This is a genomic window from Haladaptatus litoreus (assembly GCF_900156425.1).
In the GTDB taxonomy this organism is placed as follows: Archaea; Halobacteriota; Halobacteria; order Halobacteriales; family Haladaptataceae; genus Haladaptatus; species Haladaptatus litoreus.
In genome coordinates, this window is the sequence record NZ_FTNO01000004.1 from 288,358 (window position 1) to 397,787 (window position 109,430).

The 109,430-nt window shown below is 49.0% G+C and carries 73 protein-coding genes and 6 pseudogenes (1 of these 79 running past the window's edge); 41 read left to right on the plus strand and 38 right to left on the minus strand.

The window, feature by feature from the left end:
- The 4 genes from BW974_RS24335 to BW974_RS17630 form a co-directional block, all read left to right on the plus strand.
- Positions 1–1,052, plus strand: the 3' end of a protein-coding gene (locus BW974_RS24335; protein WP_245800171.1) for a hypothetical protein. Its footprint begins 2,068 nt before the window's first position; only the last 1,052 of its 3,120 coding nucleotides appear in the window; its start codon lies off the left edge, out of view; it ends in the stop codon at positions 1,050–1,052.
- Positions 1,053–1,399: 347 nt separating this feature from the next.
- Positions 1,400–3,730 carry a hypothetical protein gene (locus tag BW974_RS17620; protein WP_076431546.1) on the plus strand — a complete coding sequence of 777 codons (2,331 nt, stop codon included), beginning with the start codon at positions 1,400–1,402 and terminating at the stop codon, positions 3,728–3,730.
- Positions 3,731–4,450: 720 nt separating this feature from the next.
- Complete coding sequence (locus BW974_RS17625; RefSeq protein WP_175609733.1) at positions 4,451–5,716, plus strand: outer membrane protein assembly factor BamB family protein; 1,266 nt, start codon at positions 4,451–4,453, stop codon at positions 5,714–5,716.
- Between the two features lie 918 nt (positions 5,717–6,634).
- Positions 6,635–7,009 (plus strand): MarR family transcriptional regulator, encoded by a 375-nt coding sequence (locus BW974_RS17630; protein ID WP_076431548.1) that lies wholly within the window; start codon positions 6,635–6,637, stop codon positions 7,007–7,009.
- 194 nt (positions 7,010–7,203) lie between these two features.
- Here the strand turns inward: BW974_RS17630 and BW974_RS17635 are convergent.
- The 5 genes and pseudogenes from BW974_RS17635 to BW974_RS24870 all read right to left on the minus strand — a co-directional run.
- Positions 7,204–8,076 (minus strand): annotated as a pseudogene (locus BW974_RS17635) (RNA-guided endonuclease TnpB family protein); the annotation flags it as partial.
- 198 nt (positions 8,077–8,274) lie between these two features.
- On the minus strand, positions 8,275–9,081 hold the full coding sequence (locus tag BW974_RS24340; RefSeq protein ID WP_084186362.1) for a coiled-coil domain-containing protein: 807 nt from the start codon (positions 9,079–9,081) through the stop codon (positions 8,275–8,277).
- 232 nt (positions 9,082–9,313) lie between these two features.
- A complete protein-coding gene (locus BW974_RS17645) occupies positions 9,314–9,556 on the minus strand; it encodes a hypothetical protein (protein ID WP_076431549.1) in 243 nt (80 codons plus the stop codon).
- Positions 9,557–9,637: 81 nt separating this feature from the next.
- Positions 9,638–10,918 (minus strand): RNA-guided endonuclease InsQ/TnpB family protein, encoded by a 1,281-nt coding sequence (locus BW974_RS17650; protein WP_076431550.1) that lies wholly within the window; start codon positions 10,916–10,918, stop codon positions 9,638–9,640.
- 576 nt (positions 10,919–11,494) lie between these two features.
- Entirely contained in the window at positions 11,495–11,746 is a 252-nt protein-coding gene (locus BW974_RS24870; RefSeq protein ID WP_139328924.1) for an ArsR family transcriptional regulator, read from the minus strand.
- Positions 11,747–12,612: 866 nt separating this feature from the next.
- On the opposite strand from BW974_RS24870, the gene BW974_RS17665 reads away from it, so the two are divergent.
- From BW974_RS17665 to BW974_RS17700, 8 genes are all read left to right on the plus strand, one after another.
- Entirely contained in the window at positions 12,613–13,548 is a 936-nt protein-coding gene (locus tag BW974_RS17665) for an alpha/beta hydrolase (RefSeq protein WP_076431553.1), read from the plus strand.
- Positions 13,549–14,971: 1,423 nt separating this feature from the next.
- Positions 14,972–16,207: a Cdc6/Cdc18 family protein gene (locus tag BW974_RS17670; RefSeq protein WP_076431554.1), complete on the plus strand. Its 1,236-nt coding sequence runs from the start codon at positions 14,972–14,974 to the stop codon at positions 16,205–16,207.
- Positions 16,208–16,620: 413 nt separating this feature from the next.
- Positions 16,621–18,018 (plus strand): sulfatase-like hydrolase/transferase, encoded by a 1,398-nt coding sequence (locus BW974_RS17675; RefSeq protein ID WP_076431555.1) that lies wholly within the window; start codon positions 16,621–16,623, stop codon positions 18,016–18,018.
- Positions 18,019–18,191: 173 nt separating this feature from the next.
- A complete protein-coding gene (locus tag BW974_RS17680; RefSeq protein ID WP_076431556.1) occupies positions 18,192–19,529 on the plus strand; it encodes a sulfatase-like hydrolase/transferase in 1,338 nt (445 codons plus the stop codon).
- A 1-nt stretch (position 19,530) separates the two neighbouring features.
- Positions 19,531–21,018: a flippase gene (locus BW974_RS17685; RefSeq protein ID WP_076431557.1), complete on the plus strand. Its 1,488-nt coding sequence runs from the start codon at positions 19,531–19,533 to the stop codon at positions 21,016–21,018.
- A 1,059-nt stretch (positions 21,019–22,077) separates the two neighbouring features.
- Positions 22,078–22,332: a hypothetical protein gene (locus BW974_RS17690; RefSeq protein WP_139328925.1), complete on the plus strand. Its 255-nt coding sequence runs from the start codon at positions 22,078–22,080 to the stop codon at positions 22,330–22,332.
- A 142-nt stretch (positions 22,333–22,474) separates the two neighbouring features.
- Positions 22,475–24,343 carry a hypothetical protein gene (locus BW974_RS17695; RefSeq protein ID WP_139328926.1) on the plus strand — a complete coding sequence of 623 codons (1,869 nt, stop codon included), beginning with the start codon at positions 22,475–22,477 and terminating at the stop codon, positions 24,341–24,343.
- Between the two features lie 810 nt (positions 24,344–25,153).
- The gene (locus tag BW974_RS17700) at positions 25,154–26,206 is read left to right on the plus strand and encodes a glycosyltransferase family 4 protein (protein WP_076431560.1); all 1,053 of its coding nucleotides are present in this window, start codon (positions 25,154–25,156) and stop codon (positions 26,204–26,206) included.
- 73 nt (positions 26,207–26,279) lie between these two features.
- Here BW974_RS17700 and BW974_RS17705 read toward each other — a convergent pair whose 3' ends face one another.
- The 7 genes from BW974_RS17705 to BW974_RS17735 all read right to left on the minus strand — a co-directional run bounded on the left by BW974_RS17705 (position 26,280) and on the right by BW974_RS17735 (position 36,873).
- Entirely contained in the window at positions 26,280–27,317 is a 1,038-nt protein-coding gene (locus tag BW974_RS17705; protein WP_076431561.1) for a DUF354 domain-containing protein, read from the minus strand.
- Between the two features lie 12 nt (positions 27,318–27,329).
- Positions 27,330–28,634: a nucleotide sugar dehydrogenase gene (locus tag BW974_RS17710; protein WP_076431562.1), complete on the minus strand. Its 1,305-nt coding sequence runs from the start codon at positions 28,632–28,634 to the stop codon at positions 27,330–27,332.
- Positions 28,631–29,749, minus strand: coding sequence for a non-hydrolyzing UDP-N-acetylglucosamine 2-epimerase (wecB, locus tag BW974_RS17715; RefSeq protein WP_076431563.1), 1,119 nt, complete (start codon positions 29,747–29,749; stop codon positions 28,631–28,633). The genes BW974_RS17710 and wecB overlap by 4 nt, the downstream gene beginning before the upstream one ends.
- 1 nt (position 29,750) lies before the next feature.
- On the minus strand, positions 29,751–30,740 hold the full coding sequence (locus BW974_RS17720) for a glycosyltransferase family 2 protein (RefSeq protein ID WP_245800172.1): 990 nt from the start codon (positions 30,738–30,740) through the stop codon (positions 29,751–29,753).
- Between the two features lie 420 nt (positions 30,741–31,160).
- Positions 31,161–32,798, minus strand: coding sequence for a sodium/phosphate symporter (locus BW974_RS17725; RefSeq protein ID WP_076431565.1), 1,638 nt, complete (start codon positions 32,796–32,798; stop codon positions 31,161–31,163).
- A complete protein-coding gene (locus tag BW974_RS17730; RefSeq protein ID WP_245800173.1) occupies positions 32,791–35,751 on the minus strand; it encodes an ABC transporter permease in 2,961 nt (986 codons plus the stop codon). Before BW974_RS17730 ends, BW974_RS17725 begins: the two co-directional genes overlap by 8 nt.
- 57 nt (positions 35,752–35,808) lie before the next feature.
- Positions 35,809–36,873, minus strand: coding sequence for a DUF1616 domain-containing protein (locus BW974_RS17735; RefSeq protein ID WP_076431567.1), 1,065 nt, complete (start codon positions 36,871–36,873; stop codon positions 35,809–35,811).
- Between the two features lie 288 nt (positions 36,874–37,161).
- Here BW974_RS17735 and BW974_RS17740 point away from each other — a divergent pair, with 288 nt between their 5' ends.
- The 3 genes from BW974_RS17740 (at position 37,162) to BW974_RS17750 (ending at position 42,514) form a co-directional block, all read left to right on the plus strand.
- On the plus strand, positions 37,162–40,122 hold the full coding sequence (locus tag BW974_RS17740; RefSeq protein WP_175609734.1) for an ABC transporter permease: 2,961 nt from the start codon (positions 37,162–37,164) through the stop codon (positions 40,120–40,122).
- A gap of 142 nt (positions 40,123–40,264) precedes the next feature.
- The gene (locus tag BW974_RS17745; RefSeq protein WP_076431569.1) at positions 40,265–41,311 is read left to right on the plus strand and encodes a PGF-CTERM sorting domain-containing protein; all 1,047 of its coding nucleotides are present in this window, start codon (positions 40,265–40,267) and stop codon (positions 41,309–41,311) included.
- A gap of 240 nt (positions 41,312–41,551) precedes the next feature.
- The gene (locus BW974_RS17750; RefSeq protein WP_076431570.1) at positions 41,552–42,514 is read left to right on the plus strand and encodes a nucleotidyltransferase family protein; all 963 of its coding nucleotides are present in this window, start codon (positions 41,552–41,554) and stop codon (positions 42,512–42,514) included.
- A gap of 62 nt (positions 42,515–42,576) precedes the next feature.
- Here BW974_RS17750 and BW974_RS24875 read toward each other — a convergent pair whose 3' ends face one another.
- A complete protein-coding gene (locus BW974_RS24875) occupies positions 42,577–44,703 on the minus strand; it encodes a carboxypeptidase-like regulatory domain-containing protein (RefSeq protein WP_139328927.1) in 2,127 nt (708 codons plus the stop codon).
- Between the two features lie 252 nt (positions 44,704–44,955).
- Between BW974_RS24875 and tbsP the strand changes: the two genes are divergently transcribed.
- From tbsP to BW974_RS17775, 4 genes are all read left to right on the plus strand, one after another.
- The gene (gene tbsP / locus BW974_RS17760; protein WP_076431572.1) at positions 44,956–45,777 is read left to right on the plus strand and encodes a transcriptional regulator TbsP; all 822 of its coding nucleotides are present in this window, start codon (positions 44,956–44,958) and stop codon (positions 45,775–45,777) included.
- A gap of 793 nt (positions 45,778–46,570) precedes the next feature.
- Positions 46,571–48,019 carry a DUF58 domain-containing protein gene (locus BW974_RS17765; protein WP_076431573.1) on the plus strand — a complete coding sequence of 483 codons (1,449 nt, stop codon included), beginning with the start codon at positions 46,571–46,573 and terminating at the stop codon, positions 48,017–48,019.
- A gap of 66 nt (positions 48,020–48,085) precedes the next feature.
- Entirely contained in the window at positions 48,086–48,487 is a 402-nt protein-coding gene (locus BW974_RS17770) for a DUF8163 family membrane protein (protein ID WP_076431574.1), read from the plus strand.
- A complete protein-coding gene (locus tag BW974_RS17775) occupies positions 48,480–49,385 on the plus strand; it encodes a DUF7982 domain-containing protein (protein ID WP_076431575.1) in 906 nt (301 codons plus the stop codon). The genes BW974_RS17770 and BW974_RS17775 overlap by 8 nt, the downstream gene beginning before the upstream one ends.
- Positions 49,386–49,790: 405 nt before the next feature.
- On the opposite strand, the gene BW974_RS17780 is transcribed toward BW974_RS17775, so the two are convergent.
- Complete coding sequence (locus BW974_RS17780; RefSeq protein WP_076431576.1) at positions 49,791–50,801, minus strand: AAA family ATPase; 1,011 nt, start codon at positions 50,799–50,801, stop codon at positions 49,791–49,793.
- A 257-nt stretch (positions 50,802–51,058) separates the two neighbouring features.
- Between BW974_RS17780 and BW974_RS17785 the strand changes: the two genes are divergently transcribed.
- Positions 51,059–51,280 carry a DUF5320 domain-containing protein gene (locus BW974_RS17785; protein ID WP_076431577.1) on the plus strand — a complete coding sequence of 74 codons (222 nt, stop codon included), beginning with the start codon at positions 51,059–51,061 and terminating at the stop codon, positions 51,278–51,280.
- Positions 51,281–51,839: 559 nt separating this feature from the next.
- Here the strand turns inward: BW974_RS17785 and BW974_RS17790 are convergent.
- On the minus strand, positions 51,840–52,391 hold the full coding sequence (locus BW974_RS17790; RefSeq protein WP_076431578.1) for a metal-dependent hydrolase: 552 nt from the start codon (positions 52,389–52,391) through the stop codon (positions 51,840–51,842).
- Between the two features lie 92 nt (positions 52,392–52,483).
- On the opposite strand from BW974_RS17790, the gene BW974_RS17795 reads away from it, so the two are divergent.
- The 5 genes from BW974_RS17795 to BW974_RS17815 all read left to right on the plus strand — a co-directional run bounded on the left by BW974_RS17795 (position 52,484) and on the right by BW974_RS17815 (position 58,137).
- On the plus strand, positions 52,484–52,759 hold the full coding sequence (locus tag BW974_RS17795) for a DUF8044 family membrane protein (RefSeq protein WP_076431579.1): 276 nt from the start codon (positions 52,484–52,486) through the stop codon (positions 52,757–52,759).
- 36 nt (positions 52,760–52,795) lie between these two features.
- Complete coding sequence (locus BW974_RS24885; protein WP_139328928.1) at positions 52,796–53,824, plus strand: DUF4350 domain-containing protein; 1,029 nt, start codon at positions 52,796–52,798, stop codon at positions 53,822–53,824.
- Between the two features lie 63 nt (positions 53,825–53,887).
- A complete protein-coding gene (locus BW974_RS17805) occupies positions 53,888–54,154 on the plus strand; it encodes a PRC-barrel domain-containing protein (RefSeq protein ID WP_076431581.1) in 267 nt (88 codons plus the stop codon).
- Between the two features lie 300 nt (positions 54,155–54,454).
- Positions 54,455–57,403 (plus strand): ABC transporter permease, encoded by a 2,949-nt coding sequence (locus BW974_RS17810; RefSeq protein ID WP_175609735.1) that lies wholly within the window; start codon positions 54,455–54,457, stop codon positions 57,401–57,403.
- Between the two features lie 38 nt (positions 57,404–57,441).
- Positions 57,442–58,137, plus strand: coding sequence for an ABC transporter ATP-binding protein (locus BW974_RS17815; protein ID WP_076431583.1), 696 nt, complete (start codon positions 57,442–57,444; stop codon positions 58,135–58,137).
- A gap of 49 nt (positions 58,138–58,186) precedes the next feature.
- Here BW974_RS17815 and BW974_RS17820 read toward each other — a convergent pair.
- From BW974_RS17820 to BW974_RS17835, 4 genes and pseudogenes are all read right to left on the minus strand, one after another.
- Positions 58,187–58,531 (minus strand): annotated as a pseudogene (locus BW974_RS17820) (zinc ribbon domain-containing protein); the annotation flags it as partial.
- A 488-nt stretch (positions 58,532–59,019) separates the two neighbouring features.
- Positions 59,020–60,213: an orc1/cdc6 family replication initiation protein gene (locus BW974_RS17825; RefSeq protein ID WP_076431584.1), complete on the minus strand. Its 1,194-nt coding sequence runs from the start codon at positions 60,211–60,213 to the stop codon at positions 59,020–59,022.
- Positions 60,214–60,357: 144 nt separating this feature from the next.
- The gene (locus BW974_RS17830) at positions 60,358–61,614 is read right to left on the minus strand and encodes an RNA-guided endonuclease InsQ/TnpB family protein (protein ID WP_076431585.1); all 1,257 of its coding nucleotides are present in this window, start codon (positions 61,612–61,614) and stop codon (positions 60,358–60,360) included.
- The gene (locus tag BW974_RS17835) at positions 61,611–61,766 is read right to left on the minus strand and encodes a DUF2080 family transposase-associated protein (protein WP_076431586.1); all 156 of its coding nucleotides are present in this window, start codon (positions 61,764–61,766) and stop codon (positions 61,611–61,613) included. The genes BW974_RS17830 and BW974_RS17835 overlap by 4 nt, the downstream gene beginning before the upstream one ends.
- Positions 61,767–61,819: 53 nt before the next feature.
- Here BW974_RS17835 and tnpA point away from each other — a divergent pair.
- Positions 61,820–62,218: pseudogene (tnpA, locus tag BW974_RS17840) on the plus strand (IS200/IS605 family transposase).
- A gap of 1,581 nt (positions 62,219–63,799) precedes the next feature.
- Here the strand turns inward: tnpA and BW974_RS17845 are convergent.
- Both BW974_RS17845 and BW974_RS17850 read right to left on the minus strand, forming a co-directional pair.
- Complete coding sequence (locus BW974_RS17845) at positions 63,800–64,639, minus strand: phosphatase PAP2 family protein (protein ID WP_076431587.1); 840 nt, start codon at positions 64,637–64,639, stop codon at positions 63,800–63,802.
- A 106-nt stretch (positions 64,640–64,745) separates the two neighbouring features.
- Entirely contained in the window at positions 64,746–66,611 is a 1,866-nt protein-coding gene (locus BW974_RS17850) for an ABC transporter substrate-binding protein (protein ID WP_245800174.1), read from the minus strand.
- A gap of 348 nt (positions 66,612–66,959) precedes the next feature.
- On the opposite strand from BW974_RS17850, the gene BW974_RS17855 reads away from it, so the two are divergent.
- The 4 genes and pseudogenes from BW974_RS17855 (at position 66,960) to glmM (ending at position 71,765) form a co-directional block, all read left to right on the plus strand.
- The gene (locus BW974_RS17855) at positions 66,960–68,387 is read left to right on the plus strand and encodes an arylsulfotransferase family protein (RefSeq protein WP_245800175.1); all 1,428 of its coding nucleotides are present in this window, start codon (positions 66,960–66,962) and stop codon (positions 68,385–68,387) included.
- Between the two features lie 49 nt (positions 68,388–68,436).
- Positions 68,437–70,074: a hypothetical protein gene (locus BW974_RS17860; protein ID WP_076431589.1), complete on the plus strand. Its 1,638-nt coding sequence runs from the start codon at positions 68,437–68,439 to the stop codon at positions 70,072–70,074.
- A gap of 24 nt (positions 70,075–70,098) precedes the next feature.
- Positions 70,099–70,311 (plus strand): annotated as a pseudogene (locus BW974_RS27275) (RNA-guided endonuclease InsQ/TnpB family protein); the annotation flags it as partial.
- A 140-nt stretch (positions 70,312–70,451) separates the two neighbouring features.
- A complete protein-coding gene (glmM, locus tag BW974_RS17870; protein ID WP_076431590.1) occupies positions 70,452–71,765 on the plus strand; it encodes a phosphoglucosamine mutase in 1,314 nt (437 codons plus the stop codon).
- A gap of 839 nt (positions 71,766–72,604) precedes the next feature.
- On the opposite strand, the gene glmS is transcribed toward glmM, so the two are convergent.
- The 3 genes from glmS to BW974_RS17890 form a co-directional block, all read right to left on the minus strand.
- The gene (gene glmS, locus BW974_RS17875) at positions 72,605–74,419 is read right to left on the minus strand and encodes a glutamine--fructose-6-phosphate transaminase (isomerizing) (RefSeq protein WP_076431591.1); all 1,815 of its coding nucleotides are present in this window, start codon (positions 74,417–74,419) and stop codon (positions 72,605–72,607) included.
- A 328-nt stretch (positions 74,420–74,747) separates the two neighbouring features.
- Positions 74,748–76,184: a helix-turn-helix transcriptional regulator gene (locus BW974_RS17880; protein WP_245800176.1), complete on the minus strand. Its 1,437-nt coding sequence runs from the start codon at positions 76,182–76,184 to the stop codon at positions 74,748–74,750.
- A gap of 268 nt (positions 76,185–76,452) precedes the next feature.
- Complete coding sequence (locus tag BW974_RS17890; RefSeq protein WP_076431593.1) at positions 76,453–77,019, minus strand: DUF7344 domain-containing protein; 567 nt, start codon at positions 77,017–77,019, stop codon at positions 76,453–76,455.
- Between the two features lie 458 nt (positions 77,020–77,477).
- On the opposite strand from BW974_RS17890, the gene BW974_RS17895 reads away from it, so the two are divergent.
- The 4 genes from BW974_RS17895 to BW974_RS17910 are packed head-to-tail and all read left to right on the plus strand — an operon-like array spanning position 77,478 to position 82,898.
- The gene (locus BW974_RS17895; RefSeq protein ID WP_076431594.1) at positions 77,478–78,848 is read left to right on the plus strand and encodes a nucleotide sugar dehydrogenase; all 1,371 of its coding nucleotides are present in this window, start codon (positions 77,478–77,480) and stop codon (positions 78,846–78,848) included.
- A gap of 1 nt (position 78,849) precedes the next feature.
- Positions 78,850–79,806 carry a glycosyltransferase family 2 protein gene (locus BW974_RS17900; protein WP_076431595.1) on the plus strand — a complete coding sequence of 319 codons (957 nt, stop codon included), beginning with the start codon at positions 78,850–78,852 and terminating at the stop codon, positions 79,804–79,806.
- Positions 79,803–80,864, plus strand: coding sequence for a DUF354 domain-containing protein (locus BW974_RS17905; protein ID WP_076431596.1), 1,062 nt, complete (start codon positions 79,803–79,805; stop codon positions 80,862–80,864). Before BW974_RS17900 ends, BW974_RS17905 begins: the two co-directional genes overlap by 4 nt.
- A gap of 42 nt (positions 80,865–80,906) precedes the next feature.
- A complete protein-coding gene (locus BW974_RS17910; protein ID WP_076431597.1) occupies positions 80,907–82,898 on the plus strand; it encodes a glycosyltransferase family protein in 1,992 nt (663 codons plus the stop codon).
- Between the two features lie 1,452 nt (positions 82,899–84,350).
- Here the strand turns inward: BW974_RS17910 and BW974_RS17915 are convergent.
- On the minus strand, positions 84,351–85,274 hold the full coding sequence (locus tag BW974_RS17915; RefSeq protein WP_076431598.1) for a DUF1616 domain-containing protein: 924 nt from the start codon (positions 85,272–85,274) through the stop codon (positions 84,351–84,353).
- A 45-nt stretch (positions 85,275–85,319) separates the two neighbouring features.
- Positions 85,320–87,038 carry an asparagine synthase-related protein gene (locus BW974_RS17920; protein ID WP_076431599.1) on the minus strand — a complete coding sequence of 573 codons (1,719 nt, stop codon included), beginning with the start codon at positions 87,036–87,038 and terminating at the stop codon, positions 85,320–85,322.
- A 721-nt stretch (positions 87,039–87,759) separates the two neighbouring features.
- Between BW974_RS17920 and BW974_RS17925 the strand changes: the two genes are divergently transcribed.
- Positions 87,760–88,566: an FkbM family methyltransferase gene (locus BW974_RS17925; RefSeq protein WP_084186367.1), complete on the plus strand. Its 807-nt coding sequence runs from the start codon at positions 87,760–87,762 to the stop codon at positions 88,564–88,566.
- A gap of 327 nt (positions 88,567–88,893) precedes the next feature.
- On the opposite strand, the gene BW974_RS17930 is transcribed toward BW974_RS17925, so the two are convergent.
- From BW974_RS17930 to BW974_RS17935, 3 genes are all read right to left on the minus strand, one after another.
- The gene (locus BW974_RS17930) at positions 88,894–90,120 is read right to left on the minus strand and encodes an RNA-guided endonuclease InsQ/TnpB family protein (protein WP_076431600.1); all 1,227 of its coding nucleotides are present in this window, start codon (positions 90,118–90,120) and stop codon (positions 88,894–88,896) included.
- A gap of 3 nt (positions 90,121–90,123) precedes the next feature.
- The gene (locus BW974_RS24900; RefSeq protein ID WP_139328930.1) at positions 90,124–90,273 is read right to left on the minus strand and encodes a DUF2080 family transposase-associated protein; all 150 of its coding nucleotides are present in this window, start codon (positions 90,271–90,273) and stop codon (positions 90,124–90,126) included.
- 352 nt (positions 90,274–90,625) lie between these two features.
- The gene (locus BW974_RS17935) at positions 90,626–92,407 is read right to left on the minus strand and encodes a hypothetical protein (protein WP_245800177.1); all 1,782 of its coding nucleotides are present in this window, start codon (positions 92,405–92,407) and stop codon (positions 90,626–90,628) included.
- 185 nt (positions 92,408–92,592) lie between these two features.
- Between BW974_RS17935 and BW974_RS17940 the strand changes: the two genes are divergently transcribed.
- Complete coding sequence (locus tag BW974_RS17940) at positions 92,593–93,921, plus strand: polysaccharide deacetylase family protein (protein WP_076431601.1); 1,329 nt, start codon at positions 92,593–92,595, stop codon at positions 93,919–93,921.
- Between the two features lie 94 nt (positions 93,922–94,015).
- On the opposite strand, the pseudogene BW974_RS27470 reads toward BW974_RS17940, so the two are convergent.
- From BW974_RS27470 to BW974_RS17970, 7 genes and pseudogenes are all read right to left on the minus strand, one after another.
- Positions 94,016–94,402 (minus strand): annotated as a pseudogene (locus tag BW974_RS27470) (hypothetical protein); the annotation flags it as partial.
- A gap of 34 nt (positions 94,403–94,436) precedes the next feature.
- Positions 94,437–95,651 carry an RNA-guided endonuclease InsQ/TnpB family protein gene (locus BW974_RS17950; RefSeq protein WP_076431603.1) on the minus strand — a complete coding sequence of 405 codons (1,215 nt, stop codon included), beginning with the start codon at positions 95,649–95,651 and terminating at the stop codon, positions 94,437–94,439.
- A 3-nt stretch (positions 95,652–95,654) separates the two neighbouring features.
- Positions 95,655–95,804, minus strand: coding sequence for a DUF2080 family transposase-associated protein (locus BW974_RS24910; RefSeq protein WP_139328931.1), 150 nt, complete (start codon positions 95,802–95,804; stop codon positions 95,655–95,657).
- Positions 95,805–95,962: 158 nt separating this feature from the next.
- Positions 95,963–96,902 (minus strand): annotated as a pseudogene (locus tag BW974_RS17955) (RNA-guided endonuclease InsQ/TnpB family protein); the annotation flags it as partial.
- 186 nt (positions 96,903–97,088) lie between these two features.
- Complete coding sequence (locus tag BW974_RS17960; RefSeq protein ID WP_076431604.1) at positions 97,089–99,371, minus strand: flippase; 2,283 nt, start codon at positions 99,369–99,371, stop codon at positions 97,089–97,091.
- Positions 99,372–99,456: 85 nt separating this feature from the next.
- Positions 99,457–100,356, minus strand: a complete 900-nt coding sequence (locus BW974_RS17965; RefSeq protein WP_076431635.1) for an alkaline phosphatase family protein — start codon at positions 100,354–100,356, stop codon at positions 99,457–99,459.
- A gap of 301 nt (positions 100,357–100,657) precedes the next feature.
- On the minus strand, positions 100,658–101,908 hold the full coding sequence (locus tag BW974_RS17970; RefSeq protein ID WP_084186377.1) for a glycosyltransferase: 1,251 nt from the start codon (positions 101,906–101,908) through the stop codon (positions 100,658–100,660).
- Positions 101,909–102,238: 330 nt separating this feature from the next.
- Between BW974_RS17970 and BW974_RS17980 the strand changes: the two genes are divergently transcribed.
- From BW974_RS17980 to BW974_RS27545, 3 genes are all read left to right on the plus strand, one after another.
- On the plus strand, positions 102,239–103,153 hold the full coding sequence (locus BW974_RS17980; RefSeq protein ID WP_076431606.1) for a glycosyltransferase family 2 protein: 915 nt from the start codon (positions 102,239–102,241) through the stop codon (positions 103,151–103,153).
- Positions 103,154–103,518: 365 nt separating this feature from the next.
- On the plus strand, positions 103,519–104,103 hold the full coding sequence (locus tag BW974_RS17985) for a DUF7344 domain-containing protein (RefSeq protein WP_076431607.1): 585 nt from the start codon (positions 103,519–103,521) through the stop codon (positions 104,101–104,103).
- Between the two features lie 190 nt (positions 104,104–104,293).
- On the plus strand, positions 104,294–104,518 hold the full coding sequence (locus BW974_RS27545) for a DUF7563 family protein (RefSeq protein WP_076431608.1): 225 nt from the start codon (positions 104,294–104,296) through the stop codon (positions 104,516–104,518).
- Between the two features lie 489 nt (positions 104,519–105,007).
- On the opposite strand, the gene glmU is transcribed toward BW974_RS27545, so the two are convergent.
- Complete coding sequence (glmU, locus tag BW974_RS17995; RefSeq protein WP_076431609.1) at positions 105,008–106,189, minus strand: bifunctional sugar-1-phosphate nucleotidylyltransferase/acetyltransferase; 1,182 nt, start codon at positions 106,187–106,189, stop codon at positions 105,008–105,010.
- A 353-nt stretch (positions 106,190–106,542) separates the two neighbouring features.
- On the opposite strand from glmU, the gene BW974_RS18000 reads away from it, so the two are divergent.
- The gene (locus BW974_RS18000; RefSeq protein WP_076431610.1) at positions 106,543–106,881 is read left to right on the plus strand and encodes a hypothetical protein; all 339 of its coding nucleotides are present in this window, start codon (positions 106,543–106,545) and stop codon (positions 106,879–106,881) included.
- A 56-nt stretch (positions 106,882–106,937) separates the two neighbouring features.
- Here BW974_RS18000 and BW974_RS27285 read toward each other — a convergent pair whose 3' ends face one another.
- Positions 106,938–107,432, minus strand: a complete 495-nt coding sequence (locus BW974_RS27285; RefSeq protein WP_076431611.1) for a PH domain-containing protein — start codon at positions 107,430–107,432, stop codon at positions 106,938–106,940.
- A 522-nt stretch (positions 107,433–107,954) separates the two neighbouring features.
- Between BW974_RS27285 and hisS the strand changes: the two genes are divergently transcribed.
- A complete protein-coding gene (hisS, locus tag BW974_RS18010; protein ID WP_076431612.1) occupies positions 107,955–109,253 on the plus strand; it encodes a histidine--tRNA ligase in 1,299 nt (432 codons plus the stop codon).
- Positions 109,254–109,430 lie beyond the last annotated feature (177 nt).

The window sequence follows — 109,430 nt, forward strand, 5'->3', positions numbered from 1 at the left end:
GGAAACCGTTTGAAGTTCGACGGACCGCTCAGGGAGTAACAGATGAATGGACGCGTATAGAGTTCCAACGACCATATGAAAATCCACAGTTCGTTGCAAGTCTACAAACACTTCATGGGTTAGATACAGCAGGCCTTCGGTATCGAAATCTTACGAGCACGGGTGTTGAAGTCAAGGTTGAAGAAGAACAAAGTTCGAGTAGTGAAACGAACCATGCAGAAGAAGCAATAGGGTATGCTGTTTTTGGAAATCCCCTATTAACGAGCACGATTTCCAATACTCAGTCACGCAGGCATGAATGGCACCAGGTAGACTCAATTGTACAGCCAGATGGTGTTGTTATCGCAAAACCACTCTCATATAACGGCACTCAACCAATTCACGTTCGTCTTCAAAACGTGAGCGACGGGAGCATGGAATATAAACTTGAAGAATGGAGGTATCAAGACGGCGAACATCTCGAAGAGACATTCCACACCCTCTCCATGAAAGAGGGAGAGCGCGAGGTACAACTCGACGATGGCGCTTCGTATCGGATGAAAGCAGGAACAGCAGGTGTCGCAGACTCCTTTGAATCCATTTCACTCGGGAATTTCTTCGGAACAGAGACACCAATCGTACTCACACAATCCCAGACATTCAATGGAGGAGACCCAATCGTCACCCGATTACGGAACGTCTCGAGCGGGTCGTTCGACGTGCGAGTTCAAGAAGAGCAAGCCTCTGACGGCACACATCCAAACGACGAAACGGTCGGTTACATTGCACTAGAACAAACCACAGCGCAGATCAATGATACACTGTTTGAGGTACAGCGAGCTGAAGGAGTTACCAATGAATGGTCTCAAATCACTTTCGAACAAGCATACGATACACCGCAATTCGTCGCTGATATGCAAACGATCAGAGGCCCCGATACAGCAAATCTCCGTTATCGGAATCTCACGAGTACCGGTGTCGAGGTCAAGATTGAAGAAGAACAAAGCGCAGACTTTGAAAGAGCCCACACCTCAGAAGTAGTCGGATACGTTGTTGTCGAAGATTCCGTATAAAGCCTGAAATAGGTTTTAGAAAATCCAGCAATGGTCTAGATATTTTCAAAGCACAATGGTGCATTGCTCTTAGTAATATATTGATAGATACTGTGGTATGGTATGCCTGAATAGTGAATAAATCAGATAATTATCTTCAGGCACCGTATGACAATTGCTATGATCGATATTAATGAGATATGGTTCCGAGTAAAACCATTGTTTAGTATCAGTCTACTGATGGCACACCTCATCGAAAAACAAAGGACACAATTCTAGCTGATAACCGGGCACAAACGACTGTCGATGTCTGTCAGCAAAGCGGCAGACGCGTTGAATCCCAAAACGTCTCAAAGGGGGATGCGTGAATGCCAACGTACGATATTGTCGAACAAGGAGCGGATGAGAGTGGACAGAACGCCATTGACCCTGTTCTTACCGATCTCGTCGGGAGCAACACGACGATCGTGTTCCCACCAGGCACCTACAGACTCAATGAACTCGTCGTTCAATCCGGGACCAACGATCTCGAACTCATCGCCCCAAATGGTGCACGATTAATACCAGGTCGATCAGGCGACAATATCCGATGGATCGACGTATACTCGAATGGATTCGTGTTGGATGGATTCGAACTCGACATGCGAAATGTGACAGTGCCACCGTTTGTGCGAATGAATTCAAGCGCTGGTGACTGGGAACTCAGACGACTCGTCACCCGCGGGCGGGTTCGAAGCGCGACCGACCTCAATATTCAGTCAAATAACTCCGGTGAGGCACGGACCTATTTCCGCCTTTCATCAGCGGCAGGCACACGTGGGCTGTTACAGGATTGTTACTTTCATGAGGGTTCGTGTGCACCAACCGAAGCGAGCAACCGCCGAGCGATTCTGGTCGAATCATCAAGTGGTGCCCTCACGTTCAACCGGTGTTGGTTTGAGTTGTGGGGCGAGAACACGATTTACGCAAAAAAACCTGAGGGAAGACTCGAGATCCAGAATTGCTTTTTCCGTAACACGCAGAACGGAATGCGCCTTGGTGGCAATACCGGTGTTCACAATTGTGTCTCGATCAAAAATGCCGCTCATCCGATTCAATCTTGGTCAGGTGGATCACTCCAACGCGGGGTAAACGCGGAAGCGACCGTTCCGGCGAATTCATCAGCGGGTATTAACAGCTACAATGGGACACTCACCATCGCCGATAGCGATTTTTATCATCGGTATATGGACACCAGCTGTGGTGGGCCGATTACGGCACCGGCCCCTTGCCAGCGTATCGATATCCAACGGGTACGAATCAGTTATGAGTCGACAAAGAATCACGACGCGATCTATACATATGAAGGGCGTTTAAGTGATGGCACGCCGGCGAATCTTGAATACTTCCAACTTGAAGACGTCCACGTCACCAATGATCACAACTCAGAATACGGTGTTTTCATTGGACAGGTACCGGACTCGTGGGGGACAGTCTCCGGTGTGATTGGTGGCAGTGGTCCGCAAACCAATTCCTCATACATTCAAAATCGGATGACCACGAACGGGGATCCCACGCCACCGAACACGACGCCACCACTGCCGAGTCCACCGGCACTTGGAGACGTGCCGATGGAACAGGCCCAACTCGTCCGTATCGATAACACGGAGAACAGTTCGCCAACCTCCTTCCAAATTACCGCTGGCGAGTACGCCCTTCCAGCAGGTAACGATGGTTCGACGATTCCTACGGACTGGGGGTCGGACGGCGGTCCGAGACGGCCACCGAATTCAGATGTCGCTACTGGGACAGTGCCAGCAGGACAGGTATATTCATTCTACGTGACTGGCGGTATCGTCTCGATAGAAACAGACGGCCCGGCGACCGTGACTGTTGACGGAGAGCCATACGAACCGGGGACAGAAGCCGTTCCCACGACAAGTACTATTTCCAGCGATCAGCCAGACGCAACTCAGTGGCAGCTTGCTGAATCGGTCGTACAACAAAATGGTGTCGTCATTGCAAAGCCGTTGTCGTTCAATGGCTCGCAGCCAACACACGTCCGTCTACAGAACGTTGCCGATGGTGATTTTGAGTATAAACTCGAAGAATGGGCCTATCTTGATGGTGTCCACACTAGCGAAACCTTCCACACGTTCTCCATGCAACCGGGTGAACGCGAATTGCCACGCACCGATGGGACAAGCTATCGAATAAAAACGGGCCAAACCTCAGTGCAAGATGAGTTCGTTACTGTCTCGCTTGGCGACTTTTTCGAGACAGCACCAGTCGTTCTTGCACAGCCACAAACAGCCAATGGGACAGAGCCGACGGTCTCGCGTCTTGACAATGTCTCTACCAGTTCATTCGAGGTACGGCTGCAAGAAGAGGAAGCCTTTACTGATGGACACCAATCCGAAACGGTCGGCTACACGGCTCTACAGCCAACAACGGGGCAGCTCGAGGGCACTCCCTTCGAAGTACAACGGATTACAGTGACCGATGACTGGTCTCAGATTGCCTTTCAGCAGACGTATGAGACGCCACAATTCGTTGCCGACATGCAGACGTTTAACGGGCCGGACACTGCGGCGTTGCGCTACCGAAATCTCACGAGCACGGGCGTCGAAATCAAAGTCGAAGAAGAACAAAGTGCGGACACTGAGACGAATCATGCGTCAGAAGTGATTGGTTATGCTGTCTTCGAGGACTCTGTCTAAAGCGTAGCACCATCCCCAACATGGGAATCAAAGCGATTGGTTCCGTATCGGTCATCCATGACCGAAGACGGATTATCTGCATTGCAGGCGTTACAACCTCGTCGTTAATGGCGGGGTGGGTGCTACTATTTCGCCACACCAAGAATGGTGAATTCCAATCTGTCGCTATCACTGACTTGTAGACATAAGTCAGTAAATTTATATATCAATTAACACAAAGCTTATTACAGAGACTCAAAAATCTGGCCTATGGAGTTACAGACTCGACGACGATTCCTCAAAACAGCTGGAGCAGTTACTAGTGGGCTGCTTCTTAGCAGTGGCGTTGGAAGTGCAACTTCTACTGGAACAGACGTCACGTTTGCTCCTAAGAATGCATGGCCAACATCTGGAGGAACTACTGGAAACACTCGAGCAACACACGCGCCTGGGCCATCTGGACCCTATCTACAAACACAATGGACGGGTGGGGACTCCAAGCATTCCTTTGGGAGTCCAGTTGTCGCAAATGATGTCTTGTATTTTGGCGTTACTCCAAACGATGGTGGAAGAGAGGGAGCGGTGATTGCATACGATGCAGCAAGTGGTGAACATCTCTGGACACGAGACCAGGTTCCCAAGCAATTTCAATTGAGTTCTGAATCAGGGGGCAGTGATCGACTGGGAGCCCCCTCACAATTGAGCGAATATAACGGGTCACTCTACATTTCATGTTACGGGATGGAGTCACCAAACTATGGGGATGGCCTGATGGGTATTTACTCATTGAATGGAGCGACTGGAGAAATTCAATGGCGCCGTCCAGATATCGATCCAGCAGAAATTGAGGTGGCGAATGATCGGGTGTACTTTGCCGGTGGCGCTCTTGATGCAACGACCGGAACATCGATTTGGGAGATCGATGGACAAGATGATTTAATGGGAGTCACAGGAGACACGTTGTATACCTGCCGTTGGGATTCAACGGCACAGACTACTGTGATTACCGCACGTGATGCCGCAACAGGCACGAAACTGTGGAGCATTACAAGAGACTTTAAGACAGTAAAAACAGTCATCACGTCAGATACGGTCTATGTAACGACCACCACGTCTGAACAAGAGCCATCATTTACTGTCACTGCACTCGCTGCTACTGACGGGAGTCTACAGTGGCAATCCCCTGTTCCGGTACGTGGAACGTCACCAACAATCGAGTATTCACTGGATGGGACAGAAAAATATACGGTTGATAGAGACCCGTATCTGAGTGAGCCTGCGGTTGATTCGTCTCGATTCTATATCCTCACTCGTGCCTATGAGGATGATATTATTGACGGGGTCAAACAACCCCATGGAGAATATCTAGATTCTTACAGTACGCTCTATGCATTCGATCGGTCTACTGGCGACGAAGTGTGGCGTTTTGAAACGCCAGCGCAAGCCTTGGCAGCACCAACTGTGACCGATAATACGGTCTATTTTGCCTGTAAATATCACGAAGCTCCAGATGGAGACAGTATTTCCTGGGGTACCCCCGCAATCTATGCGCTCAATGCGGGAACAGGTGCGAAACAATGGGTTTCTGCATTCAATGCAAGTTCTGATTCATGGATAACGGCCCCTGTTGTTGTGGATAAACGCATTTTCACTACGGTCCAAATTATTGGCAATTATCCTGAAATTTATGCGTTAGAGAGCACTGACTGTGGTGAATCGATCCCGGACGAAGGTGCCCAGACAGTGAGGAACGATCCGGACAGTAAGACAAACCAGATGGGTAGGAGCGAATCTGAAATCACAGGATCGTCAGCTTCCGATGGCTCAGCGCAATTGAAAGCAAACAATCCACAGGGTGCACAGTCAGTACCGCCATCACAACTGTCTGATCACTCTCTTTCCATCAAAGCGTATGACTGGCAATCTCCCCTTGCGTTCATCGGTGGACTTGGTACGAGCGTTGGTACTTATCTTTCCAGTCATTCACCTCTGAGAACAGACGACTAGCGAAACCTCATCTGCGATGAATAGGAGTGGTTTCGAACCACCGACTAGTATGGACACGCTCGAACTGGCGACGGTACTATTTGGAGGTGTCTCGCTCTAAGTGGTAAACGTGGAGGTTCGGCGAATGCCCCCATATTATAGGATTGTAATCAGCCCTCCTGATGGGCATACCGTGATCTTCAAATTCGTAGTTCCACTGGAATTCTAAGGTAGACAAACCCTAGACGAGTGAGCGAACCACCATCATTTTTACAGATACCAATCTCGATGATCTATGATTAAGATTCCACTCATATGAAGTCGTAGACGGATCAAAGAAGCAACGTCATGTGGCCAATGTGTACATCAAAAACGATCCCCAGAGTGTGGCGTCTGTGTCATCAAGACGTTCAATCCCTACCTCGATCTTTGATGAAAATCTAGACTGGTGATCCCCGCCTGTCTTCATTGGCGCGGTTGGTGTGAGTGTTGGTGGCTCTCTTTCCAGTCGTTTGCCCTTGGAACTCTGGTCTGTCGAGCAGCTACTGGTCACGACCGCGCCGCCACTCGGTAGACGCTCCCACTGGTCGCTTGTGCGCTCGGGCCTACGGGTCGGGGGCAAGCCCCCGCTGCCGTCCGCTCCGCTCGGCGGGGGCCGTCGCTCCGCTGTTCCCTCGCTTGGAGGCAGCATGGGCCAGCCGATTCGAGGCGGTTCTCAATATTGTCGACTAGTGTGTCCAATTCACTTTTACTCCTATCTAGTGGTTTAGCGATATATCCGAGTGGTTGAGAGGTGTTCAGACAGTCGTTAACGTTTTGAGGGTTGGTTTGTCACCGATTCAGTAGTGTCACTACTACTCCCCACTCACTAGTGCTACTGACAGCAGTGACACTCCTAACAGAGTAACATCTATACCAGTACAGCCACTACTCCCATCTATGTCAATCGATATTGAAGACTTCGAAGAAAAGAGCAGCGAGGAGCTCGAAAAAATGACCAACGGCGAGCGTGTCCTCCGATTTCTCGCCGAGAACGACGACCGAGCGTTCAAGCCTGCTGAGATCGCCGAGCAGACTACCGTGAAAAAGAACACCATTGGCACTGTTCTCAGTCGGCTTAAGGATCGCAACCTCGTCCGACACAAAGGCACGTACTGGGCGATCACCGATGACCAAGAACGCCTCAATACATTCACAACGTTCCGCCAGTCGACCAAGACGCTCAACGACCAACTCGGAGAGGAAGACCCCGAAGAATGGGAAACCCACGCAGCGGACGACTATCCCACCGAGAAGCGTGAGGATGAGAAATAAAACATGACCCAGGCGCCGTCATCTTCGGTGACGATCCATTCAATGACCGTGACGCTCCTCGCCCGTGGTTGGTTGTCTCCGACGAGACTCACCCGTTCTGTGACATCCTCCCCGTGGTAAACGACGGGGCTTCCCGCAACAGTGGGATTCCGGCAATGCCGTAGGTTTCAGTCCGAATACGCCGAAAGCGTCATCTATCCGGTTCTCGGACTCGTCTTTCGGTGGACTATGGCGGTGTCACAACCGCTCCCGTCCCGTGGCGTGTCATTGCGTTCCGGTTTCCAAGGAACGCTCTCACCCCACGGGTCGACGCGTCCGGCGATGTTCGCCGCCGCGTTGATATCTGCTTGGAACGTCGATACGTGGCAGTCGTCGTTTTTACAGCGAAACTCCGCTTGTGAACCCCGTCGCCCGATGTGGCCGCAGGCGTGGCACGTTTGGCTTGTGTACGCTGGATTCACAAACCGAACGGGAATACCCAACTCGGTTGCTTTGTCCTCAATACGACCCTGCAACCGTGCAAACGCCCACGCATGCAAGCGTCGGTTCATGTACTTACCGTAATCCAACCGTTCGCGGATGAACGACAAGTCTTCGAGGACGATAACCGGATTCTCGAAGTCCTGTGCGTATTCAACAGCGTTCCGAGACGCCTTTTCAACGATGTCTGTAAGCGCGTTCTGGTAGTGATCGAATCGTTCATCAATCCGCCAATCGGATGCGTCACGTTGTTGAAGGCGTTTCAGGGTCGTATACATCTCTTTGCGGAGGTGTCGGGCACAACTACCACTTTTGAGCATCGGCTTCGTCGGCGTGTTGCGTTTCAGGGCACAGCCCGTAATCAACGCGGATTCACCGATATCGAAACCGATGTACGTCCCGTCACCGTCCGTTACAGGTTCATCCACCTCGTATTCGACGGTGGCGTGTAGAACCCAACTACTCCGGTTCTGTTGAAGACGGAGTTCACCCGGTTTAGTATCACCTTCGAGAATGTCGTGCCACAGAGATTCTTGCTCTGGGTTCAACCGAAGCGGAACCCAAAAATTCGTCCCGCGACCGGGTTGTCCGTCTCAATTACAACGGAATAATAACGGGGGAACGTCGCCACGCTCCTGCATTCACACGCAGAAACACCGCAGAAACAGCCGCACTCGGCAGTAGTCGTCCGTTGTGTACAGTCCGGTGGCATGGATGGAACTTTTGTCCCGGTGGCTGGTGTGGTGATGAACACGGGGGGTTCACCGAACCCCCATATTATGAGATTATAATCCCTCCTCTCGATGAGCGCGAACCCACCCACGGAGGTCAGGGTGATTCCACTCGACGCAAATACGCTTGCCCTCGATTTTCGTGGTGGGATCGATATCTGGATTGGCGAGATGTCCATCGACATACTCAACGCCTGGAACGCGTTCGGCCATCTCTTCCATCACGCGATAGCCGTCGGTCAGATACGCACAGCCGTACTGGGTAGCAACCTCGCGATAGTTCAGATAGACGGTACGGGAATTGGTTTCACGGGCTTTCTCCTCGGCTCGTCCAAGGACGGTGAGGTACTTCTCGTGGATGCTCGAGTTTGTGGGGCGTTTCGTTGAGAAGTCAAGCAGACTGGCGTTGTCGGTTGCGCGTTGGATGGTGTCATGAAGTGTTTCACCAACAGTGGCAGCCTCGGCAACGATGTTTGGGGAAGTAGCATCGACACTACTGCCATCTTCGCTTGTATACTCGCGCACGTCGTTGATAATCCGGGAGACAGAGGCCCGAATGCGGTAGTTCTGTTCGCGTTCTGTTTCGAGTTCCTCCTGGAGGTGGTTGTTTTCAGTTTCGAGGTCGTCAATACGTGATTCGAGTGTAGCTGTTCGGTCGCGTTCGGTTGCAAGGGTTGCTTCGAGGGTCTCGATTCGGTCGGTGGTGGTACTGAGGTCAACTGTGAGCGCTTGGAAGTCGTTTTCTACGTCTTGGATGCGTTGGTCTTTGGCCTTCACCTCGGATTCGAGTTCGGCAACACGCTCCGTGAGGGCGTTCAGTTGCTCGACCAGCGTGGCGTTGGCGGGAGTTGATTGGCTCATCGGTCTCTTACCCCCGAGGGAGACACTGTGGTGGGCCAATGGAGGACAGTACCGTGGTTGTCACTGCTGGTGACGAAGTTGTTGGTCTCACCGCCAGGGAAGCAGATCCGACACGGGTCGAACAACGCAAGCAAGCCGTCAGTGATAGGGATGATTTGCCATCCGGAGACTGGCTTCTGTCTTGTGAGTAAACGGCCTGAGTAGGGTGTTAGGGAAGCCAATATGGAGTTGCTCATTCCTCACACCGCTCCTGTGTATTGCTGGAATCGGTTGGCTGGTGGCTAGTGTGTTCATCAGTATTCAGGGTATCGTCGGGTCGTGTGACGGCTTCGATGGTAGCGTGTGTTCGAACCCAGGCGTACTTGCCCCCCGGTGTGAGTTCGTAGTGGTCGAGTTGGTACTCTGTGTGGCTGATTTCCTCATAATACGTGCAGATGAGTCGGTACAGGTTGTTACTCGGGATGGCAAACAACAACGTGTGGTCGCCGGGTTCCGGGCCACGATGATTGACATCCTCCCCGCGCTCAAGCGCGAGGATTCCTCCGTGGGTGTTCGGCTATGCCGATTCCCCAGTGGTAACTTTCGGGTGTGTGCGCTGTTCGTTGGGACGGTGAGCGTGTGGTATCGCCGACCACGAATGGTCGTCCCACTTGAACCGCACGGGCCGTGCCATCGGCCTGACTACATTTTCGTACCGCCTGAGGAACGTTTCGCTTGCCACGAGATCGGCGTGCCCTTCGAAGCCACACGGGCACGTGAGCGTGTCCTGATGCCGCGTTGTATCGGTTGTTGAACCACAGTTCGGACACGTCTGACTTGTCCACGCTTCCGACCGAACTTCGACCGTAATGCCGAACTCCTCGGCGGTGCATGTGAGCCGGTTGATGAACGCGCGGAATGCCCAGAAGTTGTGCGTTTTGTGGTTGGCTTGCACCGACCAGTGCGTTTCCAACACGTCGGTTAAATCCCCGACGTAGACCGTCGAAACACCCTCGGAATACAACAGTCCCATTAGGTTTCTGGCGAGCGCGTCCATGGCATGATTGCGCCGTTTGGTTCGTCCTCGGTACAGTGAGCGGATTTGCTTGCTGCTGTACCGACCGTTTCGGAGCTTCGACTGAAGTTCGGCAATTCGGCGCGTCGTCTCGCGGAACCGCTCGAATAAGTCGCGTCCGTGGTACAGGTACTGTTGGCCGGTTGTCGTGGTACACGCAACGAGATTGCTCGCACCGATATCCAGAGCAGCCGAATGGTCGGCTAATGGTGAATCCAGTCGAGAATCATCGATGGTGACTGGTTGAATGGCTCTGTATTGGTTTGAAGTCTCGTCGTAGTACAGTTCTAACCGCCCTTGGTCGCCAGACCACTTCGGTTTGCCTTTCACGTTCAGACATAGCTTCTCGCGGTAGCCCATGTCGTACTCGTCTTTGAGGGCTTTTCCAACTGTGAGTTCGACGGTTGAACGGTTGCTCCATCGGACGGAATACTGGTCGTTGCGGATGTAGATCCGAAGAATGCGACCCTTTTCCTCGTTGCCCCAGTAGCCGGGAAGACCGTTGTCTTCGCCTTTCTCTTTGAGCGAGAAGAACGACCGCCACGCTTCGGAATTCTTCCGAATCACCTGTTGTGCGGTAGCACTTCCAAGTACGCTAACGTATTGCTTGCGGTAGTCCTCGGTATCCCAGACGGATTTGTCGATGTCTGGGTCGGTGAAGTTCTGGCGACGTTCGTAGTTGAGTTGGTTCCACAGGCTGGCGGAAGCGTCCAACAGTCGGCGAAGTAGCTCCTCGTCTTCGTTGGTTCGGGGGGCTACTTCGAAGCTGTTGACTCGCCTCATTTGCCGTAATGTCTATAACGTCCCGAAGTCTATTAAGTATTGTCATGCGACCAAACGTTGATATTTCATGGAGCATCCACGGTCGAGTGAAAGATTTCGCTGACGACAACGATGTTTCGCTCACTGAAGCGTATGAACAGTTATTGGACGCCGGGTTGGTATCATTGGAACACCGGGAATGAGCGTTGTCGGCGGTTGGCGTTGCCGAGCCTACCGCTTGACCCCGCCCTGAAGGGCGAGGCTTGCGCTCGAATTTCACGTCAACGAGGATTACGAACCCACCGACGGCGAAGAACGGGTATTGGAGGTATTCAAAGCAGGACGAGGAACAGATGCGCCGTGGGGACGTGCAAACCCGCTGTATATTCGCGAACAAACGGATCTCAAGAAGGGAACGATCGAATACTACCTGCGGCAGCTTACCGCTGCGGGGTGGATTACTAAACTCACCAGTGGCCTCTATGAGTTCAATGACGATCCACGAGAAGAAGCTTAGAGCTCGGGAAGATGGGAAATATCTGAATAATCGAAGATGAGTGACTAGAAATTAGCTTAATTGGCCGTTAATCGCGATATTTACGTGGAGTTACTCTTGGTAGCGTGTTTTCGCCACCAAACGACACTTCGTGGCCCAAGCTTTACTTTTTCAATTTCACCCTTTCGTGCTAATCGCTCAAGTCGCCGATGGGCCGTTTCGCGTTTTTGATCAAAATAATCTGCAACTTCGTTAGCACTGTGGAAAGGCCGTTCCCCACTCTCGAAAAACTCGACAATCTCTTCGTCAGATATTTCAGAACTGAATTTTCCGGTATCTGAGTCTCGTGTCATGCATTTCAGTTAGAAGGTGACACACTTAAATCCGCGTACTCATTGGTACGCCGGTAGGTTTAATACCACGCAACCATTAGTACATGGTAAGGAAGAACGGTTCCCTCAGGGACATTGGAACGTCCCGGGTGTTCCAGCACCCGGAACCGGTCTTCCGAATGGAGTAGAAGACCAATGCAAGCTACGACATGCGCTAGTGAAAAGCGTTCCGACGAACAGGAGGCCAACTAACCATGGGGTGCAAGATGTGCGGCTGTCCCACACCACGGTCGCGACTCTGCAAGCAGTGCGATCAATTCAAACATGCAACATTGCCGAGCGAGATGGATTTCAGCGAGGAACCGGACTGCCCCGAATGTGATGGCCTCACGAGCGGTGAGGGCATCATCTGCTACAGGTGCCGGTGATTCGATGCGTGACTCCCCATTTCGGACGGCCCAAGTTACCGCCCACGTGAACGGTGACGAGTTCGAATTGAGAGCCACAGAAAGAATGTGGATTCGAACGGACACGCCCGTTCGAATCCGACGATAGCTCCCTACCCCCTACTTTATGCCAGACGAATTCATCACAGAGTCGTGGGTTTCGCAAGTGCTCGAGGGACATCAACTCGGGAACCAGGGATCGCTCGATGTATGGGCGGAGAGTGTCGCCAGCAACGTCATGATGGTTACCCAGTCACGGTCTATTGCCCGTCCGGAGTCTGCAAGTCAGCAGCACGAATCAATATTCCGTGCCACGTCAATCCGTATTTTTCTTGATTTTCTTGAGATGTTCATACTGTTCGTCCGGCACTTTTGGGCAATATCAATAGTAGAACTAGATAAATCCGAAGATTTTACTGATGAGTAGTTAAACTTGAAGAAGTGGAAGCAGACGAAATTCATCCGCAGGCAAAGAGGGTTCTCAAACGCCAACAGTACTTTCCACTTCCCCATAGCGAGCGTGGGCTTCGTTTCTTCCGACTGTATACCCGCGGTATCGCCAGGATATGGAATCGGAATCCACCATCAGTCGGAAAAATAGTTGACCGAACGATTCCCGATTCTGACGAGCCACTCGAAGCAAAATTGTATCTTCCGGAAGGATCCGGGCCTTTTCCGACTGTCGTGTTTTTTCACGGTGGTGGCTTTGTTTTCGGGGATTTAACGACATACGACGTCCTCTGTCGGCAGTTAACCCGTGCTAGTGGGTGTGCAGTATTATCGGTTGCATACCGCCTTGCTCCGGAGCATCCGTTTCCAGCAGCCGTTGAAGATGCCTACACAGCAGTAAAATGGGCAGCTTCGAACCCCTCTGCAATCGGGTCAACTGGTGACCTGGCAGTCGCCGGTGATAGTGCAGGCGGGAACTTAGCCGCTGTCACTTCCCTCATGGCCGCGGAACAGAATGGCCCCGAAATCACACATCAAGCACTCTTGTATCCAGCCATTGGCAGCGAAGCTGGACAACCATCAGTTGAAAACCACACTGGTATCGTTCTGGATGAAAGTGACCTCGAGTGGTTTCGGGACTGTTACTTTGACAGCAAGATCCATCAGCGGAATCCATACGCAGATCCGATTAATGCCTGTGATCTCTCCGGTGTGGCGCCAGCAACGGTTATCACTGCCGGGTTCGATCCGCTTCGAGACGGGGGCAAAGCATATGCAGAGCGGCTCGTTGACGATGAAGTCTCAGTTCGGCATATCAACTACGAAAATATGATTCATGGGTTCATCATGCATCGCGATATTGATCGAGCGCGTGAAGCGATTGCTGCTGTAGGGCGTGATCTCGCGGACGCACTATTGTCCTCCTGATCTCCTCCTTGCGGTCAAACACGAGTATTTTTCAAGATTACCCACAACGACAGTTCCGATATGTCTCTCAACGCTTTCGGAAATAATGTGTTTCATGGGTGTGTAGGACATGTAACTGCCGGTCGAGAGTACAAACCTCTCCTAAGACTTTTTGGAGGTTCCTGTGTGACTCTCTACTCTACGTTCATCTTTGATACATTTCTAAGTAGTATTCCCAGAATACGATTCCATTATGAAAAAGAGAATTCGAATCGGCTATCAGCTTGGATTTGGCTGAATTGAGTCGCTAAACCCTTTCTCAACAAGCGACCGAGGGAGAGAGTGGAGTCGGCTACAGGCGATCGCGTCCATTCCGACGGGATGACCGACCATTTGACGTGAATTTATCAATCTGTTTGCGAAGAGATTGATAGTATCGCTGGATGTCAGAGTTGTTCTTCCGTTTTCGAGCTCTGTCTTGTCCTCTATTTCGGAACGAACGTCTGCTTGTTCTTCGAGAAGCTTGTTCCCTGTCTAGCAGATGTTCACGGATCGATTGTAATTGACCAGTCAGAGATGATGTTCTCGATAGTTGAACATAAGAGATCGTAAAGACAGGTGCTGACAGAACGACGAGAAAGTAGCTCACTGTCGTAGCAGTATTCATCGAGAAGAATGCTTCATGGATACCATAAATAAACAAAAATCCGCCGACAATACCTAACGCTTTGTTTAGATAACTAGTTGATGAATCCATGGCAGAGTTGCTGGCCTTGTCTGAACGACTGATACTCATCTCGTGAGAAATCGTTTATAATCCCCTGTAATAAAGATTGTTAATTTAGCTTCTAATTTGGGATTTGATTATGGCAAGTGCATCTGGCTTAAAATTGTGTTATGAAGAAACAAGCGTGACCTTCGCCCATAACAGCGGGAGGATAGAAATTATCCGGTAGTGAGTGTGGTTTTTTCAAAGGTGTACCTGTTGGCACTGTGTTCGAATTGGACAGTAGCCCAGTGATCAAAGAGTCGAGAGTGGATCCGCTCCTTGTCGAAACAACTTGTACGATATGGAGAGCCTATTTTGACCTAAAAACCATCCAAACTAGAAAATATGTACAAACTGATTTTGATTAATAGTATGTACAAATGATAGGATTCAATGTTAAAGGGTCGTTACCCACGCGTATCTGGGTGTGGTTTCATTCGCTTCGGCACAAGTTTCGCTGCTCTGTGTAACCAATATGGAGGAGGTAGACTGTTAAAACCAGGGCTGTGAGGGGTCTGAATCGAATAAATTCGCCGTATTTTCTTAGTGTATTGGCAAAACATTCACATTGGTTCGTTCTGTCGTATGAACACATACACACTCGTAGTTCCGCTGGAACTTTGAGTAAACTACCGCCCTGAACGAGTCAGCGACCAACAGTTCCATTCAGATCCCATGACACGATATGACGACCTCTTCGATGAGACTACGCCCACTGACAGTGTCTTCGCCGATAAGGGTGCGCTCGATCCACTGGCAAAGCCGGACAAAATCATCGCCCGCGACGAACAAGAGCGGCAACTTGCAACGATCCTCAACGGGGTGCACGAAGGCTATCTGCCAACGACGGTGTCGATCTATGGGCCACCCGGCACTGGGAAGACAACGACGACACGACTAGTGTGTCGTGAATTCGCTGATCGAACTGAACAGGTTGCCGTCGAGTACGTCAATCTCAAAGAATGTCGAACGTTGTTTAGTGCTGCGAACGAGATTCTGCTTGAGGTGAGTGGTGAGCGCAAGAAGGCCTATGAAGGACTCGACGGTGTCTTTGCAAGTCTCTGGGAGGCACTCACGGAGTATCCAGAGTACACGATCCTCCTTTTAGACGAGATCGATCAACTCGCCCAAGACTCGAACTACGATCCGAATGACTTCTTCTATCGCTTGTTGCGTGGTGAAGGACGACTCAAACGCGGTATTTCGCTATCGACATTTCTTATTAGCAACGAGTTGCTGGAAGTGGATCTTCGGCTTGATAGTCGGGTTCAGAGTGCGATGAGCGATGAACAGATTTTCTTCCCGCCATACACGGAGCAACAGTTAGCTAAGCTCACAATGCCACGCTTCCGACGTGCATTTCGTGATTGTGAGAAGATATTATCGGTTAAGGTGTATAGCCATGGTCTCCGACAAGCAGCGATGCGGTGGGGTGATGCACGGAAAACGCTGACTCTTTTCCGGCACGCGGGTGAAACGGCGAACGAACGGGAACTTGATACCATCACCCGTGACTGTATCGAGGTGAATCTTGAACAAACAGACAAAACAGCCACGCTTGAGCGAATCACGCAGCTACCTCTCCAACATTTTTTCGTATTGATATCGATTACGGCCTGGACGAACCGGCGAACCGGCGAGATTGTACAACCAGTTACGATGTCACAGGTCGAAGATTCATACGCTAAACAATCGCTTCCAGATGAGGATTCCATCGGTGTGCGTGCAATGCGAGATATCGTAACCGACCTGGAGACAATGGGTCTCATCGAAACGTGGATTGATTCTCGTGGTAGTGATGGCCGCGTCAAACAGGTAGAAACAGCGTTCGACCCGGAATGGGTCAAGGATGCCCGTCCACAGTACATCGAGCAATCCGAGCATCTGGAACATCCGTCAGAATCTGAATAGGGTGCTTCTATGATCAATCTTGAGGTGCTTCCTACCGCGAATGAGTGTTCTTGATTATGGACTGGTTGGCATTCCATACATTCCATTTGATCGGCCATTGAATTCCGATTACACCGTTCAATAACTGTGGGTATAACAGACTATTTCGTCGCCCTCAGCCTACTGGAACTGTCTCCTATTCGAGACACTTGCTGTAATCAAGGATAGAAGAGTGGGCTGCTGACTGTAAAAATCGGAGATCGAAAACTACCCAACTGCTCTACGATATTTCATTGCTTCCTCAACTATTATATCTAAATTCATTAGATCAGCCAACCGTCGAGTATCTTCAGAAACTACAGGTATTGAAAAATGCTTGCACAGTTGTATATAAAGGAAATCCTTATTAAGGAAGACTACTAGAAATAAATGTAATGAGTCAAAGGGATATTATTTGGCTAACATTAGAAAGTATTCGATGGGATCACACTTCTCTTTCCGATCATTGTCGAGATACTACACCTCAACTCAAGAGGATTGTAAATAGCAGTGACGCTTGTTCCTTCAATAATTGCCATTCTCATGGAATTTGGACCAGGTCATCTAGTGCCTCCATCTTAACTGGAATGGCACCAAGCCGTCACGGGGTTGGAATCGACCGTCAACGCCTTCCGGAGGAGGTGGAAACGATCCCAGAAAAATTGAGGCAGTTAGGATATCGAACCGCCGGAGTGTCATCAAATGTTCAAATCAGTCCTGAAACATCGGCGCGAGGATTTGACAATTTTCATTATCTATCCGCGGATACAATATTGGAAAATGTACCTTATGATATACTACTTAAGTACGGGTTAAATCTTTGGCGCCATTCAGTTGGATTAAATACAAACACTAAGGCACACAGCTTGGGATATATCGAACGTGCATTATCAAAGCGAGAGATAACAAAGACCAAGGAGGATGATCGGCCTCTGTTCTTATATACTCATATTGGAGATAGTCATCATCCATATTATCCACCAAATCCTTGGCAAAAAGAATTTGAGTCTGATTTGACCCTTCCTCTAGATGAAGCTCTTAATATTTCTATGGATATGTCAAATAACATACTTGATAGAGTGGCAAACGGTATTAATTACACCGATGATGAGTTATATTCATTAGAAGTCCTCTATGACTCACATATTAAGTATGTTGACCATTTGGTGGGCGATATTGTCTCATTCGCTAAACGACAATTGGATAACCCAATTATAGTTATTACCGCAGATCATGGAGAGCTATTTGGAGAACAAAACCTCTTAGGTCATCGACTAACTATAAACTCGGCTCTCACGAACGTTCCACTGGTTTTGATAGGATGCAATAATAGAGAATCAATTAGCAAAAACTCTGATTCTCTTCTTCAGCATGCTGATGCTATGCAAACGGTGCTAGATAGTATCGATGTGAGCGAAAACTTAGAAATTGGTCAGAATATTGGCAATGAACACCGGAAATTCGTAGTCTCTCAGTTAGGAATTGACCATCAAAAATCGAACCTGAAAAAAGTGAAAAATATCTCACCAGAGTTTGAAAGCCCTTACCCGCCAGAGACAGTTACTATGTTGAAAAGTAAAACTCATACTTTATTCTCTTCTGAATCATGCTCGAAAATAATTGATTCCACTACCAGAGAATCGGTAAATGAAGATGAAATTATCGATAAATATGAGTCACAATTAGAAGAGTGGTTATCGAAGTTCGGTGAACCGATCTCTGATTCAGAAGAGGAAGAATTTAGCACAGAGGTAAAGCAACGGCTTCAAAAGCTTGGATACGTCGCTGATTAAGAGATTATTAATAAAACTACTATTATATATGGTATCATGTCTTTAATATGACTAGAATTAATAACATTAAATAGCTGCTTGTCCATCCCGACAGATTATGGTGGTTAAATATTAGATTAATCCATTGATTAAATACGAAAAGCATATATTGCCAAAATACCTTTGATTCGCTTATGGCTAGTGTCGCTCTGATCGTACTCGATACACTTCGCCAAGATCATTTTAATGAGCATTTTGATTGGTTACCGGGAACTTGGTATCCAAATGCTTATTCTACAACAAACTGGACAGCGCCTGCTCACGCATCCCTCTTTACAGGCCTCTACCCTTCGGAAACAGGTGTTACAGCTAAATCGAGAAAACTTGGGTCTGATCTACCTATCCTACCGGAACTAGCGTCTGATCAAGGGTACCGAACAATCGGTCTTTCTGCCAACCACAATGCATCCGAAGAGAACGGGTTCGCACGTGGTTTTGATGAATTTTGGGGACCAACCCAGTTATTAAACCCTGATAACAAGAATATAATAAACTTAGAAAAAGTAATATCTGAAACGGACTCCTCCGGTGTTCGGCTCTACTTAAAGATTCTCGCGGAATGTTTCTCCCCGAAACACGATACGATTGCCTCACTCACGAGAGCAGCTTCAGTCAAATTTGATATCCAGACACTCTCAAAAGGTGTTGAGGATGATGGTGCATCGACCGTACTAGAGAGGAGTAAAATCATGAATGAATCTGAGGACACCTTCTTATTTGTTAATCTCATGGAGCCACATACCCCATATAACCCCCCCAATTCCTACAATTCTCTATCGAAGTCAATTACTGTCAATATCATAGACACATTTTCAGGAGTTGAGCATCCCTCTGAAGTGAGACAGGCATATGATGATTCTGTTAGTTATTTGTCAGACATTTACAAACATATATATTCAAATTTGCGTGAAAAATTTGAATATATAATCACAGTCGCGGATCATGGTGAAATGTTAGGTGAACATAACCTTTGGAATCATACCTATGGACTATATCCAGAAGTGACAAAGGTTCCACTCGTTATTTCCCACACATCGGATGAATCAAAGACCGTTTCTAACCGGTGTGTGAATTTGCTTGACGTGAACAAAACAATTGAATCATTATTAGATATTGATTCTAATTCGAAAGGTCGTGATTTGTTGTCTGATTTTGAGGATCGAGATCTCATTTGTGAGTATCAGGGTCTAATTCCAATCGCGAAGAAAAGATTAGAAGAACAGGGGCTATTAAGTGAGAAAGTGAACAGCTATGACCAAAATCAGTACTCACTGATTACATCATCTGGTGAATACGCAATTTTAGATTCTGATGAAAATATTATAAAGTCAGATATTGATGACAACGACGACAAAATATCAAGTCGGATTGCTGATATCCGCGAAGAGATGGAGTGCTATAATCAAGAAGAGATTCAAGAGGAGATATCAGACGACGTGATGTCACGTCTTGAAGAGCTTGGGTACGCCTAGTATGGGTGACATCGAGAAAGAGATCAGCTCTTTAGTTTCGAGTGCAGCGATGGTATTCATTGGAGCTGCTATTGGTGCGGGGACTACTCTAATAGAGCGTATTATCATAGGAAGAAATGTTACACCCAGCACGTATGGAGATATCTCGGTTGGGTTGGCAATCATAAGCTTCGCATCGATATTATCTCTCCTGGGAATGAAACAGGGGCTACCACGTCAGATTTCTCGACAGGAGTCCAAACAACGAATAGCAGATATCTCATCATTTGGTACTATGATTGTGCTATTGTCTTCAGTTTCTACTGTTGCTATTTTGTTTATAACACGACCGTTTTTCTTATCGAGATTATTCGACGGAGAGATCCCGAATTACATCCAATACTTTTTATTTACTATTCCGTTTATCGTAATGTTAGAAATCGGAGTTAGTATTGCAAGAGGATTGGAAATAACGTGGTATCGTGCCTTATTGCGTGATATAGTATATCCTGTTTTGAGAATTTCCTTAATAGTGTTACTGATTTTGTTCGGATTTACAAAACAATCTGTAAGTATCTCATATCTTATCTCGGCAATGATATTAGCTGTCGTGATATATTCAACCCTTATAAGTAAATTCCGTCATCATATACGAGTCCCAAAGTTTGAGACTAACGTTCTGTTATTCTCACTCCCTCTAGTTATCTCGAGCGCCGCTTCGATTTTATTGACAAAGTCAGACACCCTTTTAATTGGTTTTTATCTACCTTCAGCTTACGTAGGTTACTACGAAGCCGCATATCCAATTGCCAATGGCCTGATTATTATTCTTTCTTCGTTTGGTTTTCTTTATTTACCCATGATTTCACGTCTTGATGCTAACGATCAAATATCAGAAATACAGAGAATCTACCAATTAGTGACGAAATGGGTCTTTATAGCTACTTTCCCATTATTTGCCACAATTATAATATTCTCGGAGGAGATACTTTCGCTAATATTTGGGAGTGAGTATTCGTCAGGTTCTATTGTATTAATAATACTAGCAGTCGGATTTTTTACAAACGCAGCAGCAGGACGAAATCGAGAAACAATAACCGCATTAGGATTTCCACAGGTTGAGCTATATCTGAATTTATTTGCATTTACGTTAAATATAGTACTTAATGTCATTTTAATACCTATTTTTGGGATCATTGGGGCTGCTGGATCGTCTGCCTTGTCATTCTTATTTGTGAACGCCGCCTCTACGATGTTTCTGTATAATAAATATGATATCATCCCAGTATCGAAAAATGGTATAAAAATCATGATTATTCTCCCGTTAATGATCATACCAGTTTCAGTACTGGTTTTTAAATCATTTTCTATCGATATCATAGGAATTGCAATTTATACAATTGTTTGTTATGCGATAACCCTCCTAATTGCTATTATTCTTGGAGGAATATCTCCTCTTGAGGAAGACATAATATTAGAAATACAATCTAAGATAAGCCAGACAAATTGAACGCAGTGAACCGACTGTCTGGAAACCGTATCCAGGGATAGATCATCCCTCCTCGACGCTTCAGACGTCTCCACTAGTGACTTCTCGAATATCGAGGGGGTCGCAGACAGCTTCTGGAGAATGGGCCAGAAAAACACTATCACGTCTACTGCGAAGTTCTCATGACCAGTTCGATAAGACTCAGTCACTGTTCGGCCCCGACTTCCACAGAATTGGCTGACGCGACCGTGAATAAGTTCAACTTCCCGAGTAGGGAGGCGAAGCAGGAGGATATGTACTCAAAGAGAACGGAAGCCACTATCTTACCCTTTCAGTTACGTCTACCCGCTTTGCGCTATACCTCATTGACGACATCGCCAATACACCCACTGAGTTGACCAAAGTCACGACGAAAGCGCTTGCGATCCTAGTTATCGACCCGACGACGTTCAAGTTTGATGGAGTCTACTACCTGATGGACTACGACAAACGGGACGAATACCGATCTGAGGTTTGACGACACAGCAAGCTCCATTGAAGGTGTCAACTGGACGGCTCACCCATCGTCTCCCATCTTTACGACGACGCGGCAAGAGCGACCCGCTGGCCGTCCTGTTGTCCATGATGTTTACGTGGACATCGTACAGATGGATAACACACGAGTCTTCAGCGATAAAATCCGCCAGTTCCGCATTACGGACATCTCACCAACCGACCTATAGCGCGACGAAAACGGGGGCGTCACCCATCACCCATCACGCAAGCAGACTTCTCGAACTCGTGGAACGGGACGAGTATCCACACGTGGGATCCAATGTCGCCGCGTGGTGTCGGTGAGCAGGTTGCACTCACTGACGGAACAGCAACGACAAACCGCCAGTGGGGAATTAGTCTCTACGCGCCTGCGAAAGTCCGTCCGTCGGATTGTTTTGCAGACCTCTCGGGAAAACCGTTAGTTCGGCTACGGATACGAAAGTCGCCCTTGACTCGGTGGATTACGACGAGTCACAGGCGTTCGATACAACGAATAACGAGTATGTCGCGCCTGAGACGGGGAAGTATCGAATTGAGGGCCATGCGATGATTGGATCATTCACTGGGACGGGAGCGTTCCAGTTCCGCGCACAACTCAAATCGAGTGGCGGGACACTCGATGAGAAGAAACTGATGCACGTGGATACCGCCTATGGCCTTTTATCACCCGATGTCTCGGCTCACACACGACTCACAAAAGGCGATAGTGTCTGGATGGCGGTTTTCCACAACACGGGGGCGTCGGAATCACTACGGGCAGGAGAAGGCAATACGAAATTCCTTGTTGAGCGGATTGAGTGATATCACCCTACTGAACGTAATCGCATTTGCTGCGGGTAATTGATTCAGGGAGGGATGGAACATCAGTAACTATATTTGAGTTTGCATTGTAAGCGTATCCAAATTGACCGTAAAACGTAAACACTCGCTAGTGCGGAAATATTTGACTGACGGCCAGCATCTCGCCGTTCTTCTCTTGATTCTCGGAGTGGCTGGCAGCGCACTCAACGTCGTCATTACCAATCCATACATTCAGACATTCCCGCCCGCACTCGCGGTCGCTGGCGGTCTTGCACTGTTTGAATCGACTGACATAGATCACAGCCTCTCTGGGTTCGCTCTCGATTGGCGGCTCACGGTATCACTCGCGTTAGGAGTCACAACCGCACTCGGTCTACTCTATCAAGGTGGCGGCGGGCGATCCACTGCCACCCTCATGCTGACGGTGCTGCTCTATCTCTGTGCTGCACTTGCCATCGTTTCGAGTGGTGATCTTCGATTGCAAGTCGGCCTCATTCTATTAGCAGGAGTCGTCCACCGGGCGACGATGCTCTATGCATCTCCTATCCCAATGGGGAGTGACACGATGTTTCACCAGCGGATGGCCGCACAGATTGCCGAAACACATACGCTCGAACCGCTTGCAGTGGCCGGGAGTAAGCACTACTATTCTCCAATTTACCATCTCTTAGTCAGCAATTCGATGCTCATTCATGGTGTGAACGCGCAGACGGCGTCGTTCCTGGTTGTTTCCATCCCGGCGCTCGTTGTGCCGGTGACAGTCGTCGCTGCGGTGTCGAGACAAGAATTTGGATCAACGTATGCTGCACTGAGCGCCTACTTCGTGACAATTAGTGATGCAATCCTGAAATGGGCTGTCACACCAGCAACCACCACACTCGGATTCGTGCTGGTGAGTTGCATCATTCTTTGTCTACTCCGAACCTCTCGGAGTTCGCAGCGGGAGTATCACGCGCTCGCCATGGCCCTGTTTGGAGTGTTGATCATCACCCATCAAACGAGTGCATTTATTGCGGCGACCGGAATCACACTCCTATATAGTGCTCGGTCGATAGTTGACGGTGTATCGCGAGTACTCCTACCTCTTATCGCGTGGCTGGCCGTTCTCGGATCGTGGATGGGGATGCGTTATGCCGGGCCAAACTCACCAGACATCCTAACCCTCATATTCTCGTTGTTTGTGGCGAAGCTCGCGGCGAGTGGGGGAGGTGGGACAGGAGAACTCCCCGAGTATCTTGACGTGGTTCCAGCAGGATCAGCTGGCCTAACAATCTTGCATACCATCGCCCCTGCGCTCGTGCTTGGTTTCGGGGTGCTTGGCGGGGTGCTTCTTATCCGTTCACGAAGATCAGGGTGGAACCGCTATTTCGAACTCTTAGTGGTTGCTGGCGGATTGACTGCCGTGGCCTTTGGTGGGCCGCTCGTCGGCTTCGCTGCGCTCCTCCCATTTCGTTGGTTCCCCTTCATCTATCTCTGTCTTGCGCTCACTGCACCAGCAGGGATTTTGGCCCTCTCCCGACATCTCCCCCAAACTCCCCGCCCACTGGCAATCTGTGCCGTCCTGATTTGCATCACAGCGTTCATGGGTGGGACATACCTCGGTGCGTTCGATAGTCCAGTGTTCGATGATTCGTCACAAGCGATGTCATACGCCTATTCAGCGTCGGAAGTCGAAATGCTGGAGCATTCAGCAAAGTACAACGGGGGAGCAACGGTATCTGGCGAACGGCTGAGTACGTTGACTGTTCGACGATGGTTTGATGGAGACAGCGAGGCAGTTCACTACATCGCCAACGAAAATCGAGTTGCCACTCCCACAGATGACTTGTTAATCCTTGATCGTCCGTATTCTCACACGGATCACGCATGGTATGATGTTAGTGTTAATGGGACGACACGAAGTGTTGTTGGAGAGCTGCCATCAGGGTACTTCCAGTGCGGGAAAGACGTTGTTTATTCCGCAGGTAAGTCTTCGATCCGGTACAGTACGGATGGCTGCCGTGGTCTATGACAAGAAATCCAGGTCTTAACTACTGGCATTTGGTTCCCGCCCGATTAAGAAATAGACACCAATTCCGCCAAATGGGATGCTACCTATGCCAAAAGTCAAAAGATAGAACGACGGATTGAATCACTCCACACATCGCCTGCCGACAAGGAGGGATGCATCCGGGAAATGGTACAGGAAAAAATCAGTTGAGATGGCTTGTGCAGCACAAAGCCAGCCCCTGAGTAATAGGGCGAGTACTATAGTGGAGAAATGTTCGCGCATATGCTTTGTGAAACTGAAGAGATTATAAATAATTTGCTGTTAGGTACGCGGGACGAGTCTAACGAAAGTCTTGAACGTGCAACGGGTGCGTCGTCGATATCCAATCCTCTGGGCTGTTTTCGGAATACAACACGAGATCTTCATCGTCGATGTAGTCGGTGAGCTGCATCAGTACGACTCCGTCCAACATTCGAAATACAGAAGAATATCCTCGTTTGTACACCCAGTTGACTGAGATAAATTTTTGCTTTGATTGTAGATGCGTGGAGAGGGCGTAAAGCAGCGGTTGAACTATTAAGACATAGAGTACAGCAGCAATACCGAGAAGAACAATGACAGTGGATGATTTAGCTTTAGATTTCGTTATGAGGTTAATTCGACCCAAGAAATAAGTTTCCAATTTTTACGAATTGTGTATCACGACAGTTAAGTCAAAGGATATTTCGTTCAGTGGAGATTACAGTACAAAATAGAAGATTTAAAAGTTGAATGTGAGTTTCTTTGATTCAATCGAATCATATAAGTGAGGTAATCCCCTCGGTAAAGTAGATGGATTCAATCGATGTACTCGTGATTGGGCCAGCTGGTCATACAAGAGGTGGTGTTTCTCAGTATATAAGTGGGCAGCAAAAATATATAAACGAGAAAATAAATATAGAAGTTCATAATTCAGGAGCTGTTGATGGTGATAATATTCGATCATTGGTGCGCGCCCTTTTCAAATCAGGAGCACAGTTAGTTTCTCTTCTCACTAAATCTCAGCCAGATATTATCCATATTCATACTGTACATGGTTTCCCCTTCTATCGCAACGCACTTTTTATTTTGTTATCAAAAGCAATCTGGGAATGTCCAACTATTCTTCATGTGCACGGTTCAACTTTTGATGATTTTCTCAAGTCAGATTCAAAAGCGACCAATTACATTCAGACTAAAGTGTTTGATTCTGTGGACAATATTATTGTGTTATCAGAATATTGGAAGAGTCTGGTTGAATCCCATACAAATAATTCAAAAGTCGTTATAATTCCTAATGGGGTTAAAACAGACGAATATTCCCCAAAATTCTCAAGCAAATCACCTGACTTATTATTCGTGTCTGATTTAATTGAGAGAAAGGGGATCAAGGATCTACTTGTTTCTTTTGAAACGATAGATGCTGACGTGGATCTTCACATCGCAGGAAAAGGTCCTCTTTCTGGATTAGTGAAAGAATATGAGGAAAGAAACAAAAATATACATTATCACGGATATGTATCTGAAAAAGAGAAGGCAGAGTTAATTAATTCAGCATCAATTTTCATACTACCAACGTATGCTGAAGGACTTCCTATTGCGGTTCTTGAAGCAATGGCTGGAGGTAATGCCTTAATTGTAGGTGATGTTGGCAGTATTCCTGAGGTGGTAGGTTCAAAAAACGGCAACATCGTCACACCAGGGGATCAAAAAGCAATTCAAGAAGCAATTCAGGCGCTTGTGTCATCACCGGATACAACGACTGAAATGGGAAAAGCAAATCGAAAAAAGGCTGTTGAAAAATATTCTTGGAAAAAAGTGGATCAGAAATTAACAAAACTATATAAATCACTAGTTGAAAGCTAATTTAACGCGACTCTGAATCTACTAATCCATGTCAAGTGAAACAGATCCAAATAGGTACATATATAGTGAGGTTTCAATTAAGTCTCTCTTGTACAAGACTCACTACTTCCTCTCTAACTGTTTTCGATCGCGAAATATTTGGTACAATATCTGAATTTGAGATGTTTACTAAATATTCAAGGACATCGTCAACACTTCTAGTATGAAGTATTTTATTATTTTCGACCATCATTTGGTCTACAGAGAGTAATGAATTTGGGAAAAAGGACACTGCTGGCTTATCCATACATCCTGCTTCACGGGCCATCGTTCCCGAGCCAGTGAGTACACACTGCGAATGCCATGCAAGTTCCAACCCATTCAGGGCACGCTCAGGAACAAACACACGATTGGATGGATACGGAGTCGCGAACTGCTCGTCACCACGGCCCCGAGGCAAATAAACCACGTTGAACCCTCGCTCGACCGCTCCGTCCAAGATGTCTGGCACGAGAGATCGTTCGGCGTCGACGTATGCCGCGTCGAGTGCCTCTGGACGCACAACAATGTACTCCTCGAACGGGAGCTTGTCGGTAAACGACGAGTCAGGCTCGAAGTCAGCGATGTAGATATCCTCCTTGTATCCATCGTACGCGATTATCTGCTCTGGGTCGGCACCCCACTTGGTCAACTCTTCAGTTTCGAACGCCGATGGAACGACGTTGTACGTCGCCTGCGCTTCCAACCGGTTGTACAACTCTTCATACTTCAACCCATCCACGTGTGCCGTGATGTCGTTATCAGTAAAGTGAATCGACGGAATACCACGAGCCTTCGATGCGAGAATACACATCGCATTTCGCGACGAAAGTGACACGTCTGCAGATGGAGCTTGTGCCATCAGTTGCAGTGTTCGAAGCGGAATGCCGAATTTCCGGAGGAGTGTATTGTCGAAATCCCGCCCCAACGTCGTATAATCGAATCCGACCTCCTCAGCCAAACCTACTGTTTCCGTCTTTTCACGCACTGTGACGTTTGTCTCAAGATTCGGAAGTGCGTCCACGAGTCCCCGGAAGAAGAAGGGATGTGAAGGGCTAACGAGATCGATCCATGTCGACGGTCGTCTAACCATTATTATTTCACTTTATATACGGCTGACTCTAAACCCTTCCGTGTTCCATCTGTCTTCGTCCAATATCGCCTTTGAGTCAATAACGAGATTATTATTCATAAATCGGGATATGAACAGTGGATCAATCTCTTCGAACTCATCGTGGTCTGTCGCAATCACAATAGCATCGGCACCGTCAACTGCTTCCTCTCTGGACAGCAACTGAAGCGTCTGATCATTCACATGAGGATCATGAAGGGTGATAGAGGGTGAGCTTGACGTATCTACCTCTACACCACCGTCTGGCATAGCTATTTCTTGCTGAGGCGAAACCGCCTGCAGTTCTCGGGCAAGTTTCAACCCAGGACTCTCACGTGTGTCGCCAACATTTCCTTTGTACGCGACACCAAAAATTGCAATCTTCGTGTCCTCAAGACCACCGAGTTCTTCCTTAAGGATGTCAATAATATATCCCGACATCCCGTCGTTAACCTCACGAGCGTGTTTGATGAGATCCAGTTCCTCAGAGTTCTGCCCGAGGAACCACGGATCCACCGGCAAACAGTGCCCGCCAACACCCGGGCCAGGGTGGTGGATATTCACACGAGGGTGCTCGTTTGCGAGCGAAATCGCTTCACGAGAATCGATTTCGTAGTCGTGAGCAAGTTTCGCGATTTCATTAGCAATCGCAATGTTCGCATCACGGAACGTGTTCTGAATAAGCTTCACAAACTCCGCGGTCGTTGCATTTGCTGTCGTATGAATCTCGGCTTCGACGAACGACTCGTAGAGACGAACCGCTGCCTCGGTCGAAACGCCGTTGACTCCACCGATAATTCGAGCGTTCTGTTTCAGCTCGGTAATGATATCTCCTGGAAGGACGGTCTCGGGACAATGTGCCAGCGCGAAGTCCTCACCGGCGTCGAGACCGGATTCTTCAAGAATTGGACGGAGAACATCAGCTGTCGTTCCTGGTGGCACTGTAGACTCAAGAATAACTGTATCACCAGGTCGAAGATGAGGTTCGATAGCCTGGCCTGCACTTTCGACGTACTCAAGGCCAGCTTCTTTCGTCTCTCGGTCGAATGGCGTCGGAACGCAAATGATGTGATATTTCGCTTCTACGACTTCGTTACTAATCGTCAACTGTTCTGATTCGATTGCCTGCGTGACGAACGCTCGAAGCCCGGGTTCATCGAAGTGAACCTCACCATCACTGAGTCGAGTAACGACTTCCTCGCTTGTATCGTACCCGACCACATCATGGTCATAGTTTGCGAACATTGCTGCCGTTGGGAGTCCAATGTATCCCAAGCCGTGAATACAAAGTGTGCTCATTGTGGTGTCATCTCCAGTTCTTTTGGTGTTTCTGATTGCTCTACTTCCGTTATAATCTGTTCACCTGCTTCACCGTCGCCAAACGGATTCGTCCAATCACACACAGCCCCATCCATCTCGATAGCCGAATCCACGATTTCGTCGGTCTCAGCGCCAGCGAGCGTGTTCGCTCCGACATCGATTGTCTCGGGGCGCTCCGTGTTGTCCCGCATCGTCACGCAGGGAACACCGAGGATGCAGGCTTCCTCCTGCACGCCACCGGAATCCGTGAGAATGAGGCGGGCGTTGCTCTCGAGATTGAGGAAATCGAGGTAATCCTGTGGTTCGACTAACCGAATCGAATCCGGTACCGAAATGTCGAACTCATCAAGCCGGTTTTCCGCACGCGGATGAATCGGGTAAACGGCGTCGACATCAAACCGGTCCGCAACTCGGGCAATTCCATCGAGAATCTCTTCAAATCGGTCCTCGTCGTCCACGTTTTCAGCCCGATGAGCGGTTACCAGGACAAATTCACTAGGTACCAGTTCTAGTTCATCGAGTATTGCACTTTTTTCCTGTGCGAACTCTCGGTGCTGCTCGACCGCATCCACGACCGTATTACCTGTGACGTAAATCCGGTCTTCAGGGATGCCTTCCTCTCGAATTAGATCCGCCGAGTCGACGGTCGGTGCGAACAGATAATCAGCGGCGTGGTCAGTCACTACTCGATTAATTTCCTCTGGCATGTCACGGTCGAAACTCCGCAACCCGGCTTCGACGTGGCCGAGTTCCATGTCGAGTTTGCTGGTCGCAATCGCACCAGCGAGTACCGAGTTCGTGTCTCCCTGGACGAGAACCGTTTCTGGTTCTTCATCCTGAAGGATTTCTTCAATACCGACGAGCATCTCTGCGGTCTGGACACCGTGTGAGTTAGAACCCACACCGAGGTTGTAATCCGGTTCGGGGAGTTCTAACTGCTCGAAAAACACAGCATCGAGTTCCTCAGAGTAGTGTTGCCCCGTGTGAATCACGGTGTATTGAACGTCTTGCGATTCACATGCGCGAATAACTGGTGCAAGTTTGATAATCTCCGGACGAGTTCCCAGTACGATTGCAATCTCTGTATCCGACATTTTAGACACCAACCTCGTGCACTCGGTCGATCATATTCGAAATCCGATTCAGGATCAATCCACAGAAAATCGCAAGTGTCCCAATAATCGTGGTGAACCCAGCCACCAGCACCTTTGCAGGATAGAAAATATCTGTTGATTGATAAATAAGGATCGCGTCAAGGCCGTAGAGTCCTCCGGCGATAGTAAGGATTAGTCCAGGGAGGCCAAAGAAGACCAATGGATGGCGGTCACGAATCAGTTGAAGCATGAACGTCACGACGGTCAGCCCGTGATGAAGCGGGTTGTACGTCTGTCCATCGATGCCCTCGTATCTGACATCAATCGAAGCCTCCTCAATCGTGAGATCCTCACGCACTGCCGAGTCGATCATTTCGCTTTCGACGCCGATGCCATCCGTTTGCAACCGAAGTGAATCGATAGCATCTGGAGAAAATGCACGGAATCCACTCTGTGTATCGGTGAGATTTGCACCGTTCCGACCAGTTGTCAACATATCTAACACCCGCTGACCAAACCGTCTATAAAGCGGTGTTTCGTCGTCAGGATCCTTCTCGAGATACCGACTGCCGATGACGAGATCAGCGCCGCCATCGGTAACAGGTTCGGTGACTTGAGGAATGTCGCTTGGCTTGTGCTGCCCGTCGCCATCGATGAGAACGAGGGTATCGCATTCGGTTGCCCGTGCAAACTCGAGAATCGTTTTTACTGCGCCTCCCTTCCCACGATTTGATTCATGCTGGAGGACTGTTGCACCTGCCTGTTTCGCAATCTCGACAGTCTCGTCAGAACTCCCATCGTCGACGACCACCACGTGGTCGGCGTACCGTTGTGTTGCGAGGATTGTACTTCCAATTCCGATTTCCTCATTATAAGCCGGGATACCGACCAGGAGCTCTACTTGCTCATCCTCAGTTGATTGAGCATTAGCATCGGCGCTCGTAGTTTTCTTTACTCCAGTTGTTTTAGACTTCATTCCATCTAGCGTCATTTTTCACTCCATAATATAAACTATTTTTGTTATTAAATTAACTTTAATAATCCCATTTATCACTAACGACTTGTCCTCATATGAGTTTGTATATACTCAGCCACTAAATATCTTCTGTTGGGATCTAATATTTGTAATTTGTATGGATTATACAATATTATATAATGTACTACTTATTTTATTTATTTTTTAAATTTGTAGTTTTAGTATATTAGATGACGTGGACAAAGAAGAGAGTTAGTGTCATCAGACCAGAATACTAGTATGGAAATGACCTCACTTAACTATCTAGAAGGAAGTTGGCAGCAAAATCTCAAACCACTGTGTGACTTTTATTACATATAAAACAATATGCGGAAACGTCGTTCTGCCAGTATTATCATATTAGTCCCGAAAAATCAAAGAGGGGAATAGTTCACATTACCAGTTGCATCCTTGTCGATCTCCATTCGTTGGCATGGTGAAAATAAGCGGATCATTACCACTAGTAGCATAAACAAGGTTCCGAGTTTGAAAAGACCCTTCATAGGACTTGTAGCCGATTGTTTTCGGTGACGATGGAAACAGTTGTGCGCCAACTGTCGTCCAGGACTGTTGAGAGACAACCGGACAACTCGGCACCGCTCCACCGTGCAACCATTCATAGATACCACGCTGGGAAACATCGTTAGGTGTTTGCTTTGGATAGTACTTCGATGCAAGCCTCGTCATATGTCCATCACTTGTCCACCCATCAGCGTACGTGACTGCAAACGTGGCTGTCTCAAATTCCGATTGTGTAACGAGCGGTTGTGCTGATGTTGCTTCTAACCCACTAAACGCGAGCGGAGCACTCACGAGAGAACAGACAATAACAACAACTACAATAGCAGTTGTCATTGTAGATGGTTTCCAGCTTCGGCCTATCATGACGGCACCAAGACCAGCTAATACAGCAGCAACAATATGAATGAATATCTGCCCTCGAATAGCAAGGTCTTGGTATTCGATTGTAAGACTACCAGTCAGTGCGAATCCAATAATGGAAATAGAACCGATGAGCAAAGCAAACATCATGTATCCCTCCCTTCCGGCATCAATCAGCGAAGGAATCCCCTGAAAGGCAACGATTCCGATCACAGCAATCGGAAGCACGAACAGGAGTGTAAGTGGGTCTGTCGTCGCAGTGCCGGGGAAGATAGATACAAAGTAATTGACCACGAGTAATCCAGCACCACCAACTAACGCCATCGTTGGAACGGTCTTTTGCACTCGTGGACGAGTGATTGGGAGCCAGAGAGTGAGCAAAATAAGGACGACGATCCATGCAGCAAAAAGACCCGGAACGGAAGAAATCCGACTGACCTCGTTTAACTCCGCAATAGAATAGTACAGACCTGTATAGAGCCAGAATCCAGCAACGAGCGCTCCGGCAAAGAGACCGGCTGTCCACTTCGATTCGCGAAATACCAAGACCAACAATGAGACGGCACTAAACCCTCCGATTATCGCGCCAAGGTTGTGTGTGAGCGGGAAGAGAGCGAACACTAACACAGATAATAACAGCCACGAACGGCGAGAGGTCCACAACGCGCGTGCGAAAACAAATACAGTTAACAGAACGAAAACGTGTCCAAGACCCTCGCTGCTCACCGCAGTTGAACGACCAAGGAAGATACCTTCTGTAGCAAGGACAAGTCCTGCAAGCAGTGCTGCGATTCGAACATCAAAATCAGGCCACCGGAGTTGAATCCCGATTCGTCGCGTAATGGCGACGACAAAGAGACATACAGTGGCTCCGATGCTTGCAATAAGAACCTGTGCAATATACAGTGGTGAAACACCAGTTAGGCGGCTACTGATTGTGAGAAGTACCGTGAACGTAAACTCATCTGGATTAAAAAAGCCCCACGAAGTCGGAAGATAGCCATATGCTAAGGTCTCCCGGGCGAGTGCTGCAAATTTGAACCCATCCGTATTGAACGGTAACGGACTCCAATACAGGGGAATCGTTCGCATCGTAACGGCGACGGCAAAGACAGTAAGACCGACAAATGCGAGCGAGCGACGATTACTCATCGGAACCACCGTCAGATAGCATTGTATGGTTTCTATTCGTTTGACTACCTTTTCTAACTAACGCCGACGGTTGACGGATTATTAGAGATCCAGCGACGACAATTGCACTCACCAAAACTATTCCGAGCCCGCCTATGAGACTGCCAACAAACACGGTTGGTGAGATTGTCGGCGTGATACGAACTCCGTATATGATGAGGAAATCCAATGTAGAGAGAAGAGCGAGTCCAGCGATTCCACAGATCAACGCACACCCAATTGCGACCAACCCGACTGTAAGTGCATCCGTGATTATCACTCGAAGAACCCGGATTGGCGACGCACCTGTCGCACGATACACGCCAACCGCCTGTTGTCGAGCATGGACTGCTTGTGCGAAGACTGCGGTCGTACTTCCGACCGTCATCATGCCCGCAAGCATGATCAAAACAACCAATAACACTTGCATATTTCCGAATGCGGTGTTCAGTGCCTGTGCGATACCAGTGGATCCATCAGCACGTCCGCTGCTAGCGTAGGCAGCAACGAGACGATCGTCGCCACTGACCGAATATGATGCTGTAGCCAATTGGTGATTATCTGCAGTTACAGATACAGAATACGCACCCGGTGGTTGCTCTCCAAGATGGTACACCTCAGTCGTATTGTCTCCAGCAGCAACCGAAACCGATCGTGTGGTGCGTTCTACATCACCAGAAAGTCGAATTGTGCGGTCAAGCGTTGTGTTCCATGGATTGTACAAATGAACATGTGCTTCTGGTTGTGAGAGGAGACTTGGATTGGGTGGCTGAATCTGAACATCTCCCGTTAGCATTCGTCGCGCTGATGGTGTGACTTCAACTGTCTTAGTGAAATGCTGGTTTTGCGTTTCGACATGGAGAGTGTGTGATCCAGCTGAATCAAATGGCACTCTGACAGCTCCATTCGATCCAGTTCGAACAGTAGTATTGGCAACGCGAACGGTTGCATTCGGTATTGGATCACCATCTACTGTTGATACAATGAGTTGAGGTTCGCTGTTTGGTGGTACTTGTGCCGGAAGCCCATCTACCTGGATGGCGTTTGCCGACTTGATTGCTAGCGGTTGTGTATAGTTGCCGACTTGCAGTGTTGTACTTCCTGGTTGAGATGGCCGCAAGCGAATGGTCTTTGTCTGTTGTGAATGCGCGGGAAGCGTTACTGGAACAGACTGCGAGACGTTTCCAAGCCAAACTGAAATGTTCCGTGTCGTCGGGGCAGAACCAAAATTACGAACTTGGATTTCGACTGGGACAGATGCGTTCGCAGTTGCTTGACTCGGTGCGCGAACATCAAGGATCTCGATATCGGTCGATGATTGCGTTCGGTCGAACTGTTTTGGTGTTCGAATGATGTGAACGGTGTTATCATTGGTCGTCGAAAGATGCTGCGCAGTAGGAAGAGAAAGGAGTAGCTGGTCATCGTAGGGACCGGATGCGCTATAAGTACCAACAATATGGATTCTGGCAATACCAGATTCCGTGCTCCCACCAAGAGTGACGCGATCACCAACCTTGATACCGGTTGTTTGAGCAAGATCCGTGCCGATGAGAGCTTCATTCGATGCGGTCGGACGCTGACCTTGCTCAATGGTTGCGTTCGAAATGTTGGCAAAATCTGAATAGTTCGCTCCTCGCGCCACGATTGGTTTACCATCATGAACCGTAAAGAGAAGAATTTCTGCACTCGCGGGGATGCCCTGTGCATGAAGACCATCAGCATACTGTTCTGGAACCTTACTTGCAACCGGATGTATCGCTCCTGGCTCTGTGATAGTCGTTCCCTCGGCAGTCATAAGCGGCATCAGAACACCGCCAACCGAGGTGACGAGTAGGACAACGGTGACAAATACCGTGAGAGTGGCAGTGCTTGGACCAAGCGCACGCCAATCGAGTAGTCGCAGGCTCAAAATCCGACGAACGACATTTTTGTTGACAGCCGACGCAGGCCGTTTTCGACCAAATGAACTACTTAGTTGAGACGGTGGGCCGCTGATTGTCGGCCACGCTGCCACCACGCCAGCACAGAGACCGACAAGCATTGTCCCACCATAAACAGGAAGGAGAACACTCAGTACAAGCTGGGATACACGGAGTGTAAGCGAGGTTGGAAGGCCAGCAAAGACAGCAACATTGACCGCGATATTCGGCAGGATGACACCAATCGTATACCCGATACCGATACCGACGCCAGTTAAAAGACCAGCCCGCAATGCAAACAACTGCAAGATAGAAAACGGATGACACCCAGTCGAGCGCAACACGCGAATCGCTTGCAGCCGATCGCGGACGGTCATCTTCGTCACACTATAGACAGTCACACCGACGAGAATCGCCCCGCCGATTGCGGTCACTGTTAAAACGGTCAGCAGTTGCCGCGTTCCGAGAATGAAAAACGAGAGTGCTGATCGAAGGGGAACACCACGATCGGGACTCGCTGTTGCTTGCTCGCTTGCAGGCGTAATGACGAATGCGCCAGTGGATCCCAACTGCTCAACCAGCTCAGGCTGTGCTATGAACCACTCTGAAGGGATGAACTGGTGAGTGGATGATCGCGAGGTGACGTTGACAGTTACCTGTGTTTGCTGACCACTAAGCCGAATTGCTCTCGGTTTCATCGTCCCACTAGAGACACCAGACGGAGGAGGATTCGGAATCGAACCATCAATTCGTCTGTTGAACGTCTGGGCACGCTGGCGAGATATTCCAGCGACATATTGGGTTTCGCCGTTCGGTAGCGTGACTTCGGCTAGTGGGATGACGAGCGATGATTTCCCCGCCTGTTCTCTCGCAGTCACAACTGACTCATGATAGACCGCAGTTCCTTCCGTGTCGTACTCTTGAGCTATTGCTGTCGTCTGCGCACTTGCAGCAGCAATAACTAACGTTGTGCCTGTCAGGAACGCCACAGTCACCGCAATGACGACAATAGCCAACTTATCGCGACGCGACCACCGCGTTAAGAGTGCACGACGATATCCCACTGCGTCACCTCATAGAGACGGACCGCGATGGGTCTGTGCTGGAGCCGTTCCATTTGCAGTCACATTCACCCAGAGATGAAGTTCACGATATGCATTGTCTGCCGTCGGATTCTGTGGCACATCGCCTTTGTACAGGAGATAAATGAGACGCAACTGCGTGCCTGTCATCGTTGCCGTGATATTGTGTTCTGTCTGCCACGTCTGGTTATGCTCTAACGACGTTTGAAATCGCTGTAGCTCCTGTTCATTACGGACGACCGTCGAATTATTTTGACTTGTGACGTTCTGTAAGAGCGCAACTGCTGTGTAATTCGTCCGTTCGAATTCATGGTTTTCAATACCGACGGTAACGGGCTTACTCTCACCGCGTGTGAAGTTCGCAGGATAGTCGTCAGCAACCAATTCGCCGTCATCATTCTCGGTCAGTAAATAGAACTCCGAAAATGACTCCCCCTGGTTCGGGACCAGGACGGCATACGACACACTCGCAGCAGCGAGGATGACACTTATTGCGAGGATGACGTTCAGTGCAGCATCCGCTCGTGTATCCGGTTCGAATAATTCGGAACGTGCAGCACTGCCCCACTGCATATATGGAACCGAAAACCGCTCGTTCTCTGGGAGTTTCCATCGTCGAACAGCCGCAATCGCAGTCATGAGAAGCGTAAATCCAGAAATACTCACGACAATGGGAATTAGGCGAATTCCCCACGGAGTGAAGTTGAGGATAAGGCCGATAAGGGGAACGATGGCAATACTGGTTCCAAATGAAAGCGCAACCCGCTCAAGACCATCAATTCCAGATTCAAAACGCGACGGCTGAGTCTCTAGCGATTCGTCTTGCTCTGTACGAGGGGTAGTACCTTCTGGAAAGAGCGCTGCAATAAACGCATATCCTGGTGGGAAGAGAACAAACGCAAGTCCAACAGCTGCTCGAAGTGGAGTTTTGTTTAACCCCGGTATGAATACTACAGCAATTGTAAGTATGACAAAAATTCCTATTGCGACTAAATCCGCAGGAAGACGACGAATTGACCGGGGAAGAAGGAGTTTCGGGTCAACATCGCGAGTCATTCATTTCCACATGAGCACTACCATAATAAAAACTTCCCGGTAATGTCTGTCTTTTCTCACGAGCCGTTAGATATATAAGAAAATATATTGAAATAGTCAATTAATGAAGTACGCGGTTAGTTAATATTGGATATGAGACCTAATCATCAAATGTTGTATTTATAATCATCAAATGTTGTATTTATATCCATATTGCTATACTCTCCTATATGATGGAATAGTAAGTAGATGAATTATACAGAGGTACTCCTCCGAAAGTGGTCACGACGAGATCGTCTAGCGGTGCTTATGGTTGCAGTGACAGTTGCATTCCTTGTTGGTACAACACTATTATTATCTGCAGCAAGTGCGCAGTCAGCGATGGTAGCCGGGGGAGATAATGACTCGATGATCGTCCAGCAATACGATTCATACAAGACTGCTCAAGGGAACAAGAGTGAAAACGAGCTTGTATTCCCGACAACGACAATCAGACAAAATGGAACAGAAAAGCGTGTCGTTGGTATTCCGGAAAACGCACCATCTGAATTCACGCATCTCTCTGTTTCGTGGAAGAATGCGACAATTCCGTCACCACCATCAGCTGGCTTCCGTGGCTCCGTTTCTGAACCAACACACCAACGATTTCAAACACAATCAAGCAAGAAAATTTCCAGACTAGTCGTCCCATATACGGAAGATAGCTCTATTTTTCCGCAGACGTGGTATGTTGGTAATGTTTCATCGGTGAAGTCGCTTGGCGAGACAGATGCATTTCTCGTTCAAACGACTACGGAAAAACAGGAACTGCCACAACAGGGGACGATGAGTCCCTCGCTTTTTTCATATTTCCTTGGAGGAATGCAGCAGATCTTTCAGACGCTATTTGTAGCGACAATCGGTGCTGGGATTCTAATTCTCGTTGTCATTCACAATATAACGATCATGAGTGTTCGGGACCGGCTGACCGAAATCGCAGTTATCCGATCGACCGGTGGCACTGCACGGCGGATTGTCGGGATATTTGCACTCCGAGCAGGTATCATAACTTTCGTTGGATCGATTTTGGGGTATGCAATTGGTGTAATTGCAATCCGAGCATTCGTGAATATCGCCATCTCGGTTGGGTTATCTGTTTCACTAAACCCGACTATCACAGCATCATCCGCACAGATCTTGCTGATAATCGTGGTTTTTCTAAGCGCCGTCGGAACGATTACAGGCGCTGTTGCAACCAGAAGCGTTGTATTGCCGCCACCATCACGGCTGTGGAAAACTACTGGTCGAACAATCTCAAAGCGGGCCCAATGGCTCCCAACAACTCAATTTCGATTACAGCCCCGACTTCTTTCATGGCGAACACTCATCCCCACGACAGCAACACTGACCGTCTTTGCTCTTATTGTGATTTTGTCAAGTTCGCTCGTTGGAGCGCTTGCACCACTGGCAACAACCTCAACGGGAACAGTAACCGAGCCGGAAGCACCATATCCGATGGCGAGTCGTATCGATAGTCAGTATGCATCTGAACTTCGAAACCAGGGACTAAGCGCAAGCCCAGAAATTATTGTAGCACAGGTTGCTGATGGAAAACCATATCTTGCGAGGGGAGCGAATTATACCGCATTTGCGGAAGTGTCGGATGCACGACTCTTAAAAGGCCATCCACCTCGCTCAGAGAGTCAGGCTGTGATCGGGCAGGATCTTGCGCAAACGCTGAACAAAACAATTGGAGAAACAATCATTATCGGTGGCAGTACATCGCCTGCGATGACACAGGTAATGATTGTTGGCGTATATCGTGCGCCAGGAATGCTTGATGACCAACTCGTCATCCCACTTCCCACAGCACATACACTCTCGACAAAACCCGGAACGGTTCATTTTATTCGGACAGCAGGTGGTACTCCAGATCAAGTGGTTGATGATCAAGGTAGAAACTTGGATAGTAATCGACAACATGAGAAGATACACATTACCAATGTCTCTGCTCCAGAAGCAGCAATTCTAGATCAACCAATCCCAATCTCGGCGACTGTCGAAAATACGGGTACAAATGTGCAGACCCGACAGGTGAGTATCTCGGTTGGAGATAAAACACAACGGCGTTCAGTTACCCTTCAATCAGGAGAGAAAACGCAGATTCAACTGAATATGAGTGTTTCTCGCCCAGGAAATCATACCGTAGAGGTCGGTCAATATTCACAGCCACTTCGGGTATACAAACATTCACCACTTGTCCTTCCGATCCTCCCAGAAAAAGCACCACCCGGATCACAGGTTGGAATTGCAGTGCAGACAATAACAGAGAAGAACATCTCAGGAGCAACCATATCGATTGCGGACACCACTCGAACAACGAACGAACAAGGGCTTGCGCTTATAACACTTCCAAGTGATCCGGGAACCTACGAGCTTACTGTACAAAAGGATGAACGAGTACATACATCACAGGTCAAGATTTCACCGAATGCTTCACGGCGGCTATTTGCGGATGTAGAAATTACGCCACAGCAAGGTAGTGTCTATACTACTCCAGAAGCGCGAATTCGCGTTGCAAATCCCTGGGGAACAGAGCTTACTCGCAACCTCTCTCTTGTAACTCCATTACAGACACACACGCAAACACGAACAATTCCAGCTTACAACCTAAGTGAAACACGAATAACACTTGATGAATCAACCGACTCAGAATCTGTGGAGCAATTTGCACCAGGGAAGTACACAGTACAGATCGTATCAAACGGGACGACACTTGCAAGCGACACGTATGTTATCGTCGGTGATGAACGAATTCGGTCAACACTTGCACAGAATACACAGTTTTCAGCTGGTAGTGGACTAGGCCAGGCAGTAGAGATGATGTTTGGAAATTTCAAATTATTGTTATTTGGGATGGTTGGCCTTGCTGGATTAACTACGATCGGAAGTACCACATCAACGTTTGCGCAAGTTGTCCATGCTCGACGCCGATCAATTGGTATCTATCGTGCTACTGGTGCAACCCAGTTACAACTACTTAGATTATTGCTCGGTGATGTAGTACGGTTATTAATCCCTGCCGCTATTATTGCTGTGCTTAGTGCGCTTGGAGCTGTATACTTAGTATCATTCAGTAGCTTGATGACAGTATTTGGAATACAGCTGCATGTGGCCGTGAATCCGTTTATGATCCTTGGTATTGGCGTAGGGGCACTTGTCTTGTCCTGTATCGGTGTAATTGTCGCTGTTGTACCATTTCTCACTGCAGAACCAACGGAATTACAATAGTATATTTATTACTTTTAACTTATTGTGAACATAATATGCCAAGTGACGATCATATTTGTAATAGGTTTGGGTAAATTATAAGTGTTAAGTTGTCTTACTCTTGTGTGAGGTAATAATGGGAGAGATATTCCATTAAACAATAATGATCAAAAATAAAATAGTGAGTATTTTCCTGGTTGGAATACTCCTCATATCGGCAATCGGCGTTGGGCAAGCAAGCCTGCCTACAAATGTAGAGAACAAAGAGAAAAAAGACAAACACCCACAACCGCAGAAGATCAATCTGCAGGTAGAACAGGTGACAGTTCACAATTGGTCATTCACAGTTGGACCAGATGACTCCGTGGATCGTACTGTGTTTGTTGACCCGGTTACTATTAAGGACAAGAAGTTTAAAGTCGATCTGAAGAAGCTCGGGAAATCGGGTGACATGTCCGATCTTGCGACCATGCCGGCGAAAAAACAGGCAGAGGCGTACGCGAAAAAGAATGTAGATACAAAAGAGGGGGAAACAGTTCGTATCTGCATTAGGAAAATCCACATTGAGAACGTGAATGTGATGGTGAAACTGCCGAAGCAGATGCCGAATTCGATGCAGACGTCTGAAACTCAGATGTCATCGATGGATTCGGACAAGCCCGGATACATGGTCACGATCAACAAACTGAGCATCGATAAATGGTCATTTGTTGTCGGCCCAAAAAAGAAAGCAGACGAAACCATCAAGCTCGGAGAGATTTCCGTTAAAGACCGCGTCATCCACGTTGATTCTTCGAACCCTGACGAAGAATCAGCAGCGGTAATGGACTCCATCGAAAAGCAAGTCAAACAAAAGATGGCCGAGAAAGGCGCGAAAAAGGGGCAAACATACCGAGTTATTGTCCAGAATGTTAACATAGAGAACGTTACGTTCGTCTTCGGGAATCCAGAGAACATCGATGTTCCGGAAGACCCAGAAGAGACGACAACTGAAGAGGACACTACGACGAGCGAGGAAGGAGACACAACCACAACGAGCGAAGAAGGAGACATGACCACAACGACGACCTCCAGTAGTGGATCCGATGGCGATAATGGAGACGACGGGTCAGAAACAACCAATGAGGAAGGAATGCCTGGATTTGGAATCGGGGTCGCTCTACTCGCACTACTTGGGGTTGGGTTCCTTGCAGCTCGCAGAGAACAATAGATAGCAACAAACATTTTGTTTTTCCGTTTTAGTGAGGTCGTCAGCGCGTCCTAATGAATTATTAGTTGTATCCCAAATCTCCGAACTTCACAGATAGGTCTCATTCGACTGCGATTAACCATTGTTTTTCAGATTCCTTCTGAGAAGTGAGAAATCATCTGGACATTTGCCATATTTATTTAAATAATAATCTAGAGAGGGTACAAAACTAATAAGTAGTCGACCTACAGCATCTACTGTATGAAAGCAATTGTTCTTGCAGGCGGATACGCAACACGATTGTGGCCAATCACCAAAAATCGGCCAAAGATGTTTCTTCCAGTAGGGGATTCAACCGTAATTGATCGAATATTCGCTGAACTTGAAACAGACGATCGAATTACGGAAGTGTTTGTGAGTACAAATGAACACTTTGCAGAGGATTTCCGTGAACATCTCGACCAGAGCGATTTTGAAAAACCAACGCTGTCGATTGAAGACACCACCAACGAAAACGAAAAATTTGGCGTTGTTGGAGCTCTTGCTCAGCTTGTAGATCGAGAAAACATTAGCGACGATCTGCTCGTTATTGCTGGCGATAATCTCATTAGCTTCGAAATCAGTGACTTTATCGATTATTTTGAGAAGCAGCAAGCAGCGACGCTCGCAGCGTATGATGTCGACAGCCGTGAACAGGCAAAATCGTATGGCCTCGTTGAGCTTGATGGAGAAGAGATCATTGATTTCCAAGAGAAGCCAGACAAGCCAAAGAGTACACTTGTTTCAATCGCGTGCTATGCATTCCCCCAAGCAACGGTGCCCTTGCTCGAGGAATATCTTGACGAAGATAACAACCCGGATGAGCCAGGTTGGTTCATTCAGTGGCTCCAATCACAAGAATCCGTATATGCATATACCTTTGATGAAGCATGGTTTGATATAGGCACGCCAGACAGCTATTTAGAAGCGGTTCAATGGGAGCTCGGAACAGAAAATTACATTGCCGATAGTGCTACTGTGAATGGAACAGATCTCGGAGAAAATGTCCATATAATGGCTAATGCCGAGATCGTTGACTCAACTATTTCTAATTCAATTGTTTTCCCAGATTCGACGATTGAGGGCGCTATTGTAGAAGATACGATTATCGATAAGGAAACAGAGATTCAAACAACGTCCCTGCGTAATGCGCTTATTGGTGCACATTCGATCATCAAACAATAGTAATATCACCGCTCATTTCGAATCATTCTGTGACAATTCATCTCTCTTATGAATGACGAGTTTTACTTTCTATTAGACTTATATGTGCTTGCAATTTCGATTGCTCTTTCAGCACTCTCGCGGGATAGCATATTCGTCGTGAATGTTGCCTGCTCGTATAGCTGTGTCAACTCATGCAGTTGCTCAAGTTGCCGGTCAGAGAAGCCCTTATCTTCGCACATTTGATAGAATTCCCAGTGGGTCTGTCCAGCTTCCGAAATCGAGTCATCAGCACTCAAGAAATGGCGACGGCCAGCAGCATAGGCCATTTCAATACTGGTCTGGAAGTTACCCTCTGTTACAGCAGTTTTTGCGCGATCGACCAATAGAGAGGTGGTTACTTCTGTAGTTATCACTTCCTCGTTAGTATCAGACTCGATTACAGCCTCCTCGATAAATTGCTCCGAATCGTCCACTTCTTCAGATTTAGAAAACCAATCCGATCGCTGAATTGCAAAGCCACTCATTGCAATAAAACTAAGAAGACCAACAATGCTAATCCAGATTAAAGCTGAGCCATCAAATAACGATTCAGAATCGAATTGAACGGTAAGGCCAGCATTCGACGGGTTCAGACTGGTTTGATTGCCTGCATAGGCCGCAGAAAGACGAAGCTGCGATTTGTCCTTCTTCTCTGCAAGCTTGGGAGGGAGGTGAATTTGTGTGTTGTATGTGCCGTTTCTATCGGTCTTTGCTGTTCCAATCTGTGACCCATTATGTCGAAATACAACCGTTTCATTTGGAATCGCGACTCCAGCAGCCGTTGTCAAATTCCCCTGAACAGAGATATTGCGGTGATCAAATGCTTGCCCCGTGAGGTTTATCCGTGTGTTTGTCGGTTGTACGGTAAGTGGTGCACTTGTTGTCGTTGATGCAAGTGCTCGATCACGAAGCGGTACTGTAGCGGAAATCTGTTTTTGACCGTGCAAAACGGATTTAGGAAGTGGCTCAGAAAGAGTAAATCGACCATCTGAATCAGTTTTCACTACGCCAAGCACGGTTTGCCCACTCCTTATTACGACAGGAACACCATTCGCACTAACATCTTCTACATGAACTCGTCCGCTCACTGTGACAGATTTTTTGAACTGAGCGCGTTTCGAGCTTTGAAAGAGAGTAATTGTTGGATCAACCTGTTGTATATCTGTCTGGATAGTGTCATTTGATCCAAGATAAATTGACGATGCATTAGGGACGTGTCGAACCATCACCGATTGCTCGCCAAGTGGGAGCAGTGTCGGGCGGCCCAGAAAGGAAAACTCACCATCCTCATCTGTTGTTGTATTATTCACTCGTCCGTTGCCCAATTGTATTTGAACTGTCTCATTTTCGAGTGCAGTCCCGTTTTCATCTACAAGTTCGCCACTCACAATGATTGGATCTATAAATGAAGACTCGGACGATTCGTCCGAAGCTGAAAGTTCTGTCTGAGTGAATTCAGCTGCTCGGATTTCTGCTTGCTGATCAGAAATATTCGAGTTGATATTCTCGACCGTATCGGTTTCCGCAGTGAAATTCGCATCGGTGGAGTTAGAAAGGTTCTGATAGTTTTGCGTTAGATCTTGGCCGTTTCTCTGTATTTGATTAGATGAATTTTCGAGTTGTCGAGCTAGCTCACGAGCTTTTTCATCGTTTCCATTTTGTTTAGCTTGTTGATATTCATTATATGTCTGACGATATTCGCTAACGTTGTCAGCATAGTTTTCCTGGTTATTTTGTGCATTTTTGAACTGTTTGGCACGTTTGTCATCTTTTGTGCCTTCAGTTCGACCAGAAACTTCGACATATTTTGATAGCAAATTATTATATCGATCGCCAACTACAGAACGAGCTGATTGATACTCACTTTGACTGAGCTTAGCAGTGCTATCTCCGAGACGAGAACTTAATTGACCGGCCATCCACTGCTCAAGCTCAGATAGCTCTTCTTCAGATTGAACCTTTGATGGATCTTGATGGCGTGGCTGACTGGAATTATTTGGCGTTGTTGTTCCTGCGGTTTGTTGTGCAGCCAATGGAGTGGAAATACTATTTTGTGTATGACCAGTATCGTGCGCAAGGGAAGCACCAAGTGCAGGGGCTGAAAGGCTAGTAACACCCAAGAAGATAAGGAGTAAGACTAGTTTTGGGTGAGTGGAAATTTGGGCCATAGTTTCCGTTAATGAGATCGTATGGAAAATACCTTTCCTTTAGAAATCCCATAATCAGAGGGCAAAGAAATTAGACAGAAATGAGTGAACAAAGTGAACCAAGGAATGTTCCAGATATTTTGGCAAATAAAATAGAGTAGTGTGGTTATGCACTATATGAGAAGTTAGTAATAAGCGCATAATCAAGGGAAATCAAAGACTTCTATCGAATAGCCTGTGGACAACTAAGTAACTAGTGCTGGACGTCAAAGTATGTCGCAAGCAAGCGTACTTGACCAGAATGTAGATGAAATTTTTGAAGAGCTGTTCGACGAAACGAGCGAGCCAATATTGATTGTGAATCCAAGCGACTCGCAACTTAAGACCACAATCACAACGGCCGTTGAATACGGAGATGAACTCCCGGAACTACGGATCATTGCAAGAGAGCAATTAGTTAAAGAGATGACAGAGGATTTCATAACGACGAGCGAGGCAGTAGACCTCATCCAGCAAGACAAACTATCTGTGCGGGTCGCCGAAGATGTCAACAGAAGCTCGATGGTGATCCTAGAAGATGCTGTTATTTCACTCCTCCAGCTTGACGGCCGGACAGAGGGAATGCGTACGGAAGACGAAGATCTTGTTGAAAGGGCTCGTGACACATTGATGACAGTGTGGGAAAACTCCGATGACTTCTCCTTCCGTACACCAGCTCTTTCAGAAGTAGAAGAAACGTTAGAAGAAGAAATCGGATCAGAAACGAAAGAAGACTTTATGACAGTTATTGAAAGTCGTGATGAAATTCAAAGTTCAAGCAGTCTTGATGAAGTCTCTATCAGTCTCCTAATTGCAGCAAAGAATGAAATATTGCTTTATGATATTAGCAAATGGGGAGAGGATGTCGGCGTTGCAAGCAAAGCGACATTTTCTCGAACAAAAACGCAATTAGAAGACCTTGGCATAATTGATACAGAAAAAGTACCAATCGATGTTGGTCGACCACGACTTCGCTTGAAACTGGTAGATGAGTCAATGACAGAGATGAGTGCTGACGAGATGGTCGAGGAAATAGAGCAAGAGGTCTCGGCGTGACATCCTCCCTGTCGTAAACGACGGGGCTTTCCACACCCACCAATGGGCGGTTCGGTGGTCTCTTAGGGGTCGCACCCCGACGAGGTGCTGGCTATGTCACGGAGCCGTTACTCCTATCTCGTCCGGAGAACGGACGGGACTCGGAGGTACGTGGTTGTTTTGTGTCGGTCTACGTGTCCGAGGGCTTACGTATTTGATTTCGGCTTTCACCGTGGCAAACACCGAGTCAACTGCCAGTTTTCGGACTGTCGATGACCGAAGGGTGCTACCATTCGGTTCGACACCGAGAAATACGCGGGGAGAGCACCTGAGGTTTTACCGTACAGTGAAAGTAACCAAAGACGGCGATTCATCCCCGCCCGCAAGGGCGTGGTATTCTCGCCTGAAATTCTATCAACTAGTCTGCGCGTTGGAGGTAGGCATCCTATTTCCATGACGCGTTTTGCAGAAGCCCATATGGTTTCTGTCGGGAGCGTAGTTTCTACAGGATTGATTTGAAGCGTCCCGCTTCAACGTTCTTCAACCCACGAATCAGAATGTTGTATATCGTGCTCCAGTCTCTGTCCGCTGTCAATCCGCCCGGAGGACACGAACGTTCACGGGTCTACAATGAAGCAATTATTTAACAGGTAGAATACTCATTCCTCAACGAAGTGAGACTTAGCCCCTTTCATCTGCTATATTTATTAATGACAGGTATGAATCAATTTGGATAGGGTAGGACACACCCTACTTATTGAAAGAGTGGTTCTAATACAATAGATTAACGTTATCGGTTTCCATATCTTCAAGCATGAAACCAACGCGCCGCTTTTGGGCTGGAGTCGGGGTAGTTTGTTTCCTCGCAGGTGGTGCATGGATTCTCAAGACCCCACTGCTTCTCATCGGTGCAGGCGGAATTGGAGCAATTCTTCTGTCTTCACAATTCGTATTCCTATTGTCTGTTTTAGAGATTAAGGATAGCTTAGAGATTTCACAACGGCCTGTTCAAAGCCAAGTTTCAGAACAGTCTGATGTCGATGTAGTAATTCATGGGAGCCTCCCGAAACCAACGACGGTTGAAATACAGATTGAAGCTCAGCCACCAAAAATTGCCACTGGGATTAGATCGAGTGATCTCACGGCTACCGTTGCAATTGATGAAAGCGAAACACAAACTACGGCGACGTTTCATTGTCCCATCGCGACACGCTTGCAATTTCGCATGCCGACAGTTACGTTGACAGATCGAGCCGGATTCTTTCAGTCTTCATTTGAACATGGGTCAACCGCCACAGTAACGGTGACACCAAATCGCGTTGAATCAGCTGAAATCGGTGCTGATGGACAACATCAATTATCTAGTCTTGGAGAGCATAAACATGGAGAGCGAGGAACAGGACTTGAACCTGCTGAAGTTCGTCAATACGTACCAGGAGACACTGCTCAGCGTATCGATTGGAAAGTAACAGCACGACTTTCAACCCCCCACGTCCGCGATTTTGAAGCAGAGGCCGAGCTACAAACATATCTATTCATGGATCACCGCCAGTCCATGTTTGCAGGATCAGCAGAAACAACGAAATACGACTTCGCACGAGAAGTTGCGTTGCAATATATTACACATGCTCGCACCGCAAGTGAATCACTGGGGCTTACGGTCATAACCGATGATCAAGTAGTCGATTTTCCGCCGAAGGCAACACCCAATCACTTTATTCGGCTACAGAATTATCTGTATGATCAAACATCAGCGGACACGAAAGGCACACATTCGAACGCACAATTCCCCATTGAGCAATTAACAGCGGCAAATAGCAAATCTCAACAGCTTCAATCACGTTCCTCACTCTTTGCAAAGCAATTGTTCCCCTTGCTAAATACGAAAGGTACACGCATACAGCGCGTGAAAGAAGATCCGCTTTACCAAGCAGTGAGATCACAGCTAAAGAGTAAGACGGGGATCGTCCAAGCAGTACTCGTTACCGATGATTCAAACCGAGTTGAAGTGTATGAAACGGTGAAATTAGCGCGACAATGGAGTGATTCTGTTACCCTCTTTTTGATTCCATCCGTATTGTTTGAGGAAGGGAGTATTGCAGAGGTCGAGGACGCCTATCAACGCTATCTTGATTTTGGACAGCTCCAACAGTCACTGAGCCAGCTTGATGGAGTCTCTGTCTTTGAAGTTGGTCCAAAAGAACGGCTAGAGAATATCCCAGCAGAGAGCCAGCAGTCATCGGAACAACAGGTACTACAGTAAGTTAATCAAACAATGAATTGGAATACAACATGGATTAGTGCGCTCGGAATTGGAACAACAGTCTGTATGCTCACTCTCGCTCACGGGATCCCCGGAGTGATTGCTGGTGGATTACTTGTGGTCTTTTGGTTCGCTGGCCCAATGCTATATGCCGTTGGATATGGACAGATCGCAGTCAGTGCATTGTTTTCGCTCGATGGTCTTCTCTCTCAACTTGTGCTTGCTGAGCTCGGTCTGTTCTATGCACTTCTTGTCCCAAATATGGTGCTAGATCATCCGTCAAAACGGTTGATAGCTGCAATCATCGGCATGATTCTGTTAGTTGGTGGGATACTACTCGGCATTACATGGGAGATTGATGAAGGCGAGATCGGTATTGTTTTACTCTGCGTTCTTGGGATAATTGCATATAGTATGCATCGATACGAACGGGTAGCTGTCGGCGCAGTTGAGGGTGCACATGAGTAAACAAGAACAGACGCTACGCGACGATCAAAAAAACCGTTCAGACCAAACTGTAACAAAGTCAGAGCTTGAAGACCTGCAGGCTCAACTCGATATTTTAGTGGAGGAAAATACTCGGCTTCGAACAGCCTATCGACGATCCAAACAAGTCGAGTATCGTAATACTGCCCTTGGACTCGCCGCTATTGGTCTTATTTGTGGCCTTGGCGCATTCCTATTTCCGGAGTCCCAAACCGTTCTTTTAGCGCTGGCTGGCTGTGGTGGCTTCGGTGCGATTCTCACCTATTACTTAACACCCGAGCAGGTCGTACCAGCATCAATTGGTGAGCGAACGTATTCTGCTTTTGCAACAACGTATGAAGCCCTCAGTGCCGAACTTGGACTTCAAGATACAACCATCTATGTCCCCAATAGTGGAGCATCACCGCAATCGTTTGCCGATATTCGGTTGTTTCGCCCGCAACACGCACGGTACCAACTTCCAAATACGGACGCGCTCAGCTCTGTGCTTGTCGTCACAGAAAATGAGTTAGAACATGGGCTGTCACTATATCCCTCTGGTGCTGCATTACTCACTGAATTCGAGAAGATGACGGGTGATCTTCCATCGGAGCTTGATGACTTAGCTGGCCAGCTTGCTGAAACATTGACTCACGGATTCGAATTAGTAGATAACGCCAGTGTTGAAAACATAGAACCCGGACAACAAATTACAGTCAGTATTGCAGGTAGTACCTACGGTTCAATCACGCGATTGGACCATCCAGTTTCGTCATTTCTTGGCTCAGGCCTTGCTGATCAGTTGCAAGAACCAGTAACGGTCGAAGCAGTCGAGGTCGAAGATGAACGGAGTGATTATTTAGTCACCTGTTCGTGGGGTGAAGGAAACAAAGATACATAACAAAGGAACTGAAAATACAGTTTCTCGACACGGATAGTTCGTTTGACCCCAATTGTTGGTCCACCATTTTATTATGAGTACTCGGATATTGGGACAGTCCACAGACGTGGCACAGAAGGCATTTGTCGGCGCCTCTCTACTCCGTTTGCTCCGTTCACTCCATAAGGGGACTTACCGCCTGCAATTCAGCTAAACGACAAGCTTGTAGTCTATTTGAACTATGGTTGAAAGGAACGAAGCACGTCAATCGGAAAAGCTGGGAAATCTGGGAAATCTGGGAAAACCAGCAAAATCAGCAAAATAAATTTTGCTAGTTTTGCTATCAAAATCCCATTAGCGAACCACTGTCCGCACCTTTATGAACTGATGTACTTACAGGAGAATATAGAAAACGAGAGCGTTCAATTAATGCGGTAATTGATTCTGTATTTCAGTATCAGTTCTATCCTCTGCTTTGAACTCGGTGCCGGAATCACTTCCAGGAGGCGTAACCGAATTCAGGATCTCTTCAATAATAGAATCAGGTGTTTGATCAGCCAACTCTGATTCAGAACTGAGAACAATACGATGACGCAAAACGGGCATCGCTAGCTGTTTAATATCGTCTGGAATAACATAATTACGCCCATGGATCGCTGCACGGGCTTTCGACGCCTTTAGCAATGCAATTGTAGCTCGTGGTGACCCCCCATGTTTAACGTCGCTGTGCGTTCTCGTTGCAGCAATCAAATCTCGAAGATAGTGTCTTGCTTCTTCAGCGATGTGAACCTGATCAACTACCGATCGTGCAGCAGTCAGGTCTTCCAGCGTGATCGCTTGTGAGATCTGTGATGGATTGAGATTCGGCTGTGAATCAAATCGATCAATCAATGCGAGTTCCGTCTCTTCATCAGGTAACTCAACAGTGAGTTTGAGCTGAAAACGATCTCGCTGTGCTTCTGGAAGTTGGTACGTTCCTTCCATTTCGATCGGATTTTGTGTTGCCACCACCATGAACGGAGTCGGCAACGGTAACGTGTCCCCTTCAATTGTGACATTGCGCTCTTCCATTGCTTCTAAGAGCGCGCTTTGTGTTTTTGGTGTTGCCCGGTTGATTTCGTCAGCAATAACGAGATTCGAGAAAACCGGTCCTTTTTGTAATTCGAATTCACCGGTCGATTCTCGATAAATATGTGTTCCAGTAATGTCAGCGGGAAGCAAATCAGGAGTCAGTTGTATTCGAGTTGACTCAATACCCGCTGCACGGGCGAACAGATTTGCAATTGTTGTCTTTGCAACGCCAGGAACGCCTTCCAATAAAACATGACCCTGTGTAAGAAGTGAAATGGAGAGGCCCTCAATAATATCTTCATTGCCAAGAAGGACGGTATCGACTTCATTGATGATTTGATCATGGATCGCTGCGGGCGAAGTCATTGGTATCGTTTTCGAACCAGATATCTTAAATCAATTGGAAGCAGAACAGTGACATCCTCACCCGCCCTAAAGGGCGGGGCTTCCTACAAGGGAATTCCGGTCTGCTAATCAATTTCCAATATGATTTGCCAAAAATATACCAATCAGATGTATTTTCAAGAGATAGACACACAGCTAGTTCAGTGAAAGTTAACATATTCGCAATTAATAAAAAACAACAATAAAGAATTAGTATTGCACTCTCTAATCATAGCACAATGTCTGAATCTCGGGAAGAGCTCTTACAAAAGGTAAATGAGAAGTTAGCTGTCCAAGCTACTACACAGGAGGGTCGGGAACTCGCTGGATTGTTGCACGCGACAATTCAAACACTTGGTGAAGAGATTGACTCATTAGAAGAGCAATTGGATGATGCCAAAAATCAATTGGAAGAAGTCGAAGGTAGTGAACAAAAACGGAAATGGTACTCGGATCGGTAACCAACTCCTGACGTAGATTCGGGGAAAAATCCGTCTTTCAGGGCGGGAGATGAATCCGACACCGTATTCAGCAACTGCCGACGATAGCAAGCTTAGATATTCCACGAACGCGAAGATTAAGCGTCTTCCCACTGTTTTTCTACTACCGACGTTCCCTCGTTGGCGAACACGGTTTTTGACCGCACCAATGCTTTTCATCCACTCGCCGTGTAGTAAGAAAATCAATGCTCACTCCACCAAGTCCTGGCCTACGGGTCGTCTGACGCTACTGGTGGTACCCAGCAGTCTGAATACCCTGTCGTGGAGGGATGGACGGCATTCCGTCCCGGTGACACGCCCATTGAACATGGGTGGGAAGGCCGCTTTGACACGACTCTACGCATTATAAACCACGTCCTCGGTCAGAATTGGACGAGACCTATTGAGGGAAGACGCGAAAGCGTCCTTCGTTCCCGAGGAAACGCACAACCGTAATTTCCTCTTCGAGGGATCCTCGCTGTTTACGGCGGGCGAGGATGTCATAAAAGGAGACGGGTGGCCAGGAACGTTGTAACGGATTCTAATTTCGGCTCTGATGAATATGCGAAATTTTTTGCCAGAGCTGTAGCCCAGGCAATCCATCACGAATCCAAAAGACAATCGCGACAACGACTAAAAGAAGTTGAAATGCAAAAAACCCGGTGAATTCAATACTTGTGAAATGGGCAACGAAGCTTGGAGTTGTTTCATATGACGGTGTAGAAAGAACTGGCCACAAAAGAAAGTTTGCGTAGGCAGTTTCACCCTCTAATAGTGGGAGAGCTGCATCTGCAAGTAGGTGGGAGAGATATCCAATCGTAAAAGCAAGCCAAATATCGCGATGGTTTGTTTTTTGAGAGAAATAATAGAGACATCCGAGCAGAAGAGCAGCAAAAAAGAGAGAATGAGTAAGCGATCGACCTGTAGGGAGAATCCCGAACGTCCAGGCAAGTGGCTTGTCAATTATATCCGGGAATTGCGTACCAAGAGCAAGAACAAAAACGGGTATTGCTGTAGGTCGGTTCTGTAATTGGATTGAACAATAACCGGAATAGAGCAAGTAACCTGCTGCAAGATGTCCCCAGGGCCACATAGGTACGACCACGCAATCCGCTTTGTTAGCTTCTTCGCACTTCGTTTGAAAAACCGATACTTTAGTAAGCCTACTTTCGTTAGTTCAATTAAATGCCGACACAGCAGAGCCGCCAATTTATTCATTATCAGCTCATGTGGATGCTTGGGGCGCTCGTTATTCTTTCAGTTCTGCAGGCGCTCACCCTCGAGCTATTCTTCGTTATTTCACTAATCGGTTTACTCATTATGATAGAGCTAACTGCACCAATCTATGTTACACCACAATGGCGCCGTCGCCTCAAATGGTTAATCGGGCTTGGTTTACTGGTATTTGCATATATTGTCATTCGCCGAATACTTGCAATCCTACCACCGGGAGTGATTTGAAGAATGAAGTCACCCCGTACGTGGGACAGACCACAAATGATACTTGCCGTATTCACTGGTATTGCTCTGATCGCCTTGGTCACAGCTGCAAGTACATCAGCTGCATCATTTGGTATTTACAACTCCGCTTGGGATGGGAGTTCAAAGCTCAGTGCTGAAGCAGAAGCTACAGGCGCGGCAGTCACTGTCGCACGAGATGTCGAAGAGTATGACTCTGTCCCGCCAAACGAAACAATCGCGTTTATTCTATCTCCAGATAAACCATACAATCCATCTACACGCCAAAATCTCCAACAATTCGTTCAAAATGGTGGAACACTTGTTATTGCGGAGGACTTTGGTACGCATTCAAATCCGCTTGTGCAGTCATTAGGTGTTAATGCGCGGTTCGATGGGCATCTCATTCGTGATGACCGGTATAACTATCAGTCACCGGCAATGCCCGTCGCCCGTAATGTTGAAAATCACTCATATACAGAAAATGTCTCAGCGCTCACGCTGAATCATGGGACTGCGATCCAGACCCAGAATGGGAGTGCAATAGTACAATCATCAGGATACGCGTATCTCGATACAACATCGAACTCAAAGCTTGACAATAATGAAACGATTGCTAATCATTCAGTTGTCACAACGCATTCAGTTGGGCAGGGACAAGTTGTCTTAGTAAGTGATCCCAGTGTATTCATTAATTCTATGCTCGAACGGTCGGGGAACAAGGAATTTGTTCACAACCTTGTCAGTACGCATGAGAACGTTCTGTTAGACACGTCACATACAAAACAGCTCCCGCCTCTTATGGCAGCTGTACTGTTTATTCGTAATTCTGCAGCAGTACAGATTCTTTTTGGAGGTAGTGGAATCTTTGGACTTATTGTATGGGGGTTCCATGCGGAGAAAATAAAGTCGCGATTACCAAACAGAGCCGACCCAAAACATCGACGATCACATAAGATGGATGCTAAAGCAATGAGTTCATATCTTCAACAAAAGCATCCGGAATGGGAACAAGAGCGAACTGAACGAGTAGTTACGTCACTCCAAAATCAGTACCAAGAAGAATGAGTTAGAATTGGATAACATTCCAAATACCATGGATTTATTTTGTTGCTCTCTATAACATCGTCTATGTCAAATATTTTCATCGAGAATATTATCGGGATGGATGTTTCAAGTACTAATGGAGTCGCAATTGGAAGACTAACAAATATTACGATGAACTTCAAAACAGGACAGTTGTCAAATTTAGTCATCAATCCAAATGAAGGATCGGACGTATACAACCAAGAATGGACAAATGAAAACGGAACTATTCAAATACCAATTACAAAAGTGAAGGCGGTAAACGACCATGTTTTGGTAGAAATAGATGATCTCAAACAATTCAAGTCATAGTCTTTATGATAGTAGGCAGGGCCATATAATCAAATATCTCTCTTAAGAAAGAATACTAAATTGGATTGAGTTGGTTATCGGATTTTCAGGTTGCTCATACCTTTGGGTGTGACGACAGTCAAATAGTTCAGTAACAACTGAATGGGGTACCGATGGACACTTTGTACACAGTGGTCACGCCGTGACAGGCTAACAATTGTTGTTATTGCGGTAGCCATTGCGTTTCTTGTCGGAACAACGCTCCTCTTAGTTACCGCAAGCAATCAAACAACAGCACGGTCCTCAGAGTATACCAATTCGATGGATGCAACATATTATACTTCATACTCTGATGCGGCGACATCGGCTGGGAACGATGATATCCTTCTTCCTGCCGCCACTGTAAAGCAGAACGGGACAACACAGTATGTAATCGGGATTCCAAAAAAGACACCACGTGTACTTGAAAATCTCTCTGTTTCTTGGCGAACAGCTCGAATCCCTCCAGCACCGTCAAACGCTTCCCTCAAAGGACCCGTTGCGACGCAAGCACATCAGAAATTCAAGGGGGCGAATTCAACGCAGACACTGTCCGTATCACCATATAGTTCGAGTGATTCAATCTTTCCACAAACATGGTATATCGGTGATCCATCGACGGTTCGCTCATTAGGTGTTACAGGCGGATATATTATCGAAACATCACCAGATGAGTCTGATAGTTCAACTCGATCCCTAGATGTCGGAACAGTCAGTCCATCAGTATATCAATATTTTACTGTTGGAATGGAGGAAGTGCTTTATCTTCTTGGGTTTGCTACCATTGGCGGAAGTATACTCACCCTCATTATTGTGTATAATATCACTCGAATGAGCGTTCGTGATCGATTGCAAGCTATCGAAGTAATCCGTTCAACCGGAGGCAATCCACGGCAGATATACACAATATTCGGGGTCAGAGCTGGGTTACTTACAGCAACGGGAATTGCACTCGGCTATGCACTTGGAGTCATACTTACAAGAGTAGTCATAAATATCGCAATTAGTGTTGGACTTCCGATCTCACTAGATCCAACCGTCACACCACAGGTGCTCAAAATAATTCTTCCAAGCCTCTTTCTTCTCTTTCTTGTTGGGATTGGTGCTGGCATTCTTGCCGTGCGGCCGGCGATTATTACACCGCCTGCTCGACTCCAACAAGCCTTTAATTCGATAGCAGATAGAGAAATTGGTAATGGGTTAAAATCAGACGTCGTAGAATTTGCTGATACAACGATCCTCGAATGGCGAGCTTTTCTTCCTGCTACGACCGTTCTCACCATTTTTGTCCTGATCATTATCCTCGTCGGAGCACTTGTTGGAACCCTTGCACCGCTTGCAGCCACAGAAGGAGGAACAGTTACGGAACCAAACGCAGAGTATCCAATGGCAAGTCGAATCGATACTGGATATGCTGACTTACTTCGAAACCAGGGTGTAACTGCAAGTCCCGAGATCCTCATTGCACAAGTTCGCAATGGTCAACCATATCTTGCCCGTGGAGCAAACTATAGTTCGTTTGCAGCGGTATCAAATGCAACATTAACAGCCGGCCGAACGCCGAATACAAAACACGAAGCCGTGATTGGTCGTGATCTCGCTCAGACTTTGAACATCAATCTCGGAGAACGAATTACGCTTGGAGGTGCGACGTCACCAGCTTTTACCCACGTAACCGTCGTTGGGACATTTAAAGCAAAAGGAATACAAGATGACCAACTTATCGTCCCACTCGCGTCTGCTCACGATCTTTCAACAAAGCCTGGGATTGTTCATTTCATTCGTACTGATGGGACCGGAACCCAACTAACAGATTCAACACAAACCAGGGCGAATAAAATTGCCATTAGTGGCGTCTCTGCACCGTCTTCGACGGTGGCTGGACAGCCTTTATCAGTCAATATATCGGTTCAGAATCTTGGTCAGACAAGACAAACTCGGGAAGTGATAGCATCGATTGGAAATACCACCCGATCACGAACGGTGACGCTTGATCAGAATGAGCAGCGTGATGTGACAATAAATCTCACAGTACAGAACCTCGGAAATCACACCCTTCGTGTTGGTACATATTCACAGCAAGTAACCGTCTATCGACGTGCACCATTCGCTATCCCACCACTACCTGAAACTGCACCTCCGAACGCAAAGATGATGATTCCAGTTCAAACTGTGAATGGAGACAATGTTTCTGCTGCTACCGTTCAGATTGATAATCATACTAATCAGACGACTCAAAATGGGCTTGCAATGGTTCGCATGCCAGACCAAGAGGGCGTTTACAATCTTACTATTCAAAAAGGAGATCGAGTCAATACATCACAAATTCGTGTTACTGCCGATGCAGTTCCACAACCAATAGCAACGGTCGACGTCTCTCCAAAGACTGCAGGTGTATTCACACAGCCAACAGCGTCAGTGACTCTCGTCAATCCCTGGGATCGAACAATAACGCGGGAGATCGCATTTGTAACACCAGCAAAGACAATCACACAGACAATCACACTTGAGCCATTTGGCATGGCAGAACAATCCATGGAATTCGGTGATACAACAGAGAAAACAATGCCTGGCAAATATCCTGTTCAGGTCGTATCAAACGGAGAACAACTATCATCTGTTACGTATACTGTCCATGGTGATGACAGGCTGTTTTCTACACTTTCACACGATACTCAATATTCCCGTGGTTCAGGTTTGGGACAGGCAATCAAAGGAGTATTCGGTAATTTCGATTTACTACTGCTCACAATGGCTGTATTAGCAGGCATGACTGCAATTGGTGGGACAACAGCGACATTCGCACAAGCAGTCCACGCCCGTCGCCGAACAGTAGGTGTGTATCGGGCGACCGGGGCAACACGATGGCAAGTGCTTCGTCCTCTCTTAGCAGATGTATTTCGGATTTCAATTCCTGCCATCAGTATTGCGCTTATTGCCGGTCTCACAACCGTTCGCGTACTCTCTCATTTCGGCTTGTTCACTATCTTCGGATTTCGGCTTTCAACACAAATACCACTTTCAACCATCGCTCTTGCTGTCGGTAGTGCTCTTGTACTAATGTGTCTTAGCGCGATCATTGCTGCTGTACCGTATCTGTATGCCCCGCCGGCAGTAGTACAGAAGGGAAACGATTCCAAGACACAGACTCGGATTGGTGAGAACAAGAAGATGACCAGCGAGAGCAGATATAATTCGGTACGTCATCCCCCCAAATATGGAGATGATTAGGGAGGAAACTTAGTATGATACAGCACGAACATCCAGTAATGTCAGAGAACGTATTAGAGGCTGAATCAATCCGTGTTGTACGTGGGGATCAAGAGATCATCTCTGATGCATCACTATCTGTTCCTGCAAATACACAAATTTTAGTTCAAGGCCCAAGTGGCGCTGGTAAAACAACATTATTCAACATTCTTGGCCTTCTCGATGTGCCAACGAGTGGAACTGTACGAATCGCAAATGAAGAAACAGCAGCTCTCTCGGAGCGAAAGCGAGCACGGCTTCGTCGAGAAACAATTGGATTCATTTTCCAGGATTTCCAACTCATTGACGACCTAACTGCCTGGGAGAATGCGGCACTCCCCCAAGATCATGCCGGAGAGCGAGACGAAGAGTGGCTTCAAACGTTGTTTACGGAGCTCGAAATTGCTGACCGCGCTGATCAGTACCCAGCAACCCTCAGCGGTGGTGAAAAACAACGTGTCGCAATTGCTCGGGCACTAGCGAATCGACCGGATATTGTACTCGCCGACGAACCGACCGGACAACTTGACCCAACTACAACCACACAAGTGCTGGATCTCCTGTTCCGATTACAGGATACTACAGATACTTCATTAGTAGTCATTAGCCACGATATGCAATTGCAACCACGATTCGACACTATTGTTCGACTTGAAGATGGAACTATTCACGATCACGAACCGAAAACAGAAGCTAAACCAAGTATCGATACATGACATCCTCCCCGGCGTGAACGCCGGGGTTTCCCGGTACCGCGTTGGGATATTAGGGTTCGCGGTCCACGACCTGTTCTCGCGGGGCGAAAGCACCCTCGCTACGGTCGAACAGGTGGACCGCTGGCTGTGCCATCCAGCCGTTATCCCTATCTCCCCCATCATAGGGGAGATTCGGGAGTACCTTTCGTCTGATATTCTCGGCCCCGTTAACGTCGGCGTTGGAGACGGTACCACAGCCGTCACAGACGTACAACCCGCGTTCGATGCGCTGATTTCCGTCCTTCGTCCCACAGGCGGAACACGTCTTTGAGGTATCATGCTCGGACTTCCGAACGACTTCGATACTTTCGACCTCGGCTTTGTATTTGAGCATCGACGCGAATCGGTCGAACGCCGGAGTGAAAGTGAATATCCGACCGGCCACCGACGGTAGTTGCGGAATAGAGCTTACGCGATTCACGCCCGCCCTTCGGCTTTCGGCCTCAGGACGGGATTCTCTCGCTGTTGAGAGATAGTCACTGTCTAACCAGATAACATGGAAATAGCTGCTAATATGAGGAATATAATAGCAAGTAGACGTGCAGTTTCCGGTGGCAGCTCATCGATGCCGTACGCACCAATACTATAGACAAGAACCGCGAGAATGACAAACAGAATTGCTAATTCAAAGAGAGCCATATTACCATCTCCATATGAGAATTATCTCATTAGGTAATCTTACCATCGTCCGTGCTACTTTCTGCAACATTGTAGATCTCAGTTATAGGAACGCACCCAGTGAACTTTATTATTCATTTTGGAAGTCGATAACATCTGTAGAACCATCATAAAGAGATATTTCGGGATTCGACGAGCACAGACAGCACAAAAAGTACCGTGAATTCAACTGGTGAGAACCTTTTTAACCACTTCTGGGTCTTCAAGGAGTCGGTGTTCAGTATAGCTACCTTCTGCACTTCCTCCACTCTGTCGAGCTTGTTCAATAACATCTAAAAACGCTTGTTCACGAAGGAGGTCACGAACGCGTCGAGTTGAGAGTGGATCGCTATCCATTTGCCGACAGACTTGTTCATAGATTTCGTAAACTCGGCTCGTTCGAAACGCATCTACGCCTGGATTTTCGAGCGAAAGGATAGCAAGTGCTTGGAGCGCGTATTTCGAGTGCGGTGTTGCGCCCCGAATTAACTCTCGAAAACGGTCATTTTCGGCTCGTTCACGCGCCTTTTTGACGTACTCTTCTCGAACTGTATCAGCGCTTTCCGTTTGGGCGAGTTCTCCTGCATACCGAAGAATGTCGATTGCTTTGCGTGCGTCCCCGTGTTCTTGAGCGGCCTGTGCAGCTGCAAGTGGAATCGTTCCTGGTTCGAGAACGCCTTCTTTAAATGCATCACTTCGGGCTTCCATAATAGCACGTAGCTGATTTGCGTCATATGGTGGAAAGACAAACTCTCGCTCACAAAGACTCGATTTGACGCGTTCGTCCATCCGATCTTTATATTTGATTTTGTTGCTAATGCCAATAACGCCCAGTTTACAACGCTCGAGTTTTCCTGCTTCTCCCGCACGCGAAAGCTGCATCAGAATATCGTCATTCTCTAATTTATCGATCTCGTCAAGGATGATAATGACTACATCGTACAACTCATCAAGAATTCGCCACAGACGTTTGTAGTATGTAGAAGTTGAAATCCCCTTATCGGGAATAGAAACTTCGGTTTCCGAGCAATTGATTGCACTCGCGATTGTTTGAACAGCCTGCGTTTCGGTACTGTCCTGTGCACAATCCACATAGGCGACACCGACGATAACTCCTTCTTCGTCTGCTTCATCAACGAGGCGGCGAGAAACGTGTTTTGCACAGAGTGATTTTCCAGTTCCTGTTTTCCCATACAGTAAGACGTTACTTGGTGATTGGCTGAACAGCGCAGGATTGAGCGCGTTCGCGAGTGCGGAGATCTCGTCATCCCGTCCGACAATGCGTCCGTGAGCAGGGAGGTGGTTAATTTCAAGGAGCTCCTTTTTCTCGAAAATGAGATCCTCTCGGGAAAAGAGATCGTTCGGATTGACGTCGCTCATAGACACCACGTTTCCAGTGAAATCTCTTTACTGTTCCGGGAATTCCCGTAACCAATAATAACCAGTGACTCTGGAAAACGGATAACGTGAACTGCCTCGGGGTCAAGCCCCGAGGCTTCCCGTGGTTTAGTAGGACACTCCCACTCAACCATCGGCTTGATAGCCTCGGACGGTCGGATGGGTCACGGTCGGGGCGTCCACAGCCCCCGATGCCTGCCGTCGCACCTTCCGAACAACGGGAAGGCTGTTGAGAGCAGGCACATTCCAATCGAGTTTCTTCAGGCCTTTCACGGCGATGTTGACGCTTGCACCTCGGTCGCTGTGGTCTTGATGCCCACAGCCCCGACACTTGAACCGCTTCTTGTTGCGATTCGCTCGCTCCGTATGCCCGCACGTCGGACACCGCTGGCTGGTGTACTCGGGATTAATCCACACGGTCGGAATCCCCTCGAACGACGCCTTGTACGACGTATAGAACTGAAGGGCGCGGAACGGGAGGTGGTGCAAGCGCCGATTCATCCGCGTTCCGTAGTCGATACTGTCGCGCATCTCTTTGAGGTCTTCAAAGACGATGCACGGCTTCTCGAACTGACGGCCCCACTCCACGATGTGCCGAGACACTTTGTGGAGTCGGTCGCGGACAAACCGTTCCTCACACCCTTCGAGCGTGTCGTGAATACTGTCCTTCCCCGCGTTCTGGACGCGCTTTCGCATCGTGAAGTAGCGGTGACGCTCGAACTTGATTTCGGGGAAGTCGATGACCAACGTGCCCTCAACGCCGTCTTCGGAGAGTGCAGCAAGGGCCACGTTGTCCTCGTTCACGTCCACGCCGATGACCGTCCGTGAGTCCTGCTTATCTCGAACGGTCTGTTCGGTGTTGGTGACATTGACGTGCAACTCGGAGTTCTCGTTGTGGAACAGGGCTTCCGCCGTCCCAATCTTCCACTCGCCGCTTTCGAGTGCGGTCTTGAGGACTTCGAGGTGGGCGTCACTCCCTTTGAGGACGCCCTTGACGTGCTTGTACGGCTTCGCGCTGATGCGGAACGCCACATCGCCGTCGTCGGCGAGCGACAGGTTGTACCCCTCCTCGTAGTTCGCACGAAGCGGGTACGCGCCGTCCTTGGTGTGACTCGGGAGTCCGAAGTCGTCGTACTCATAGTAGTTTTCCATCGCACCGATTGCCTTTGCAACGACGCGCTGAGTTGTGTTCTTCACGAGGTTGGCATCATCAGCCACCCGGTCGGGAATCACGTCCCAGTCTACGCCTTCTTTGGCAAGACGGATGGTTTCGTTGTACACTGAGCGGGCTTCGAGCGTGGCCTCGTACAACAGGCCCTCGTTGTCACTCTGAATATCGAGTTGGAAGTCCAGAGTCTTGACGAGGGCCTGTGAGTCGGTCATTCTTTGTCTTGCTCGGTGGGTTCTGAGGTTCGGACGACTTTCACGTCGGCCCCGCGCCAGCGTTTGGGGACGGTGACGTGGGCGCTGTTCCCGAACGGTTTGACCTCTCCGTCGAGAACTTCCTCGCCGTCGATTTCAAAACGGTTCGACATACAAAGGTATATCCTTTGTATATACTTAATTGTGTTGGTGTTGTGGTGTTGATATGGGCGAGAAGCGGTCAAACCACACCGTGTACAACGTCAACTACCACTTCGTGTGATGTCCGAAATACCGCCACGCACTTCTCGAACCAATCGAGGATTCGCTGGAAGGGAGTTTTGGAGACGTGTGCAACGAGTACGACTACGAGATACTGTCACTCCACATCTCACCCGACCACGTACACTTGTTTCTCTCTGCTCATCCGAAGCACGCGCCGAGCGAGATTGTACGGACAGTCAAGAGCATCACGGCTCGGGAGATGTGGGAACAGCACGAACCATACTTGGAAAGGTATCTGTGGGGCGGTGGCTCCTGGGAACGGTCGTACTACATCGGAACGGCAGGAACAGTTTCAACCGATACGATTGAACGGTATATCGAACGGACAGAACACGTCTAAGTGTCGGCTTCACCCTCGGGGTCAAGCCCCGAGGCACTCGCCTTGTTCCCTCTGTAGAATTTGGAGAAGATCGGTGAGACACACACCACGTTTCCAGTGAAATGATGGAAAAAGGTGAGCAAAGTTGTGAGAACACGGTTGCTTTTGCCGCTTTTTGTCTCAGGTGGTAAACGCAATGAGCAAGGAGTATCGTATGTTATTTATAGTATTACCACGTAAAAGTCCATTAACTTAATCACAATTAATACAACCCGTGACCTTGTCACGGGGTCTTGTAGTGATTTGCACACGAACCCAAGGAGACAGCACCTAATTCGTGGTCCATTCCAAATATTTTAGAACATAGTTTCGATATGAGTTCTTTGCGTAATTCACTACGAGTACTAGTTCAATTCCTGTCTATAGAGTAGAATATTCTGCTGGTACTGCCATCTTTAAACAGCGAGGGAATCCCGGCTTTTAGGCCGGGGTAGATGACACGCCTGTTTGAGGAACAGAGACCACGTTTCCAGTGAAATTCGGGTGTAGAAGAGTACTGGGCTCCAATCTCTTCCAGGGGGACACCTCGTTTCCAGTGAAATTCACTGTCCTTCACAGTCTATCTCTCATTAATGCCACCAACTCATTTCTTTTCTCTGTCATAAATATCCGGGAAATTCTATAACGGTAATACTACGAATGGAAGATGATTTGTAAATCCATGGGTATGTCTTGAACCTACCGGACAGCGGATAGCAGACGTGTTTTCACTGGAAACGAGGTGTGCTCAATCTTCATATCGGAGTGATTCCTATTGTTTAGCGTGGCCCAAACTGTTCGATTATTCGACTCTTCTCCTTTCTAACCTGAGTAGCTACCGTTACCTTGTTATTCGAGAATCTTCAAAGTCTATGGCAATTCTCGTCGGTAATCATAATTTGAATTTTAATAATCTGTGTGCATTTCTTCTCCCATACCCTCTGTTTCATCTGCACCCATCCCACCTATTTTCGCCATTTCACTGGAAACGTGGTGTGTGTGTCTATCTGTTCTTTGTTATCTTTTACCATGTTTGGTATTGTCATTCCGATACAACAAAATCTTCTATGTCGGTGTGGAAAATTTGAAGGGAAAGCCTCGCCCTTCAGGTCGGGATGATTGTCCGAAACTTGGAGGTTAGCGGCATGAAACAGGCAGTATAGACGCTTATTGACCTCCTCCACGCCGTAAACGACGTGGAATCCACCATGGGATATCGGCCAGCTCCCTTCGAGGTTTCAGCCCGCACTCTCACAGGAACCAGCAGCATACTGGAGGAACCTCTCGGTTTAACTCCCGTGATAGGCTGTGGCCCGGTCACACAGGCCCCATCTCCGACCGAGTCATCGGCATATGTGTGTTCTCTGGTATAACTCTCTCCGCCGGAGTAGCGAACGGAAGCACGAACTACAGCCGCTAAAACGTACCGCCGTAGGATATCCGGGCTCGCAACCGATGGCAGTGTATCGGTCGGTCCTATCGTTCGATCCGGGCCTGAAGACGCGGGTATGCACTACAAACTACTATCAGCGAGAGAATCTCGCCGTTCACGGTGGGAGGATGTCACCGCGGCAAATAGTCTTTCAGTATGGTTCTGATTTGTATCGGCAACCTCTCATTCCCCACATACCGTGTGGCGATAAGGACACTACCAATCCCCAGAATTGTCCCTGCAACGACATCTGTTGCCCAGTGGATTCCCAGGTACATGGTTGCAATAATAATGCTCACTGCAGTTGGAAGTGCAACAATTACCCAACCAGGGTATTCTTTGCGAGTTCGGTACGCGAGTATTGCAGCGCTAATCGATAGTGACGTGTGTAGCGAAGGAAAAACGTTTGTGTTTGCGTTTACTTCTCCTGTTAAGATCTGTGACTGAGGATATGTCGAGTAAAGCAGTGGACTAACGAGGTCTGGAATTAGGTTTCGAGGCCCATATGATACAAAAAGGACATAGAAGATTAGACCTATAGCATAGTTTGCTGCGTAAGCGATCGCCGTTTCCTTCAAGGCTCGATCGTCCGGTAGCGCGAAATAAGCAATGAACGGGAAGACGAGCAAAAAGATATACCCGTAGATGTACATGAACGAGAAATACATCGTTAGCTCCTGCGTTGCAAACATCTGTACTTTGCCGACGAAATCACCTTCAATGGCGTGGATTAAGCCTGTGATATTCCAATCGAGAAGCCACGACAGTTCAGGACCGAACTCACGAGCTACTTTATTCACCCCGAGAACGCCGATGAGCAGAGCGAGATAGGGATACACAGCCACCATGCGCTCTCTAAACTGTTCACGTGCGTGTTTGAGCCCAGATCGACCGACAAACAGCAGCGTTGCGATACCGAGCAATATTATTTCGCCGACGAGGATTTTCCCGGCGATGTCGGCTAAACTCACAATTTCACCGTTTTGGTCTCCGGCACTTTGGCGTTTCGCTTTTCAAAGTTCGTTTCTGCTTTTTGAGCTTATTCATGATATGTTTGCCTTTTCTATCACTATTTTATCATTCCCGGAGAAGTTTTCCATCGCTCGTGTACCGAAAGCCTGCATTCTTAAACGTAGCTTTAGCCTTTGCTCGGTTGAGAATGCCATTCGCTCCTGGGAACGGAAGTACCGGGTCTGCGTTCACCCATCGAAGATCTTCTGCAATCGATTCATGGCGGGCCAAGGGGCTTGCTGCAGGTTCTGCATAGCCATCGAATACTTCATCAACGATATAGTCTTTATCCAAGAGCTGCGCCACTGCTCGGCGGAATCGGACATTACTGAACGGCGTTTTCCGTGCGTTAAAACCAACGTGATACATCGCCGGTGACTGATCGACATGCAGTTGAACATTATCGGCGCGTCCGATAGTGCGCACGTCAGTTGTCGACACGCCAGTCGCTGTCGCATCCGCCTCATCGTTTAAAACGATTTGTGTCGCGGCCGCTCCAGATGGAACCACGATAAATCGCAGGCGTTCAAACTGGGGACCCCCAGCATATTGCTGGAGGTGTTGTAGGTGCGATGGCAGATAACTACTGATGTCGATCGTCTCGTCGGTTGTGTCAATACGCCTGAGAAAGTGCTGGTCGAAGCGTTCGAGGGTCAGCTGTTTCTTGGGCTCTGCGTTCGAAAATTGGAGCGAACCACTCCCGACTGCTTGTCGGTTGTCCCAAGCGAGTGCTTTTGTGGCAGTTGTATCTCCGTCGAATACGGTTTCTGCCCGTTTTCGCCTCTGTTCCCAGATATGTTTTGGAAGAATCGGTGTAGTAAAAGCACGCATCGCGACCGCTTGACTTGTTGGAGTAAATCGAATACGAACTGTTTGCTCATCTATTGCTGTCGCAGACTCGACTAACGTGGCGGCACCGCGAAACCGTGGTGATGGAACTGGACTCTCAAGCGTCCCAAGTGCCGTATCATTGAGAAACCGGTAGGTAAATGCGACGTCTGTTGCGGTAAGTGCTTCTCCGTCATGCCACCGGAGATCATCTCGAAGCCGAACAGTTGCAACTGGCCCTTTTTCGGATGACTCTGCTAATGACTGCCATTCCCATGAGTGAGCAAGCCACGTACAGACCTTACCATCTATCCAGCGCCCTAGGGGGTCATACAACAGGTCAATTATCCTTTCGTCGCTCGTGAAATTCGCCGTGAGTGGATTGAGATTTTCGGTTGGACGGGCGTCTTGTGTTGTCATTCGAAGCGTACTTTCCTCATCTGTCATCTTGACTGAGAGATATCCAAGCGCAGAATGCGGTTGCTGGATTTGCGCCCATCCGTCGAATCTATCCGTTCGGGTTGCACGGATCTCATCTGGAAACGCAACGACAGTAAACGGTTGATTGCGGGCTATCGAATGTTGGAGCCGTTTTAGCGTTTTAGTTCGCTGAACCCCACTCTGTTGTCGCTGGGTGAGCAACTGCTTATCTGTAGTGAGGTTTGCGTAGCCAAACGGGTTCTGCCATCCTGTCCCGGTACTGAACCGAGAATGTAACAGCGTTCTGAGTTCATCTGGCTCGTCAAGACCGGGAAAACATGCAACATAGCAGTCAAAAGTACGGTCAAGAAGGATATCACGAAGTAGCTCGCTGCGTTCCATCGGCACAACTTGTGCCGCAATACCGACTTCGTTGAGCCGTTTTGCTAGAAACCGCGCGATGCGAATTGCCCGTGGATCTGCATCGGCCGGGAGGGTTTTTATGGAGAACGCTACTTGTGCTGCAGTGTCACGACTTACGAGCAACCGAGCGTCTTCTATACAGCCACTTCCGAGCGTCATTCCGAATGCGGCAAGTAGCTCTCGCCGTCCGACGTTCGGGAGGGTTGGGAGGGCATCGGAATCGTTGAAATCCTGTTTTGATCGCATGTTTGGAGTCTGCATCAGGCAGGGGGGTCGATAGTTGATAGATGGCTGTCAATTTGGGAGGACCACGCGAATGATAAGTTCGATCGGTTATTATCTCTGGAGAGTGCTCCTCTTTGTTTTATTATACAGGACATAATAGCACTCCTATTCACTATTGTGTATGTCTTTTGTAAGCTGTTCCCATGGTACCGAGACTTCCGCAAAATTAACTATATTGTGCCGTACTTTCTCATATGTGACCTGCCGAATATCGTTTCGCGACTTCGCTGCCCCAGTAGAACGCTGTTATACTGTTCACGGAACGTTCAAACAGTTTTCCAACAACTTAGTGACGCGATAACAAAAAGGAGTTACGTATATTGTATGGTAAGGATGTCTGCCCGGAAGTTGGTTCGCCTTGTCTTTGCTTCTCTCATTGTCCTCTCAGTCTTTGCGTTAGCAAATGGTGCAACAAGCTCATCGGTTGGACAGACTGACAAGGACATTCGCCAAGCGGATATTTCGACAGGTGAGAGCAAGCAAATCGCACCGCAGACAAACAACATCACCGTCATCGCGACTGATTCAAACTCCTGGATGGGCAAAGCAAGCGATGATCCCCGTGCTCGCGCCGAACTAGTTGCATTCAACCCGAACGGGACGGTTCTCTACTACAATGATTCGCATACGCGTTACTGGGATGTCGACCCGGTGATGGGAACGAGTACCACTGTCGAATATCTCTATGCCGACCACCTGAACAAATCTGAGTGTGGTTCCGAAGTTTGTACTCGCAACGGAATCGAGCGCGTCAACCTCTCTACTGGGGAGGTTACCGATATTTACAGTCGAGTCACCCCTGGAAAACACTCAACTCGATGGCACGACGGCGACCGAATTAACGAATCTACCTACGCTGTCGCCGATATCGCCCAAGACCGTGTTTTCACTGTCAACACAACAACAGGACTGATAGAGTGGTCGTGGGAGGCGCAAAACGATTTCAATCCGATGAAAAGCGGCGGCTCATTCCCTGAAGACTGGACGCATCTCAACGACATAGAAGTTCTTGACGATGGTCGGCTAATGGTCAGTCTTCGGAACCACGACCAAGTTGTGTTCCTTGACCGTGAGACTGGTCTAATGGAAAACTGGACGCTTGGAAGCGATGGTCAACATGATATCGTCTACGAACAGCATAACCCAGATTACATTCCCGAATCAGATGGCGGTCCGGCAGTGCTTATCGGTGACTCCGAAAACAACCGCGTAGTCGAGTATCAACGCGAAAATAGCAAGTGGAACCGGACGTGGACGTGGCAGGACTCCCAGATGCAGTGGCCGCGTGACGCCGACCGCCTGCCGAATGGCCACACCCTTATCACCGACTCGAACGGTAATCGCGTCTTCGAGGTAAACCAGGAAGGGGATGTTGTCTGGTCAATCGATATTGCGTTCCCATACGAAGCGGAACGTCTCGAATCTGGTGACGAGAGTACAGGTGGACAGAGCGCGAGTGCGCTTGGTCTCGCCTCGAAATCTTCGAGCAATGAAAATACAGTCTCGACTAGTAATCGAATCGGCCAGAAAGAAAGTATAGTTGGACGTAGCTGGATAGTACTAAAGAATATTGTCCCCGGACGGTACATGAACGCATTCATGTACATACTACCTAGCTGGATGGACCCGACCGAAGTGTTTGCTCTCCTTGCACTCGTTCTCGGGTCACTAGCGTGGGTAGCCATCGAGTGGCACTGGTCATCTCGGTCGCTGACCATTCCGTGGACAATTCACATCGAGCGGAAAGGATGACAATGTACAGTCATATAACGAGTCAAGCCTTGAAAACAGGTGGTTCATAATGTCGCACGGTATTAACGAACACCAACAGTGGAGCCTCACAGACAAACTAGCTGAACTGGCTGCTGACAAGCGAGCATGGCTTGCAATGGCAATAGGAACCGGCCTATTCGTCCATTTTGTCTATCTCATAACCCATCCATATCCTGCCTATGGAGCTGGATTGTACCTCCAGATTGCCGAGGAAATCAGCGCCCACGGATATGCGTTGCCAGAGCGCATTCCACTCTACACAGATGATGGTGTCCCCTTCGCCTACCCGCCGCTGATGTACTACGTTTCGGCAGTAATCATGGACATGACGGGTGTTGATCCGATTACGTTGAGCCGACTGCTCCCCGGATTTGTGACGGTACTGTATCTTATTCCGTTTTACTATCTGGCACGCGAAATACTTGAGTCCACACCACAGGCGGGCTTTGCGACAATCGTCCTCGCAGTGACGCCGCCCGTCCTTCAGTGGCATCTTTCGGCAGGCGGTGTTGTCCGTGCACCTGCGTTCCTCTTCGCGCTGACTGGTGCATACACTGGTATCAAGCTATTCAAAACCAGTAACATGAGGTGGGTCATCCCTTCAACCGTATTGTTTGGAATGACGATTCTCACCCACCCAGTGTATACCGTCTTTTTCGGGACAACATATCTTCTGATGTTTGCCTGCTTTAGTAGGACTCCACGCGGCCTTGTCTACGGAGCTTTCGTTGCTGGCGGCGGTATCCTTCTGGCCTCGCCGTGGTGGCTCCAAATCATCGCCACGCATGGTGCGGACATTTTCACGGCAGCATCTGGAACCCATTCGGGTCTTGGCGGCGGTGTTGGTCGCTTCCTCGATCAGTTTGTGTATCCGCTTGAACCGGAGCTCCCTGCGATTTTCTTCGTCGGGTCGTTTGCGGGCACAGTGTATTTGATTAGAAAACGGCGGTTCTTTTTGCCGCTGTGGCTGGTAGCCGCCGCGTTCATGCTTGGGAAACTTCGTTTCCAGTTCCCTGCTGGAGCAATGATGCTATCTATCCTGGTCTTCGAAGTCATCGTCCCGCGTATTCGGTACTTGTCGGCAAAAACGCGTTACTCACGCTCGGCACCATTGGTCGTCGTCATGGTTATCGCACTTATCATCTCTAGCGTCGGCGTCTCATACGCCGCCGGCGGTCTTAACTCCAATTTTGACAGTAGCACACAACCAGCGTTCATGGACGACGATGACAAGGCTGCAATGGAGTGGATTCAGGAAAATACCGCGTCTGACTCTGAGTTTATCGTTCTCGGTGACGTTGCCGAGTGGTTCCCGCTCATGACCGATCGGGCAATCCTCGTCGGCCCATGGGGTGTTGAATGGGAGGGGCATGAGAATTATCGCCATCATCTTAGCTTATATAAGCGATTGTCACGGTGCCCAGGGAAAGCGTGTCTGACAAAAAAGATGGTCGCGAACGATGTCGACCCGAACTACATCTATGTCCCCAAGAACCACTATACAGTTCGTGGTATCGACCAATATCAGAAGCCATGGATGCGTGAGCAGATGGTTGATTCGGACCGTTACAAACTCATCTACGAAAATGAAGGTGCGATGGTGTTCCGTATTGAAGAACCAATAGAGCCAGCCGAAGTCCCTGAGAATGGGCCACAGCCGGTTTAATCCGCGGCTCACAGTCTTCTAACTGTTCGTGCCGTCTACAAGTGCGACGAATGGTGGCTTCAATTCGTCTGTCATACTACTATCGACTCCGAACTATCGGGCGACGAGACAGCAGGCGTTGACCTCGGGATTTGTACCTTTGTCGCTGTCTTATTCGGTGGTGAGTCCGTGTTGTATCCTGGCAGGATGCAAAAAGAGGACGAATACTACTTCGCTAACAAGAAAGCGAAATGTGATCACGAACCCTAATATCCCAACTCGGAGAAATTCTCGCGTTTGAGCGCAGAGAGGAGGTCAACTGCAATCGCCTCGAATCGAGCATGCGGAATCGTCACACGAAAGGAATCCTTTTGCCCGCTCCTGCTGACATACGAACAATGTTCGGTACTAGTGGAATCCGTGGGCCTGTCGGTGACGTTGTCACCGGTGAGCTCGCACTGGTAGTTGGCCGCGCACTTGCCTCAACCGGCGTAGAGCGTGTTGTCGTTGGTCGAGATCCTCGTGACAGTGGTCGATTTCTTGCGGATGCCCTTTCAGCAGGCTTGCGGGAGTGCGGAACAGACGTGGTGCACCTCGGCCTCGCCGCAACACCCACAGTCGCTCGGAGCGTCCAATGGAAGAATGCCGATGCGGGTGTTTCGATCACCGCATCGCATAATCCCGCGACGGACAATGGCATCAAGCTCTGGAATCCATCCGGACAGGCGTTCGACGCCGACCAGCGCAAGGAGGTCACTCGCCGAATTGAGGAAGCAGACTTTGACTTCGCCGAATGGGACGAAACCGGCGACAAAACACATTGGAAGGGTGCACACGACCAACACGTTGAAACACTCGTTGACGCTGTCACCCCCGCCGACCTCTCTGTCGTCATAGACGTCGGAAATGGTGCCGGAGGGGTGACCGCCGACGCGCTCTACGAACTCGGCTGTGATGTGGAGACGCTGAATGCCCAGCCAGACGGCCGGTTTCCGGCACGTCCGAGTGAACCGACTGCGGAAAACTGCCAATCGCTTTGTGACCATGTCGTTGCGACCGGTGCAGATCTTGGTATTGCTCACGATGGTGATGCAGACCGCATGATGGCTGTTGACGAAACAGGTGAATTCATCCCTGGTGACGTGCTCTTGACTCTGTTCGCCCGTCAGCGAGCGGGTGACGGTGAGACTATAGCGACGCCCGTCGACACGAGCCTCATCGTCGAAGACGTTCTCGCCGAGCAAGGCGCGGATGTGGTTCGAACTCAAGTCGGCGATGTATATGTAGCCGAACGTGCGACTGAATCCGGTGTTGTCTTTGGTGGCGAGCAGTCGGGCGCGTGGATTTGGCCAGATCAAACGCTCTGCCCAGACGGATCGCTTGCGGCCTGTCGACTCGCAGAACTTATCGCTCGAAAGGGGCCACTCTCAAAACTCGCCGACGACGTCGGTGAGTATCCAATTCGTCGGAAGAACATTGAAACCGAGGACAAAGCCAGTTTGATGACTGCCCTCTCTAGCTCGGTGACCGACCGCTACGCCGACGCCACCACTATCGACGGTGTGCGTGTTTCGTTAGATCAAGGGTGGTTTCTGATTCGCGCTAGCGGAACGCAACCATTGGTTCGCATCGCAGCAGAAGCCCGCGACCCGGCGACCGCAGATGAAGTCTTTGAGACGGCGAATGCGTTTGTTGCTGACCACATGGAGTAGTTGTCTACGCTGGTCTCAAACAGTGTTTCGGCCCTCTCCTTCTCTGGCATGAGCCGATACTGGCCAGTTATTCATTTTTGACATTCATTCGATGAAAGGTGTAAGTAGTGGATGACAGTGTCCCTATCGGCGACTGCCACGGCGACGATGGGACATCCCTTACTGTGCAATACAACCAGTAATAATTTTTGGCCCATTCTATGTGTATTTTTGATATAATTTCACAGGTTGCTATATGGTAGCTTTATTAACGATTTAAATACTGGTTTTCTATGTTATAATCTACTATTTAACTCCTCTACATGCCTATATGTGTATTTGTGTGTGTTTTTATGAAACGTTCCTCCTTCCGTGTTTCTGTTCCTGATGAACGCACTCCGCGGCTTGACCGCGGGGCGTCCTGCTTCGATGACGTGCATCCACTCGTCCCGAATGACGAGCGAACACAGAGAGTGCAGTTTCCACAGGTGGTGATTCGGACCGTCCCGGCCCTACATGAAAAGATAGTTTGGTGAGTCCCCGTCGAGGACGTTCTTTGCCGCATCCAAGTCCCGATCTTCGATGTGGCTTAGTTTATTCCCTGGATAATAAAACAGTCTCCGGACGACTACCTGAATATGACAAGTCTTGATTGGAGTGGTCGTTACCTCACTATTGCTATCGTGAGCACGAGCGGGACGGTCATAGCGTGGTTCCTCGAGAGCGCTCATATTCCCTCAATTGCGCTTCTTACCGCTGTGGGATTTGCGACGCTCGCATTGTTTCATGCACGTCATCTTCAACGGTTCTCTCTCCAATAAAAACACACCCGCTGACGCTCCGTACTGTTGTCCTTCTACTTATTCGACAGTGACACTTTTCGCCAGATTTCGTGGCTTGTCAATCGGTCGTCCGAGATTTCGGGCGGCGTGGTAGGATACTAACTGCAGTTGGATGTTCGCTAGTAGCCCCGACCACACTGGATGTGTGTCTGGGATTTCGAGGAATGAATCCGCGATATCTGCCGATGGGTGCTCTCCGCTTGCCACGGCGATGATAGGTGCACCGCGGGCCTGTGCTTCTTTTGCGTTCTGCAATGTTTTAGTGTCGTTTTCTCCGTTAAACAGCGCAAATATCGGCGTATCCGGCGTTACGAGTGCAAGCGGACCATGTTTCAGTTCGCCGGAGGCAAACCCTTCTGCGTGTTCGTAGGTGATCTCTTTGAATTTCAGTGCACCTTCTTTTGCAACGGCGTTGTTCAACCCTCTCCCGATGAAAAAGAACGATTTGCTTCCTGAGTATCGGCCGGCGATCCGTTGTGCCTCCGTGGAACTCAGCACCTTCTCAACATTTTCCGGTAGAGTTTCCAGGGTTCGTAAAAGATCGGCTTTGTCTTCCGGTGGGGTCGCGGTTTCGATATCTTCGGCGAGACGAATGGCGAGCATGGAAAGCGTAACTGCCTGTGAGGAGAATGTCTTCGTTGCAGCAACACCGATTTCGGGTCCGGCGCGAATGAACAACGCGTCATCGGCTTCGCGGGCTGCCGTTGAACCTATTACGTTGGTCACAGTGACGACGCGAGCGCCCTGTGATTTCGCTTGTTTAAGCGCCCCAAGAGTGTCCGCCGTTTCGCCACTCTGTGTCACTGCAATTGCGAGCGTGCTGTTCGAAACCGGACCAGGGTTTGAATCGACGTACTCGCTGGCGCGGAACGCTTGTGCTTGGATTCCTGCCCGATTGAGCATCTGTTGACCGTACAGCGCGGCATGGTATGAAGTGCCGCAGGCAACGAAATGGACGTTGTCAATATCGCTAAATATTCCTTCCGGAAAATCTTCGAGGTTGATTTCAGCGTCCTGTATGCGACCTTCGATGGTGTTTGAGAGGGCGTTCGGTTGGGTGTGTATCTCTTTGAGCATATAGTGCTCATAGCCACCCTTGCCAGCGTCTTCGGGGTCCCAGTCGATGTGCTCGACGTCGCGATTAATCATATTCCCATCGAGGTCAGTCATGGTGACCCCATTTGGCTTGAGAATGGCTACATCACCGTCCTCGAAGTAGACCACTTTGTCGGTATAGTCGAGGAAGGCGGGTACATCGCTTGCAAGATAATATTCGTCGTTATCCAATCCCAAGATAAGCGGTGAGCCTTGCCGGGCCGCGTAGATGGAGTGAACGCCATCAACAAGTGCCGCAACTGCGTAGCTTCCTTCGAGGTTGCGGATAGTCTTTCGGAAAGCATCCTCGATAGTTGCCTCTGTTTCGAGATACCGCTCAAACAGATGTGGAATGACCTCTGTGTCGGTTTCGCTTGTGAACTCGTGACCTTGTGACTTGAGCCATTCTTTGAGCTCGGCGTAGTTTTCGATAATACCGTTATGAACGACTGCGACTCGGTCGGTTTCGCTTGTGTGAGGATGAGCGTTTGCGTCAGTAGGTGAACCATGCGTGCTCCAGCGAGTGTGACCGATGCCGACGTTCCCCTGTGGGACGCTTCCGATAATGGTATCTTTTAATTCCGAAACTTGGCCAGAGCGCTTGTAGACCGAAATTCCAGAGCCGTTCTGGACGGCGACGCCAGCTGAGTCATAGCCTCGATACTCAAGATTTTCGAGACCGGTGACAAGCTTTGTAATTGCATCACCTTCGCCAATGCGAGCGATAATTCCACACATCTACATCTCCTCCATTTGGACTGTGGACTGCTCGTGATGATTCTTTTGGGAGGTACGTCTCACCGTAAAGTGAGCCGTTCCAGAACGAGCCGTCGCACATTCATTGATGATTAGCTGGTTCATGGGTGTGTCCTATAGCCACGTCGTCCCAACGGCTGGAACGACGGGTGGCTCTTACCTCGACATTTCACTCTAACCCCATTACTATAGACTAATTAAGGATGTTTTAGCAGGCCTGTAAACCAAAAGCATAAATTTTCGAGCTAGACTCATTGGGAATATATAATGGTGTATAATATTAAAAATAAAATGATAATTTCACTTGTATTCACTTCTTATTTTCTGATGACGAATTGATGTTGTCGGGTTCCTGTCCATACAGGATCACAATATTCTTTCGCCCAATGTTTACCTTGCTAATTTGCTGATTACTTTCCATTTTTGAGAGCAATCGACTCACTTTTGATTTCGACCAGCCAGTTTTCTCGACGATCTCTCCCTGTGGAAGGCGGCCACCGTTCTTCTGTAGGTATGAAATCACTTGATCCTCATCGGTTACCACTTCGCTCGATTGTGTTGCTTCTATTTCTGGCTCCTGATGTAATTTCTTGTCGAGTAGCTTCGAAACCAAGTTGTTTTCAGTGCGCTGGAACAGCACCACTCCTCCGATGAGCAGACTCAACAACACGAGGTACAATCCCCCTGCGATAACAGGGCTTTTTGGATTTGTCCCAAACCGGTGTTCAAACCCATCACTGAGTCCATCACTATCGGTATCTCCGTCGAGCGGATCCGTTCCTAATTCAATTTCTTCTTTATCGGTTAGTCCGTCTCCATCTGTATCGCTTTTCGTTGGGTCGGTTTCGTATTTTCTTTCTTGCCCATCGTCGAGGCCGTCATCATCGGTATCTGGCTCCAATGGATCTGTTTTCTCACCGAGTTCGGTAGCGTCATTAAGACCATCTCCGTCAGTGTCTTTTTTCGTTGGATCGGTTGCTGTATTACCGTTTATCTCTTTGATATCGGTTAGTCCATCACTGTCGGTATCTGCAGCACTCGCATTCGTTCCGAGTTGTATTTCTCGGCTATCATTCAATCCGTCGCCATCCGTGTCTGGTTGGTTCGGATCCGTTCCTGCCTGCACTTCTTCGGCATCTCGAAGCCCGTCATTATCTGTGTCTGGTTTCAACGGGTCTGTTTCGTAATCAACAACTTCTGCACGATCTGCGAGACCATCCTTATCGGTGTCCGAACTGGAGACGTTCGTTCCTAGCTTTATTTCATCCTTGTTTACCAGCTGATCCCCATCTTCATCTCCTGACTTGGCCATGGTATAGACGGCTGTTGTATTTTGTGCGAGAATAGTCCCGCCCTTTTTCACCCTAACAACAGTAGTTCGCTGTCCACTTTTGTTTTCGGGGAGCTTGGCGAAGCTGAAGTTGATGCGTTGTGTTTTATTTTCAGAGAGTGACACCTCTTGGCATGTGGTCGAGCTCGTTGTATTGTTGCTCGATAGTTCGAAATACGTACAGAGTTCGTGGTTGCCCGAGCGATTTCCTGTGTAGAAAGCCACACTCATGTTGTACGGTTCTGATTGCCAGAGATATGTATTGTTCTCGCCAGTCTCAGCAACACCTGCTCCACTGTATGTGACGGTTTGAATAACGAGCTGATTACTCGATGATGGTGCGGCTAGCGCCGCAGGTGTTGTGGTGGCGAACAGAAATACACAGATGCATACTATTACTGTTAGTCTATTTGTCATCTTTTTCACGTGGCCGAACTACCTGTTTTAGAGATTGGACGTCCTGTGTTTGAACTCTCGTTAATGATTCTTTTTCTTTTTGGTTTACGATTCTAATATATATGTTTTTTGAATCTAACCGCGATTGGTCACCTTGACTGGTGCTAGTCGCATTCTTGTTTGCACTAATTTCGGGGACACAACCTATGTTATACTTCTCGCATTCTTCGAATTAGTTAGGAGCTAAGAAAGTAATCTGTACCACTTAGTAACCCATTATCCGTCCAAATCAAGCAAATTGTTGACCAATCGTTACCGTCCAAAACATCCCTAGAATAAGGAAACAAAGAACACCCTGTGACATGAATGTAAAAGGTACAACGCCAAGCATCATTCCAGTGAGAGCGGTCGCACCGATACCCGATGCCCCAAGGTAGTATCGCTTCCACGGGGTAGCATCGTCTTTCGTTTTGTCCTCTTTATCATCATTCGACCGGGTCGGTTCGAGGTAGTTATACAGCGTTTCAGCACGCGCAAATTTTCGGACGGTGCCACGACTTTGGTCGTACTTGATAACCCCTTTTTCGTCGAGTTTTGGTAGATGCGACTGATACAATGAGATATACACACGCTGACGTTCTTTTGAATCGAGTGCCTGGACTGTAGTATCATTCTCCCACGCAGCGACTTGTTCGGCGATGTCACGCATTGCTACTTGGTCATTCACATTGTGTAAATATTGTAGAATGTATCGCCGTCGTTCGTTCTGTAAAAGATGATAAATTTGGTCTTCACTCAATTTTACGGTATCTGTGCCCGTCTGAGATTGTTTTCCCACTTTGGGTGTCGCGCTCATGCTTCTGTTTATATGTATTGACAATAACATGGGTAAATCTTTCCATCCGTCACAACATTGTTCTTAGTATTGTTCTATTCAATTTTCTAACTATTTACAGATATACCGAGTTTAATAAAACGCATATAACTAGACTTAATTAATTTATTAAGTTATTTCAAGTACTTTACAATTCTCGAGTGATTAAATAGCATGAACACGCTGCGAAAATGTTTGACTGTCTGATTGTGGATCGTTTTTCTCCTTGTAATCAATTACCACGAAAAACATCGAGAGAACTGGATTTTCGGGTTCAACAGGCTTAGCCACTGTATAATAAAGCCTCCATGGTTTCATGGATTGGGTGAGGCTAATGTCTGACCGGACAAAGAGGGTCAAATACCTCCGAAACCCTGCTTCCGGTCACATCGATGCCGTTCAGGCGGCATTGAAGAGCGAATGACGGAGGATCATCATCCATGAACTCGACGATAGGAGACACCGATACCCAGCCAGAGTATGCCGAAAGTGAGGAAAATGACGTAAAAGATAATCGAGACAAAACAATTTGTATTGTCGGTCTCGGCTACGTTGGACTCCCGTTGGCGATCGGATTCGACCAGGAAGGGTTCGATGTTGTTGGCTTCGATATTGACGATCAAAAAGTCGAAACTCTTCAGAGTGGCACGGATACAACAGGCGACCTTGGTGACAAAACCATCACCGAAAGTGAAATTGCATATACGACCAACCCAGCGGAAATTACCAACGCTGACTATGTGATGATCACGGTACCAACGCCTGTCGATCAGAATCAACAACCCAATCTTGACTTTGTCGAAAGTGCCGGACGAACTGTCGGCAAATACATGTCCCCCGATACGACGGTCATTCTCGAATCGACCGTCTACCCAGGTGCGACTCGTGAAGTTCTCGTCCCTGCAATTGAAGCTGCTTCCGGACTCACCTGTGGCGAGGACTTCTACGTCGGCTACTCGCCCGAACGCGCGACACCGGGTGACCCCGAGCACGGATTACGCGATGTGGTCAAAGTTGTTGGCGGGATGAACGATGATGTCCGCAATGATATTGCAAACCTGTATGAGACAGTTATCGACGCAGGCGTCCACAAGACCCCATCGCTGGAAGTCGCGGAGGCAAGCAAGGTCATTGAAAATGTCCAGCGCGATCTGAATATTGCCCTCATGAACGAACTCGCAATGGCGTTTGACGGCATGGATATGGATATTGACACACGCGAGGTGCTCGAAGCGTCGGGCACAAAATGGAACTTCCATGACTACCGCCCCGGACTTGTTGGGGGTCACTGCATCCCCGTCGATCCGTACTTCTTTATTCACCGTTCTAAGCAGGCTGGCTACGCACCACATCTCATCGAACAGAGTCGAATCGTGAATGAGTCGATGCCTACTCACGTCGCGAACATGATGATAAAGGAACTCAACCGGGCAGGCAAAACGCTACGCGATAGTCGAGTTCTCATTCTTGGCCTGACTTACAAGCCGGACGTGGCCGACATCCGAACGTCGAAAGTGGATAACATCATTCGACATCTTCATGAATATGATATTGAAACGACCGGCTACGATCCACACGGTGATAATGACTTGATGCGCAGCCAGCTCGATACCTTGATCCAAGAGGACAACGAGTTATCGTTTGAGAGGTTCGATGGCATCATCCTTGCGACGCCACACCGTACATTTGATGATCTCGACCTAACTGAGATCGCGACGCAAATGAACGAGAATCCTGTCCTCATAGACATAACTGGCGCACTTAATGGCGATGAAGTTTCTGAAGCCGGATTCTCGTATCGGAGGGTGTAGAATGTATGAAGGGCACACGATAGGCGTCGTCGTGCCCGCGTACAACGAAGAAGGGTTCGTGGGCGATGTTCTTGATTCGCTTCCCGACTTCGTAGACCGCGTCTACGCTGTAGACGACGCCTCGACAGATGGTACATGGGACGAAATTTGCGACTACGCCGCGGTCGAGCGCGCGGCCCGTACTCGTGTGAGTGACGACACTGATGATCAGATCGTTGCCATCCGACATGACCAAAATCGCGGCGCGGGCGGAGCGATTAAGACCGGCTATTTCGCCGCTCGTGCCGACGGCATAGATGTGACGGTCACTATTGATGCGGACGGGCAGATGGATCCCGCCATGATGACGCGGCTTCTCGATCCCATTGTGACCGATGAGGCAGATTATACGAAGGGTAATCGTCTATCAAACTCGGAGTTTCGGAGCTCAATGCCGAAATTCCGCTTGCTCGGTAACTGGTTGCTAACCGGTTTAACGCGAATCGCAAGCGGGTATTGGGACGTAACTGACCCGCAAAACGGCTATACGGCCATCTCGCTACCCGCACTCGAAGCAATTGACTTGGAAGGAATGTACGAGTACTACGGCTACTGTAACGATCTCCTCGTAAAATTGAATGTGGCCGGGATGCGGGTCACGGACGTGGATATGCCTGCAGTCTACGGCGAAGAAGAGAGTAGCATTGAGTACGGCGATTACATTCCAAAGGTGTCGCTCATGCTTCTCGGCAACTTCTTTTGGCGACTGGGGTCACGCTATCGTACTCACCCACTCAGTATCGCGTACGCAGTCGGTATCCTCGCGGCGCTCGCTGGCTTCATTCATGGATTCCGCGCTATCAGTTCGATTCTCACAGGGTCGGAAAGCGATGACGCACAGAAGTCGCTCACGTCGTTCACACTGGGCGTCGGTGGCATCATTACCGGCCTCGTTCTTGACCGGAGGGAGAATCGATGAGGGTATTTGTCACCATCCAACATCCAGCACATGTTCACTTCTTCCGTAACGCAATCACGGAATTAGAGGAAGACGGGCATGATGTGCATGTCTTCGCTCGCAAAAAGGAGATGGCTGTAGAACTCCTCCAACGATACGATATTGATCACGAAGTACTGGCTGGTACTGCATCAGGGCTGTCGCAGTTGGCGTGGGTGCAAGCGACGTATGAAGCCCGTCTGCTTCGTCGAGCGATGAAGTTGAAACCCGATGTAATTGCTGCAATCGGTGGTGTCGCGGCAGCTCACGTGGCGACTGTCGTTGGCGCACGGAGTGTCGTCTTTTATGATACAGAGCATGCAAAACTCATCCAAAACCTTGCATTCCCATTCGCGGATGTTGTCTACACGCCAGACTGTTTCCAGCAAAGTATCGGGCCAAAGCAAATTCGCTACCCCGGCTATCATGAACTTGCGTATCTTCATCCCGACCGCTTCACACCGGATCCGACCGTCATTTCCGACCTTGGACTCGACCCCGACGACACGTTTGTCGTTCTCCGACTCATCAAGTGGGGGGCATCGCATGATGTCGGTCAGGGCGGGTTTGGCGCCGTAGGTGATGTGATTGACCAACTCGAAGATACAGGCGCAGAGGTGCTGATCACGTCCGAGCGGTCGCTCCCATCTGAGCTTGAATCACGAAGGACAACAGTCGAGCCCCATCGGATGCATGACGTCCTTGCCTATGCTGATCTTTTCATCGGTGAAGGTGCAACGATGGCTGCAGAGAGTGCTGTTCTCGGCACGCCTGCAATCTACGTCAATACGCTCACGATGGGCTATACAGACGAATTAGACGAACGGTACGGACTGTTATTCAACTACCAGGGTACTGACCGCCATGCACTGGCACTCGATAAAGCAGTTTCCGTTCTTGAGGATGATGAGAATTGGGAAGAGCATCGTGAGCAATTGTTGATTGATAAAATCGATACGACTGACGTAATTCTCCGCGCAATTACTGGTCGTTCCAGTCAACCACGTGGTCAAACCCAAAAACCGAATACAGAAATCTAAGAACCATGATCGAACCACAATTCGACAGACGGAGGCAATAGTATGTTCGGACGAATATCTGGCTGGTTCCAACAGCGACGGTTCGACGTTGATGCCGCGATTATCGGGTTCATACTCGCACTGGGGCTATTTCCGCTGCGCTTTTTCGCTTCCCAGATTTACATCCAGACGATTCCAATTGTCCTTGGTCTAGGGTGTGGTCTTTATCTTCTCGCGATTCGGAACGATCGTGAGTCGATTGACTTTTTCCCATCCTTCTCACGACCAGTAGCCCAAGTATTGCCGAGCATCGTCTTTACAACGACTGCCCTGATGGTCGGTGTCGCGCTCTATTCTGGAGAGCGTACCCTGTTATTTCATGTCCTTGCAGGTATGGCGGGCACGCTCATCCTTCTCCAGATTCTGTTCACTGATGACGATGATTTTCTCCCAGCACTGTTGCTTGTGCAGGTTCTTGTCCTTGCGTTCGTCGTTCGACTCATGGCGGTATACACTACGCCGTCATACATCGGTATCGACATTTGGACACATATGACGCAGTTGGCCCAAGGAGTGCTCGATCAGCACTCACTAGCTGCAATGCAGGGGAACAAACATATCGCCGCACCGTTATACCATCTACTGGTCGCAGCCTCTGCTATGCTGTACGATGTGTCGCTCCGGAATGCACTGTATCTTTCCGTTGGTCTAGCAATGCCGATGATCATCCTGTTCGTATACGCGGCAGCAAAGCTACTTGTTCCAACGCGCTGGGCAATCTTCGCGGCGATGCTCTATTCGATTGGCGACTACGTCATCGAGTGGGGTATTCACCTTATTCCAACGAGCCACGGTCTATTGTTTTTCGCCGCGATTGTGTATGCTTTGATGCGTATCATGCAACTACAATATAGTGGACGGGACTTTGGTCTCCTTGTATTCCTCTCTGTTGCGATTATCCTAACACATCAAGTTTCAACATTTATCATGCTCGTCGTCTTGTTCTCAGGACTGGCCGCGCAGTTCGTCCTGCGGCTTGGTCTTTTCCACACAAAGACGGCACGCAAACCGAATATCTTCGAGAACGTAGAGCCAGTCAATCTCGCAGGGCTGTTAGCGTTCGACATCGGCCTTATCACGTTCATGTGGTCGTTCACACCGTACAACGGCGATTCGTTCCTCGAGACCGTACTCCTATATCTCAGTGAGACGATGCAGGATAGTTTCGGATTTATGAATCTCGCAAACCCCGGAGACAGTGCAGAGGGAATCGCATTGCCTCCACCGACACTTGCAGACATGTTAGCAACATATACCGAAACAGTAGGATTCCTTATACTGTTTGGACTCTGTACTGTCGGCTGTCTGTACGTCCTGCGGCGTAACCGCATTTCTCATTCCACATTTACGTTGCTGTTTGCCACCGTTGTAATGACCGGATTTACGCTTGGCCTCCCATTGTTCGGTATCCGCAACTTCATCCCACAACGGTGGTTCGCGTTCCTCTACCTGCCGATGGCCATCCTCGCCGCTCTCGGCGTAGGGTATCTTGTTCACAACCTCAATCGGAATATTGTTGTCGCAACCTTGCTTGTCGTCGCGCTTATCTATCCGGGTATAATGATGGTTTCGGGGCATGGGACGCTCGATAACCCTGTTTTCGAGCAAGAGCAGACTCGGTTAACGTACACTGAACAAGAGATGGTTGCTGTCTCCTCCATCAGGACAATGACTGGGTCCCCAGATTCCTCAAACATCCTTCCGCAACAGGTGCTTCGCACCGACCACCCATATCAGACGGTGTTTATAAGGACAGGGGCATACCCAGCCGCCGCATTCAATGTCTCGACAAATGGCGGGCCGACGAACCATCCACTTACGGTGTATCGGTCATACCAGACTACCGGTGCGCCGAACTACATGCTCGTTAACGAATCTGCAAATGCGAGTGTTCCCGTCACGCGGCCTATCTCAAAACAGAGTGTGTGTCGCCCGAGCCAGAGCGTGCTCTATACTAATGGTGATGTTGTGATGTGTGCTAACCGGACGATATAACTCCTTTTATCATCTCAACCACGGTGAGTTATGCACGAACGGCGTGTGCTCGTATCAAGCGGTGCCGGCTTGCTCGTTTCAATCCTTTTGTCTAACTTACTTATATTGTCGCTGGGGACGATGGTTATCTTAGAACAGTTGAGGATTTAGCTGAAATACTGGCGGGTAAGCCCCCTTCTTCAACGGACGAAGTGAGTAGGGAGGGGATACACCCGCTGTCTTCGGTTACTTTCACTGTACGCCAGAGCTTTGCTACTCTCGTCCGGACGGTGTAGTAAGACACTCACTGCAATGCGTCCGGTGTTCAAACGCGACAAATGCCGTGCACTGGACGTGGTGGCTGAGTGTCCATCCGGTAGGAGTGGGACACTCCGAACCGCCTGTAAAGGGAAATCGCCTGCGGAGTCTGGAACCGTCCTCAGAACCAACGGTTCTGATGGGCCGCACGAGAACGGAGTTCTCGTGGACGCTGTGGAAATGGTTTCTGCACGTTCCGACACAGAAACAGGAAGCTCCGTCCTCAACAAGCGAGGGGCGGGGAGGCCCGAGCGCGGTAGGACGGAGTAGTTCACACAAGACAGTCGAGTTCTGTGCCATCCTCGTCCACCCTTCATTCTCCGTGAACCGGCGGTGTGTAACCCGCCACGTCGTTGCCAGGGGTGTGTCTGAAACCTCATTGTAGGGGAATGCCACGCCCTTTAGGGCATGGTAGCTTACTGCGGGACTTCCTACCAGGGGGCCCTCGTCATCGAGGTTTTTGGAACTATACTCTGAGGGAGTTGTTGTTGCGGTTGCCGACTCGTCTCCCGGTCTCTTGTAGTGCTGTCACAAGCACTCCCTTCCCGAGGCATGTCGTCGCTCATCAATCTAACTAACCACGATTTCTCCTCCACCGCTTGCAATGGGTTTCTTCACTACCACAGTTGGTGACATCGCTAACAGTTGGTCACCAAAGATCTACAGCAACGAGGCAAAAACTCGAGAATTCACATATTTCCGATATGATTTTCGGATTGATGCTTGCAGCGGAGAAGGAACTGATTGGTGTGTGACATCCTCCCGCGCCTAAAGACGCGGGCCTCCCACACCCACCAATGGGTGGTTCGTTGGAATGTTTACGGTTCGCACCCCGACGAGGTGCTGGCTATGCCACGTAGCCGTTACTCCTATCGCGTCCGGAGAACGGACGGGACTCGGAGGTACTTGGTTGTTTTGCGTCGGTTCGCCGTCCATGGGCTTACTTTTTGATGAGGCAAACACCCAGTCAACTGCCAGTTATCGGACTGTCAGAATCCGATGGGATACCATCGAATCGACAATAAAGATACGCACGGAGTGAACCTAAGACTATGCCGTACAGTGAAAGTAACCAAAGACGGCGATTCAGCCACGCCCGCTAGGGCGTGGTATTCTCGCCTGCAATTCTATAAATATTCCCTGATGCCGAGAGGATCACGAGGAGAGCCACAGTCGAATTACATGGTGTGGGTTGCCGGATGAATCGCCCTTGTAGAGAAGCAGACGAACTCGAACGTTGTCACCGGAAATGGATGGGTCGCCGTTGAGTACTACCTGTTTCGTTTGTCTCGACTCAACTGTTACTTGCTGTTGATCGAACTGTGTCTGTTCAGCTATATTTCCATCTTCGACACGTTCGAGCACTGCTACAATGGTGTACTGGGTCTGTTCCCCTTCGTGGTTGCCAACGTTGACGGTTATCCCGTCGTCTCCCAAGCTAGATTGATAAAACGTGCTTGTGTTGCTGTTGACATTTTGTCCCTCCACATAAAATTCGGTGAACTGCTCTCCTGTTGGTTGACTGAGAACCGCAAAGCCGACACTTGATGTAACCAACAGAAGGCTGATAACGATACCAACGTTCAGAATCGTAGTTAAGCTATTTGAACCTTGTCCCGCCGAATTAAATAGTAGTCTGGGCAGACCAAGCGAATACCGCTTGTCGGCGGGAACGCGCCATCGGCGAACAAATGCACCGAGCGCAGACAGTATGGTGAAGCCAATAACTCCGATCAGAATCGGCAGTACTCGGATGCCCCACGGTGTGAAGTTCGCAATTGCTGCGACCATTGGAACGACAGCAACGCTTACTGTGACGGCAAGGGCGACTCGTTCAGGCCCGCCGATTGCGTATATGGGCTCATTTTTATCGCCTCCGAATACTCGAGCGTCATCCCTTCCATTTTCGGGAAAGAGGCCCGAAATAAACGCGTATCCTGGAAGAAAGAGAACGAGCGGAAGCATGAATACAACGCGCAGTGGCCCGTCGAGTCCAGTAAGTGCCACACTTCCACTAAAAATAGCCACCCCTACGACTAACACGAGATCTGAAAACCACCAGCGGCTGTTCGTACTCATTGTCCTCTACCTAGCATGAAACAGGTTTTATTATACGGCTCCTAATCAGCTCTCGAACGAAATTTCGTCAGCACCACTCGCATCCATTTGCAAATAAAGGACGTCAGTTGGGTTGACCACTGTTTTGGAACATTGGGCGACCCAGCCGACCATATCGTTGATACGGAGTTTGTGCCGCGGTGGCAGGTTGTGGATTGACTCGTGCTGTGGGAATAGTCGCTGATCGAGGTTATACCGGTCATACACCTGTTGACGATCTGGCCACGCCGGTTCGAAACCCTTTATGAATGGAAGCTTTCGCCGTGCGAACCGCTCTACCTCTGAGAGAACCGTCGACATGTATGGTCGATCTGGTGGTCGATGCCGGAACAAATCTTCATCTAACTGTCGAATCGCACGAATAAACGTCGCCGTGTTTCGGTACTTTGGTGGCGTTTGAAGATGCCAGTCCAATAGCTCTGTGTCTGCTGCGATGAATGACTCGAGGTAGTTATCCGCGAGATGTGTTCGGAACGGAATTGTTGGTTGGTTGCTGATACTGAACAATGAAAGCGCATTCTGTACGGAGTCGGTGCGGCTCCAACAGCGATCAAATTCGCTGGCGATTGCGTCGCGGACGAAGTTGCCGGCTGCGTCCAAGTCGTCCGTATACTGTTCAGCGACAACTCGACTTTTATCTGGCATGTAGCCAAAGTTATCAAGCGACGCTTCGGTGGGGTCTGGATCGATTTCCATCCGCTTCAGCGGAAGCGTCTTGCCAAACATTTTAAGCTCGCTCCGTTTGTGGCCGAAACCACGCAGAAGGGTGTCGAACAAGAGTCCGTGATACATCGTATCGACTTCAATATCATTGTTATAACCTGCGTGGTGGATGTGGATGGACTCTTTGATGCCGTTCGTATCACGAACCTTCTGCTCACCAGGCATAATGTACCGGTCGTTTGTCACCAGCGTTGTATGGTCAACACCGTATTGTTTGGCAAGTCGGCGGGCAACTTTTACTTCCTGTGCTTCTGGTTTGCCGACCGTATAACAGTGCTCGATTTCGGGGAACTGGGACAACAGTGTCCGTGAGTCGTATCCTGCGGATAGGAGTAGCCCTTTTTTACCGGGCTGTCGCGAGCGTCGACGAATTGCTCGTTGCATGCGATCTGCAAGCTCACTTGGATAATCCATATCCTGTTCGTTGTAGATGAATCGGTCGAGATCACCGGCTTCATCCGGCGTCAAATAGCCGTCAAAGGATGTCCGATGAAGTTCATGAAACAGCGTCTTGTTGCCGAGAATGACGCCCATGTGCAAAAACTCTCCAACCGATTGTTTGCGCATTGTCGGATCATCAATAGTCTTTGCAACCTCTGCTGCGTCGGATCCGAACACTCGAACTCCAGGATCGTCGGTATAGAAACACTCCCATGACCGAATCGGATCAGTAAGGACGACAGTGTCGCCCTCATGTACGATAAACGCGAGATACGATCCGTTGAGCGCCTTGATAGCATCTTTTCCTTTTTCTATATACTGTTCTAGTAACCAGCGAGCGGGTTCCGACCAGCCACGTTTATTGGGATATGCTTCTCCCCAGATAATGCACGACCCATTCTCTCCCGAATAGGAGGCACTTCGCCCCGGAATTCCGAGTCCAGTGTCTCGAATACCAACTGTTGCGACGTCGCTCGTCACGATATCGTCGAATTCGCGGACGCTCCGGAATTGCTCAAACTCGTTCCGGTCACCGAAGACGCCAAATATCTCTTTATTCATTGTTCACACCTTACTCTCCGTGATTTGGAGATTCCTCCGTGCCACAGCGACAACTAATCGTCCGTCGATCCGGACACCCAATCGTAGGTATAGTTCGTGTCACGGTTGGCTCTGTTTACAACTATCGTGTTTATGGCGGTTAACTATACACAGTATAATGTAAGAAGAGTTATGTTTAAGAACATCCGAAACCAATTTCTAGTCTCTAACACGACCAGATTCTCTTTTCCTCCACTTTTTTGGTACTGTTTTTCTATGGGGTCATACTGTTACTAACTAACACTTCCTCAGCTTTCATAATGAATGAGCAAATCCCCTGTCGAGGACCGATAGTGAGTCATTACTATCTACTCTTCAGGTTTGTTTTGTCTAAATACCCTTCCGCAAGCCGTCTTTCAATTTCTGTTTAAATATAGATATTTTTCATAAAATAATCCTCGCACCGAGAGCGGATGATGCTCTGCGTATCCTCTTTGAGGACATGTAATGACCTCAAATTAGAAAAGGATTAAGCCGAATTAGAGCACAAAAATACCTAATTATAGTATGCCAACAAAAACCTCCTATTTCCCGGTACCATTTCGTCTGAGGATTCGCCCCCTTATTATAGAAAACGGACATTTATGAGTGCAATTATGTGGTTATTAAACCAGTGATGACTTCGTTCCTCCCATTGGTTATCCGTGATATATATTTATGCTCACCCCCTGCAATTTCTTGTATGGTTGATCTGGAACACCGAGCGACCCGCAGTTATTTATGGAATTTTTGCAAGCGAGTCGGTGTCGCACCAGTAATCGCAACTCTGTACTGGCACACTAAGCTCGCGTTGCATTTCTGGTCTACAACGGTGACCATTGGTTGTCACACTGTTAAGTTTGCAACAGATACTCGAACCGAGTATCAGCGCGCAACTTCGCTCGTCGGAGAGCAGACCGTCATAGAATCTCTGCTCACAGACGTTCGAGATTCCGATATAGTGTTTGACATCGGTGCTAATATTGGTACACACACCTGCTTCGTAGGAAAGTCCTTACGAAGTGGTAGAGTTATTGCGTTCGAGCCAATGCCGACAAACGCTATTCGCCTTCGCCATAACCTTTCGATGAACCTTCCGGCAAGCAGATGGGAGGTTGCTGAACTTGCCCTTTCAAACGAGGAGGGCTCCGGTACTCTTGCTGTTGAAGGAAAGCGCTACGGTGAGGGAAAGCATGCTCTTTCTTCGGACGGTGAGCTGACAGTCGACGTCTCCCGAGGTGAGAGTCTCATTGAGGAGGGTCGATATCCTGCACCGGATATCCTCAAAATCGATGTTGAAGGTGCGGAGTTGCGAGTGCTTGAAGGATTTGGCGAACAACTTTCTAATGTTCGTGTCATATACGTAGAACTCCATTACGACCTTAGTGCAGAGTACGGAACGTCGACGGCAGAAATTGAAACGTACCTTCGGGATTACGGTTTCGAAATCGAACGGCTGAGTGATCGGTCAGATGCGTATCACATCCGTGCTATCCGTTCACAAGAGTGATTATTCAAAATATCTAACCAAGGATATCAGGGTGATAGAGATCCGAGTTATAACTGCTGAAACATTGCTATTCTCGAAATCATTATACATTATATTAAATATACTTGCTGTAAATAAATACTTTAATTCACTATGACGATATGGTTCGATTCGTATAATCAAGCATGTGCCATGGGAGTCTGTTTCTCCAAATGTTTGATCACAAGTGCGAGTGAGAGGAGATGCACTTCATTGTTGCTCTGGAAAATGATAAAAATGCATGATGTGTGGTATTGACTGATAAATAGCTATGAGCACGCAGGCATTCGTTCCCTCTCGTATGGTGAACTACCCTGCCCTGCTCGGCTTGACAGCCTCGCTGAGGACAGGGCTTCCTGTTTCGATGACGCGCTTTGCAGACACAACCGTGTCCGGAGGGAGCGCAGTCTCCGCAGGCGTCGATTCGGAGTGAACCACTCCTACTTTGGCGAGTCCGCGAGAAAGGATGTTGTAGGCAGCGTTCGCGTCGCGGTCGCACGCGAAACCACAGGCTGGGCATGAGTGTTTTCGCACCCACAACGGCTTGTCTGTCTTGACGCCACACTGGGAACATTCCTTGGTCGTCCCTCGCGGGTTCACCGCCACAAAGTGCGTGCCTTCGCGTTCGCACTTGTACTCCAACATTCGGAGGAACGTCCCCCACGCCGCTCCGGCACGGTTGCGGCTGTTGTCCGGAAGTTCCATCAACTCCTTTGTGTCGAGGTCTTCGACAGCTACGAGGTCATACTCCCGAGTGTAGTAGTTCGAGAGTTTGTGCAGAAAATCCCGACGTTTCCGCTTCAACTCGGCATGTCGCCGGGCGACCGTACGCTGTTGTGTGCGGTAGTTTGCCGACCCGTGGTCTTTCCGCGAGAGCGTCCGTTGCTCGCGTTCCAACCGCTCGCGTTCGGCGGATAGATTGGGACCTTCGACCGCAGTTCCGTCTGTGTCGTGAGCATACTTGAGAATCCCTACGTCGATACCAACGCATTTCTCGGGGTTCTCGGGTTTCGTGGGTGTAGCGTCTGTGGTTTCGATTCCGAGGATAGCGAACCACTTGCCGGTCGGTTCGCGTTTGACGACTACCTCTTTTATCGTGGCGTCGTCGGGGATCTCTCGGTGGTAGACTATCGGAATGTCGCCAATCTTGGACAAAGACAGTACAGTTCGGCCACTCGTTTTCTTGAGTTCAAAGCCGGTTTGACTGTATTTGATTGACCGATATTCCCGTGGCCCTTTCCAGTTGAGCGTCCCAACCGTCCGGCCGTTCTCTTTCAATGATTTGAGCGTTGAAAGGTTGTCGTACAACCGTTGAACGACTTTTTGGAGCACTTTCGAGTGAATTTGCTTCAAGTCGCTCCACCATTTTTTCAGGTCGGGAAGCAACGATTGTTCCTTGTAGGCGGTTGTCCCGCTGTTGCGGTTCAGTCGGTGGAGGAAGTGGTTGTAGACCTGTCTACAGGTATCGACAGTCCACGCTAACCGTTCGTGGAGGTCGTCGGACGGGGTGATTCGATACCTGTAGTTGTAGCGCATGGCCTACTCGTTTTCGTTGCTTGGATCGGTGACGCGGACTACTTTGACAGTGGCTCCTGTCCACGCTTTCGGGACGTAGATGTGCGCACCGTTGCCGGTTGGTTTGACTTCGGCCTCGAGAACTTCGTGTCCTTCGACTTCGTACCGATCCATTAACTGTATCTACAAGGTAGATACTCATAAGTCTACCGACAACGTGGGCCTGCGAAATGGCAAAAGTACACGACTGCGAGACGATGACGGCGGGTGTATCCCCATCCTACTCGCTCTCTTCGGCCGCTCCTTGAGGATGGGGCCTTACCCGCCTGCAATTCAGGTAAAGCGGATAAAGACACAAACGCGCTGTGGGATATTTTGTTTGTAATCTCAAACAAATAGGACTCTCAAACCGCTCAGGATTGGCTGTTCTGACTTGGCGCCAGCGGGGGACTATGCTTCTTGTGGACACGTTGTGTCGACACAATGCATCAAACCAAGATGCTCTCCGCTTCAAGGTAGGGAGATGTCACCTCTTTGGGCACACGTCTCCATCAGGGACGTCATAGTTGTCGTCGCCGGAGCTGCCGTCGTCGCCGGAGCTGCCGTCGTCGCCGGAGCTGCCGTCGTCGCCAGAGCTTCCATCGTCGCCGGAGCTGCCGTCATCACCGGAGCTGCCGTCATCACCGGAACCTCCATCGTCTCCGGAACTTCCATCGTCGCCGGAACTTCCATCGTCACCAGTATTTCCGTCGTTCTCGTCACCGGAATCGTATTCTGAGCTGTTGTTGCCGCCGCCGTATCCGTCTGGACTATTGTCGTCGATACCGTTTGCGATGTTGGAATCCTTGACAGTGACGTTTTCGGCGTTACTTGTGATACGAAGCGCTGGGTTACCGCTACGCGCGAGCGCAGAGACACCTTGAATCAGAGTTCCAGTACCGCTCTCCACGATTGCATTGTCTTCGGAGACGTAATCGCCTTCGTAGATTACAACGTTGCTCGCTGTATTCGTCAATGCACGTCGTCCCCCTGATCCACCGTGTTCAACCCTCAGGTTGCGGAATTCTGAGTCATTGCGGTTGTTCTGGATTGCACTCCGGGTTCCATTGGTGGGCGCGTTCCCAACGATTGTGACGTTTTCGAGGAAAACAGGTTTGTCGCCTTGCTTGATTTTGATGGCCGGGCCACCGCCCGTCTCATGGTCGACAGTGGTTTGGCTGATAGTGGTCCGTCCCGCAGATCCTCGGATAGAGATGGCAGGCATTGCGCTATCGCTTCGAGCTGTTACGGTAGAGTCGACGATTGTGACGTTGTCAGCACTACTCGTAACCCAGATTGCAGGGCTCTCGTCAATAGTCGTCCGGACATCAACGTTCCGTGCAACGACGTCCGTTCCTTCTCCTATGCGAAGCGCACGCTGGGCGATATCGTTTGCATTTTCTTGATTCGCGATGATTGTTGCGTCTTCAATGTAGCTTCCGTTACCACCGAGTCGGACATTTGCGCCCGTACTGCCTTCAAAGCGACCGCCTTCAATTTGGATGGTGCCGGTTCCCTCGGATGCGTACAGCCCGTTGTCCGGGAAGCCTCCGAGTACACAATCACGGAATGTTATTGTACCGCTGTTCTGGTTGCAGAGAATACCGGTCGGTCCTCGCCAGAGTGAATTCGCGGGCGCATTACCAACATATGCGCCGCCCTCTGGGGCCTTGAATTGCTCGACGAGGCCCGTACCGTCAGCATTTGTAACTTCGAATCGTGCCGGTCCAAACGTCCCACTATCATGCTGACCTTGAATATCGATGTCGCGAACAACGAGCCCATCTGTGACTGCCGCTTCAATGACGCGAATACCTGTGTTGTCGGCTGTCTGGTCGACGGTGAATCCCTCAACCCGGAGGTCATTACCAGGGTCATAATCGACGCCCAATCTGAAGAGTCGGTAGTTTCCGTCGTTGTCATTGAATTCCTGATAGCTTGCTGGAACAAGTTCCGCATCATGGCCGATCATGCCGAAATTGTTGAAGCCAGTAAAACGGAACTGTTCGTCCATGTAGTATCGTCCCGAAGGGAAATACAGGAGCGTGTCGTCATCTGCGTACTCCTGAAGTATGGGGGTAATGGATTCGTTTCCACCGCTGTCTGCACCCACTTCGGTTACATCGATAACAGTGTCATAGTTATCGTCATACTCAGAATGGTTGGCAGCCGCAGAGCCCATCATTGCGGACGATGCCATGATTGCTCCAGTTAGCTTAAGATAATTTCTACGGGTCGTTCCGGTTCTATTACGCTTGTCTGACGCCATCAAAATGACCCAATCCACCCGGCATATTAATTATCGGGTGGCTAGTTCATGTTCTCCCTAGTTTTCCTCCGTTGGAAACGGTATGAACGGTTTGAAGCATGTCACTTTTCTCCCTGTATAATACTTCACACACGGTCCTTAAGCTCCATATAAGAAAATACCTATGTCTGGTTTAGTAGAGTAGGATGAAACGACAGACGCGACGTACGTTCCTGACGACGGTAGGTGCGGCCGGTTCTTTCAGTCTCGCCGGTTGTACGGGTATCCTCGGAACCGACGACGAGACGACGACCTCCGAGAGTACCACCGACGCGGGAACGCCCTCCAATACAACAGCGCCGTCCGAAACAACGTCCGGCGAGGACAACCCCGATGACGGCCAACAGAGCGGTCCACAGACATTCGAGAGCTTTGAAAAGCTCGGTTCGTGGAGTGCCGTTGAGCGCCAGGGGACACTCAAAAAGAGTACAAAGCAGAAATACGAAGGTTCGCAGTCAGCTCACATAGTCGGTAGTAAGCAGACGAAAGAAGGGCAAATCTTCCGTGCAGACTTTGCACAAAGCGGTGGACCTGTGAATTTCAGCAATAAGAATCTCTCTCTTGCCTTCAAATGCACTTCACATGACTTCGTGAAGATCGCTGTCCAACTATACGCACCTGACCGCGGTCACATCGTCGAGATGAAACGCACGTTATACGGTCCAAAAGGCAAATGGGTACGTGTTAATCTCGGTGTTACGAGCGCTATGCGGCCAAAAGGCGTTGACCTCTCTAAAGTGTACCAGATGAAAATCATCGGCCGTCCAAATGACTCTAATACGAACAAACCTATCGAGTTTTACGTCGATGATCTGAAAACGGTGCCCACACCAAAGAAGGGAATGGTAATGCTCACCTTCGACGATGGGCTCGCATCGCAGTACACGAAGGCATTTAAGACGATGAAACAATACGGCTTCTCCGGAGTCGATGCCATCATCCCCGCTGCTGTTTACGATGATGGTTTCCTTACACAGGGCCAGATGCGAGAGATGACCGAAAACGGATGGGACATGATTGCTCACCCGAATGCCCAGGCAAGGCCGTTGGATCAGCGACCGGCAAAAGAACAAGAGCAGCTCATGGTCGACGCGAAAAAATGGCTCAAACAATATGGGTATGCAGGACACAAGTACATGGCTGTCCCGAAAAACGTTATGGGGCCAAAGACGTTCGACCTCGCCAATAAACACTTCGAGGCAACGATGTCGTTTGGTGCGTCACCAAACGCGCTTCCTGTCATCAAAAAGGATACCATCCTCTCGCGAATGTACGGTGACGGTAACCTGCAAAAGACCAAGCAGATGATTGACTATGCGGCCCGGTACAAACAGTTGACGCCACTTATGTTCCACAGAATCGGTGGAGATGGCTTCCCAGAGCAAAAATTCAAGCAGGTGTTGGAGTATATTAAACAAAGTAATGTTGAAGTTGTCACGCTCACAGATCTAGAGAAGAAAGGTCTCTTCATTTAACAGTCTACACCACGTACTTCATCTTTCGCAAACAGCAGGAACGTACATTTTTGGCTGTCGTCATACCCGTCCGAAATTATTTTCGATAAGTGCACTACATGCAGGGGAGGCGTTGGTACTTCTTTCGCCCCGAATGAACTACCTCTCGCCCAGTCGTGCATTGGCTCTCTATGTGAAGTAGGCCGAGTACTCGGAACGTGGGTGAACTACCCGCCCTACTCGGCCTGACGGCCTTGCTGAGGACGGTGCTTCCTGCTTCCACGACGCGCTGTGCAGGAACCGAAACGGTACACGTTGAGAGTGCAGTCTCCACAGGCGGTGATTCAGAGCATCCCGCTCCTATATCCGCTTTCTTCAACCCACGAACGAGAATATTATACGCCGCGTTCCAGTCCCAATCGGCGGCGAACCCGCACAACAGACACGAGTGCTTTTGTACCCACAATGGTTTGTGAGTTTTCACCCTACACGTGGCACACTCCTTGTTCGTGTTTCACGGAGTGAACTACCCCGCCCTACGCGCTTCGCGCGTTGAGGACGGGGCTTCCTGCTTCCAAGACGTGCTTTGCAGATACGGACGTATCCACAGGGAGCGCAGTCTCCACAGGCATTGAATCGGAGTGAACCACTCCTACTTTCTTGAGACCGCGAGAAAGAATGTTCCACGCCGCGTTCGCGTCTCTATCCGCTTCGAACCCACACGACGGACACGAGTGTTCACGAACCCACAACGGTTTATCGGTCTTCACACCGCAGGACGCACATTCCTTCGTCGTGTTTCGTGGGTCTACAGCGACGAAATGCGTTCCTTCGCGTTCGCACTTGTATTCAAGCATCCGGAGAAACGTGCCCCACGCGGCGGATGCTCGGTTGCGTGAATTCGAATCAAACTGCATCATCCCGACGACGTTCAAGTCTTCAACAGCTACGAGGTCATACTCCCGAGCGTAGTACGCTGAGAGCTTGTGCAAGAAGTCACGGCGCTTCTGTTTCAAATCGGCGTGACGACGTGCGACAACACGCTGTTGCTTACGGTAGTTTTCAGACCCGTGTTGTTTGCGTGAAAGGTCACGCTGGGAACGTTCCAGTCGTTCACGTTCGTTCGAGAGGTCGAGCGATTCAACGGCCGTTCCGTCAGTGTCGTGGGCGTACTTGAGAATGCCTACGTCGATGCCGACACACTTCTCAGGGGCCTTCGGTTTCTCGGGCGTTTCTTCGTCAACGTCGATAGCGAACGTGGCAAACCACTCGCCCGTCGGTTCTTGCTTGACCGTGACTTGTTTGATGGTCGCGTTCTCGGGAACATCTCGGTGGAGATGGATCGGTATCTCACCGAGTTTGCTCAACCACAATACTGGCCGACCGCTCGTATTCTTGAGTTTGAAGCCGGTTTGATTGTAGGTAAGCGAGTGGTAGTCCCGAGGACGCTTCCATTTGAGCATCCCGACGGCGCGTCCATTCTCTTTCTGCGCTTTGAGCGTCGAAAGGTTGTCATAGACGCGCTTGACGACCATCTGTAACACCTTCGAGTGAACGTCTCGGAGGCCATCCCACCACGATTTGAGATCGGGAAGCGTTCCCTGCACCTTGTATCGGGCGGGAATGTCGTCGGATTCGTTGAGTTTGAACAAGCAGTGGTTGTACAGTTGCCTACAAATATCGATGTGGCGCAGAAGCTCCTCGCGGATGGCGTCTGTTGGCTGAAGTCGGTATTTGTAGTTGTACTGCATGAGCTATTCGTCGGAATCGGGGTGGGAGACACGAACGACTTTCACGTCGGCTCCGCGCCACCGTTTTGGGACGATGACGTGGGCACTGTTTCCGGACGGTTTGGCGGTACCGTCAAGGACTTCGTGCCCCTCGATTTCAAACCGATTCATCACTGTTGTATAGACTATGGATAGACATGAAGATACCGATTGGCCTGTGAGCCAGCCGAAGTACAGTGATGAAAGACGATGACGGCGTTGTATCCCCTCCCTACTCACTCGCCACGCACCGCGCTCGCTCCTTGAGGAAGGGGACTTAGCGCCTGAATACAGTTAACCGGAACGTAGTACGTTCCTTCGCGTTCACACTTGCAGTCGAGCGTCTGGAGAAACGTACCCATGCGGCGGATGCTCGGTTGCGTGAGTTTGAGTTGAATTGCATCATTCCGGCGACGTTCAAGTCTTCAACGGCCACGAGGTCGTACTCTTTGGCGTAGTAGTTCGACAGCTTGTGCAAGAAAGTCGTGACGCTTCCGTTTCAGATCGGCGTGACGCCGGGCGACGATTTGGCATTGCTTCTTCCAGTTGTTCGACCTGCGTCGCTTCCGCGAGAGGTCGCGCTGTCCGCGTTCCAAGCGTTCGCGTTCATCGAAAAGGTCAAGCAATCCGACCGCTGTGCCGTCGGTGTCGTGGGCGTACTTGAGTATCCCTACGTCGATACCGATGCACTTCTCGGGCGTCTCCAGCTTCTCAGGTGGGTCGTCGGGTGTCTCAACATAAAGTACAGCGAACCATTCTCCGGTCGGTTCGCGTTTAACCGCTACAGTCTTGATGTCAACGTCCTTTAGAAGGTCGCGGTGGAAAGTGAGGTGGATCACCGATTTTCGATAGCCACAGGCTTGTCCGGCCACTCGTGTTTTTGAGTCCGAAACCGGACTGGCTGTAGGTGAACGAACGGTACTCGCCTTGACCTTTCCACTTGAGCGTCCCGACGCAATGGCCGTTATCCTTTCGACTATGGAGTGTCGAGAGGTTGTCGTACAGCCGTTGGACGACCTTCTGGAGAACTTTCGAGTGAACTTGTTTCAGGTTGCTCCGCCACTTCTTGAGCTCGGGGCGTCGCTTCTGTTCGGAGTATGCCGAGGTTCCGTCGTTCTGATTCAGGTGGTGGAGAAAGTGGTTGTAGACCTGTCTACAAGTATCGACAGTCCATGCTAACTAATCTTTGAGCGCCTCGGACGAGTTGAGTCGATACCTGTAGTTGTAGTTCATTGTGAACGTTCTTCGATGAGTTCATCGAGTTTCCTACGAACGATGAGAGGTTGAGGTGGTTCTCCTCAATCTACTCGGCCTCCGCCCTGAGGACAGGGCATTAACGCCTGAAAATCAGGTAATATCCCAACCGCAATTGGGATTCTAGCGTCTTTAGGCATAGGTGAATGTCAACGCAGGAGGAAATCACATGCCCGTTGTGTTTGGCTGGGTTGTCGTTGTGCTTGTTCCGAATTGCACGGTTGAGGTCATACTAAGCATATCCGTACCGGTGGTTGTGGTGGATAGAGGTGCTGTCGTGGTGGTGGTCAATAGTTGCGTTGTCCTAGTCGTCATGGATGAGGGTGTTGTCGTGGTGGTGGTCGATGGTTGAGTCGTACTAGTTGTAGACGACGGAGGTTGGGTTGTCCTGGTTGTGGTGGATGGAGGTGCTGTCGTGGTGGTGGTCGATGGTTGAGTCGTACTAGTCGTAGACGACGGAGGTTGAGTTGTCCTGGTTGTCGTGGATGGTGGTGTCGTAGTGGTCGATGGTTGGGTTGTCCTCGTCGTTGTGGATGGGGGTGTCGTGGTGGTGGTGGTCGATGATTGGGTTGTCCTGGTCGACGACTGAGATTGGGTTGTTTCTTCCGCTGGCGTTGTAGACGGAGGTGTCGTCTCTTCCGGCGGCGTTGTAGACGGTGGTTTGGTCGTACTGTCCGGCGTCGTCTCTTCCGTGGTTGTGGACGACAGGGATGTACTGTCCGTCGTTCCAGCGGGTGTCGTACTCGCTGGTGGCTGTGTGGTCATGTTCGGTGCTGGGTCAGAATCGCCGCCGAATCCGGGATCAAGGAACGCATATCCGATTCCCGAAACGAAGAGCAGGATGCCGGCAACGACCATCATCTTTTGCATTGAGTCGGATGACATTGTATCTTCACTAACGTTCGTTTTGAGCGTTTCAGCAGTTGAGCCGAGCGGTTCTGGGAGTGGTGTGAGTAAATCTAAGACCTCATGGAGGTCGAGTGCGCCGAGCGCAAACGCAAAAAAGAGAAAGATGATGAGACCAAGCAGTGGGATAATAATGAGCGCTAGGGGAAGTTCGACACCCAGTAGGGTGGGGCGTACGTCAAGTAGATGAGCGAGCACGAAAATTGGTGGTGCGGAGAGCAATGTGGTCGCCAAGATACGACCAAGACGTGCATCAGACAGTGGATCGAACCCAACTTTTCGAGCGCTCCAAAGGTGGAACACGAACATCAGGCCATATCCAATACTTGTGGAGACTGCTGCGCCGTGCATCCCAAACTGGGGAATGAGAATGGCATTCAATACGAGATTGATACCTGCTGCCGAGCCGGTCGCAGCAATTGGATATTTCAATTCTCCTTTTCCTTGTGCAATAGCAAGGACGGGGCGGGCAACGGCGAATCCAAGTGCACCGGGCAGTAACAAGAGCAATGGCATAATTGCTGGGTTGTACTGCGAGCCAAAATACACAGGGACGGCAATATTTGCGAGAACGGCGAGACCAAGTGCCATGATTGCCGTTAGGAGGAAGGTATATCGGGTTGTCCGTGCTGCCAGCTCGGATATCTGTTCTGTTTTATCGTTTGACCAGAGTTCTGATGTCGAGTGAACAAAGACGGTCTGAAGGGCCAGCGGAACGAACCATAGGAACTCTGCGAGCTTGAGTGCGGCTCGGTAGTACCCGACCTGCATGTTGTCCGCAAGGGCCTGGAGCATCAGAATGTCCACGTGGTACAGGGACATCAACAACAAAATCAGGACGATGGAAAGTGAGTTAAACGCCAACATCTTGCGGCGTGGGAACCCTTCCGGCGTCGGACGAAACAGGCTCCGAAGCGACACTCGCTGGAAAATGAGAATGAAACCGATGATCGCAACTGCGGCTGCGGACGCTATCTTTCCAACAAGCGCGCCAGCAACAGCAATTTCGAGAAGGCCGCGATCCTTCATTACGTAGACCAGCGGCAATGCAACGATTACGAATGCTACTCGTTGAACGACTTTCAATGGTTCGGAGTACCGTTCTAATCCGAATCCCATTAGCGTTCGACGGCTATATGCTCTGAACTGACTCACTATCGTCATTATCGAGAGCAGGTAAAAGTACAACTCATACTGCGGCCCAAAAATCCAGGCAACAACACCACTCCATGTAAGGAGTGCGAGAATTCCAGCCCCAACACCGGCGAGAAGGAGTGCTAACCGGAAATAGAACCCGACAACATGCGCCTCCCAACAGTCCATCTCTCGCTCTTCGGCGATGAATTTCCGGACACCGTCTGTCACACCAGAACTGACGAGAATCATAAAGAGCGAAAAGACCGAAATAACGGTGGTATAGATGCCGACTCCGGCCGGTTCGAGCAACCGATACAGAATCGGGGTTGTGAGGATACCGATAACGAGTGTTAGCACTTTAGTACCGGCAACCGAGATGACGCCACTTAGAATACTTCGTTGCACAAGATCACCGTTGATGCGCTACTTATCATGTCAGTACCTATCATCACTATATCTTTATGGAACTTTATTATGGATGAGTTAGTGCTCAGGCATAGCCGAGATCCTGAAGACGTTGTTCAACATCGACTGATACCTCATCCATGTCTTCATCTTCCGTTCCTGCCGTAATAGTCCGTCGATCGCCATTTTGATAGACGAGCCACGGGACAGTGGTTAACGCTGGAATGTAGATTCCATTCGGGTGGCCGTACTCCGCCATCGGAATCGGCCGAGCCCGTTCACCGAATGCTTCGCCGTGGTCTGCCGTGACAACCGTCTTCCCTTTGAGCGTCGTCAACAATTGATTGACGTATGGATATACCAATTCGAGGTTCTCTTTATATGCCTTATAGAGAATGTCGATGGGAACGTCGACTTCGCCAGTCATAAGCCGGTTCCAAAAGTCAAGTGAATCCAGGTTCAGATACTTCTTTCCAGTTGGCCCGATAAAGGGGTAGTGTGGTTGAATAAAGTGGACAACGATTCGCTTATTCGGGAACTCTTCGGCAGCCTGTTCTGCGATCTCTGTGACTGTTTCTGGGCGAACCGTTCTAAACTCGTCGTCCCATCCTTCATCTTGCCAAATGTTGATGACCTTATGCAACTTCACATCTACTCGGTCGCGTTTTCGGTATAGCTGTGGATTCGCCGTCACATAGACCGTGTCACGGAGGTCTGCGCCATCGAAGTATGTGTACAAAAAGTCCGGTGTCGAACTTGACCTGGTTTGTCTCGATTGGAGTTCCCCTGGGAAAGAATGGGTTTCCTCGAATATATCAAATCTGCAAGCATCAAGGATGATAAGATTATCCCAGTCTTCTTCGAAGAACTCCACAGCGTCGTCCGGTTCTCTCTGTTGATAGTAGTATTTATTTAGCTCTCGCACGACAAGATGTGGTTCTCTAATCCCGCGTTTAATACGCCGAACCTTGTCTGAAATAGTCATGTACCTTTGTGAATGATACGTTTCTATATTATTATACGTCTCATAATATCTACTCCCCTCGATTTCGGCAGAATTCAGTCTCGCGGTATCTGTCCCAGTCGGCTCAGTCAGTACTATTTTTACTGCGAAAGATCCCATCACTTGCGGCAGGAATACAGCACCGTCACAGTTCTACGCGTGGTCTTAATAGGGATGGACTGCCGAGTCAGCACCTGTGAAGACTATGTTCGTTGTCGATACGGTTGTGTCTGCAAAGCATGTCTTCAAACCAAGAGACCCCGATCTTTAAAATTAGAAAATATTATAGATTAAGCAGTTCGGCATAGAGATGCGCGATATTAACACAAACGCGTTCCCATGTGAACTGTTTAGCGTGTGCTTCAATACCGTCACGGTTCCACTCTTTGTGCAGTGCGCGAACCACGGCATCTGCCAGTGCATCGTGGTTTTCTGGGCTGTCAATGAGGAACCCGTGGTCTTCGGAAGTGATAACCTCCTCACTCCCGCCATTGATAGTGGAGACGACAGGTGATCCGCAGGCCATCGCTTCAAGCTGTACGAGCCCGAAGCTCTCACTGTAACTTGGGAGGACGAAGGCATCACAGGCACTCATCCAATATTTTAAGTCATCGTTTGATACGTATCCAAGGAGCCGAACATGGTCTTCGACGCCCAGCTCTTCAATTTTTTCTTCGAGTTCAGATCGCATCCCGCCGTGACCACCAATTGCACAAACAACTTTTTCATTTTGTTCAATGATGGCAGGCATGACGTCGATGAGATGCTGGAATCCTTTTCGCTTTTTAAGGTGTCCAAGTGCGAATAGTAATTTTGTCTCGTCACTGATTCCGAGTGCCGTTTTTGCTTTGGTCTGTGATACTCGATGAAGTCTATTTTGACTAAATCCGTTTGGAATGTAATAGACCCCGTCATTGAACTGCTGTAGTGTGCTTTTATCTTTCCGGTTGACACGAATAATGGCGTCAGCATTTTTCCAGGTCCAATTTATCTTCTTATTTGAGGACTCAAGCTGTTCGACGAACAGGTCGTGATTTTCGTGAACCGTGAGAATCGACGGAATTTCGAGTTCCCGCCCGAGGACACTTCCGACGTAGCCGGCCGTCCACGTCAGATGGCTGTGAATCACATCGAAATCAACAGGAAGGTCAGCGACGATTTTTTTCACCTTTCGAGCGTGCTGGTCGCCAAGATACCGCCGGTGGAGATCGATCGGCAAGTAAAGCAGAGGAGTACTGATAACGGTGAGGTTGTCAGGTTTGTCCTCCTGATTAACTTTCGCGCTCTTACTGAACGGTTTCGCGTAGTCGATGGGGAGATATTCAGAAATATCTGCAAACCGGTTGTACCGTACAAGCACGTATATCTCGTTAAAATAATCCGCCAGAATATCTACTTGTCCTTTGACGAAATGATTGTAACTGTGAGAGATGATGAGCAGATTCTTGTCCCCTAATCCCTCTAGGTTGTGATCCAAGGGTATATCCCCGGTATTCGGCGGTTCGGCTACTTGAGAATGCGCGTCGCTCGACATGCTCCACGGTAAACCTCCATCGATGTTTATTATCGGGTGACTAAGCATGCAGGTCTTCCTCCGAATGGATATCGTTTACATAACGCGAACTAAAGATCATTGTTGATAGAATTATTTTTCTCGCGGGAAAGAACTGACCCATATCGTCAATACCGGTCTTTTGGCGTTTTCCATCATCTACGTACGAGTTCGTAGGTGGGGTAGCCCAAGCCAATCTCTTGTTTGATTCGCTCACACTATTACTCTTATCAGCTATTTTGTTCATGGTGATCTTCTCCAATTAGCAAGTCGATAATAAAGCCCCGAGAAATCGGAGTACAGGATAACAAAATGCCCCCGACTGTGAGCGTTATCGTACCGACGTATAACCGGGCACACTCCCTACCTCGAACTGTCGAAAGCGTCCTCTCACAGACGCTCGAAGATTTCGAACTTATCATCGTAGACGACGCGTCAGCCGATAATACGGCGGAGGTCGTCGCGTCGTACGATGACGACCGAATCCGGTTTTTCGAACACGAAGAGAACCAGGGTGCGAGTGCCGCGCGAAACACAGGTATTGAGCATGCTGAGGGAGAATATATGGCGTTTCTTGATTCAGACGACGTATGGCTTCCGACGAAACTTGAAAAGCAAGTTCTTACCCTTGAAATGCGATCCGATGATTGGGTTGCTGCTTACTGTAAGGCGGAAACTGTTCACCCAGACGGCCAAAATCCAGTCATGAAGTGGGCAACACAGCTTATTTCACGACGGAACAAAACGGAGGGTGCAGAAGGAGGCAAAGAACTCATTGGTCCACTTCTTAGTGATAGTCTCCATACTAGTGCCGGTTCTACGTTGCTCGTAACGAGCGAGGTAGTGCAAAAAATCAACGGGTTCGACGAGTCTTTTGACCGATTTCAAGACCCCGAATTCCTCATTCGTGTGCTCGAACATGGGAAACTTGCCTGTGTGAATGAAACGCTTCTCATTCGATATGAAACTGGATCCCCCCCAGCAGATTCAGTCGCGAAAGCGGATGCACACTATCTCCGAACTTTCGCTGACGAGGTCGAACGTCTCGAACGCCAGGGTATCGACATAACGGGTGCCCATAACTACATTCTTGCAAGACAGTACCTCAATGAGGGACAGTTCCGTACTGGATTTCGCTATCTCCAGAAGTCGCGAAGACCTGAAATACGCCAGGTTCCAGGATTGTTGTTGAATCTGTATTCAGGGATTAAAGCGAACATTGGATGACTCTACGCAAACTCCACTACGCACACTATTATCTCGGTTTGTCAATCCTTTCGATGCTATTATTTACTTGTACAACGCTCAATTTGGAACCGTTCAAACAACTTACGACCATGTACTCTACCGCTATTGTCGTTATTTTATTCACATTATTGACTGTTATACAATCGATAAACGATAGTTAGATACTCACTAACAAAATACGAGCTTCTAACTATTTAATGGGGGGTGTTATGTAATTTGTGGACAATTTCAATCCGTTCAAATCGTACAATCGCAAGACGTGAACGGTATGAAACGGCCTATAACAAATTGAGAGAAACATAATACTTTATGTAGCGTCCGTGTCTGGCCTGTTTCGAAGTCAAATGAGCGCTACGACGCAGAATCTCTCTGATTCACCCACGTTACGAGAAGACGAAAAGACGAATACCCTTTCGAAGGACAAAATATTCCATATCCTGCAGACACAACGCAGGCGGTACGCACTTCGATACCTCAAAGAGCAAGGTAGTAAAGTTGAGATGCGCGATCTCGCCGAACAGGTCGCTGCGTGGGAAAATGATACCACAGTCCAGGCACTCGCTTCAAAAGAGCGCCAGCGTGTCTATATCGCACTGTATCAATCGCATCTCCCGAAACTTGATGAAGAAGGTATCATCAACTACAACCAAAGTCGCGGTATTGTTAAGCGCGGGCCACTTGCTGAGCAATTTGATCCATATCTTGAAACAACCGATACAAGCACCGATGAAACGGCCAAACCTGATTCAGAAACGGATGAAGATCGCTGGTTCAGCTATTACCGCTGGGCGACGGCTGCGAGTGCTGGAATATTTGGGGCCTCATGGCTGAATCTCCCGGTTATTTCTACCGCATCTACCAATACCCTCGGAGCGGTTATCATTAGCCTCTTCGCGCTGATCTCCAGCGCTCAGTTCGTGTTCCGCTAGAATTATATAAAATAACTCGGTCATTAGTCCATCAGCTACTTTGATAGCACCTGCTATCTTTTATCTGCAAAGCGTATCGTTAAAACAGGAAGCTCCGCCCTTTAGGGCGGGGAGGAGTCACTGTTTCGCCCTGTTTCATCCGTTTAGCTACTGGATAATAATAGTAGTACCTTGCGAAAGAATTGATACGATGTCGATAGATCTGAACGCAACGAGACAGAAGGGGGACAATAAGACGGCAGATACCCAGTGCCGCAACTGTGGATCGTTTGTGACACCCCAGTTTACTCGTGTGTTCGGCAACAACCGGAATGAGGTATTTGGCTGCTTCGAGTGTATGACTGCGACTGAAGTGAAGCGGGGGCATGCAAACCACCCCGAGACAGCGGCTCGCGCTCGTAAGGAAATGCAGTAGTGTTCAAGAGCGCTTTTTTCTCCCCTTATCCATCAACGCAAAACAATACCTGAACAGCTATTTCGCTGTGTTACGTAATTACAGGCGAGAAAGCCTCGCGCTCAAGAGCGAGGATGAATCGCCGTCTTTGTTCACTTTCGCTATACGGTACAGTCTTAGGTGCTCTCCGTGCGTTTTTCTGGGTATCCGACGCGGCATGTCCGCGCCCATACCGGGATAATCGGACAAATTCGGACTTCCCGACCGAGGCTCGAAGTACCCCTTCGGGATAGGTTGGGTACCGACGCTAAACAACCAAGTACCTCCGAATCTACCGACAATCGTTCGTACCCTGCCGGAAATGGTGGGAGCGTCCGATTCGAGGATAGGAGTAACGGCCACGTGACATAGCCAGCACCTCGTCGGGGTGCGAACCGTAAACTCCCAACGCAGCCGCCTTTGTTGTGGCTCAGGCGGTGGGAATCCTCGGCCTTTAGGGCGGGGAGGATGTCACTTGTCTCGCGTTACGACTTCGCCTGGGAGCGTTGTTGCTCCCATCGAGAGCTTTAATCCCGGTGTGAGGCTCGTATTGATGCCAGTTTTCGCTTTGTCACCAGCTATGACGCCAAATTTCCGTCTGTCGGTCGACACACGACTCCCTTTCACGGTAAACTTAATGTCTGCATCGTCATGACGGAGGTTCGCCACATTCGTTCCTGCACCGAAATTCACGTCACGCCCGAGGACACTATCACCAACATACGAAAGGTGGCCAACGGTCGCACCTGGTGAGAGAACGCTGTTTTTAATCTCAACACTGTGTCCAACTTTTGCTTCTTCATCGACAAGCGTCGTGCCGCGAATATAGGCGTTCGGTCCAACGCTCGCTCCCGACCGAATCAGTGCGGGGCCTTCGATAGTGACACCTGCTTTCACCGTTGCACCTTCCTCAACGACGACTGCCCCATCAAGTACAGCCTGCTCGCTCACGTCACCGCGCACATCGCGTTCTAGTTCCGCGATCTTCCATTCATTCGCTTTGAGCAATTCCCACGGTCGTCCAACGTCAAGCCACCGTTTGACCTCCACTGCAGTCACGTCGTACTCCGAGATAACGCGTTCCACTACGTCTGTGATTTCGAATTCACCACGTTCGCTTTCACCAACATCAAGCCAGTCGCATGCTTCTTCGGGAAAAACATACGCACCAGTGTTAGCAAGGTTGGTTGGTGGATCATCTGGTTTTTCTACGATTCCTGTCACGCAGTCTCCTTCTGTTGAAATGACACCATAATTCGAGGGATCATCAACGCGGTAGGTTCCGACGCTCGGATCGTTGCTCAGGAGGCGCTTCACAGCAGCTGTATCGTAGAGATTGTCTCCGTTGAGAACTGCGAACGAGCCATCGATGTGATCACGTGCCGCGCGAACAGCGTCGGCTGTTCCACGTTGTTCTTCTTGAATCGCGTATTTGACCGGTATTCCAGCATATTCTTCGCCGAAGTACTCACGAACTGTGTCTGCCTCGTATCCGACCACGAGGACGAGTTCGTCGGCCCCGGCTTCGATGGCAGCGCGTGCTGTGTGAGCAACAAGTGGTTCCTCTGCAACCGGTAGCATCGGTTTGGGAACCGACCCAGAAAGCGGTCGCATTCGTGTCCCTTCACCCGCCGCAAGAACGATTGCCTGCATAACAATACGTTCCGCTAGAAGGCGTATAATTATTCACGGGCTAACCGTCGGGATCCGTCATGAATCAAAATGAATCCATGAATTCTACCTGTTAGTTGGACAACGTCTTGATATCCTATTTTGACTATCAAGCGAAACCCGCTATAACCGGTAAGCGAAGATGTGCTTCGAATTTTCTACACTGATAGCCATCCTATTTACCTTTATGTAGGGTGGTGCAATAGTATGTATAGAACGGAATGAACAATCTAAACCATAAGGGTGAGACGCCATAATAGTTTTCTATTAATGAACAGAACGGTGTGAAACCGTATCTTCCTTTTTTACCCTCTGTGGTAATAAGATTGGGTAACATGAGTGCGACCGAAAGCAACCACCGGGTTTCCGACTTAGTCGATGCCTTTGTCGATCTCAAAATTGAAGACTTCCTCCGCGTCACTGTAAGTGATGTTACTATCAAGTGCCATGTTCATGACATTGACCGAACAAGCGATCGATTTACGCTCTTACTGAAAACATTTTCAAACGATTATCTTCGTATTGAAACACAATGGGCAGGTGGTTGGCTCGACCCGCAGGTAGATCGACTTAAGCCCATCGCAGAAGAGCGACAACCGCTTGGCGAGTTACAAGCCATCGAATTGACTGGAAACAAAAAACTGTCTGAGCCGTTCAAGCAGAAGAAATTATAACTCCTTGAGAATATCCTCAATAATCTCTCACCTTTTGGACTTAGCTCGCCCAGATATCACTTCCTCGAAACACGATCCAACTGTTCGGTCAGAGTGCCATTGACTAATTGCGGGTTGGAAACATTTGAGATTACAAGATCCATCGTCCCTGACCCAGCAGTGTAGACGGTGACATCACCGTAACCGAATATCCGTTCGACCAAGGACTGAGAATACGTCGTATTTTGTATTCGGTCAAGCCGTATTTGGATAGTATTTGTCGACAAAACGCCTTTTTTGTGGTATATTTCCTCAGTGGTAAGAACGTACCACTCAGTTCGCCACTGGAGAAGAGGCGGCATAGCGATAATGAGTCCGGATAATGCTAGTATAACACCAAGCCAATTCGATAAGGGGAAAAAATTGCTTCCGGCTAATCCCGTACCAAGGAGAACAAAGAGAATACCTACCGTTACAAGCGGCAGAACGCGATAAACGCTTTGGTGGCCCTTCCAGAGTATTTCTTCGTCAGACGTGAGGTGAAGCCACGATGCGTTGAAATCTTTTGCCATCGTATTTCATAGCAATGAAGCCGAGTACTTTACAGTTTATCTCAAATTATCTTGAATACTGGCGGTGAACTACCTCGCCCTGCTCGGCCTGATGGCCTCGCGGAGGACGGGGCTTCCTGTTTCAACGACGTGCTTTAGGGTGTGGAGAGTTACCTTGTTGGGGCGAAAGTGGCCTGGTGTGTCTTCGTCACCATCTCTACTGTATTACATGATACACACGATTAACACTTATGTGTTCCAACGATGTAGGCTATGTATGGAGCGAAGAAACATCACAATCCGGGAAGAGCAGGACAAATGGATACGAGAGAACCATATCAATCTCTCAAGTCTCGTTCGTGAATGTATTGACAACCGTATGGAATCCGGCTTAGCCGATTAACGGCAGCAAGTCAGTAGAGCGTACGCGATTCACGCCCGCCGTAAATGACGGGATTCTCTCGCTGTTAAAAGATAGAACAGCAAACAGCAATCCTCTTCGGAATAGCCAAACGTAAATCGCTTGCCTTCGATACGCCACACATGAACGAATTCGAGAACCTAAAAGGCTTTTACGACCGCTATCCGTCGGAGTGGGTGGCGTGGCGCGAACTCGTGGATACGGTCGAGGAGACGGCCCGCGAGTTCGGTTTTCGCGAACTTGACGCACCGAGCGTCGAACCAACCGACCTATTCCGAGTGAAATCAGGTGAAGATATTGTTGAAGAGACGTACAGCTTCGTCGATAAAGGCGGACGCGAAGTAACACTCATTCCCGAGCAGACACCGACCCGTGCACGGTTAGTGCAACAACGAAAGGACCTTGGGACGCCAATTAAGTGGTTCGACACCTCGAAACGTTGGCGATACGAGGCAGTACAGAAGGGACGCGACCGCGAGTTCTTTCAAACCGACTTTGATATCTTCGGCGTCGAATCCGTAGAGGCGGATGCAGAAATTATCGCCTGCGCAGGTACTATCTTCGAGAAACTCGACGTGGCGGATTCAGTCGAATTCAAACTAAACGACCGCCAACTGCTCGACGCATTGCTCCGCGGACTTGGCGTCGGCGAAAGCAAGGATGTAATGCGCGTTATCGACAAAAAAGAGAAAATCAGCCGGAAAGAGTTCCTTGGTAAACTTGAAGCCGAGGGAGTTGATCGAGAAACAGCCGAAGAAATCGACGAACTCACCGCTATCAGTGGCGAGATGGAAAGCGCACTGGTCGAACTCTCCAATAAAGCGCCCGAGAGTGAGGCTGCGGACGAAGCAATTGGCCGAATGCACGACCTCTACAATGCCCTCTCGGCCTATGGTGTCGAGTCGATGTGTCGGTTCGATCTCTCTATTGTCCGCGGGATGGACTACTATACCGGTCTTGTATTCGAGGCGTTTGCCACTGAGAGTGACCTCCGTGCTTTATTCGGTGGTGGTCGCTATGATGATCTCATTGGCCAGTTTGGAAGTCGCGATGTCCCTGCAATCGGGTTTGCCTTTGGTTATTCGCCGACAATGCAGTTGCTGAAAGAACTTGGCGAATGGCCCGACGAAACAATTTCGACCGATGCCTACGTCCTGACAATCTCCGACTCCGTACACGAAATCGGATTGAAATACGCGATGGATCTCCGTCGTGGCGGGTTGAAAGTCGAAACTAACCTTACCGACCGCAGTGTCGGCGAACAGTTCGGCTATGCCGACCGTATCAATGCTAAGTACACTATTGTTGTTGGCGAACGGGATCTGAACGAGGGTGTCGTAACGGTACAAAACATGGCTTCGGGCGACGAAAAACAGATCCCGAAAGACCAAGTCGTTGAACACGTTCTTAATCTCTTGTGACATTTCCCCGGGCGAACACGATGCTATGCGGGATGCGTTTTTGATGAGTACTCGTGTTGAAGCCGCATTTTAGCTGAAATGCAGGCGGGTAAGCCCCCTTCCTCAAGGAGCGAGCAACGCGAGCGAGTAGGGAGGGGATACGTCCGGTGTTCAAACGCGACAAGAAGCGTGCATCGG

Coding starts and splice junctions, on each gene's coding strand:
- BW974_RS17620 (WP_076431546.1), top strand. CDS start 1,400: ATGCCAACGTACGATATTGTCGAACAAGGAGCGGATGAGAGTGGACAG.
- BW974_RS17625 (WP_175609733.1), top strand. CDS start 4,451: ATGGAGTCACCAAACTATGGGGATGGCCTGATGGGTATTTACTCATTG.
- BW974_RS17630 (WP_076431548.1), top strand. CDS start 6,635: ATGTCAATCGATATTGAAGACTTCGAAGAAAAGAGCAGCGAGGAGCTC.
- BW974_RS24340 (WP_084186362.1), bottom strand. CDS start 9,081: ATGAGCCAATCAACTCCCGCCAACGCCACGCTGGTCGAGCAACTGAAC.
- BW974_RS17650 (WP_076431550.1), bottom strand. CDS start 10,918: ATGAGGCGAGTCAACAGCTTCGAAGTAGCCCCCCGAACCAACGAAGAC.
- BW974_RS24870 (WP_139328924.1), bottom strand. CDS start 11,746: ATGACACGAGACTCAGATACCGGAAAATTCAGTTCTGAAATATCTGAC.
- BW974_RS17670 (WP_076431554.1), top strand. CDS start 14,972: ATGACACGATATGACGACCTCTTCGATGAGACTACGCCCACTGACAGT.
- BW974_RS17675 (WP_076431555.1), top strand. CDS start 16,621: ATGAGTCAAAGGGATATTATTTGGCTAACATTAGAAAGTATTCGATGG.
- BW974_RS17680 (WP_076431556.1), top strand. CDS start 18,192: ATGGCTAGTGTCGCTCTGATCGTACTCGATACACTTCGCCAAGATCAT.
- BW974_RS17685 (WP_076431557.1), top strand. CDS start 19,531: ATGGGTGACATCGAGAAAGAGATCAGCTCTTTAGTTTCGAGTGCAGCG.
- BW974_RS17690 (WP_139328925.1), top strand. CDS start 22,078: ATGATTGGATCATTCACTGGGACGGGAGCGTTCCAGTTCCGCGCACAA.
- BW974_RS17700 (WP_076431560.1), top strand. CDS start 25,154: ATGGATTCAATCGATGTACTCGTGATTGGGCCAGCTGGTCATACAAGA.
- BW974_RS17705 (WP_076431561.1), bottom strand. CDS start 27,317: ATGGTTAGACGACCGTCGACATGGATCGATCTCGTTAGCCCTTCACAT.
- BW974_RS17710 (WP_076431562.1), bottom strand. CDS start 28,634: ATGAGCACACTTTGTATTCACGGCTTGGGATACATTGGACTCCCAACG.
- wecB (WP_076431563.1), bottom strand. CDS start 29,749: ATGTCGGATACAGAGATTGCAATCGTACTGGGAACTCGTCCGGAGATT.
- BW974_RS17720 (WP_245800172.1), bottom strand. CDS start 30,740: ATGACGCTAGATGGAATGAAGTCTAAAACAACTGGAGTAAAGAAAACT.
- BW974_RS17725 (WP_076431565.1), bottom strand. CDS start 32,798: ATGAGTAATCGTCGCTCGCTCGCATTTGTCGGTCTTACTGTCTTTGCC.
- BW974_RS17735 (WP_076431567.1), bottom strand. CDS start 36,873: ATGACTCGCGATGTTGACCCGAAACTCCTTCTTCCCCGGTCAATTCGT.
- BW974_RS17740 (WP_175609734.1), top strand. CDS start 37,162: ATGGTTGCAGTGACAGTTGCATTCCTTGTTGGTACAACACTATTATTA.
- BW974_RS17745 (WP_076431569.1), top strand. CDS start 40,265: ATGATCAAAAATAAAATAGTGAGTATTTTCCTGGTTGGAATACTCCTC.
- BW974_RS17750 (WP_076431570.1), top strand. CDS start 41,552: ATGAAAGCAATTGTTCTTGCAGGCGGATACGCAACACGATTGTGGCCA.
- BW974_RS24875 (WP_139328927.1), bottom strand. CDS start 44,703: ATGGCCCAAATTTCCACTCACCCAAAACTAGTCTTACTCCTTATCTTC.
- tbsP (WP_076431572.1), top strand. CDS start 44,956: ATGTCGCAAGCAAGCGTACTTGACCAGAATGTAGATGAAATTTTTGAA.
- BW974_RS17765 (WP_076431573.1), top strand. CDS start 46,571: ATGAAACCAACGCGCCGCTTTTGGGCTGGAGTCGGGGTAGTTTGTTTC.
- BW974_RS17770 (WP_076431574.1), top strand. CDS start 48,086: ATGCTCACTCTCGCTCACGGGATCCCCGGAGTGATTGCTGGTGGATTA.
- BW974_RS17775 (WP_076431575.1), top strand. CDS start 48,480: ATGAGTAAACAAGAACAGACGCTACGCGACGATCAAAAAAACCGTTCA.
- BW974_RS17780 (WP_076431576.1), bottom strand. CDS start 50,801: ATGACTTCGCCCGCAGCGATCCATGATCAAATCATCAATGAAGTCGAT.
- BW974_RS17785 (WP_076431577.1), top strand. CDS start 51,059: ATGTCTGAATCTCGGGAAGAGCTCTTACAAAAGGTAAATGAGAAGTTA.
- BW974_RS17790 (WP_076431578.1), bottom strand. CDS start 52,391: ATGTGGCCCTGGGGACATCTTGCAGCAGGTTACTTGCTCTATTCCGGT.
- BW974_RS17795 (WP_076431579.1), top strand. CDS start 52,484: ATGCCGACACAGCAGAGCCGCCAATTTATTCATTATCAGCTCATGTGG.
- BW974_RS24885 (WP_139328928.1), top strand. CDS start 52,796: ATGATACTTGCCGTATTCACTGGTATTGCTCTGATCGCCTTGGTCACA.
- BW974_RS17805 (WP_076431581.1), top strand. CDS start 53,888: ATGTCAAATATTTTCATCGAGAATATTATCGGGATGGATGTTTCAAGT.
- BW974_RS17810 (WP_175609735.1), top strand. CDS start 54,455: ATGGATGCAACATATTATACTTCATACTCTGATGCGGCGACATCGGCT.
- BW974_RS17815 (WP_076431583.1), top strand. CDS start 57,442: ATGTCAGAGAACGTATTAGAGGCTGAATCAATCCGTGTTGTACGTGGG.
- BW974_RS17825 (WP_076431584.1), bottom strand. CDS start 60,213: ATGAGCGACGTCAATCCGAACGATCTCTTTTCCCGAGAGGATCTCATT.
- BW974_RS17830 (WP_076431585.1), bottom strand. CDS start 61,614: ATGACCGACTCACAGGCCCTCGTCAAGACTCTGGACTTCCAACTCGAT.
- BW974_RS17835 (WP_076431586.1), bottom strand. CDS start 61,766: ATGTCGAACCGTTTTGAAATCGACGGCGAGGAAGTTCTCGACGGAGAG.
- BW974_RS17850 (WP_245800174.1), bottom strand. CDS start 66,611: ATGCAGACTCCAAACATGCGATCAAAACAGGATTTCAACGATTCCGAT.
- BW974_RS17855 (WP_245800175.1), top strand. CDS start 66,960: ATGGTAAGGATGTCTGCCCGGAAGTTGGTTCGCCTTGTCTTTGCTTCT.
- BW974_RS17860 (WP_076431589.1), top strand. CDS start 68,437: ATGTCGCACGGTATTAACGAACACCAACAGTGGAGCCTCACAGACAAA.
- glmM (WP_076431590.1), top strand. CDS start 70,452: ATGTTCGGTACTAGTGGAATCCGTGGGCCTGTCGGTGACGTTGTCACC.
- glmS (WP_076431591.1), bottom strand. CDS start 74,419: ATGTGTGGAATTATCGCTCGCATTGGCGAAGGTGATGCAATTACAAAG.
- BW974_RS17880 (WP_245800176.1), bottom strand. CDS start 76,184: ATGACAAATAGACTAACAGTAATAGTATGCATCTGTGTATTTCTGTTC.
- BW974_RS17890 (WP_076431593.1), bottom strand. CDS start 77,019: ATGAGCGCGACACCCAAAGTGGGAAAACAATCTCAGACGGGCACAGAT.
- BW974_RS17895 (WP_076431594.1), top strand. CDS start 77,478: ATGAACTCGACGATAGGAGACACCGATACCCAGCCAGAGTATGCCGAA.
- BW974_RS17900 (WP_076431595.1), top strand. CDS start 78,850: ATGTATGAAGGGCACACGATAGGCGTCGTCGTGCCCGCGTACAACGAA.
- BW974_RS17905 (WP_076431596.1), top strand. CDS start 79,803: ATGAGGGTATTTGTCACCATCCAACATCCAGCACATGTTCACTTCTTC.
- BW974_RS17910 (WP_076431597.1), top strand. CDS start 80,907: ATGTTCGGACGAATATCTGGCTGGTTCCAACAGCGACGGTTCGACGTT.
- BW974_RS17915 (WP_076431598.1), bottom strand. CDS start 85,274: ATGAGTACGAACAGCCGCTGGTGGTTTTCAGATCTCGTGTTAGTCGTA.
- BW974_RS17920 (WP_076431599.1), bottom strand. CDS start 87,038: ATGAATAAAGAGATATTTGGCGTCTTCGGTGACCGGAACGAGTTTGAG.
- BW974_RS17925 (WP_084186367.1), top strand. CDS start 87,760: ATGGTTGATCTGGAACACCGAGCGACCCGCAGTTATTTATGGAATTTT.
- BW974_RS17930 (WP_076431600.1), bottom strand. CDS start 90,120: ATGCGCTACAACTACAGGTATCGAATCACCCCGTCCGACGACCTCCAC.
- BW974_RS24900 (WP_139328930.1), bottom strand. CDS start 90,273: ATGGATCGGTACGAAGTCGAAGGACACGAAGTTCTCGAGGCCGAAGTC.
- BW974_RS17935 (WP_245800177.1), bottom strand. CDS start 92,407: ATGGCGTCAGACAAGCGTAATAGAACCGGAACGACCCGTAGAAATTAT.
- BW974_RS17940 (WP_076431601.1), top strand. CDS start 92,593: ATGAAACGACAGACGCGACGTACGTTCCTGACGACGGTAGGTGCGGCC.
- BW974_RS17950 (WP_076431603.1), bottom strand. CDS start 95,651: ATGCAGTACAACTACAAATACCGACTTCAGCCAACAGACGCCATCCGC.
- BW974_RS17965 (WP_076431635.1), bottom strand. CDS start 100,356: ATGACTATTTCAGACAAGGTTCGGCGTATTAAACGCGGGATTAGAGAA.
- BW974_RS17970 (WP_084186377.1), bottom strand. CDS start 101,908: ATGTCGAGCGACGCGCATTCTCAAGTAGCCGAACCGCCGAATACCGGG.
- BW974_RS17980 (WP_076431606.1), top strand. CDS start 102,239: ATGCCCCCGACTGTGAGCGTTATCGTACCGACGTATAACCGGGCACAC.
- BW974_RS17985 (WP_076431607.1), top strand. CDS start 103,519: ATGAGCGCTACGACGCAGAATCTCTCTGATTCACCCACGTTACGAGAA.
- BW974_RS27545 (WP_076431608.1), top strand. CDS start 104,294: ATGTCGATAGATCTGAACGCAACGAGACAGAAGGGGGACAATAAGACG.
- glmU (WP_076431609.1), bottom strand. CDS start 106,189: ATGCAGGCAATCGTTCTTGCGGCGGGTGAAGGGACACGAATGCGACCG.
- BW974_RS18000 (WP_076431610.1), top strand. CDS start 106,543: ATGAGTGCGACCGAAAGCAACCACCGGGTTTCCGACTTAGTCGATGCC.
- BW974_RS27285 (WP_076431611.1), bottom strand. CDS start 107,432: ATGGCAAAAGATTTCAACGCATCGTGGCTTCACCTCACGTCTGACGAA.
- hisS (WP_076431612.1), top strand. CDS start 107,955: ATGAACGAATTCGAGAACCTAAAAGGCTTTTACGACCGCTATCCGTCG.